This is a genomic window from Ensifer sp. NM-2, from assembly GCF_003024455.1.
GTDB lineage: Bacteria > Pseudomonadota > Alphaproteobacteria > Rhizobiales > Rhizobiaceae > Ensifer > Ensifer canadensis.
Genome location: NZ_PVZR01000030.1, coordinates 1 through 81,689, shown reverse-complemented (window position 1 = coordinate 81,689; position 81,689 = coordinate 1). Strand labels below are relative to the sequence as shown.

Annotated in this window: 73 protein-coding genes and 3 pseudogenes; 51 read left to right on the top strand and 25 right to left on the bottom strand. The window is 58.9% G+C overall.

From position 1 onward, the window contains the following. On the bottom strand, positions 1-183 hold a 183-nt coding region (locus C6558_RS34825), incomplete at its 3' end, for an aldehyde dehydrogenase family protein (protein WP_146160944.1). A 212-nt stretch (positions 184-395) separates the two neighbouring features. Here C6558_RS34825 and C6558_RS34820 point away from each other — a divergent pair. From C6558_RS34820 to C6558_RS34785, 8 genes are all read left to right on the top strand, one after another. Next, entirely contained in the window at positions 396-1,430 is a 1,035-nt protein-coding gene (locus C6558_RS34820; RefSeq protein WP_107028445.1) for an ABC transporter substrate-binding protein, read from the top strand. Between the two features lie 4 nt (positions 1,431-1,434). After that, entirely contained in the window at positions 1,435-2,247 is an 813-nt protein-coding gene (locus C6558_RS34815; protein WP_107028436.1) for an ABC transporter ATP-binding protein, read from the top strand. Positions 2,248-2,309: 62 nt separating this feature from the next. After that, positions 2,310-3,083 (top strand): ABC transporter permease, encoded by a 774-nt coding sequence (locus tag C6558_RS34810; RefSeq protein ID WP_225906586.1) that lies wholly within the window; start codon positions 2,310-2,312, stop codon positions 3,081-3,083. A 108-nt stretch (positions 3,084-3,191) separates the two neighbouring features. Further along, positions 3,192-4,547, top strand: coding sequence for an FAD-dependent oxidoreductase (locus C6558_RS34805; RefSeq protein WP_107028435.1), 1,356 nt, complete (start codon positions 3,192-3,194; stop codon positions 4,545-4,547). Continuing rightward, positions 4,544-5,701: a CaiB/BaiF CoA-transferase family protein gene (locus C6558_RS34800; RefSeq protein WP_057223488.1), complete on the top strand. Its 1,158-nt coding sequence runs from the start codon at positions 4,544-4,546 to the stop codon at positions 5,699-5,701. The genes C6558_RS34805 and C6558_RS34800 overlap by 4 nt, the downstream gene beginning before the upstream one ends. After that, entirely contained in the window at positions 5,698-6,471 is a 774-nt protein-coding gene (locus tag C6558_RS34795) for an enoyl-CoA hydratase-related protein (protein ID WP_057223486.1), read from the top strand. Before C6558_RS34800 ends, C6558_RS34795 begins: the two co-directional genes overlap by 4 nt. 44 nt (positions 6,472-6,515) lie before the next feature. Beyond that, positions 6,516-7,439: a LysR family transcriptional regulator gene (locus C6558_RS34790; RefSeq protein ID WP_057217570.1), complete on the top strand. Its 924-nt coding sequence runs from the start codon at positions 6,516-6,518 to the stop codon at positions 7,437-7,439. Positions 7,440-7,510: 71 nt separating this feature from the next. Beyond that, positions 7,511-8,833, top strand: coding sequence for an amidohydrolase family protein (locus C6558_RS34785; RefSeq protein WP_347369216.1), 1,323 nt, complete (start codon positions 7,511-7,513; stop codon positions 8,831-8,833). Here the strand turns inward: C6558_RS34785 and C6558_RS34780 are convergent. Both C6558_RS34780 and fdxA read right to left on the bottom strand, forming a co-directional pair. Next, positions 8,818-9,705 (bottom strand): dihydrodipicolinate synthase family protein, encoded by an 888-nt coding sequence (locus tag C6558_RS34780; RefSeq protein WP_057217568.1) that lies wholly within the window; start codon positions 9,703-9,705, stop codon positions 8,818-8,820. The genes C6558_RS34785 and C6558_RS34780 overlap by 16 nt on opposite strands. Before the next feature lie 26 nt (positions 9,706-9,731). Next, positions 9,732-10,070 carry a ferredoxin gene (gene fdxA / locus C6558_RS34775; protein ID WP_057217566.1) on the bottom strand — a complete coding sequence of 113 codons (339 nt, stop codon included), beginning with the start codon at positions 10,068-10,070 and terminating at the stop codon, positions 9,732-9,734. On the opposite strand from fdxA, the gene C6558_RS39800 reads away from it, so the two are divergent. Continuing rightward, positions 10,057-10,284 carry a hypothetical protein gene (locus C6558_RS39800; RefSeq protein ID WP_146160943.1) on the top strand — a complete coding sequence of 76 codons (228 nt, stop codon included), beginning with the start codon at positions 10,057-10,059 and terminating at the stop codon, positions 10,282-10,284. The genes fdxA and C6558_RS39800 overlap by 14 nt on opposite strands. 176 nt (positions 10,285-10,460) lie before the next feature. Here C6558_RS39800 and C6558_RS34770 read toward each other — a convergent pair. From C6558_RS34770 to C6558_RS34745, 5 genes and pseudogenes are all read right to left on the bottom strand, one after another. Continuing rightward, positions 10,461-10,686, bottom strand: a pseudogene (locus C6558_RS34770) (DUF3088 family protein); the annotation flags it as partial. Between the two features lie 232 nt (positions 10,687-10,918). Then, complete coding sequence (locus C6558_RS34765) at positions 10,919-13,921, bottom strand: AsmA family protein (RefSeq protein WP_371412326.1); 3,003 nt, start codon at positions 13,919-13,921, stop codon at positions 10,919-10,921. Positions 13,922-14,843: 922 nt separating this feature from the next. Further along, on the bottom strand, positions 14,844-15,797 hold the full coding sequence (locus C6558_RS34760; RefSeq protein ID WP_107028433.1) for an ornithine cyclodeaminase family protein: 954 nt from the start codon (positions 15,795-15,797) through the stop codon (positions 14,844-14,846). Between the two features lie 482 nt (positions 15,798-16,279). Next, positions 16,280-17,077, bottom strand: coding sequence for a M55 family metallopeptidase (locus tag C6558_RS34750; RefSeq protein ID WP_107028432.1), 798 nt, complete (start codon positions 17,075-17,077; stop codon positions 16,280-16,282). A gap of 174 nt (positions 17,078-17,251) precedes the next feature. Beyond that, a complete protein-coding gene (locus C6558_RS34745) occupies positions 17,252-18,193 on the bottom strand; it encodes a MurR/RpiR family transcriptional regulator (protein WP_245449278.1) in 942 nt (313 codons plus the stop codon). A gap of 148 nt (positions 18,194-18,341) precedes the next feature. On the opposite strand from C6558_RS34745, the gene C6558_RS34740 reads away from it, so the two are divergent. From C6558_RS34740 to C6558_RS34675, 14 genes are all read left to right on the top strand, one after another. Then, entirely contained in the window at positions 18,342-19,937 is a 1,596-nt protein-coding gene (locus C6558_RS34740) for a peptide ABC transporter substrate-binding protein (protein WP_245449276.1), read from the top strand. A 12-nt stretch (positions 19,938-19,949) separates the two neighbouring features. Next, positions 19,950-20,888 (top strand): ABC transporter permease, encoded by a 939-nt coding sequence (locus C6558_RS34735; RefSeq protein WP_107028431.1) that lies wholly within the window; start codon positions 19,950-19,952, stop codon positions 20,886-20,888. Beyond that, positions 20,885-21,823 (top strand): ABC transporter permease, encoded by a 939-nt coding sequence (locus tag C6558_RS34730; protein ID WP_107028430.1) that lies wholly within the window; start codon positions 20,885-20,887, stop codon positions 21,821-21,823. The genes C6558_RS34735 and C6558_RS34730 overlap by 4 nt, the downstream gene beginning before the upstream one ends. Then, the gene (locus C6558_RS34725; protein WP_245449274.1) at positions 21,820-22,857 is read left to right on the top strand and encodes an ABC transporter ATP-binding protein; all 1,038 of its coding nucleotides are present in this window, start codon (positions 21,820-21,822) and stop codon (positions 22,855-22,857) included. The genes C6558_RS34730 and C6558_RS34725 overlap by 4 nt, the downstream gene beginning before the upstream one ends. Next, positions 22,850-23,851 (top strand): ABC transporter ATP-binding protein, encoded by a 1,002-nt coding sequence (locus C6558_RS34720; RefSeq protein ID WP_245449272.1) that lies wholly within the window; start codon positions 22,850-22,852, stop codon positions 23,849-23,851. Before C6558_RS34725 ends, C6558_RS34720 begins: the two co-directional genes overlap by 8 nt. Positions 23,852-24,051: 200 nt before the next feature. Next, complete coding sequence (locus tag C6558_RS34715) at positions 24,052-24,876, top strand: creatininase family protein (RefSeq protein ID WP_107028428.1); 825 nt, start codon at positions 24,052-24,054, stop codon at positions 24,874-24,876. 273 nt (positions 24,877-25,149) lie between these two features. Further along, positions 25,150-26,736: an ABC transporter substrate-binding protein gene (locus C6558_RS34710; protein WP_107028427.1), complete on the top strand. Its 1,587-nt coding sequence runs from the start codon at positions 25,150-25,152 to the stop codon at positions 26,734-26,736. A 7-nt stretch (positions 26,737-26,743) separates the two neighbouring features. Next, a complete protein-coding gene (locus C6558_RS34705; RefSeq protein ID WP_107028426.1) occupies positions 26,744-27,670 on the top strand; it encodes an ABC transporter permease in 927 nt (308 codons plus the stop codon). Further along, positions 27,667-28,521 carry an ABC transporter permease gene (locus C6558_RS34700; protein ID WP_107028425.1) on the top strand — a complete coding sequence of 285 codons (855 nt, stop codon included), beginning with the start codon at positions 27,667-27,669 and terminating at the stop codon, positions 28,519-28,521. The genes C6558_RS34705 and C6558_RS34700 overlap by 4 nt, the downstream gene beginning before the upstream one ends. A 1-nt stretch (position 28,522) precedes the next feature. After that, positions 28,523-29,479: an ABC transporter ATP-binding protein gene (locus C6558_RS34695; RefSeq protein WP_107028424.1), complete on the top strand. Its 957-nt coding sequence runs from the start codon at positions 28,523-28,525 to the stop codon at positions 29,477-29,479. Beyond that, positions 29,472-30,446, top strand: a complete 975-nt coding sequence (locus C6558_RS34690) for an ABC transporter ATP-binding protein (protein WP_107028440.1) — start codon at positions 29,472-29,474, stop codon at positions 30,444-30,446. Before C6558_RS34695 ends, C6558_RS34690 begins: the two co-directional genes overlap by 8 nt. A 52-nt stretch (positions 30,447-30,498) precedes the next feature. After that, positions 30,499-31,980 (top strand): M81 family metallopeptidase, encoded by a 1,482-nt coding sequence (locus tag C6558_RS34685; RefSeq protein WP_107028423.1) that lies wholly within the window; start codon positions 30,499-30,501, stop codon positions 31,978-31,980. 132 nt (positions 31,981-32,112) lie between these two features. Then, the gene (locus C6558_RS34680) at positions 32,113-33,372 is read left to right on the top strand and encodes an FAD-binding oxidoreductase (protein WP_107028439.1); all 1,260 of its coding nucleotides are present in this window, start codon (positions 32,113-32,115) and stop codon (positions 33,370-33,372) included. Between the two features lie 11 nt (positions 33,373-33,383). After that, on the top strand, positions 33,384-34,838 hold the full coding sequence (locus C6558_RS34675) for a serine hydrolase domain-containing protein (protein ID WP_371412325.1): 1,455 nt from the start codon (positions 33,384-33,386) through the stop codon (positions 34,836-34,838). Positions 34,839-35,327: 489 nt separating this feature from the next. Here the strand turns inward: C6558_RS34675 and C6558_RS34670 are convergent, their stop codons facing one another. From C6558_RS34670 to C6558_RS34630, 9 genes are all read right to left on the bottom strand, one after another. Then, complete coding sequence (locus C6558_RS34670; RefSeq protein ID WP_107028421.1) at positions 35,328-36,911, bottom strand: GMC family oxidoreductase; 1,584 nt, start codon at positions 36,909-36,911, stop codon at positions 35,328-35,330. Positions 36,912-36,980: 69 nt separating this feature from the next. Continuing rightward, a complete protein-coding gene (locus C6558_RS34665; protein WP_107028420.1) occupies positions 36,981-38,411 on the bottom strand; it encodes an NAD-dependent succinate-semialdehyde dehydrogenase in 1,431 nt (476 codons plus the stop codon). Then, positions 38,401-39,393: a nitronate monooxygenase family protein gene (locus tag C6558_RS34660; RefSeq protein WP_107028419.1), complete on the bottom strand. Its 993-nt coding sequence runs from the start codon at positions 39,391-39,393 to the stop codon at positions 38,401-38,403. The genes C6558_RS34665 and C6558_RS34660 overlap by 11 nt, the downstream gene beginning before the upstream one ends. Position 39,394: 1 nt before the next feature. Beyond that, on the bottom strand, positions 39,395-41,008 hold the full coding sequence (locus C6558_RS34655; protein WP_107028418.1) for an AMP-binding protein: 1,614 nt from the start codon (positions 41,006-41,008) through the stop codon (positions 39,395-39,397). Continuing rightward, complete coding sequence (locus tag C6558_RS34650) at positions 41,005-41,772, bottom strand: enoyl-CoA hydratase/isomerase family protein (RefSeq protein WP_107028417.1); 768 nt, start codon at positions 41,770-41,772, stop codon at positions 41,005-41,007. The genes C6558_RS34655 and C6558_RS34650 overlap by 4 nt, the downstream gene beginning before the upstream one ends. Next, positions 41,769-42,959, bottom strand: a complete 1,191-nt coding sequence (locus tag C6558_RS34645; protein WP_107028416.1) for a CaiB/BaiF CoA-transferase family protein — start codon at positions 42,957-42,959, stop codon at positions 41,769-41,771. The genes C6558_RS34650 and C6558_RS34645 overlap by 4 nt, the downstream gene beginning before the upstream one ends. Further along, complete coding sequence (locus C6558_RS34640; protein ID WP_107028415.1) at positions 42,956-43,702, bottom strand: enoyl-CoA hydratase/isomerase family protein; 747 nt, start codon at positions 43,700-43,702, stop codon at positions 42,956-42,958. Before C6558_RS34640 ends, C6558_RS34645 begins: the two co-directional genes overlap by 4 nt. A 9-nt stretch (positions 43,703-43,711) precedes the next feature. Continuing rightward, complete coding sequence (locus C6558_RS34635) at positions 43,712-44,638, bottom strand: hydroxymethylglutaryl-CoA lyase (RefSeq protein WP_107028414.1); 927 nt, start codon at positions 44,636-44,638, stop codon at positions 43,712-43,714. Between the two features lie 86 nt (positions 44,639-44,724). Further along, positions 44,725-45,285 (bottom strand): MarR family winged helix-turn-helix transcriptional regulator, encoded by a 561-nt coding sequence (locus C6558_RS34630; protein WP_158268994.1) that lies wholly within the window; start codon positions 45,283-45,285, stop codon positions 44,725-44,727. Between the two features lie 219 nt (positions 45,286-45,504). On the opposite strand from C6558_RS34630, the gene C6558_RS34625 reads away from it, so the two are divergent. The 9 genes and pseudogenes from C6558_RS34625 to C6558_RS34580 form a co-directional block, all read left to right on the top strand. Next, a complete protein-coding gene (locus C6558_RS34625) occupies positions 45,505-46,551 on the top strand; it encodes an ABC transporter substrate-binding protein (protein WP_107028412.1) in 1,047 nt (348 codons plus the stop codon). 25 nt (positions 46,552-46,576) lie between these two features. Beyond that, a complete protein-coding gene (locus C6558_RS34620) occupies positions 46,577-47,641 on the top strand; it encodes an ABC transporter ATP-binding protein (protein WP_107028411.1) in 1,065 nt (354 codons plus the stop codon). 17 nt (positions 47,642-47,658) lie between these two features. Beyond that, positions 47,659-48,540 carry an ABC transporter permease gene (locus tag C6558_RS34615; RefSeq protein WP_107028410.1) on the top strand — a complete coding sequence of 294 codons (882 nt, stop codon included), beginning with the start codon at positions 47,659-47,661 and terminating at the stop codon, positions 48,538-48,540. Then, the gene (locus C6558_RS34610) at positions 48,540-49,364 is read left to right on the top strand and encodes an ABC transporter permease (RefSeq protein WP_107028409.1); all 825 of its coding nucleotides are present in this window, start codon (positions 48,540-48,542) and stop codon (positions 49,362-49,364) included. The genes C6558_RS34615 and C6558_RS34610 overlap by 1 nt, the downstream gene beginning before the upstream one ends. 53 nt (positions 49,365-49,417) lie before the next feature. Beyond that, positions 49,418-50,800 carry an aminotransferase gene (locus tag C6558_RS34605; protein ID WP_107028408.1) on the top strand — a complete coding sequence of 461 codons (1,383 nt, stop codon included), beginning with the start codon at positions 49,418-49,420 and terminating at the stop codon, positions 50,798-50,800. A gap of 29 nt (positions 50,801-50,829) precedes the next feature. After that, positions 50,830-51,852, top strand: a complete 1,023-nt coding sequence (locus C6558_RS34600) for a histone deacetylase family protein (protein WP_107028407.1) — start codon at positions 50,830-50,832, stop codon at positions 51,850-51,852. A gap of 979 nt (positions 51,853-52,831) precedes the next feature. Then, positions 52,832-53,296: a mobile mystery protein A gene (locus C6558_RS34590; protein ID WP_025429754.1), complete on the top strand. Its 465-nt coding sequence runs from the start codon at positions 52,832-52,834 to the stop codon at positions 53,294-53,296. Beyond that, positions 53,259-53,894, top strand: coding sequence for a mobile mystery protein B (locus tag C6558_RS34585; RefSeq protein ID WP_245449267.1), 636 nt, complete (start codon positions 53,259-53,261; stop codon positions 53,892-53,894). Before C6558_RS34590 ends, C6558_RS34585 begins: the two co-directional genes overlap by 38 nt. 369 nt (positions 53,895-54,263) lie before the next feature. Beyond that, positions 54,264-54,388: pseudogene (locus C6558_RS34580) on the top strand (MarR family transcriptional regulator); the annotation flags it as partial. Between the two features lie 20 nt (positions 54,389-54,408). Here the strand turns inward: C6558_RS34580 and C6558_RS34575 are convergent. Together C6558_RS34575 and C6558_RS34570 are read right to left on the bottom strand one after the other, a co-directional pair. Further along, entirely contained in the window at positions 54,409-55,188 is a 780-nt protein-coding gene (locus C6558_RS34575; RefSeq protein WP_107028405.1) for an SDR family oxidoreductase, read from the bottom strand. Then, positions 55,188-55,508 carry a nuclear transport factor 2 family protein gene (locus C6558_RS34570; RefSeq protein ID WP_057225653.1) on the bottom strand — a complete coding sequence of 107 codons (321 nt, stop codon included), beginning with the start codon at positions 55,506-55,508 and terminating at the stop codon, positions 55,188-55,190. The genes C6558_RS34575 and C6558_RS34570 overlap by 1 nt, the downstream gene beginning before the upstream one ends. Positions 55,509-55,603: 95 nt before the next feature. On the opposite strand from C6558_RS34570, the gene C6558_RS34565 reads away from it, so the two are divergent. Next, complete coding sequence (locus C6558_RS34565; protein ID WP_057225652.1) at positions 55,604-56,503, top strand: LysR family transcriptional regulator; 900 nt, start codon at positions 55,604-55,606, stop codon at positions 56,501-56,503. A gap of 215 nt (positions 56,504-56,718) precedes the next feature. Then, a pseudogene (locus tag C6558_RS34560) lies at positions 56,719-56,997 on the top strand (IS1595 family transposase); the annotation flags it as partial. A gap of 49 nt (positions 56,998-57,046) precedes the next feature. Here the strand turns inward: C6558_RS34560 and C6558_RS34555 are convergent. The 3 genes from C6558_RS34555 to C6558_RS34545 form a co-directional block, all read right to left on the bottom strand. Next, positions 57,047-57,346, bottom strand: coding sequence for a HigA family addiction module antitoxin (locus C6558_RS34555; RefSeq protein WP_057207929.1), 300 nt, complete (start codon positions 57,344-57,346; stop codon positions 57,047-57,049). Between the two features lie 29 nt (positions 57,347-57,375). Beyond that, positions 57,376-57,657: a type II toxin-antitoxin system RelE/ParE family toxin gene (locus C6558_RS34550; RefSeq protein WP_082571870.1), complete on the bottom strand. Its 282-nt coding sequence runs from the start codon at positions 57,655-57,657 to the stop codon at positions 57,376-57,378. Between the two features lie 262 nt (positions 57,658-57,919). Next, positions 57,920-59,449: a phospholipase D family protein gene (locus C6558_RS34545; RefSeq protein ID WP_107028404.1), complete on the bottom strand. Its 1,530-nt coding sequence runs from the start codon at positions 59,447-59,449 to the stop codon at positions 57,920-57,922. A 321-nt stretch (positions 59,450-59,770) separates the two neighbouring features. On the opposite strand from C6558_RS34545, the gene C6558_RS34540 reads away from it, so the two are divergent. From C6558_RS34540 to C6558_RS34530, 3 genes are all read left to right on the top strand, one after another. After that, entirely contained in the window at positions 59,771-60,289 is a 519-nt protein-coding gene (locus C6558_RS34540; protein WP_057225649.1) for a VOC family protein, read from the top strand. Between the two features lie 119 nt (positions 60,290-60,408). Next, on the top strand, positions 60,409-61,416 hold the full coding sequence (locus C6558_RS34535; protein WP_107028403.1) for a zinc-binding dehydrogenase: 1,008 nt from the start codon (positions 60,409-60,411) through the stop codon (positions 61,414-61,416). Beyond that, the gene (locus tag C6558_RS34530) at positions 61,416-61,871 is read left to right on the top strand and encodes a heme-binding protein (RefSeq protein ID WP_107028402.1); all 456 of its coding nucleotides are present in this window, start codon (positions 61,416-61,418) and stop codon (positions 61,869-61,871) included. Before C6558_RS34535 ends, C6558_RS34530 begins: the two co-directional genes overlap by 1 nt. A 5-nt stretch (positions 61,872-61,876) precedes the next feature. On the opposite strand, the gene C6558_RS34525 is transcribed toward C6558_RS34530, so the two are convergent. After that, entirely contained in the window at positions 61,877-62,530 is a 654-nt protein-coding gene (locus C6558_RS34525; RefSeq protein ID WP_057225655.1) for a TetR family transcriptional regulator, read from the bottom strand. 275 nt (positions 62,531-62,805) lie between these two features. Here C6558_RS34525 and C6558_RS34520 point away from each other — a divergent pair, with 275 nt between their 5' ends. The 7 genes from C6558_RS34520 to C6558_RS34490 all read left to right on the top strand — a co-directional run bounded on the left by C6558_RS34520 (position 62,806) and on the right by C6558_RS34490 (position 71,642). Next, positions 62,806-63,915 (top strand): sugar ABC transporter substrate-binding protein, encoded by a 1,110-nt coding sequence (locus C6558_RS34520; RefSeq protein WP_057225647.1) that lies wholly within the window; start codon positions 62,806-62,808, stop codon positions 63,913-63,915. Positions 63,916-63,991: 76 nt separating this feature from the next. Next, on the top strand, positions 63,992-64,957 hold the full coding sequence (locus tag C6558_RS34515; RefSeq protein ID WP_057225639.1) for an ABC transporter permease: 966 nt from the start codon (positions 63,992-63,994) through the stop codon (positions 64,955-64,957). A gap of 9 nt (positions 64,958-64,966) precedes the next feature. Then, positions 64,967-66,472: a sugar ABC transporter ATP-binding protein gene (locus C6558_RS34510; RefSeq protein WP_107028401.1), complete on the top strand. Its 1,506-nt coding sequence runs from the start codon at positions 64,967-64,969 to the stop codon at positions 66,470-66,472. A 7-nt stretch (positions 66,473-66,479) separates the two neighbouring features. Next, on the top strand, positions 66,480-67,421 hold the full coding sequence (locus C6558_RS34505; RefSeq protein WP_057217540.1) for an ABC transporter permease: 942 nt from the start codon (positions 66,480-66,482) through the stop codon (positions 67,419-67,421). A gap of 9 nt (positions 67,422-67,430) precedes the next feature. Continuing rightward, a complete protein-coding gene (locus tag C6558_RS34500) occupies positions 67,431-68,462 on the top strand; it encodes a zinc-binding dehydrogenase (RefSeq protein WP_199197105.1) in 1,032 nt (343 codons plus the stop codon). Positions 68,463-68,550: 88 nt separating this feature from the next. Then, a complete protein-coding gene (locus tag C6558_RS34495) occupies positions 68,551-70,047 on the top strand; it encodes an aldehyde dehydrogenase family protein (protein WP_107028400.1) in 1,497 nt (498 codons plus the stop codon). Beyond that, on the top strand, positions 70,047-71,642 hold the full coding sequence (locus C6558_RS34490; protein WP_107028437.1) for a GMC family oxidoreductase: 1,596 nt from the start codon (positions 70,047-70,049) through the stop codon (positions 71,640-71,642). The genes C6558_RS34495 and C6558_RS34490 overlap by 1 nt, the downstream gene beginning before the upstream one ends. Positions 71,643-71,690: 48 nt before the next feature. Here C6558_RS34490 and C6558_RS34485 read toward each other — a convergent pair whose 3' ends face one another. Beyond that, positions 71,691-72,509, bottom strand: coding sequence for an aldo/keto reductase (locus C6558_RS34485; protein ID WP_057225631.1), 819 nt, complete (start codon positions 72,507-72,509; stop codon positions 71,691-71,693). Between the two features lie 133 nt (positions 72,510-72,642). Here C6558_RS34485 and C6558_RS34480 point away from each other — a divergent pair, with 133 nt between their 5' ends. From C6558_RS34480 to C6558_RS34470, 3 genes are all read left to right on the top strand, one after another. Continuing rightward, entirely contained in the window at positions 72,643-74,214 is a 1,572-nt protein-coding gene (locus C6558_RS34480) for an acyl CoA:acetate/3-ketoacid CoA transferase (RefSeq protein WP_057225629.1), read from the top strand. After that, the gene (locus tag C6558_RS34475) at positions 74,211-74,996 is read left to right on the top strand and encodes an enoyl-CoA hydratase/isomerase family protein (protein WP_057225627.1); all 786 of its coding nucleotides are present in this window, start codon (positions 74,211-74,213) and stop codon (positions 74,994-74,996) included. The genes C6558_RS34480 and C6558_RS34475 overlap by 4 nt, the downstream gene beginning before the upstream one ends. 102 nt (positions 74,997-75,098) lie before the next feature. Beyond that, complete coding sequence (locus C6558_RS34470) at positions 75,099-76,358, top strand: glycerate kinase (protein ID WP_107028399.1); 1,260 nt, start codon at positions 75,099-75,101, stop codon at positions 76,356-76,358. A gap of 77 nt (positions 76,359-76,435) precedes the next feature. Here the strand turns inward: C6558_RS34470 and C6558_RS34465 are convergent, their stop codons facing one another. Continuing rightward, positions 76,436-77,458, bottom strand: a complete 1,023-nt coding sequence (locus tag C6558_RS34465; protein ID WP_057220995.1) for an aldo/keto reductase — start codon at positions 77,456-77,458, stop codon at positions 76,436-76,438. 155 nt (positions 77,459-77,613) lie between these two features. Between C6558_RS34465 and C6558_RS34460 the strand changes: the two genes are divergently transcribed. From C6558_RS34460 to C6558_RS34445, 4 genes are read left to right on the top strand one after another with little or no spacing between them, the layout of a single operon-like run. Beyond that, positions 77,614-78,756 (top strand): acyl-CoA dehydrogenase family protein, encoded by a 1,143-nt coding sequence (locus C6558_RS34460; RefSeq protein WP_107028398.1) that lies wholly within the window; start codon positions 77,614-77,616, stop codon positions 78,754-78,756. Beyond that, positions 78,753-79,532, top strand: a complete 780-nt coding sequence (locus tag C6558_RS34455; protein WP_199197104.1) for a 3-ketoacyl-ACP reductase — start codon at positions 78,753-78,755, stop codon at positions 79,530-79,532. Before C6558_RS34460 ends, C6558_RS34455 begins: the two co-directional genes overlap by 4 nt. Before the next feature lie 8 nt (positions 79,533-79,540). After that, the gene (locus tag C6558_RS34450) at positions 79,541-80,689 is read left to right on the top strand and encodes a dihydrodipicolinate synthase family protein (RefSeq protein ID WP_057217517.1); all 1,149 of its coding nucleotides are present in this window, start codon (positions 79,541-79,543) and stop codon (positions 80,687-80,689) included. Between the two features lies 1 nt (position 80,690). Next, entirely contained in the window at positions 80,691-81,548 is an 858-nt protein-coding gene (locus C6558_RS34445) for a sugar phosphate isomerase/epimerase (protein WP_057217514.1), read from the top strand. Positions 81,549-81,689: the final 141 nt, after the last annotated feature.

Sequence of the window (81,689 nt, the reverse complement as noted above, 5' to 3'; positions counted from 1 at the left end):
GAGGATGCCGAAGCGCGACCAGGCCGGAAAGGCCGCCTTGGCCGCAGCAATCGCCGCCTTCGCATCCTCGGCCGAGGCGCGGGCATATTCCCCGATCACGTCGTTGGTGTCGGACGGATTGATATTGCGGACCGCATCGCTGCCGTGGATCCATTCACCATCGATCAGGTTTCTGTATGTCATGTCTATCCTCTGATGAGCCTTGGAGATGCGTTTGCTTATCCAATGGCGGCGGGCTCCAACAAAGAGCAATCTTTCGACCCCGCCATTGCCGAAACGGCAAACCTGGGAAAAGTTGGGTGTTGCCGTATTGGCAATGCTTAGCGCTAAAAATTATGCTTTATGAGATGGCAAATTCGATCATCATCGCTCCCATAACAAGCAAGGGGAACGATATGTCTCATTTCATGATGAACCGCCGAGGGTTCCTTTCGAATGCGGCCGCTGTGGGCGCGATTGCCGCCGCGCACAGTCTGATCAATGTCTCGGCAGGCCACGCGGCAGATACTGCCACAATCCGCATGCAGCTCGGTTGGCTACCCTCCAACGGACTTCTCGGAGAGCTCGTCGCTCGCAAGAAGGGCTACTATTCCGAAAAGGGAATCGAGCTCGAAATCGTACCCGGCGGACCGAATGTCGATGGTGTCGCCGGCGTCGCCGTTGGTCAGTCGACGATCGGGCAGGTCTCCTCCAGTCCGTCGGTCATGCTGGCCCGCTCGGCTGGCGCGCCGATCAAGGCATTCGCGGCCGGCTACCAGAAGCATCCCTTCGCGTATTTCTCTCGAAAGGCAAATCCCATTGCCAAGCCCGAGGACATGATCGGCAAGACGATCGCTGCCATCCCCACGTCGGTCATCCTTCTGCGCGCGCTTCTCGCCAAGAACGGGATCTCGGAAGATCAGGTCAAGATCGTCAACATGGGGTCGGACATGAACCAGCTGGTGACCGGTCAGGCCGATGCGGTCTGCGGCTGGCTTACCAACGTCAACGCCCTGAAAGTTCTGGGGGACGACCGCGTCGACCTGACCCTCTGGGACGGCGGCATCCGGCTCTATGCCAATGTCTACTACACGACCGACGATCAGCTGGAAAATCACGCCGACCATCTTTCGGCATTCGTCGCAGGCTCGGCGCGCGGGTGGGGTTATGCGCGCGACAACAAGGAAGAGGCCGTCGATATCCTGCTCGAATCCTATCCGAACCTTGACAAGGCAAGCGAGCTTGAGACTATCGGGCCGTTGATGAAGTTCGTGTTCAACGACGCCACCGCCGCGGTGGGTTGGGGTGGCATGGACCGCACGAACTGGGAGGAGCAGATCAAGACCTATGCGGACCTCGGCCAGTTCCAAGGGGCCGTGCCGAAGGCGGAGGACGTCTACACGATGGCAATCCTCGATGCCACGGCCGACATCCGCAAGAGCGTAGGATAAGGCGATGTTGGAAACGCTCAACAGACCCAAGCAGGCACCGATCGGCAACACCGGTGCCTCGGCGGTATCGGTGAAGAACCTTCACATTCGCTTCGGTGCGGATGATTCCAGCTTCACGGCCCTGTCCGACGTTTCGGTCGAGATACCGGCCGGCTCGCTCGTGACCATGCTCGGCCCTTCGGGCTGCGGCAAGTCGACGTTGCTGCGGACGGTCGCAGACCTGGTGCACATCAGCGATGGCTCGGTGTCCGTACACGACAAGACGCCGCGCAAGGCGCGTGAGGGCCGCGATTTCGCCTTCGTCTTCCAGGAGGCGACGTTGCTGCCGTGGCGCAATGTCATCGACAACGTGCGCCTCCCGCTGCAGGTGGGAAAACGAGAGGCGGGAGTGACCTACGCCGACCCGGAGGCCTTGCTGGCTCTCGTCGGATTGAAGGGGCGCGAAAAGGCGCTGCCGCACGAATTGTCCGGTGGCCAGCGCCAACGCGTGGCAATTGCCCGCGCACTCGTCACCCGCCCGCGTATCCTGTTGATGGATGAGCCCTTCGGCGCGCTCGACGAGATCACGCGCGACAAGCTGAACGAGGAATTGCTGCGCCTCTGGCAGGAAACAGGGACCACCATTCTGTTCGTCACGCATTCGATCCCGGAGGCGGTCTTTCTCGGTCAATACGTGCTGATGCTCGCGGCCCATCCCGGCCGCGTCAAGGAGTTCATGAAGGTCGACCTGCCACATCCGCGATCCCTCGCGATGCGTGACACGGTCGAGTTCATCCAGGTTACCGCCCACCTGCGCACACTTTTGGGAGAATGTTGATGGCAAATGCCCTTCCTTCGCAAGCGGAAGGCCGCGCTTTGACGGACGGCAACAGGTTCAGGATGCTAGATGCCGCCGCCGCCGCTGCCCTGAGACACCTGCCGGCAACACTCGCGATCCTCGGCTGCATCCTCCTTTGGCAACTCGTCGTCTGGGGCTTCTCGGTGCCAACGTTCATGGCGCCCGGTCCGGTCGACGTGATCAAGGCCTTCGGCGAAAATGGCGGCATCCTGTGGACGAACTTCTGGCCGACGCTCATGGAAGCGTTTCTCGGTTTCGTGTTCGGCAACGTCATTGCCGTCCTCTTGGCGGTCTGGTTCGTCTACAGCCCGCTTGCCGAGCGGGCGTTCTATCCGATCGCCGTGATCATCAAGTCGATCCCGATCATCGCGCTTGCGCCGATCCTGGTGCTGCTCGTGGGCAACGGCATCGCGCCGAAGATCATCATCGCCGGCCTGATCTGCTTCTTCCCGACGCTCGTCAACATGGTCCAAGGACTGAAGTCGGCGAGCCCCGCAATGATCGATCTCATGCGCGTCCTGTCCGCCAGCAACTCCGAGATTTTCTGGAAGGTCCGCCTTCCCAGCTCGCTGCCTTTCCTTTTCGCCGCACTGAAGATCGCGGCAACCAGCAGCGTCATGGGCGCTATCGTCGCGGAATGGATCGGATCCAGCTACGGCCTTGGCGCCCTGATCATCGAGGCGACCTATAATTTCCGATCGCCGCTGCTCTATGCGACCGTCGTGATCGCCGCCTCGCTCGCCGTGGTTCTCTTCTTCGCCGTTTCGTTCGCGGAATCGAAGATCGTCCGCTGGAAGCCGACGACGGACCACTAACCCCAAGACACCTGCAGCCGGACCTATCCAGGTCCGGCCACCCAACGAAGTCACTGGCTGTGAACTCTTTCACATCTCGCCGGACACTTTCCCTATGGAGGAACGACAATGGAAACAATCAGGGAGCCTTTGCGTGACGCCAAGATCGTCGATCGCTCGGACGTGGTCGTCGTCGGCGGCGGCCCGGCAGGCATCTCCGCGGCCGTGTCGGCGGCGCGCACCGGAGCCAGCGTCACTCTGCTCGAGCGCTATCCCTATGTGGGCGGCCTTGCCTCGGGCGGTATGGTCTTGGTGCTCGACGACATGGTCAACAACGTCGAAATCACCGTGCGCGGCATCTGCATGGAGATGATCGAACGGATGAAGACGCTGGGCCTCTGCGTCACGCCGACGGATGGCGACCGCCAGCTCGATCTCCGCGATACGCCGGAAGCGTGGCGTCGGTGGGCGCGCTGGGGGTTGTTCGATTTCCACACGCCGTCTGCGCCGCATCCGATCTGCTACGCGGCCGCATTCGATCCGGACGCCTTCAAGCGCGTCGCCTACGACATCCTGCGCGAATCCGGCGTGAAGCTCAGGACACACAGCTGGTTTTCGTCGGCGATCGTCGAGAACAACACGATCAAGGGCGTAGTCTGCCAAACCAAGGCAGGGCGCGAGGCCATCATGGGCGATGTGGTCATCGATGCGTCGGGCGACCTCGATGTTGCCGCCGACGCCGGCGCCCAGCATACCGACGGCAACTTCATCCTGACGACGGTTTCCCGCTGGGGCGGTATCGACACCGAGGCAGCCGAGCGTTTCGAGTTCGAGGAACCGGAACGGTTCAAGCTGCTCGATCACGAAGCCAAGCGCCTGATCGGCGGTTGCTGGTCGTTCTGGTGGCTGAAGACGCCGCTGCCCGGCGTCATCTGGCTGAACTGCCCACATATGCCGAAGCTTTCCGGTCTGCGCGTCGAAGACTTGACCTATGCCGAACTTGAGGGCCGCAGCCGCATCGCCCGCCTGCTCGATTTCGCCCGGGCGAACCTGCCGGGCTTCGAAAATGCCTATGTCATCGATTTTGCGCCGCAGACGGGCGTGCGCCAGTCGCGCCTGCTTCAGGGTGAGTATGTCGTCACCAAGGACGATGTGATGACCCGCCGCCACTTCTCTGACACGGTCTGCCGCGGTCGTGACTACTACACGCCTTACCGGGCGATGCTGCCCAAGGAAGTCGACCAGCTGATCGTCGCAGGCAGGCACTATTCCGCGACGATCCAGGCGCAGAAGTCGAGCCGCGAGATCCCGCCGTGCATGGCGATGGGCGAGGCGGCAGGTGTTGCTGCAACCGTCGCTCTCAACGCGGGCGTGAAGGTGCGAGACGCCGATGTCAGGGCGATCCAGAAGCAGCTCCGAGCCCAGGGCGCCGATCCAGGCGACGTTCCATCCGAAAATGCAACCTATTTGGAGGCCGCAGAATGACATCGCTTCCCCTCGACGGTATCCGCGTCGTCGATTTCACCCAGGTCATGCTTGGTCCTTGCTGCACGCAAATGCTGGCCGACTATGGCGCAGAGGTCATCAAGGTCGAAAAGGCCAAGATCGGCGATCTCTCTCGCTGGTCGCTGGGGTCGGATCCGGACGGCCTCAACAATCCGGTCTTCTCGTCGCTCAACCGCAATAAGAAGAGCCTGGCCCTCGACCTCAAGCAGGACGAGGCGCGTGCCGCCGTGCGCGCACTGATCGAAACGGCCGACGTGGTCGTCAACAATTTTCGGCCGGATGTCATGGAACGCATGGGCTTTGGCTATGAGGAGCTCAAGAAGACCAATCCGCGGCTCATCTATGCCGTCGGCACCGGCTTCGGCCTGGAGGGACCCTATCGGCACAAGGGCGGGCAGGATATTCTCGCGCAGGCGCTTTCGGGCGTCATGCGGCGCAAGTCGGATGCGAGCCACCCGCTGTCGATCTATGCGACACCGCTTGCCGATTATTCCGCCGGCATGCACCTCGTGCAAGGCATCCTGCTGGCGCTGCTGCACCGTGACAAGACCGGTGAGGGCCAGCAGGTCTCGGTCAGCCTCTACAGCTCCATGCTCGCCATGCAGATGCAGGAAGGCACCACGCATATGATGCGGGAGAAGGACCTGAACTGGGGCGCTTTCCCGCTGACCGGCGTTTTCGAAACCACGGACGGCGCCATCGTCATGGTTGGTGCGTTCAAGCCAAATCCGTTGCGGGATATCTGCACCGCTCTGGAGATCGAGGACCTGTCCCTGCAGCCGCAATTTGCGGACTTCGATGAGCAGATGAAGCGCCGCCCGCAATTGCAGCAGGTGTTTCGCGAGACGTTTGCGAGGAACAGCAGCGCGCATTGGCTTGCCCGCCTGGAGCAGGTGGACATCCTCTGCGCGCCGGTGCGCTCGCTTCCCGAAGCCCTTAACGACGAGCAGACGACGATCAATGGCATGATCCTGGATGCCGGCGAAACCAAAGCCGGTCCGGTCCGGCTGATCGGTTCGCCGATCGACATGTCGGCGGCGACTGTGACGGTGCGCATCGCCCCGCCGAAGCTCGGTGAGCATAACGACGAGATCCTCTCGGCGATTGCTGTGCGTCAGGGAGATGCGGCATGAGCGTCGAGTTTGTCGTAGAGGGCCGCGTTGCCACCGTCACGCTCTGCCGTCCGGAGCGAATGAATGCGGTGGACGCGGCGACCGAACGCGAACTGGAGGCGATCTGGCAAGAGATCGAATCTCGCGACGACATAAGCTGTGTCGTGCTGACGGGTGCCGGCGAACGGGCATTCTGCGCCGGGGCCGACCTGAAGGGGGCCGAAACGACGGGCCTCGAATACTGGACCGAAAGCCGACCGAACGGTTTTGGAGGGCTGGCTTTTCGCCGCTCGCTGGATGTTCCCGTTATCGCCAAGGTCAACGGCTATGCGCTCGGTGGCGGGTTCGAAATGGTCCTTGGCTGCGATATCGTCGTCGCCTCGACGACCGCGGCGTTCGGTCTGCCGGAGGCCCGCGTCGGACGCCTGCCGCTCGATGGCGGCATGGTCCTGCTGCAGCGCCGGATCCCGCACAATCTCGCGATGGGTGTGCTTTTGACCGGCCGGCGGTTCTCTGCCGCCGAGATGCAAGGTTTCGGCGTCGTCAACGAGGTGGCCGAACCGCAGGAGCTCGATGCGGCTGTTGCGCGCTGGACCGATGAAATCGTCGCCTGTGCGCCGCTTTCGCTTCGGGCGATCAAACAGACCGTCAATCGGACCGGTCATCTTTCGCCGGCCGAGGCCCAGGGCTTGCGGACGCCCGCGCTCGTAAAGGCGCTCAAGAGTGAGGACGCCCTGGAAGGTGTCACTGCCTTCCAGGAGAAGCGCGCGCCCGTTTGGAGGGGACGGTGAGCGTGCTATAAGGCGGGCCCCAGGGGAGGGAAGGTTCCAATTGAATGCACGCCAGCATCCTGAAATACTTCGTCTCGGTCGCGCGGTCCGGATCCATTCGCAAGGCTTCCGAGGAGCTTCATGTGGCTTCCTCGGCGGTCAGTCGGCAAATCAAGAAGCTGGAGGACGAGCTTGGGATTGCGCTGTTCGAGCGGCTCTCGAATGGGCTGAGGCTGACTGTCGCCGGGGAGAACGTGCTGCGCCACGCCCGCGCTACGCTGGAGAATTTCGACCTTCTGCGCAGTGACCTCGGCGCCTTGCAGGGAAAAAAGACCGGCCGCGTGCAGATGTCCTGTCTCGACAGTCTGGCCATCCAGTTCCTGCCGGATATGGTCAACGCGTTCCACAGCGTTCATCCCGGGGTCAGCTTCCATATCCACACAGCCGGTCACGGCAACATCAGCAGCCTGGTCGCCGAAGGCGACGTCGACATGGGCCTGACCTTCGATCTGGCCCGGCCCGACGACACCGAGATGCTCTTTCGTGTGCCGATGCCGCTGATGGCTTTCGTCGGGCGTGGGCATCCGCTGGCCAAGCAGCGGCAGGTTTCGCTCGCCGAGTGCGCCCAGTACGACCTTCTCCTGCAACTCGACACGCAACCGATCCGTTCGCTCATCGAAATCGAGCTCTCCGTCTTTGAGCGGACCGGACGGCCCTTTGTGCTCTCGAACAGCCAGATGATGCTCAAGCCGTTCATCATCTCCGGTCAGGGCGTGGCCTTCTTCACGCCGATCGGTTTCCTGGCGGAGATCAATTCGGGCGATGTCGTCGCCATACCGCTTTCCGGCTCGCGCCTTCAGAACCTGCACGTTGGAATTCTCGTGCAGCGGCGCCGGCAGCGCACACACGCGGCCGAGGCCGTCATCGAGTTCGTCGGCGCGGAACTGTTGAGGTTCAGCGACCAGATCATGGAGGCTATCCGCACGTGAGCGCAGGACCAATCCCGGGACGACTTCTCTTGCGCCCTGGTCATGAAGTCGCACGACGCGAGCCGGACCTCCTGCGTCACTTGCCTGACGGCATTTCCCCGGCAACGATCCCGGCCAATGCTCTCCTCATGCCACCGCCCGTCAACGCGCATGACCACGGCTATGGCATTCGCACGCTCGATTTCGGCAACATCGACGATGCCCTGGAGACGTGGATCCCGGGCCTCCGGCTCAGGCCGCGGACTGACCCCTACCTGGAAGCGCTCGTAGCATTTTCTCGGCTGGCGCAAACGGGCGTCGGTGCGACGATGCATTGCCACAACTCTCTGAACATCGACCGGCTGGTGGACGAGGCTGGCGCTGTGATGCGAGCCGCGGATGAGCTAGGCATCAGGCTCGCGCTCTCCTGCCCACTGCTTGATTTCGACCCGTGGGCCTATGATGGCGGGCCGGAGCGATTGCGCCCGTTCCTCGATCCGGCAGACTGGAAGGAAATCAGCGCCTCGATCCCGAAATACGCACCGCCCATGGTCCAGATTTCGGCAGTCGACGCTGTCGCTGCCGGCAACACCAGCCCGTTGATCGATGTTCAGTACGGCCCGATCGGGCCGCAGTGGTGCTCCAATGCGCTGCTCGAAGGCATCGCCGAGGCATCTGCAGCAACGGGCCGGCGCATTCACATGCATCTCCTCGAAAGTCCGCGGCAGCGGTGCTGGCTGGACCGGCGCTTCCCTCAGGGTGTCGTGCGATATCTGGACGATATCGGTTTCCTCTCGCCGCGCCTCGCGGTTGCCCATGGCGTTCAGTTGCGCCCGGACGAACTCGAGCTGCTGGCCGCGCGTGGGGTGCAGCTCGTTTCCAACCCGTCGGCCAATTTACGCCTGCGTTCAGGCGTGGCACCCGTCGCCGCCATGCCGGCGAATGGACCCGCTTTCGCTTTCGGCCTGGATGGGACAGGGTTCGATGATGATCAGGATCTGTGGCGGGAACTGCGCCTGGCCCATCTGTTGCATGGCGGCCGCGACATGACGCGGACCTTCACGGCCGGGCGGGTCTTCGATGCAGCGATCCATGTCGGCGCCAAAGTCCTGAATGCGCCGGTGAACGAAGACCTCGTGCTCGTGGATTACGCCGCATTAATTGCCGACAGCCTGACGGGCGATCTGGATGAGGCTGAGATTCTGCTCGTCCGGATGACGGCGGCCCATGCAAAGGGCCTTTACGTCGGCGGACGGGAGATCATGCGCGATGGAAGACTGACCCGTGTCGACTACGAAGGCGTTCGGGCCGAACTCCTGAAGCAGGCGCGCGCTGATCTACCTCGGTTGGCCGGCGAGCGCGCGCGGGTGATCAAGCTCGCCGCGGCGACGCGCGCCTATTATTCCGGCTGGTAAGCACGCGCGGCGATCAGGTCAAGCGTCTCCCGATGCGCGTCGCTAAGGGTAGGCTGCGGCGGGGCGGCATTGTACCAGACTGGATTTCCTGACCTCTTGGCGACCAGGTATTTGACGGCCGGGATAAGCGGGTTGGCGGCAATCAACTGCCGTAACCGAAGCACGCGATCCTGCAAGGGGGTATCGTCCTGGCTCTTCCAGAGCTTGGCCGACAGGGCCGGGGCGATATTGATCGTCGCAGAAATCGTGCCGGCGTAGTTGTCGGCGCCCGCATCGGCGAGTGTGGCCTCATTGCTCGGGAAGACGGCGAAGTTCGGGATCCTCGACAACTGGCGCGCATAGTCGAGATCGCCCGAACTGTCCTTGGCCCCCTTGATGCGATCCGGAAATGCTTCGGCGAGCCTTGCGGCGAAGGCCGGACTGTAGGTGATGCCGGTCATCTGCGGAAAGTTGTACAGATACATCGGAATCGGGTTTTTGGCGGTGCCGCGAATGAGCCGGGCAAACCAGGCGAAGAGCCCGTCGTCGGGGGCGGGCTTGTAGTAGTAAGGCGGCAAGACCAGCACTGCCGCATAGCCGAGACGGCCGGCAAGGCTCGTCAGGGCGATCGTCGTCTCGAGATCAGGCGTTCCGGTTCCGACCATCAGCCTTTTGGTATCCAGCGCCTCGGCTACAGCGACCATGACAGCGCTGCGCTGTTCGAAAGACAGCGAATTCGCTTCGCCTGTCGTGCCGAGCACATTCAGGCCATCACAGCCATTGTTCAGGCACCAGCTGGCATGTTCGACAAAGGCTTCGGTATCGATCCGGCCTTCATCGTCGAACGGCGTCGGCACGGCGGCAACGACGCCACGGAATTCTGTCACAGACATGTCTCGTTCCTGTTGCTGAAGTGTTGTCATGGTGACGTTGCTACCCTCTCGAAGCCGGCAACGAACGGGTGGTCCAGCGCCGTCGAGCACTCCTTGCTCCACCCGCCCGGCGATCCCAATCCGGTCACGTCGGAGTCGAAGAACTCCTTGTTGACTGCGATGAAGTGGCGCTGGCTCTCCGGGATCTCGTGATCCCAGACAATGGCGTCGACAGGACAGATCGACAGACAGAGCCCACAATTTATGCATTCTTCGGGGTGAATGTAGAAGGTACGGCCACCTTCGTAGATGCAGTCCACGGGGCAGGCCGCGGTACAGTCGCCGTCCTTCACGTCGATGCAGGGCTCTGTAATGACATACGCCATCTTGCTTGCCTCTAAGGAGTTGCTTGCAACACCAATGTTTCAGAGTTTCTTCCGGCGAAGAAGCATAGATATTCGCCGTGACGGTTGCCAAAAAGGCAACATCTGGACGCTGCAAGCTTTTGGCCGCAATCAGTTCAAGATTTGGTATGGGGGTGATTTTTTGGACGCATTTGCTTGCGCCACTGTTGTGCCGCGCTGCGACGACCGACGATGATATCGCGAATGGCGCGTTAGGAGACGAGATCGTCGAAGTCCCTGGCTCCGCGCATCAGGTTGCGGAAATCGGCCGCCGGCGTTCCTGGTCCGCATCGGCCGCAAGTATCCCGATCGAGCTCGACGCGGCAGGGGAACATCGCGGTTCACCCTTGGACATCAACCCTGGAGTCCAGCTTATGGATGTGGATCTGGGAAGCCGTGCCTTTCGGACAGGGCGGCAAAGATTTTGTTTTTTTCGGAAATGAACGCTCTTCCTTGAAAAACATCAGTTTGATGCTTCGATGTTTCGCCGTCCGCCAGCACAAGCAGCGGCAGGGACTGACTCATGTCTCCTACTAGAGCAATGACGGGCGATCGCGGACGAGCACGCAATCCGTTCAACATCAATCTTTCGCGCAAGAATTGAGTGCGACCTCCGCGAAGGCATAATCCGAAGTTACGATGTTTGCAGGCACGGAAACGTCGTGCTGCACCGATCCCTATCGACATCCACAAGTCGATCACATCCCAGTGCTGACATGCGCCGAAGGGCGCTTTAAGATTACCAGGCGCACGGGAACGGCTTGACCAGGCACGGGGCTGCGGAGGATGGTTACGTCTCCACGCCCGGGAACTGCAACAATCCCCTGTCTCTATTGGAGAAGCCGGTTGAACAGATTTCCAAACGTCCCCGCGTCCTGATCGGGCTGCTCCGCTCCAGGGACCGGTTGCCTGGCCGCGGGTTCGAGAGTAGCGGGGTCTTCGTCAGCTTGGACATCCGGCGGCGCCTCGCCGCTCTGCGCCACATTGCCGTCAATGATCTCCTCGATGGAAGGTTGGTTTTGCTTGCCTTTGAGGGTCTTGTCGATGGCGCCGCCGACGATGTCGCGCAAGGATCCTCCAGTCGCTTTGTCGGAGAGCAGGTCATCGATCCGCAGCGTGTCGGTCGGCAATCCGAACTTCTTCAGTGTCGCCAAGGCAGCGGTGGGGTTCTTCAAAAGTCCCGACAGATCGGGATATATGCGAGGACGGGCAAAGGGCCCCTCGATCAGGACCGGAACTCCGATTCCGTCAGTTGAGATCTCGGCGCCCTGTCCATCCAGCGATGCGACCACCCGCGGATCGAGCCGAAACTTCATCTGTCCGTCCGCAAGATTTGCCTCCCCGGTCCCGTTCATGCGCACGAGCGGGCCGATTAGCTTGATGTCCTCGGTTCGCGCAACGCCGCTATCAACGGCAAACGAGGCACTGAGTTCAGTGAACCCTGTCGCTTGGCTTTCATTCTGCTTGAAGCCCGACGACATCAGGCCAACGAGGTTGTTATAGGCGTCGGCGATATCGATGCCGCGGATGGCGCCATCGGAAAACCGGACATCCGCGCTGCCTTGAAGCGATTGTTTGAGTGCGCCAGTCGTGCTGCCAGCTCCCGTTAAGTCGAGCTTGGCCTGCAGCGCGCCTTCAAGATGTTTGAAGCCTGCCATGTCGGTCAGAAGCGGCGCCGCCGAAGCGCCCGTGATTGAGGCGTTTAAAGCAATCGACGGTTCTGACCCGGAGCCGTCGGCCCTCAGGCTTGCGGTAATATGGCCGCCATAGAACGGGCTTTCAGGAAGGCTGAGACTTGCGACTCCATCGGCAACGGTAAGAGTGGTTGCCACCGGCCCTGCAAATACGTTGCCGTATCCAAGTTTATCGGCGTTGACATTAATGGATGCATCGATCAATCGAAGCGAGGAGAAATCCAACGGAGCATCGGGCGCAGGGTCAGCTCCCTGCGCCTTCGATTGAGGTGCACTCGAGCGCGCGCCGGCGAGACGCGCAAAATCTAGCTGTGCGAACTTGAGGGCACTGGATATCTTCAATGGTGTCGTGAATTGGACAGATCCACTCCCGGTCCCCTCGACACCATTGACCGACAAAGTGGCACTTTCGAACTGAACGCTCGCCGGGCTCGCGCTGACATCACCGTTGAACGCAAATAGGTCGATGTTGTCCGGGCCGCTCTGTCCAAGCCAGCCAAGGAACCCGCGAACGTCCGCTGTCGAAAAAATCAGCTTGCCGGCATAGCCGTTCGGAATGGCCGCTTTGCCATCAAGCGAAAGAGCCGCTCCCGGCATACGCATGTCAAGCTTCAGGGGTATACCCCCCGAGTTGAGGTCCCCGGCCAAGAGACTGCCTAACGGTAGCTGCAAGTCGACTTCGGCAGGTTTCCCGCGCCAGGCCAGGCTGCCCGACAGACGCCCCGGTTTTGCAAAGTCATCGATCCTGAGCGCCAGCTTCTTAATCTTGACTTCGCTCAACGAGGGATCGGCGACGCCCGGCGCGATGAAGGTGGCGCTGTGCAGGCCTAGGCTGCCGGTCATGTTGATTGTTTTTCTCAGGGCATCCCCCGAGAGGCCGCGAAACGCGAACCGGGTATCGATCGTGACAGACCCGGTCAAAGGAACGGATTGCCCGGTCAGATTTGCCACTTTGGCGACATCGAGCCCGCTGCTGGATATGCGGCCCTTGAAGGTCGGCTCAACCTCGCGAATATCGACAGAGATATTTGCCGCAACGCTGCCGGCATCGATGCCGAGATGTTCTATCCTTGCCGTAACCAGCCCGTCCTTAAGCGTTGCCGCCAAGGCAACGTCTGATGCCGAGATGTCACCAAGGACAAGATCCCTGATGTTCACGCCGATATCGGCATCGAACCCGGTCAGAAGCTGCAAACCCGTCGAAGCGCCCGACTTCTCCGATTTCGCGTTGGGTTGCGACGAAGCCGAGGTAGTAGCCTCAAGAAATGCGCTCAGGTCCAACCGGTCAGCGTCGATGTCAGCGAGAAACCGCGGGCGATTGCCGGGTATGAAGAGTGCGTCGAGGCCAAGAGCCTCGTCTCCAACGAGCAATTTGCCGCCGCGGATCTGGTAGCTGCCATTGGTGTTGAGGGCGACTTGTCCGGAGGCCTCGAATGCGGAGAGCCCGGGGGCGGGGGCGGGATCCGCCTCGAAGGAAAGGCTCAGGTCAGCTGGCTGTCGTTCAAGCAACGGGCGCACGGAGGAGATCGCGAGCGTCATCTGGTAGCGCCGTTCCTCGATACGGGCGCTCGCCGAAAGGGAAAGTTGATCGTCGATGTCGGGTACTGCGAGTGAAAGGTCGATATCGGTTATGACCTGCTTCGCACCGGCAGTGCTTTGCTGTCTCAAAGTGCCACTGACAACCGAGACCGAGTCGATTGCACTTCGCTCCAGGAAAGTGACAAGCGCGGCAAGCGGATCGCCTGGTTTGGCTCGGCCCAGCTTGCCGCCTTCTGTGGGCGATGCTTTGCCTGTCTTCTCGTGCAATTTGAGGATCGGCTGAACCAGCCTGATCTCCTTGATGTGCAAGCGATCCGACCAGAGGGAGGAGAGTGTCACTGAGCCCGCAACCTCTCCGATTTCGGCTGTGACGCCCGCTTCTTCGCTCGAGAGCACGACAGTTTCGGCAACCACCGCCATATGTGGGAATACGGACAGCCTGACGGGGCCGTTCAAGGCAATTGAGCTGCCTGTTGCAGTCGAGAGCTTTCGGCTGAGTTCGGCGCGCATCCATTCGCTCGAAACGAAGCTGGGCAAGACGAGGATGGAGGCGGCAATGAGCGCACCGAACGCGAGAAAGCCAAGGAAGAATCGCATTATATGTCCCCGTCGCAAATACAACTGATTCGCTATCGTTTTCCGGGGTGAAAAGATTTGCAACTGCCGGTGGACTTGTGGAGCAAGTGATCTGAGTTGTAAGCGATATGGCAGGGAAAGTGGCAGCGCGCCGCAACCGTGGGGCCATGGGTGCGTCGCAAGGGCAATCGCCTCGACCTTCAAGGGACGGGCGAGAACGACATCATCACAAATGTGGTCGAGCCAGTCGTCGATCACCATCCAGTTGCGCGTCGCCCTCGACCTCGGCATGCGAGTTCTCGTGGTAGCATTCGAAACGCACCGAGCGATTGACGATCGTTTTTCACCCGGTCCGATCTGAGCATCTTCCGCTGCTGTCCTGCACCACCAGATGACTGTAGGATTTGTGCTAGCGCCAGATCCTGGTAAAGCCGTTCATCTCTTAAAACAGCCTCGGGTACGATTTTTGAATCGATAGATTGACCCATGGTTCGTCCGGCGACGGTCTCATTGCTGACGGTCTTGACCTCCGTCAGTTTCTCGCTGTTTAAGTAGGTCCTCTCCTTTGGGAAGCAGTGCTGCAAAAAATCTTACGGCGTGTCCACTATGGGTGTGACGCACCCGTCTTTGGGCGCTGGTTTCTCTCACTCATGCATCGAACCCGGACCTTTAATTTGGAACTCGGAACAGATTGGATTTCTTGCCTTGTGATAACATTACGTGAAGGCTTCACTTAGCCTCACCTTCGGATAAAACGCGTAGCTTGGTTCCTATATGCCTTTCGACCGAGAAAGCCGGGACTGTTTTCTCCATTCAGTCCAACGCCCGCGTCCTCTTCGAGTCGACAGCTTGCCGGGTTTTAACGGATGTCCGTATGCTTGCTTGGGCATGCCCCTCCATCGGGGCAGGCCCGCGCGACTAAGTGCATGCCTTATAGCGAAGCCGCCTAGGCAAGCTGGTAAACCAGCTGGGCTGCAGCAAGATCGGCAAGCCCGGAGCCCACACTCTTGAAACAGGTGATCTGGTCCGGGTTCGTGCGTGCGAACTCGTTGTTGCGACAAAGATCTGTCAGTGTCCCCAGGATAGCGTTATGTCCAATCACGCCGGCGGCAAGGGGCTTGATAAGTTCTCCTGCTTCCTCAACCGCGACCGTGGTATCTATGTAGATAGACGAGCGACGCATCACTTCATCATCTGCCTCTCGCATATCCGGGGTAAAGGCCCCGATGAGATCGACGTGAGTGCCAGGTTTGAGCCACTCGCCTCGAATGACGGGCGCAGTTGCAAGCGTTGCGGCGCTGACGATGTCAGCGGCTTCGATTGCGGTTTTAATGTCCGCCGTCGATTCAGCGGGAAGACCACGGTCTCGCAGGGAGGAGGCGAGACGATCGGCTTGTTCGTGATGGATGTCCCAGATGACGATGCGCCGAACCGGTCGTACAGCTACATAGGCGTCCGCGATTAGGCTTCCCACGCGCCCAGCGCCTAGAATGACAAGCGATGAGGCGTCCTCTCGCGAGAGATATTTGGCCGCAAGCGCCGATGTTGCCACAGTGCGCCGGCTCGTCAGCGTGTTTCCGTCCATGAGGGCCAATTGCTCGCCTGTAACGGCGTCGTAGAGCATGTATGTCGATACGACAGCAGGCAGCCTACGCTTCATGTTACCCGGCATGATGGTCACCAGCTTCACGCCAAGAAAGTGATCTTCGTCGTCGGCGTTGGACCAGGCGGGCATCAGAAGCAAAGTGCCGTCGGGCTCGTTTTCGCTGGTTAATGTGTGATGGTGGCGCGCGGGTGTCTGGCATCCCTTCGCGAAGCCACGCTGAAGAGCGGCAACCAACTCCGGGAAGAGAAGCCTTGCAGCGGTCTGACTGGCGTCAAGTATTAGTGGTTCACCCATATTCGCCTCCTGCTCAACAGCACCATAAAGGGTTGTGATACTATGTGTTGGTCAACAGCCAGCTCGGTCTCTGACCACACCGTGATTCCTCGCACCAAGGTCGCGCTAATCCGCCGTCGCACAAACGTCGTTAGAACGAAGCAGTTGGGGCATGATGGTCGTCGGCATAGCGCCAGCCGCCCGGTGGATTAAATTGGCGCTCGACGCGCCTCATCGATATAGAGTTCGCGCAACCGGGTGGCCACCGGACCTGGCAAACCCGCCTGGGCTGGCCCCGTTGAATCAAGCAGCTTGCGGTCGACAACCGATGTTACTTCTTAGACGGCATCGGCGAAGACAAACCTGCGGCCGAAGATCGAGATTTTCGCTTCGGTCTCCCACAAAAATTGCGCGTTCAGGTATACAATTCGGCTCAACTATTCCGCCCTCGCTCGGGGGTTCGGTTATCATTCGGTCGAAAAAACATCTCAAGACGGGCACACTCAGACGACGAACCGTACCGCGCGTTGGATCTCGAAATAGTTTTGCGCCTTGAAGCGCAACGTCCGTGGCGCGATATGCTCCATCCCGGGATACCAGCTGTTCCTATAGGCGTCCGTCGGATTGGTATATTCGACAACAAGCTCGAATGGCTCGGGAAGCTTTGGCACGGCGTGCTTGAAGTTTCCCGATAGCGCCTTCTCCACACCCTCACGGATCGCGATTACAGCTGCCGCCGGGACCAACGATTTTGTCGCGGGACCAAAGCCTTCACTGGTGGCTAGTGTGGCGATACCCGGTACCTCAACTTCAGCTTCGGCACACATTCCAGCATCGCCGGAAAGAAATGCTGACGGTACACCGTAGCGCGAAGCACAAAGGGCATTGAGGGTGAACTCAGAAGCCACTTCGCCGTTAATCAGCAGCCTCGAAACCGCACCGCTCAACGTGTGAGCCAGAGGATTCGTGTCGGCGCCCGCCTTATTATGGTAGCCGATATAGAGTGCGGCCGAAAAACTCGCATCGATGCCGAACATCATCTCATCGGGATGCCCGCTCCAGCCCCTGATAACGCTCACGTACGCCGGCAGTTTTGATAGTATCAAGTTGCGCGCCGAAGAATGTGCGTCTTTCACAACGATTTCCTTTGCGCCGGCCGCTTGCGCTCCTTCGCAGGCGGCGACCAGTTCATTCGTCATGTATTCGCGAAACTCTTCGTACTCAGGCTGTCCCTTCTTGGCTTCGTCCCAAGCCGTAATTCCTGCGGTGCCTTCGATATCCGAGCTAATGAAAATCTTCATTGTGGGTTCCTTGCATACGAAAATAAGCGCGAGCAAAAGGGACGCCCGGAGTAGCTCAGGGCGGCGTTTACCTCACGTGGTGACCGATTAGTTCAGCGTTCGCTGAAGTGTTCAGGTATTAGCTGGCAGTGCCAAGTTGGAGGGCGAATGGTGCTCAAATTCCGAACCTCCCGATCATGATTTTGCATCCTGCCGGGTAGCCTCACCGACATATCCTATGAAATCGCCGTGCAGGCGGGTGACAGCGTTGAGCCGTTCCTCCACTTGTGGGCCAAGCTCCTTGAATACCGAGTTAATTAGGAGGTTGCTCAGGTTCGCCATATGAGCCGTCGAATCCCAGAACATATCGAACTCCGTTCGCACGACGAACATTTCATCGGCAAGATCATGACCCCAATCGCAATAGGCATCGGTTATCAGCATTAGCGGGATACCGCGCGACTTCGCGTTCTTGGCCAATGATTCCGATAGCCGCGAGTATCTTCGCGCCTCAAAGATCACGAGCGCAGTCGATTTTTCCCCATTTAACAATGCCTCAGAGAAGTTGCCGCCGGCGATATCTACAAGATGCACGTTAGGGCGCAGATATTGGAGCTGATGGGCAAAGTAGTGTGCAAGACCCCGCTCCGTCTGGAAGCCTGCGACAAAGACCTGTCGGTAGCGGGCAAGTTTTTTCACCGCGCGCGCCCAAGGCTCTGTTCTCGCCAGTTCATAGATCCGCACAAGGCTCGCGATTTCTAACTCCAGCCCGCGTCCTTGCTCATCTTCACCAGACTTGTTTCGATCATGAAACTCCTTCAGGCGGTCACCAAGGAGCCACGGGCCCCCTCCGATGTCGTGCTGCAGGTCTTCCTTCAGAGCTTTGAAGTTCTGAAAGCCCAAAGTACGGCAAAAGCGTCCCACCGTCGGTTCGCTCACACCTATCCGCTTCGAGATTGAGGCGGCGGTGTCAAACGGCAGTTCAGCGATGCTTGCCAGCATGAAAGTCGCTATTCGGCGTTCCGCCTTCGACCCCGTAAGAAGATACTCATTTAAGCGTTGTTCTACCGTCTTCGCGGACATTTGAAGCCTTGATAGTTCCGTAATCGTGCCGTTTTGGTGAAAGGAAACTTTCATCCGAAGGCCGTTCTTACATTTCATATGCCCCGAATTGGAAGGGTGTCAAACTGAAATTTAAATTACAAAATACATATTGACTTTATAGAACTTACAAATAGCCTATTGCGGAAAGTTCGAGTAACGGACAAAAAATTGGGGAACTAAAATGATTAAAAAGGTCTTTGTGGCCTCGATGCTTGCTGCCTTGTCGTCGGCGGCTTCGACGTATTTGACGCCGGCTTTTGCCGGCGAGGGCGAGACGTTCCGGATGATCGTCGAGGAGCCTCGTTTCATGGATCCCAATCGGGTGGATGACGGCGGGATTGCCATTCAGACCCAGCTCTTCGAGCCGCTCGCAAAGATTCAGAACGACGGCACGCTTGTTTATTTGCAAGCCAATTCGATCGAGCGATCCAGCGATGGTTTGACGTGGACCGTAAAGCTGAAACCGGAGAATAAGTGGTCGAATGGCGAGCCCGTTACCGCCAAGGATTGGGAGTACTCTCTCAAGCGCATCCTGGATCCGAGCATCGCGAGCGGAAACGCGCAATTTTTGACGGAGATCAAGGGCGCCAAAGCGTACAACGCCGGCGAGACCAAAGACGCCTCGGCGGTCCATATCAAAGCCGTGGATGATTTCACGCTGGTTATCGAAACTGAACGAGTGGCGCCCTCATTCCTGGCGAAGCTTGCGCTCCCTTACATTACTCCCGTTCCGCAGGCCGTGGTGGCTCAATGGGGCGAGCGATGGACGCTTCCCGAACATATCGTTTCCAATGGCCCATACAAACTTGTGGCCCGGGTAAACGATCAATCGATCGAAATGAACGTCAATCCATTCTATGCCGGGAAGAAGCCGACAATTGACACGATCAGAATGACGGTCGCGTCGGGCGATATCTGCGAAGCGCAACTTCGAGCCTATGAAGCTGATGAGATCGACTTCGCCACATGCATTCCGATACAGGACATTCAGCGGGTTCGGCAGGACGCCACTCTCGCAAAAGAATTGATTGCGAATCTTGATTCCGGAACCTGGTGGGTCCAGTACGACAATTCGCATGCTCCTTGGGACAACAAGGACGTGCGGCACGCGTTGAGCCTGGCCATTGATCGGAATGCGCTGTCGTCAGTCATTAGCGATGGAACCGCGGCAGTGGCAAATACGATCGTTCCGCCAGGTATTCCTGGTGCAAACGAGGATGACGCCATTAAGGGAAATGTGGAGACTGCCCGCGAGCTTCTAGCCAAGGCTGGCTACCCGAACGGCGCCGGTTTCCCTCCATTCACCCTCACAGTACGTGATAGCGCTTCGCAGCCGATCGTAGCACAACTGCTGCAGCAGATGTGGTCTGAGAATCTCGGCATCAACGCCACGATCAACGTCATGGAGCTGAAGGCTTTCGCCGCTTGGGTCAACGCCCGCAAGAATGCGCCCTACGACATCATAACTGCTCTCTGGGTATCCGACTACGTCGATCCCGAAAATTGGTATGGTGATCTGATTACCGATGACTATCGCAACAGCCATTTTAAGAACGAGGACTTCGCATCACTCATCAAACAAGCGAAGGTGGCTACGGACGAAACCCAGAGGATTGCGACCTACCGGCAAGCAAACAAAATCTTTGAAGAGCAACAACCGATGAGCGCCCTCTATCGGGAAACCTCGCTCTGGCTTGTAAAGCCCTACGTCAAGAACCTTCTGCCCGATACCACTCTTAGACTCTATCCCATCCGCGATACGGAAATTGTTCGGTAGGCTGAGGCAGACATGATCTCCTTTATATTGAGGCGAGTGCTTGCCAGTATCCCAACTCTCTTGGTTGTTTACACGGTAACATTCGCAATAGCCCATCTCACGCCTGGATCGCCATGGGACAGCGCGAGCGCGAATAGACCGATGGAGCCGGCCGCGAAGGCGGCCCTGGATGCAAAATACAATCTGGATGCGCCATTGCACGTTCAGTACGTCGGCTATCTCTGGGGGGCCGTCCAAGGCGATCTCGGTCCATCGTTTCGTGATCCCACGCAATCCGTCACCGATATCGTGAAGAAGTTTCTTCCGACATCGCTTGCTCTCGGCTCAATGGCAATCGTCCTCGCCATCGTGATGGGGCTTTTGCTTGGCGTCGTGGCGGCCCTGACACGTTCGAGAGCCCTGGAGACTGCGATATTGTTCTTCTGTACCTTCTGCGTGTCTCTACCAACCTACATCATCACTGCGGTGTTGATCGTAACATTGGGAGTAGGACTTGGACTTGTTCCAACGTTTGGCTGGAAGGGGCTCTTTTCCACCTCGGCAATCGTCCCCGTGGTCTCACTCGCACTCGCTCCAATGGCGGCGGTTGCCCGGTATTGTCGAAACTGCGTGCTGGAGGTCATGCACAAGGATTTTGTCCGGTCAGCTCGGGCCAAGGGCGTAAAACGAGGTCGCATCATCGCGGTTCATATACTGAGAAATGCCGTGGTTCCTGTTGTAACAGTTGCCGGGTCATACGCCTCCTCAGTACTCGTTGGTTCATTTTTCGTGGAATCCATCGCTGGCGTGCCCGGGTTCGGGCGGTACTTCGTGCTGGCGGTGTCGGCAAGAGACTATCCTGTGATCATTGCGACAACACTGGTGTACGCAGTGATTGTGGTTCTCTGCAATTTGCTTGTCGACATAGCTCATTTCATAATCGACCCCCGAACCCGCGAGGACGTACGATGACGATGGTCCCATCGGCCCAGCGGCGTGGTGTTTCACTGCTACCCGCATCTCTTCGCAGCAAGCCCGGTCCAGCCGTTGCCGTAGCGTTCCTTGTGCTGATCGTCGTTGTCGCGGCATCCGCTTCATTCCTGCCTTACGATGCGTATCGTCAGGATCTGCTTCACAGAAATTCACCCCCCAGTTGGAACCACTTACTTGGGACCGACGAGTTGGGCCGTGACATGCTGGCTCGTCTTGCGATCGGAGCCCGTGTCTCACTGGTAGTTGCCGTGACATCCACCGTGGCGGCGGTTCTGATCGGCATCGCTGTAGGCGCCATCGCGGGATACAGACGAGGCTGGATCGACAGTGTTTGCATGCGCTTCGTGGACAGCATGTACGCATTCCCCGATACGTTGTTTGCAATTCTAATCGCCGGAATTGTGAAGGGGCAGTTGAGCCAGTCTTCCACTGACTTCTTTTCACCGATAACGGCGCTTTATAAAATGTCGGGGGGGCTGTTCGGTGTCTTCCTCACTTTGAGTTTTACCTCTTGGCTGATTTGCGCGCGAATTGTGCGTGCAGAAGTCATCATACTTAGATCGGCTGAATATGTCGCCGCCGCTCGGCTGGCCGGCGCTTCGGACTTGTTCGTGATGCGGCGTCACATTTTGCCGAACTGTCTGCCGGTGATCATCGTCTCGGCAACGTTCGTCGTGCCAAGTGCGATACTGCTTGAAGCTGGGTTGAGTTTCCTGGGCGTTGGCGTCGATCCACCCACACCGAGCTGGGGAGCAATGATCGCGTCTGGCGTGAGATCGATGCAGTCGTATCCGCATCTGCTTGTAACCCCAGCAATAGCGGTGGGGCTGACCTTGTTGTCCATCAACGTGCTCGGGGATGCATTGCGCGAGCATTTCGATCCTTCGTTCAGACGTGGCGGAGAGACCTCATGAGTGAACTCCTGAATGATATGGGCGAGACGACAAACAACATCGGTACTCGCGTAGGTGACACGATCCTCGAAGCCCGAGACTTGCATGTCATTTTTGGCACCGGTGTGCGGGCGGTGGATGGAATCAATCTCGAGATCTATCGTGGCGAGACGCTCGGGGTCGTGGGGGAGAGCGGTTGTGGTAAATCCACCCTTGGGCGCGCACTGTGCATGCTCGAGGCTCCGAGTGGCGGAAGCGTTGCGCTTAATGGTTCGCCGATCAGCAATATGAAGGGTCGCAGCCTGCGTGAGGCCAGGAAGAGCCTTCAAATGGTGTTCCAGGACCCCTACAGCAGCCTTGACCCAAGGCAACGCGCTGGCGAAATCATTGGGGAGCCACTCCTTCTAGCCGGGGTCGATAAAAAACAACGGCAGTTGCGGGTGAATGAACTGCTTGATCTCGTTTCGATTGGAGCGTCTGGGTATTCGCGGTTTCCGCGGGAATTCAGTGGCGGGCAGCGGCAGCGAATTGGGATCGCCCGGTCACTCGCGGCAAACCCCGAATTGATAATCTGCGACGAGCCCGTCAGTGCGCTCGACGTGTCCGTTCAGGCTCAGATCGTCAATTTGCTCGTGTCGCTGCAGCGCAAGCTAAACCTGACCTATGTGTTCATATCCCACGACTTGGCGGTCGTTCGGCAGATGGCGGACCGGGTTGCGGTCATGTACCTTGGTCGAATTGTCGAGCTAGCGGATGCGGATAAGATATTTGCAGCTCCGCGTCATCCCTACACAGCAGCCTTGCTGTCAGCGGTGCCGAGAATGCCGACATCTTCAGCCAAGCGCAAACCGATCCCGCTGCCGGGCGATCCTCCTTCTCCGATGCATTTGCCACCCGGCTGTCGGTTCCAATCGCGATGCTGGCTCAGGCAAAAGCTCGGTTCACCGGACGTATGCTCAGCCGTCGACCCGATGTTGTCGGGCACAGGTGACCACCAGGCGGCCTGTCACTTTCAAGAACATGTCGACGCACAGCGCGGAGCCCAGAATGCTTAATCAGATCAGACATTCTGCCGACCATGATGCGATATTGTCAGTTGAGAATCTGTCGATAGACATTGAAAGCAAGCACGGTGTGCTTCATGTCGTGCGCGGTGTTTCCTTCCACGTCAATGCGGGTGACCGGATTGGTGTTGTAGGAGAGTCGGGATGCGGGAAGTCAACCCTGGCTCTCGCCATCATGAGACTGCTCGCTCCGGGCGCGGCTCCCGTCGGTGGTAGCATTCAGTTTCTTGGAACCGATCTGCTCGCGCTGTCGGAAATGGAGATGCGCCGACTGCGCGGCAACGAGATTGGAATGGTTTTTCAGGACCCTGCGGCGAGCCTGAACCCGATGATGACCGCAGGGCGTCAAGTCGGCGAGACAATCGAGGCTCATAAGGGCGTCTCGAGAAAGATCTCGGCCAGCGCGGCGGTCGACATGATGCGCTCCGTCAGGATTCCTGAGCCAGCCGTCCGCGCCAGCCAGTATCCGCACCAGTTTTCCGGGGGCATGCGCCAGCGCGTAGTCATCGCGATGGGAACGGCGAATACGCCCAAATTGATCATAGCCGACGAGCCGACCACGGCTCTCGATGTCACCGTTCAAGCACAGGTGATCGAGCTCCTCGAAAAGATGAACACCGATACCGGTTCGTCGATTGTCTTCATTTCTCACAATATCGCCCTGGTGTCGGAGTTTTGCTCCCGGGTGGTAGTCATGTACGCCGGGCGTATAGTCGAAGAAGGTTCAACATCGGACATCTTTTCGAGACCGTATCATCCCTACACCTCGGCGCTCATAAAATCGGTTCCTCCGCTTGATGAACGACTTGCGGACGGTTTGGTCCCGATCGAAGGGCGGCCGCCGAATTTGGCGAGCAAGCAAGTCGGCTGCGCGTTTGCGGCTCGGTGCAGCTCCAAAATCGAGAAATGCACGCAAAGCAGCCCGCCTCTTGTGGCGATGGGCCCCCGAAAGGTTGCATGCTGGGCGACTGCAGCACACTCGTAACTGACGTACACGGGGTAGAGCTGGCACTTCCCCCGACTCGCGGAGATATCCAGGGCCTCAGCCGCGGCTGCTAATAGGAATGGCGTGCAACACGCGTGCTTTCTCGCTGTATCCAGCGCATCGCTCATTCGAGCTGGCTCTGCGCCGGGTGCATCCATCGCTTGCGACATGCAAACCTGATGAATTTCGGAGGGACAGGAATGATTGAAGTCGAATGGGCGCGCATGACCGCCCCCGATGTGCGGGCGATCGCGATGCAGAAGGCCGCGCTGGCAATCCTTCCCATAGGTTCTCTTGAACAGCACGGACCGCACCTCCCGGTCGTCACTGATACGGCGAGCGCATCGGAAGCGGCCATTCGGGCCGCGCCGCTGGTGGCCGCTGAAACTCCTGTTGCGGTACTGCCGGGCCTATGGCTTGGAATGAGCGAACACCACCTACCCTTCGGCGGGACGATCTCGATCGACTATGAGACAATGAGCAAGGTCCTGCGGTGTATCGTGCGTTCGCTGAAAGCGCTGGGCTTCGCCCGCCTCATGATCGTAAATGGGCACGGAGGCAACGTCGAGCCGCTCGCTATTTCGGTGCGAGAGCTAGCTGTCGAATTCGAAATGCCAATTGTTTCTTGTCTGCCTTGGGATTTGGCGCGAGAGGAAGCAGCGAAGGTTTTTGAAGTCGATAAGCGCTCTCAGCATGCCTGCGAGGGAGAAGCATCCGTCATGTTGGCGATTACTCCTGCAACGGTCCGCTCAGATCGTTTCGAACAAGCGTTCGTGGAGCAAACCCACCCACTGAACCCATCGCTTGGCGGCACGCGGTTCTACTCCTTCGCTGAGTATGCTCCGGTCTCAGGAACATGGGGAGATCCTCGCAGCGCGACAGCGGAGAAGGGCGAGCGCTTCCTGGATCTTCAGGCATCAGAACTAGTGAAGCTCATCCAGCTTCCAACGCTGTGGACCAAACCTGATCCAGTGTGGACTCCGGGGCGCGGCTTACAAACGACGGAAGGAAGGTTTGGCAAATAGCGAAACGGGTGCACGAAGGACGGCCGGATAAATACGTCCGCCTTTGTCGCCGCGACAATCTCTGACAAACCGGCTGTGACGAAGGTCATCTCGCCGACAGCCTCTGCGCGCGTGGAACAATCTTCAGCAGCGCGTCTTTCTCATCCAGAATGATAGATTTATGTCACAGGCTCCTTGACGAAAGAAAAATATCATCTTATCGCTTGTAGAAGAACATCAGAAATAAAATCGAGTTTAGTGCATCTTTTGGTATTTAAGAGGTGAGGAGGACTTATGAACCGTCGCGAACTGTTAATATCTTCGTCAATTCTTGCGCTCACCTCAACGTGTTTGTTTGCTAATATTGCGACAGCAAATTCAACTCAGCCGGAAATCACAATCGTAATATCAAGTGACGAGAACGGCGCGCCACATCTAGATCCAATCCGAGCGACGTTGCTAAGCGTCACTGCCGGATTGATTTATGATCGGCTCATCGCGATGTCTAATGATCGTACGTTTCACCCGCATCTCGCAGAGTCTTGGGACGAAAGCGAGGACGGGTTGAACTGGACATTCGTGCTGAAGAAGAACGTTCGTTTCCACGACGGGGAGCCCTTCAATGCGTCTACTGTCGCCTGGTGGATCTCGAAATTCGAAGACAGCGTGAACCAGCATGTGAGCGGTGCGATCGATCGCGTTGTCGTGATGGACGAGCACAATGTTCGTTTCGAGATGAAACGGCCGGATCCCAATCTGCTCTATAATCTCGCTTCATACTTCATGGGGATTCCGTCACCCAAGGCGTACGAGGCTGCAGCAGGGAATTTCGGAGTAACCGAAGCCATCGGGACAGGTCCGTACAAGTTGGAAAGCTTTGCCGTCGGACAGCAGACAGTCCTTGTCGCTAACGAGGAGTATGCATGGGGCAGTGAGCTGTCCGAAAACAAGGGCGCGCCGGAGATCAAGCGGCTGGTTCTTCGTGAAATACAAGACTCGTCGGCAACCTTTTTGGAAATCGATACCGGTAGCGCAGACATATTGATGAGTGTGCCCACGGAGTTCGTCCCGCGTCTTGCGATGAACGCGGACATCGAACTCCGCAACATGCCCGCGACCGGCGTTTCCTACCTTCAATTCAACACAAGCAGCGCGCCATTCTCTGACCACCTGGTCCGGCAGGCTATTGCCCACTCCATAGACCAGGAGCCTATTCTAAAGGCCGTGTTCAACGGATCGGGCGCCACCGCCCATCAATTTCTTGTTTCATCGCTGGAAGAATCGGACGTTCAACCTGAACTTCTGATCCGCAAGGATAGCGAGAAAGCCAAGCAACTTCTCGACCAGGCCGGTTGGATACTCGGGTCTGACGGCGTTCGAACGAAAAACGGACAGCAACTGAAAGTGCGCCTGTGGTCGGCTTCCGAAACTGCCTACAAACGTATGGCGGAAATCGTTCAGGCGCAGCTAAAGCCCGTCGGGGTGATAGCCGAAGTGGCCCTTTTTGATAGCGCCAGCCTTCGGGACGCGCTGCGAAAAGGTGATCATCAACTGGTGATCAGCCACTACGATTGGGACAACGCTGATATTCTTGATTGGTGTTTCAGCGCAAAGAATATCCCGCATCCGAACAGTTCGCGTTGGAATAGTCCGGGTTCCGAAGAACTGCGCCAGGACGCCATGAGCGGCGCCCGCAATTGGCGCGAGCGGGTGGTGAAGTATAAGAAATATCATGAGTATCTTCTCGAAAATTTCGTATTCGTACCTCTGCACGAGTTTGATAAGACGGTCGCAGTCAATCACAGCAGGTTAGTCATACCGGACCAGATTCGCGAGACGACCATCGGGAGCGCTACTCTGCTCGACACAAGGTGGCGGTAAACAGGCAATGTCATCGTTTATCTTACGACGCCTTGTTGCCGTCATCCCGACCTTCTTTGTTGTTTCGCTTACGGTTTTTCTCCTGATCCACCTCGTGCCAGGAGATCCGATCGACAGTCTCATGCGTGCCGGGTCTTCGCCGGCATTGCGCGAGCAGATGGCCACGAAGTACGGGTTGGATAGAGGTGTTTTCGAGCAATATATCATCTGGATGGGTAAGGTCCTGACGCTGGATTTCGGTACATCGATCATTCAGGGGCGACCCGTCGCCGCCTTGATTACCCAGAATCTTCCCGCCAGTCTCATTCTGGGCGGTGCGGCATTCCTGTTTTCCTCTCTTGCCGGGATCGCCGCTGGAGTACTGGCGGCGAAGTACTACGGAACGCGCATTGATAGCAGTATCACGTCCGGCATTCTGCTGGGGTCGACCATACCCAGTTTCTGGCTTGCTTTGCTGCTTATCCTTGTATTCGCGGTCTGGTTGGGTTGGGTGCCCGTGTCGGGTGCGCGGGGTTGGTCTTCGCTGATACTCCCTGTCATTGCGACTGGCCTCGGGGGTGTGGCCCTTGTCGCTCGCGTCACGAAAGTCTCAATGATCGAGATCGGCCGGCAGGACTTCGTTACGCTGCTGCGCGCGAAGGGTGTTTCCGAAAGCCGCATCAGGCTGCGGCACATCCTGCGTCATGCTCTCGTCCCCGTCATTTCCATTCTCGGGTTACGCATAGGATGGATTCTGGGGGGCGCCATCACTGTCGAGGTCGTGTTTGCTCGTCCTGGCTTGGGATCATTGCTAATCCGGGCGCTGAGCCAGCGGGACTACCCTCTTGTTCAGGGATGTCTCCTGATGCTGTCGATGGCGGTTATCCTCGGAACGATAATTGGAGATATCGCGCAAGCTGCAATGGATCCGCGACAGCGTGAGGCTTCCAAATGACAGCGATTGTTTCTCGTAGCCGGCGTTTGCGGTTGCCGATCTCGGTGCCGGCAGTCGTGGCAGGACTCTTTATCGTTCTGCTGGTGGTCTCTGCGGTGTTCGCGCCGCTGATCGCGCCCTATGCCTACGACGCGCAGAATATCGAGGTCATGAATGAGGAGCCGTCGCTCGCTCATATCTTCGGCACTGACGAATTCGGCCGCGATGTTTTGTCCCGAATAATTGTCGGCGCTCAGACCTCATTGTTCGTTAGCGTAACGGCAGTCGGCTTTTCGGTCTTGGCCGGATTGGTGCTGGGGGCAGTTTGCGGATATTTTGGTGGACTTGTTGATCGCGCGTTGATGACCGTGATCGATCTGACGTGGTCCTTTCCTGAGATCCTTATCGCACTCATGCTCGTAGCCGTCGTCGGCGCTGGACTGCACGGTGTGATTATCGCGGTCGCAATCGCCTACTTGGCGCAATTCTCGCGACTGACGCGGACCCAGGTCATGCAGCTCAAGAAGGAAGCCTACATAGATGCGGCCGTGGTTCTTGGGGCAAGCAACTTCCATATTTTGTTCCGTCATCTTCTACCCAATGCTTTAGCGCCTGTTTTGGTCGCTGCGATGCTGGCAACCGGTGATGCCATCATTCTCGAAGCCACGTTGGGCTTTTTCGGTCTGGGAGCGCAGCCGCCGACACCGAGTTGGGGGGCAATGATGAGCTCGGGCACGGCACAGCTGTTTGTTGCTCCATGGGTCATCATAATACCGGGCTGTGCCGTGGCGCTGACCGTTATCGCACTTAACATTGTGGGCGATGCGTTGATCGCGTCACTGGATTTCCGCAGCAAGGCCAGGGAGGCGTAGAATGCTACTCTGCGTGGAGAAGTTGCGAATAGCATTCGGCTCCTTTGCTCCGGTACAGGACGTCACCATCAGTGTCGACCGGGGAGAGATCCTCGGCCTCGTCGGCGAGTCCGGTTCTGGGAAATCGCTTACCGCCACAGCCTTGATGGGATTGCTGGGTTACATAAATGGCCATGTCGCCGGAGGACGCATCCTGTTCGACGGTGAGGATCTTACCAACTTGCCGGAAGAAGATATGCGCCGCCTGCGTGGCAGGCGCATTGGTCTCATTACGCAAAACCCGATGACTTCATTGGACCCGATGATCCGCGTGGGCAAGCAGATCGAGCAAGCCGCAAAGATGCACATCGGAATGGACGGCAAAGCCGCGTACAGAAAAGCTATCGATCTTATGAAGGACGTACGTATCCCTGATCCGCAACGTGTTCACGCCCTGTATCCACATCAGCTGTCCGGTGGTATGAAGCAGCGGATAGTTATCGCCATGGCTCTGGCGGGTGAGCCAGATCTGTTGATCGCTGACGAACCCACAACAGCCCTTGATGCAACAGTTCAAGCCCAGATCATCCGAAACCTCGTCGAGTTGGTAAAGATTCGCGGGCTCGCGATGATCTTGATCACCCATGACATGGGCGTCGTTGCTCAAACCTGTGATCATGTTGCAGTTATGTACTGCGGGCGGATCGTTGAGCGCTCATCCGTGGGCTCGATTTTTGCGGCGCCCCAGCACCCCTACACGCAAGCCCTCATCGGCTGCATTCCGAGAAGCGGCATGCGATCGGGAACGCTGGTCGGTATTCCGGGAATGGTGCCAAGTACCGCGGCATTGCCGTCGGGATGCAGCTTTCATCCGCGCTGCAGCAAAGCGCACACGACCTGTCGCGAATGTGTACCGGAGTTTCGCCAATCCGGCCGTTATGCCGGCGTGGCTTGTCATCTGGCGGGGCGACATGAGTGAAATAATCTCCGTTAAAAATCTAAGCCGCCGCTTCGTAACCAAGCGCTTCTTTCGAAAGCAGGAAGTCTTCTCTGCCGTACGCGACGTAACTTTCAGCGTTGATCGAGGCGAGATTATCGGCGTCGTCGGCGAATCCGGCTGCGGTAAATCTACGCTGGCACGGCTAATTCTAAGGCTGTTGGAGCCAAGCGCCGGCGAGATTACTTTCGAGGGAAGGGATCTGGCCTTTTTCTCAAAGCGTGAGATGCGGCGCTTACGCCAGAAGATGCAAATGGTCTTCCAGGATCCGTATTCGTCCATCGATCCGCGTTTCACTGTTCAGAATGCTTTGCTCGAGCCATACAAGGTTCAGGGGTTGTCACCAGGTAAAGCGGACAAGCGTGTTGCGGAGCTCCTGAACATGGTCGGGTTGGACGCATCCTTGGCGCGCCGGTACCCTCACCAGCTCTCTGGTGGCCAAAAACAGCGGGTGGGAATTGCTCGGGCGCTCGCCCTTAATCCTTCGTTGATTGTGCTCGATGAGCCCACTGCCTCTCTCGATGTTTCTGTGCAGGCGCAGGTGATCAACCTGCTCGACGGGCTGCGCAACGAACTCAACCTGACCTATATTTTCATATCGCATGACCTGAATCTGGTGCGTTACTTCTGTGACCGAACAATCGTCATGTATGCCGGCCGGATCGTGGAAGTTCTGCCAAAGGACGTTCCGCCTACCCATCCGTATGCCCGCATGCTCATGAGTAGCATGTTTGAACCAGATCCAAGCAGTCGGCGTGAAATTTCAAGTTTAACCGGCGAAGCGCCGAGCGGCTACAACTTGCCCCTTGGCTGTTCTTTCGCAGCGCGTTGTACCCACGCGACGGAAATGTGCAGCCGGAACGATCCTGTATTGCAGCTATTCGATGAAGATCATCAAGTTGCTTGTCACCACGCACGCGAACCCAACAGGCAGATCATGGAAGCGTAGCGGAGCGGCATCGTAGCAACAAACACCACACCTTTCATAGGAGGAGAACACGATGAGCTATTGTGTCCTGACTGCCGAGTTCGCTCATGAAACAAACACCTTTAACGTGAGGAAGACCGATCTCGACGCATTCGTCGCCCATGGCCTTTATGAAGGTGCCGCGGCAATTGAAGCGCGTGGCGACGCGAACACCGAACTTGCCGGTTTCCTTGATCGAAGTCGCGAGTATGGTTGGGATGTCGTGCATACCATCAGCACGGATGCGGAGCCTGCGGGTCCTGTTACACGAGTTGCCTTCGATCATATCGCCGGCAAGATTATCGACAAGGCAAAAGAGCTCGGGAGTGGGCTCGATGGCATCCTGCTCGGCCTTCATGGCGCGATGGTCACCGAGTACTCGCAGGATGGCGAGGGCGAGTTGCTGGAGCGGTTGAGGCAGGTACTCCCTCGCCGAATCCCGATCTCCGTCACTCTGGATCCACATGCGAATGTGACCGCCAAGATGTGCGAACACGCCGATATCCTCTTGTCCTTCAAAACGTATCCTCACGTCGATATGCGCGAGACAGCTCGTCACGCAGCGGATCTGTTGCAGCAGGCAATGGCAGGCGTAGTCAGGCCGAAAACCCTTCTCGTGCGGTGCCCAATGCTTGAGGAAGCTAACGCGGGACGTACCGACATGGGACCAATGATCAAATGGATTGCCGAAGCAAAACAACATGAAATGACACCCGGAGCTTTGGCGGCCAGCATTAATGGCGCTTTTCCGAACGCTGATATAGCTGAAGTGGGACCTACCGTTGTGGTGACATACGAAGGCGACCCAGCGCCGCACAAAGCCTTTGCTGAGCGCATTGCCGAAGAAATATGGAATAACCGCGCAAATATCCTCAACACGTTTTATACGCCGGCGGAAGCCGCGCAACTGGCCTTGGACTATGAGGGCGACCAGCCGCTCATCATTGCTGAGTATGCCGACAACCCGGGAGCTGGCGCCTACGGTGATGCGACGGCTCTCCTGGACGCTTTGCTCCGCGCGAAGGTCTCTAATGTATGCTTCGGGCCGATGGTGGATCCTGAAGCAGTGCGGGTTCTGTCGCAGATGAACATTGGCGATAGCGCGTCAATATCGCTTGGTGGAAAATCAGATTCCCGTTTCGGCGGCGCGCCGCTTAAGGTGAATGCAAAGCTCTTGCACCTCAGCGACGGCAAACTGATAGGAACCGGTGCGCAGCTTGGCGGCCTGGAGTTAACCTTCGGACCGACCGTCGTCATCAAGATCGACGGGATCGCCGTACTCGTGGTGACTGAGCGCTCCCAGTTGCGCGATCAACAACAATTCCGAGCTTTTGGCATCGAGCCGACAGCGTATCGGGTGATCGTCGTCAAGTCCATGCAGCATTTTCGCGCCGATTTTGAGCAGATTGCAGGCCGGATTATCGTCTGCGACAGCGGGGCATTATGCACCATGGATTACTCGAAGATCCCCTACCGGAATGTACCCCGCCCAATCTACCCGCTTGATGCGTTCTGAGAACGGTCGCAGCAGTCAGGGCGCGAACTCTCCCCCATGCGGGGACGGACCATGTAGTTGGACGGGCCAGAAATACGAACTGAGCGTTCCTAGTAACGCCAGCAACCATTGTTTACTACGGAGCATGGCGTGATTGTTAAATCTGCCGCACAGCATTCAGACGTTATCGTACTCGGCGCCGGAATCGTGGGAGTCTGCATCGCGCTGCATCTTCAAAAGCGTGGCAAGTCAGTCGTCCTGGTCGACCGGAAGGAGCCGGGGGAGGAGACGAGTTATGGGAACGCGGGGTTGATCGAATGCTCGAGTGTGATGCCGTACGGGGCCCCCCGTGAGCTTGGGACTTTGCTGCGTTACGGCTTGAACCGTTCGGCAGAGGTGCGTTTCGACTGGTCATACTTTCCCCAAATTGCACCATGGCTCTGGCGTTTCTGGCGCGAGTCCGCTCCAAAACGATTGAGGAAGGCCGCGTCCGACATGTGGCCGCTGATTAGCCGTTCGGTGATGGAACATGAGGCGCTGGCATCCGAGGCGGGGGTGACTTCAGAGTTACATCGCTCAGGTTGGATTGAAACCTTCCGAAGGCCAAGCTCACTTGCAAAGGCCAAGACAGCGCTCCGAGACCTTGCCCCCTTTGGGGTCCGATATGATGTGCTCGACGCAGGTTTGCTGAACGAACGCGAGCCCCACCTTTCAAGCGAGTTCGTCGGAGGGGTCCATTGGCTCGATCCAGCGACGGTGCGTGATCCCGGGGGTCTGGTAAAAAGCTACGCGAAGACGTTCTTCCAGCGGGGCGGCAAGTTCTACAAGGCAGACGCATCGAATCTCGTGAATGACAGGATCCGATGGCGCCTGAATCTGGAGAGCCAGAGTCTGTTCGCGCAAGACGTTGTCGTTGCGCTCGGTCCCTGGTCTAACGACGTGGCGCGACGATTTGGCTATCGGCTTCCCTTTGTCGTCAAGCGAGGCTACCACGTCCATTATTCGGCAAAAAACGGGGCGATGCTTAACCACCCGGTATTCGATGCGGATGGAGGGTATGTTCTGTCTCCCATGCGCCAGGGCGTTAGGTTGGCCACCGGAATCGAGTTCGCGCCCCGAGACAGTCGCCCGAATTTTTCTCAACTGGATTTTGTCGAACCGCTCGCCAGACGAACCTTTCCGCTCGACGGCAGGATTGAATCGGAGCCATGGATGGGGTCAAGACCTTGCCTTCCCGACATGCGCCCAATCATTGGACAAGCGCCAAGACATAAGGGCCTGTGGTTTGCATTTGGCCATAACCATCACGGTCTGACATTGGGCCCGGTTACTGGACGGCTGTTGGCTGAAATGATGACCGGGCAGGTATCTTTCACTGATCCGCGTCCCTACGCGATGGACCGTTTCTCTTAGCCTTCCGGACTTTGCCTTCCAACATCGATCTCGAATTCCGAACATGTCAAAGAGGTTTAGAATTGCCCCCTTCAAATTGGACTAACGCCAGTCGTCTGGAAGCGAGCGTTTCAGACGCAATCGACACGTACGTTTTCGCCGAAATGAGGCGCCAACGGATTCCGGGAATGGCACTTGGAATCTACAAGAATGGCTCGATTGTACTGGCGAAAGGGTATGGCAAGGCCAACCTCGAACTCAATGTCCCAATGACGGCGGACAGCGTGCTGCAGTCTGGGTCGGTCGGCAAATCATTCACAGCGACCGCGCTGATGATGCTGGTTGAGCGGGGCAAGGTCAAATTGGACGACAGCATCAGAGACTATTTCCCAGAAGGACCGGATAGCTGGAAAGAAATCAGAATAGCCAATCTTCTTTCGCATACGTCGGGATTGGCCGCCTATGACGATCCACAGCTTCAACTCCCCGACGGTCCATTCGATATCAGACGCGATTATTCGGAAGACGAGTTGGTGGCAGCAATCGGAAAGCTGCCGCACGATTTTGATCCGGGCGATGACTGGGCCTATAAGAACACCAACTTCGTCTTGCTCGGCATCTTGATTCATAGAGTGACAGGCCAACCCTACGGCGAATTCCTCGCGCAGAACATATTCCGTCCGTTGGGGATGATGTCATCGAGCGTCATTTCGGATCAGGATATCGTCCCGAATAGAGTATCGGGCTACGAGATGGTCGGGGGCGTTCTCAAAAATCAACAATGGGTGTCGCCCACCTTCAACTCGACAGCTGACGGCACGCTCTATTTTACCGTTCGCGATCTCGAACAATGGGACCGGGCACTTTGTGGTGAAAACCTCTTAAAAGCGGCCTCGCTGGAAAAGATGTGGACCCCCTATCCCTATGGCGGGAAGTCCGAGAAGGAGGGCTACGGATTTGGATGGAGGATACAGTACATCAACGGACGGCGCGTGATTGGCCACAATGGCGCATGGCAGGGGTTCTCTACGTCATTCTCACGCTATTTGGATGACACGTTGACCATTGTCGCGTTGTGCAATCTCGATGCGATGCATTGCAGCCCGGTTTCAATCGTCCGAGCCGTCGCCGGTATAATATCTCCTTCTCTTGAAGTCCCTGAACGTCCGCCCATAGCCGACGATCGAGAAAAACTGACGGCATCGTCCTGGGCGCAGTTCTGTAGCCTGATGAATGGCGACATCACCGGCAAGGGGACCCAAACCGAAACATTCTCTGCGGAACAAGTTCGTGATCTGCAGTCTTCGTTGCCGGTACAATGGGGCGAGAATTTTCCAGTCCTTATTGAACGCACCGTCGAGAAGGAAGGTCTCATTTCAGTGTATAAGATCGGGAATGTAAACGACACGCGTTTGCTTAGAGTTTTGAGTTTGGAGGACGAAGGTGTTGCATCGTTCAGCATTCTCGCGGATCCGGATAACAGATAGGGGTGTTAAGAGACAGCCGATACAATCGCAGTGACTATCAGCGAGTGGGTTGAGCGGATGTGGACTTTGGCGGGCATGCGGCTAGAGCTCCTCCGGAGCCGCCGGGTTTGCAGCGTTCGACATGGTAGCGGGATTAGACATTCGTTCGATAGCAACAGAGCCGGCACGAGGATGATTTGGACAACGGGTGGCTCATTTCTGCCAGATTTCGAATGGCCTCCGCGCGCGAGCAAGGGCAGAGAGTTCTTTCAAGCCGCGCGAACTCGGGGGGATAACCGGCCGGGGTGTGGCTCATTGTGGCTCTTTGGTTGATAAAAGCCATGTATCGTCGGGAAATCGCTGGGGATGTCCGCCGCCGACCAAGCGGGCCCTGCGCGAGCGCTGTGGAGCATCTTACTGATGAGAACCGCTTAGCGCGCCGTGCGACCGAGGGAACGGAAGCTTTTTCCGCTGCGATGCGGTGGCTTATTTCGATCTGCGAGCTTCGAGCTAGGACTTTTCGAGGACAAAGTCGGCGCAGCGCTCTGCGATCATGATCGATGGCGCATTGGTATTACCACTGACTAGCGTCGGCATGATTGAGGCGTCTGCTATCCGCAGGCGCGGTACGCCGATCACCCGGAGCCGACTATCGACCACAGCCATCTCGTCCCGGCCCATCTTGGCCGTGCCCGAGGGGTGATAGACGGTCTTCGCGATGGAGCGCGCATGATGCTCGATCGCCGCATCGGTTTGCGCTGCGTCGCCGGGTGCCAACTCGCGGAAGCCGAGCGCTTTCATCGCCGGGGCGGCGAGGATCTTTCGGCCGAGCTTGATGCCGCGCACCAACGTGTCGATATCGGCTTGCGTGGTAAGGTTGTTCCCGACGAAAACAATTGGATCTTCTGCCTTTGCGCTTCTGATCGAAACCTTGCCTCGCGCTTCCGGCCGTAGAATGCATGGGTTTATGGACACGCCGTGGCCGTCCATCTGGCCGCGCGACGCATCGCCAACGAGTGCCGGTGTGACGTGAAACTGGACGTCGGGCCGGCCGCAGCCGGACGTATCGACGAAGCCACCCGTCTCAACGACGTTTGACGAGAGCAGCCCCGTGCGGTTGAACAGGTATTGCAGGCCATTGACAGCGGCGCGTAATCCCTTGTCCTGCCCTTTCAGCGAGATTGCGCGGTCGGTAATGCCGTAAACCGAGGCGGTGATGTGATCCTGAAAATTCTCCCCGACGCCAGGCAGATCGCGTAGCACCGGAATGCCATGGGCGGAAAGATGGGCGGCTGGGCCGATGCCGGAAAGCATCAGAAGCTTAGGGGTGGCGAGGGCCCCGGCGCAAAGGATGACCTCTTCCTTTGCTGTCGCCTTGTGGTCGATCCCGTCAGCTGTCCGGTAAGCAATCCCAGCGGCCGCGCCGTTCTCCATCAAAATGCTGCGAACGGCACTTTCGGTACTGAGCGTCAGCAGCGGTGATCCCCGCACAGCCTTCAGATAGGTTGCGGCCGTCGATCCGCGCCGGGCATGAAACGTAGTTGTCTGGTAGAAGCCAATACCTTCCTGGGAGGCCCCATTGAAGTCATGCGAAAAGGGCAGGCCCACTTCCTGCGCGGCGCGGACGAATGCAGAACTGATCGGGTGGCGATGGCGCGGTTCGGAGACCTTCAAGGGACCGCCCGTACCGTGATAATCGCCGGCGAGTGTCTCGTTGTCCTCGCAGCGCTTGAAGACTGGCAAAACTTCGTCGTAGCCCCAGCCCTCGCAGCCGAGATCGCGCCAGGTATCGTAGTCCTGCGCCTGGCCGCGAATATAGATCATCGCATTGACGGAGGAGCCACCGCCGAGCGTTCGGCCCTGCGGCACGACGAGAACACGGCCATTGGCGCCAGGCTCGGGTTCCGTTTCGTACATCCATGTACGCTTGGAACCGATCACCCGTACGAAGGTGGCGGGGATGTGGATGAAAGGCGTATTGTCCCGCGGACCTGCCTCCAGCAGAAGCACGCTCTTGCCGGCCATGACGAGCCGGTTCGTCACCACGCAGCCGGATGAACCACCACCTACCACAATGTAATCGAAAGTCTTCATCCGCTGTCTGATCCTCTACGAGCCCACAGATAGAGTGCGCCGAACGATGTCCGGCACACTGACGAGGCGTCAGGCGCCGATGTGGCTGACGAATTTCACGGTTTGATAGGCGTCGAGGCTTTCCGCCCCGCCCTCGCTGCCATATCCGCTATCCTTGATGCCCCCGAACGGCGTCTCCGCCGCGGCGATGCCGAAATGATTGATCGACACCATGCCGGCCGCAAGCTCGGACGCGAAGCGGTCGGCCGTCGCCAGCGAGCGGGTAAATGCGAAGGCGGCCAGGCCGAAGGGCAGGCGATTGCTTCGTTTGATCGCCTCATCAACAGAACTGACACGTACCAGCGCAGCCACCGGGCCAAACGGCTCCTCGTTCATGATGCGCGCTTCTTCCGGCACATCGGACAACACCGTCGGCTCGAAGAAGAAGCCGGCATTGCCGATGCGTCGTCCGCCGCATTCAAGCTTGGCGCCGGCCGCGACCGCATCCTCGACAAACATCTCCATCGCATCGAGGCGCCGCGGATTTGCCAGCGGACCCATCTGGGTGTCGTCTGCCGATCCGTCACCGACCTTGAGCGCCTTGGCTCCGGCGACGAAGCTCTCCTTGAAGCTGTCGTAGACGGAATCCTCGATATAAAAGCGGGTTGGTGATGCGCAGACCTGACCGGCGTTACGATACTTCAGCATGACGCCGAGCTTTGCGGCGACTGCAATATCTGCGTCAGCGGCAACGACGTAGGGGGCGTGTCCGCCAAGCTCCATCGTCGAACGCTTCATGTGCGAGGCGGCGGCTGCAGCCAGCGCCTTGCCGACCGGAACCGAGCCAGTAAAGGAGATCTTTTGAATGATCGGCGATGCGATAAGATAGTTGGAGACTTCGGACGGAATGCCGAAGACGATGTTTACGACACCTTCCGGCACGCCAGCATCCTGGAACGCCTTGGCGAGCTCGATGCAGGCGGATGGCGTTTCTTCCGGTGGCTTCGCGATCACCGAGCAACCGGCGGCCAGTGCCGCGGAAATCTTGCGAACCAGCTGATTGATCGGGAAATTCCAAGGAGAGAAGGCAGCAACGGGGCCGACCGGCTCCTTGACCACGATTTGCCTGGCGCCCGGAATGCGTGAGGGGATCACCCGTCCGTAGGAGCGGCGAGCTTCTTCTGCATGCCATTCGATATGCTCCGGCGCTGCATTGGCCTCGCCGCGCGCTTCCGCTAGCGGCTTGCCTTGTTCACGCACCATATGCTGGGCGATTGTCTCTGCGCGTTCGCGAACCAAAGAGGCTGCGCGCAGCATGACGCGGCAGCGTTCCAGAGCTGTCGTTTTTCGCCAGATTTCAAAACCCTTGGCTGCGGCGGCCAGCGCTGCATCGAGATCGGCTCGCTCGCAGACCGGCAGGAGCGCAATGACCTGTCCGGTTGCCGGGTTCTTGACCTCGGTTGTGCGACCACCAGAAGGCGCGCGCCAGGTTCCGTCGATCAGAAGCGGTTTATCCAACATTGCTTATTTCCTTCGAATTTCCGTCATAGACGGCGTTCGGCAGGCTGCTTACGACCTGCACATATTCCTTCGCGATACGGGTGACGATTTCGGCCGCCGGCAAGACTTCGGAGACAAGCCCTGTGCTCTGGCCGGCCTCCACTTTGCCGCCGCTCACGTCTCCGTCGAAGGCCGCGGCTTTCAGAGAAGTGGCGACAAAGAGCGCCTTGCGCTGATCGTCAGAAAGCCCTTCGGCTTCGGCCCTGGCCATGCCTTCGGCAAACTGATTGCGAATAACGCGGATGACGCCGAAACCGCGGCCGACGACCATCGTGTCGGCAACTCCGGCTTTCACTAGCATGTCCTGATAGGCCGGATGCAGACGCGCCTCACGCGACATCATGAAGCGCGAGCCAAATTGCGCAGCACCCGCCCCGAGCGAGAGGGCCGCAGCGAGCCCGGAGCCATCGGCAAAGCCGCCAGAAAGGATCAGGGGCATCTCGGGCACGGCCTTGGCGATCGCCCGACCGAGAACGAGCGTAGAAACCAGTTCCGGAGGCGGATGACCACCGGCCTCGCCGCCAACCGCAATCAACCCATCGACGCCTGCGTCAGCTGCCTTGCGGGCATGAACTTCGCCCGAGACAACGTGCAAGCAGATGGTCCCGGCGGCCTTGAACCGGTCGATGTACTTCTTCGGGCCGCCCTGGGACGCGATCAGTACCGGGATCCTCTTTGCCAAGAGCATATCGATGATCGCGTCGGCACCTTGGCGATAAAGAGGCAGGTTGACGGCGAAGGGGCGGTCGGTTCCCGCCTTTATCTCGTCGATCGCCTCTTCGAGATGATGCGGAAACATCGGCCCGGCTGCAAGAACGCCAAGGCCACCGGCATTCGACACTGCGAGTGGCAACGCTGAGTTGGACGACGCCCACGACATACCCGCCTGAATGATGGGCAAGTCGATGCCGAGCAGCTTGGTTACTTTGGTTTCGATGCGCATGTCAGCCCTCGATGCCTGCGAGTTTGCGCGCATGGGCGGCAAGCTGCTTCTTCTGGATTTTCGAACTGGCGGTCATGCCGATCGACTCGAAATCCTCCACGATCCAGACGTGGCGCGGCACCTTGAAGCCCGCCATTTCCCGCTTCGACCATTCGATGATCTCCGCCGGCGTGGTCGCGCAGCCGTCATTGAGAATGATGAAGGCCGCGGTGACTTCGACGAGCCGTTCGTCCGGCACGCCGACTACGGCCGCCTGGCGGATTAGCCTGTTCTGGTGCAACACGTTTTCAACATCGGCGGGCGATACGTTCTCGCCACCCACTCGAACGATATCCTTCGCCCGGCCGAGAAACCGTAGCCGCCCGGCGCTATCCAGTGCGCCAAGGTCGCCGGTCGATAACCAGCCATCGGCGGACAGCGTGGCTGCGGTTTCATCCGGCTTGTTGAAATAGCCTTTCATGACGTTCCAACCGCGCACCTGGATTTCGCCAGGTTCGTCCGGTCCAGCATCGCGCCCGCCTTCGTTGCGGATGCGGACATCGACGCCGGTCTGAACCCGCATGGCGGCGCTGACGCGAACCTCCTCTGGCTCCCACCAGCAAGATTGCGCCACATTCGGAGAAGCTTCCGACAGCCCGTAACCAACGACGCATTCGCGTGCGCCGAGCTCGTCGATGACACGGCGAACGATAGTGGGCGAGGCTGCGAGCCATGCCCCGCGCAGGTTGAGGTGGCGCGACGGAAGGTCCGGATGCGTCAGCAGCATCAGCGCCATCGTGTCGTTGCCCGAGAAATGCGTGCAACGTTCCGCTTCCATCAGGCGGAGCGCCTCCCCGGGTTCGAAACGGTCCATGCTTACCAGCGTAACCGCGTGCTGTAGACATGAGAGGATCGACAGAGTGGTGCCCGCGACATGGAAAAAGGGGCGGGCGCTGTGGAAACGGTCGCCAGACCGCAATCCCATCCGAAGGCCGGAGAAGAAGGCATTCGGCAACATGTTGCGATGCCGAAGCAGCACACCCTTTGGGAATGAGGTTGTGCCGGATGTGTATTGAATGAGGAGGATGTCGTCGGCATCGTCGTCCGGTTTCGTGCGCACAAGGGTGCTTGCACACAGTGCCCGCCAGTTTTCCGCGGCAGAAGGAACATTATCCCCAATCACTAGAATTCGCTTCAGGTCTGGCAAGGCGTCATGCGGAAGAGCGCTATCGAGGCTTGGACACACCTCGCGCAGCATGGCGATGAAGTCGATCTTGAGGAAACGATCGCAGATAACGAGCGTGGTCACGCGCGACTGCTTCAGCGCATACGCCATCTCAGCGGCAACGAAACGGGTATTGATGGGGACGGTCACGGCCCCCATTGAACCGATCGCCAGGAAGAGAACGACCCATTCGGTGGAATTGCCGAGGCACAGCCCGACATGATCCCCCTTACGCACGCCGGCCGCTGCAAGCGCATCGCGGGCGTCGGCAACCCTCGTTTCCAGTTCCTGATATGTCAGCCTTCCATCGCTTGCCACGATCGCTTCCACATCCGGCGCAAGAGTGGCCGAACGGCGCAGAGCGGCAGAGATCGTCAAGGGGCACGTGGCTTGGAGATCGAGGTCGCTCATTTGCCGCTCCCACTGCCAACGACTTCGGAGAACTTCGCGATACCGGTGCGCCAGTTACCATCGGCAAGGCAGCGTTCGATCGCTGCCATCTCGATGCGGATACCGTTGCTAAGGTTGGTTTCATGGCCGAGGTCAACGGCCTGCTTGGACAGCGCCATGGCAAGTGGTGGTGCTGCGGCAATGCTTTCGGCGATTTCCTGTCCAACCTGTTCGAGCTCATCCGCCGGCACGACCCGCGAAACGAGGCCGCGTTGATAGGCTTCCTCTACCGACATCGTTCGGCCGGTGAAGAGCAGTTCCTTGGCGTTCATGCGTCCAATCACCCTCTGCAGGCGCTGAGTGGCGCCGACAGTACCCCATTGCGGCTCCGGAAAGCGGAAGTTCGTCTTTTCCGATGCGACGACAAAGTCGCAACTCATAATAATTTCGCCGCCGGAGCCGACGACTGGACCTTGCGTCAGCGCGACAATCGGCTTGCCGCAGCGGCCGATGGCGTCATAGGCGGCGAAGGAGGCCTGCCGGCGGGCGAGCACCCAGGCTTCGTCTTTGCCGGTGCGTTCCTTCAGGTCCGCACCGGCGCAGAAGACCGGACCGTTGGCTGAAAGCAGAATGACGCGGACATCCGGGTTTGAGTCCAGGCGCTGAAATGCCTCGCGAAGCGCGATGCACATTTCAAGATTGACCGCGTTGCGGGACTGCGGGCGGTTTAGCACAACGCGCGCGATGGCCCCGTCCTGTGTTACCGATACTGCATCGAAGCTCATCCGATCGCTCCTTCCTTCCGAAGCGTCGCGATCTCGACGTCGGTCAGGTTCATCTCGTCTCTCAAAATGGTCTCTGTGTCGGCGCCAAGGAGCGGCGGACAGCCTATCTCTGGGGAATCGAAACCTTCGAAATTCACAGGCGTGCGGAGCGCCTTGAACGTGCCCTCCGCCGGGTGGTCGAACGTGCCGACTACACCGCGCGCCTGCATATGCGGATCATCAAGGATTTGCCGCGTCGTGTTGACTTCGCCGGCCGGGATGCCGACGGCGCGCAGCGCTTCGGCCAGTGGCCCGCGCTCACGCGCGGCAATCGCCGTGCGCATCTCGTCCATCACTCTCTTGCGATTGGCCACTCGCCCGCCATTCTTGGCGAGGGCGGGATCGGCGCCGAGTTCTGTCAGGCCGAGCACGTCACACAGCCGTCCCCAATGCTGATCGCTGCCGCTGATATGCAGCCAACCGCCATCGCGGCACTGGAAGGCTGCTGATGGAACGCGGCCCGGATGCTCCGTGCCTGCGCGCCCAATATCTTCGTCCAAAGCGAAAAGGCGCGCGGCGGCCAGTGCAAGCAGACTTGCCTGTACATCCATCATGGCCAGGTCGATATGGCATCCCTTACCACTGCGACCCCTGCCGACGAGACCGGTTAGAATGGCGATCGCGATCCACAGGCCGGCGGTCAGGTCGGCGATCGGCACGCCAGCCTTTGCCGGCGGCGTATCGGGATGGCCGGTCAGGTGCATGATGCCGGAAAGCGCCTGAAACACCGTGTCGTAACCGGCGCGTTCGCGATATGGTCCGGTCTGGCCGAAGCCGGTATTGGAAACATAGATCAGGCCTGGATTGAGCGCCGAGAGTTTGGTGTAGCCAAGATCGAAGCGATCCATGTCGCCGGGCAGGAAGTTTTCCAGCACCACATCGTGCTGTGCTGCAAGCCGTGCTGCGATCTCCTGCGCTTTCGAGGATTTCAGGTTCAGCGTCAAGGAACGCTTGCCGCGATTGAAGGCAAAGAAATAGGCGCTTTCGCCGCCGGGAAGACGCGGCTCGAACACGCGTGATTCATCGCCGCTGCCGGGTCGCTCCACCTTGGTGACAGTGGCGCCCAATTCGGCGAGGATCTGGGTTGCCATCGGGCCTGCCAAGACGCGCGAGAAATCGAGAATACGGATGCCTTCGAGCGGTTTCATTTGGCCTCCGTGCGGAAGCTGCGCATCTTTGCATTGAGTTCTCGGCCGGCGGCCATGGCTTGAGGGTAGGGGAGGTCGGCCACCTGATAGTAGAGCGCCTTAGCGGCCGCCATGGCGAGCGGATTGGCCACCGCCCACGCTTCCGCGATCTCCACGGCCGTTGCGACGACCTCCTCCGGAGCCACGACGCGGTTGCAGAGTCCGAGCGACATAGCTTCATCCGCACCGATCAACCGGCCGAGGCTGATCATTTCGAAAGCAGCTTTGCGACCCAGCGACCGCTGCAGGCCCGTCATGACGAGTGCTGGCACAATGGAATGCTTCAGCTCGGGATAGCCGAATTTCAGGTTCGTCGCCGCCACCATCATGTCGCAGCCGATGGCAAGCCCCGCACCGCCTCCGACAGCTGCGCCCTGTACGGCAGAAACGATAGGCTTCGACAGGCTCTGCATCATCGCCTGCGTCCGGCAGGTCAGATCAGCGCGCTTTTCGACCAGATCCTGGTTTGCCGGAGTCAGCGTCTCGAACTCTGACAGGTCGGCGCCAGCGCAAAAACCGCGACCATTCCCGGCCAACACGATCGCGTGGATCGCGGGATCGGCATCCGCCGCCAAAAGCGCGTCGTGGATCGCTTGGGTGAGTTCGGTATTCAAAGCGTTGAGCTTGTCAGGGCGGTTCATCGTAACGATGCGCACCGCGCCGCGTGTCTCGGTGAGAAGAACGGTAGAAGATGGAACGTTCATGCCCTTACCCTATGCTGCCAGATGGCCAAAGCCGCTGCGCGCGACCCGGCTCAAGAGTTCACGTTTGAGGACGGCCTCGCAGTGACGGGAGGCTTCTTGCAGTTTTCCCAAGTCGAGACCGGTATCGATACCTTCGGCTTCGAACAGGTTGACGAGGTCTTCTGTGGCGACATTGCCCGTAAAGCCCTCACCGTATTTTATCTGCGCCGGATGACCGCCGACGCCGCCGATGGCGCTGTCGAACCAGCGGCAGCCTGCCTCATAGGCGGCGTAGCAGTTGGCGAGCCCCGTTCCGCGACTGTCGTGGAAATGAGCGATCGGCGTCATATCCGGCAACTCGCCGGCAATCCGCTTGAAGAGACTTTTTATCGAGGTCGGCGTGCCATGACCTGTCGTGTCGCAGACGGAGACATGATTCACACCAAGGTTCGAAAAGCGGGTAAGATCGGCGAGCACGCTCGACGGATCTACATTGCCTTCGAAGGGGCAGCCTAGCGCCATGGAAATCACTCCGATCAGGCGGAAGCGGCCGTTCGCCAATTTAACCATTTCCGCAACATTCGCCCACTGCGCTTCTCGGTTAGTTCGAAGGTTGCGCTGGGTGTGGGCTTCGGTGGCAGAAACCAGCAGGCTGATTTCTTCGGCGCCATGTCCGGCATCGAGATCGGTAATCGCGCGCTGAACAGCTTTAATGTTGGCGCAGGTGGCCTTGTATCGTGTGCCGTGTCGTCTGGTGATGCCGGCCAGAACCTGCGACGCGTCTGCAAAGACAGGGACGTGTACCGGGCTGCTGTAGCTTGTGGCCTCAATACGGGGAAAGCCGGCATCCGAGAACGCATTGATCAAGGCGATCTTGTCAGCCGTAGACGTCAAAACAGTCTCGTGCTGCAGACCGTCTCGCGCAAAGCATTCGCAGATTGTGATTTCGCTCGCCATGCCTCACCTCCGTTCGGCTTGACGACACAAATGTATTTATTCGTTCACAATGTCAACTAGTTTATTGTCCCTGGCGGTGACATGCCTCACTCTTCCTCAAGGCTCTTGAGGTCCGACTGTGAGGCGGTGTTGCGCAATTCGTGGTAATATTTGCTGCTCGTACGGGTAACGCGGCGCAGGAGTTCGACAAGAATTTGCTGCTCGGCACGGCTCAAGGTGCCCAGCATTTCCTCGTTTCGTTCGAGGGAGTCCTCGAGGATCCTTCGCGAAAGCGCCAGGCCTTCTGGGCTTAGCGTCAACAGGATGCTGCGTCCGTCCTGCGGGTTGGCGGTCTTGGTGATGTACCCCCGTTCAATCATTGCCGAAACGGTACGGCTCATCTGGCTTTTTAGAAGGCCACTATGCTTCGCCAGTTCCTGTAGCGGCACCTCTCCAAGGTATTTCAGGACCGCAAGAACGCGCCATTCCCGTGGCGTAATGCCGTATTTGGGGCGAATGGAAAGCGCCGCAATGCGGGTCGAAAGGCCTGCCAGGCGCTGAAGCTGGAAGCTGAAGAGGTCGCGGATATCGGGTTCCTTTTCCGACTGCTCGTGGAGCCGGTCGAAGTAGTCCCCTGATTTTTCATTGAGCTGATCGCGGTTCCGCACAGTCGTTTCCTCTCCGGGTGTGAATCGGTCTCTTTTCTGATCGATTTCTTCCGGCGATGCCAGTTTCGCCAAAGTCGCGCAGAAAATTAGTTGACAACGTGAACAATGTAGTTAATTTCGTCAACTAGATTGGCATGTGGCCGACGACTTGTCGACCACGATGGTTTCGCCAGAGGAGCGGCGGGACGGTCAGATCTGTTTTTCGTGGAGGAGCAAACAATGATTTCACTGCGGCATAAATCGGCCTGCCTCATTGGTGCGGCCGTTATTGCATCTATGGCGGCCCCTGCTATCGCGGCCGACGCGACGCTGACGGTCGCCGGCTTCGGCGGCAACCTACAGACGGACCTGCGCAACACGATCTGGCAGCCGGCGGCCGATGCGGCCGGCGTCCAGCTGCGCGAGGAGACCCATGACGGTCTGGCGGCGGTGCGGGTTCAGGTACAATCCGGTTCCCCGACATGGGATGTCGTGCATCTCGGCGCCGACGAATGCGCCGTCGGCGGCAAAGAAGGCCTGTTCGAAACGCTCGACTACAAGGTCATCGACACCACTGGTTTCGATCAGCTTGGCTACGGTGACAACTGGATCGCAACGAACACTTATTCAGTGGTCCTCGCTTGGCGCACAGACGTATACAAGGATAAGAAGCCGCAAGGCTGGAAGGACCTTTGGGATGTCGAGAGCTTTCCAGGGCGTCGCGCGCTGAGCAGCTATCCGCAGGAGATGATGGAGATCGCACTTCTGGCAGATGGTGTTGAGAAGGATAAGATTTATCCGCTCGACACCAAGCGCGCGCTCGCCTCTCTGGACAAGATCAAGGCGAATGTCGCCGTCTGGTGGTCCTCCGGCGCGCAATCGGCGCAGCTGATCAAGGACAAGGAAGTCGACATGATGGCGATATGGGGCAGCCGCGTTGCCAATGTCATCAAGGACGGCGCGCCGGTCGAGTTCACCTATCAGGACGCCATCCTCGGCTACGGCTGTCTCGCAATTCTGAAGGGATCGCAGAACGTCGAAGCGGCGCAGAAGTTTATTGCTGGGGTCGTGTCTCCTGAAGTTCAGGCGCGCATTCCTGAAATGATGCCGTACTACGGTCCCACGAACAGCCGTGCTTTCGAAGTCAAAAAGTTCACGCCCGAGGTGCTGGCCAAGTCGAACATGTCACCGGAAAACGTCAAGAAGCAAACCTTCCTGAATGCCAATTGGTGGCGCGACAACAACGCCCTCGTTCGCGAGGACTACAGCCTGTTGATGTCGAACTGACGTCGATCGCATACGGAGAACGGCAATGACATCGGGTGCAGTTTCAATCCGCCAGATCTACAAGGCCTATGGAAGCTACAAGGCGCTGGACGGCATATCTCTTGATATCGCCGCCGGGGAATTCCTGACGCTTCTCGGTCCCTCGGGCTCGGGTAAGACCACGCTTCTCAATGTCATTGCCGGCTTCGAGAGACCGGACAGCGGCAGCCTGCTGGTCGACAATATCGAATTCGTCACGCGGCCGCCGCACAAGCGCGATCTCGGCATGGTGTTCCAGAGCTATGCCCTGTTTCCGCACATGGACGTCTTCGCCAATGTCGCCTATCCACTGAAGCTCAGAAAGGCGGACGCCTCGACCATCAGGTCGAAGGTGACGAAGGCGCTGGAAACCGTGCATATGGCCCATCTAGCCGGCCGTCGCATTCACGAGCTCTCAGGCGGTCAGCGTCAACGCGTCGCACTGGCACGCGCGATCGTATTCGAACCAAAACTGCTTCTAATGGATGAGCCTTTGTCGGCGCTCGACAAGAATTTGCGCGAGCATATGCAGATCGAACTGAAGCGTCTGCATCGTACGCTCGGCATGACGACCGTATATGTCACTCATGATCAGCAGGAAGCGCTGACCATGTCGGACCGTATCGCCGTTCTAGATCGCGGCCGCATCATGCAGTTGGATACGCCGAGGGCCATCTATGACGCACCGAACTGCAAGTTCGTTGCCGGTTTCATGGGCGATACCCGCTTCGTCCCGGTCGAAAGAAATGGGTCAGATTTCGCTCTTGGGAGTCAACCACTGAAAGTTCGCACCGCACCGCCGAAGGCCTCAAGCGACATCTTCCTGATGGTACGCCCGGAGCGGTTACGCTGGCAGGGCACTCCCGAGCGGGACAATCGGATCGAAGGCGATGTCATCGATGTCATCTATCTAGGTGACAGCCATATGGTGTCAATCGCGCTATCCCAGAGCACGGAAATCTCGATCCGCCATACCGGCGCGGAAGGTACCTCCTTGCCGAAACCTGGTGATCGCCTTGCCCTTTGGATGACGCCGGATTCCAGCGTCATCATCGAAGGTGCTCGCTCATGACCACGGCGGAAACTCATATGCCCTCAATTGAGCTCAATACGGATGTCCTGCAGCGGTCCCGCCGCAGGACCGGGCTTGCCTTTATCGGGCTATCTGTTCCCGCGTTCGTGTTGGTGGTCTTGGTGCTTATTATTCCGTTCGCCTGGCTGGCATGGATGTCGCTCTACGACGCATCGGGCGCCCTATCGGCAGAAAATTATGCGCGTCTACTGCGCCCCGCCTATGTCGACAGCTTTCTGACGACCTTCAAGGTCGCGGCGATCGTCACCGTCGTCTGCGTCGTACTCGGCTACCCGGTATCGTACCTTCTTTCGCAACTGCCGGAGAAGGTGGCGCAAGTTTTGATGATCTTCATCATTCTACCCTTCTGGACGTCGGTTCTGGTGCGCACCTATGCCTGGCTCGTTCTCCTGCAGCGGCAGGGGCTCATCAATACCTCGCTGACAAATCTCGGGTTGATCTCCGAGCCGCTGCCACTGGTCAACAATCTGACGGGTACCGTTATCGGCATGGTGCATATCATGCTGCCCTTCCTCATCCTGCCCCTCTATGCCTCGATGAAGACGATCGATCCCATCTTAATGCGGGCGGCGTCTAATTGTGGCGCCTCGCCGACGCAGGCCTTTCGACAGGTGTTTCTGCCTTTGTCCCTGCCGGGCGTGGCGACGGGTGTGGCGCTGATCTTCGTGCTGTGCCTCGGCTACTATCTCACGCCGGCTCTTCTTGGCGGCGGACGGGTGGCGATGTGGTCGACCCAGATCGCCGATATGATCGCCAAATTCGCCAATTGGGGGGCGGCCAGCGCTCTGAGCGTGGTGCTGCTCGTCGTCACCGCCACCATTCTGTGGATTGTCAACGCGCTGTTCAAGGCAGCCAGTGTCACCAAGGGAGGCGTCTGATGCTGAAATCTCCGGCCACCTCCACCCAGATCACGCACGGCGACCGGCTCTGGCTCTATATCTTCGTCGGGATCATTCTGGCCTTCCTGATCATCCCCTGCCTGATCGTCATTCCGATGTCCTTTTCGGATTCCCAATATCTCGAGTTTCCACCCCGGGCGCTCAGCCTACGCTGGTACGATGCGTTCTTCTCCTCGCCGGAGTGGCGGCAATCGGCGATCGTCTCCTTCAAGGTGGCTGGCGCCACTACGATCTTGGCGACGATCCTGGGAACGCTGGCAAGCTATGGCCTCTTCAAGTCGACGAATCCCTTCAATTTCATCATCCGCAGCGTACTCATTCTGCCGATGATGGTGCCGCTGATCTTCGTGGCGATCGGGGTGTTCTTCGTTTTCGCCAAGCTCGGCATGAACAATACGCTCACCGGCCTCATCCTGGCGCATACGACCCTGGCGATCCCGTTCGTCATGATCGCCGTGAGCAACGGCCTGAAGGGCTTCGATCTCAGCCAGGAGCGTGCCGCCCGCAGCCTCGGCGCCTCTCCGGCTCGCGCCTTCTTCAGCGTCACCCTGCCGCAGATCCAGATCTCGATCTTCTCCGGCATGCTGTTTGCCTTCATCACCTCGTTCGACGAGGTCATCGTGTCGTTGTTTGTGTCCAGTGGCGCGAATTCGACGCTTACCAAGCGCATGTTCGCCAATATCCGCGATCAAGTCGACCCGACCGTGGCGGCTATCTCGTCCATGCTGGTGGTCGCCTCGATCATCATCCTTATCGGTGCGCAATTCGTCAAAAGGCCGAAGGCCAGGACCACCGAGCAATAGGCTTCGCGGTCCATAATTCATCGACTGGCAGCAGTCGCCCTCAGGAGGAAACCATGCTTCAGAATTCGCTTCGCGCGCTCGACATTGCCGTGCAGATCCATCCGCAGACCAATCTCGCTCTGCACGAGAAGGTCGGCCCAACGATCATGGCGCGCGGCGAGGGCGCCTATGTCTACGACGATGACGGGAAGCAGTACATCGAAGGGATGTCGGGCCTATGGTGTGCCGCTCTCGGCATGAGCGAAAAGCGCTTGGTCGAGGCAGCGACGCGCCAGCTCAACACGCTGCCCTACTATCAGAACTTCGCGCATCGCGCGACCGAACCGGGCATCGAACTGTCCGATCGCCTTTTGCGACTGGCGCCGGTGCCGATGTCGAAGGTTCTATTCCAAAGCTCAGGTTCAGAAGCCAATGACACAGCCGTGAAACTCGTCTGGTATTATTTCCATTCGCAGGGCCGTTCGGAAAAGAAGAAAATCATCGCTCGCAAGCGAGCCTATCACGGCACCTCCATTGCGTCCGCCAGCATTACGGGCCTGCCGCATCTCCACCGCGACTGGAACTTGCCGCTTGATGGTTTCCTCCATGTGACCTGCCCGCATTTTTATCGCGACGGCCTTCCGGGCGAGACGGAGGAAGAATTCGCCACCCGACTGGCAGAAGAGCTGGACGCGCTGATCATTGCCGAGGGACCGGAAACCGTTGCTGCCTTCTTCGCGGAGCCTGCGATGGGCACCGGCGGCGTCGTGCTGCCGCCGAAGACCTATTTCGAGAAGATCCAAAGAGTGTTGATGAAGCACGACGTTCTTCTGGTTGCCGACGAGGTCATCACGGGCTTCGGGCGCACCGGTAATTGGTGGGGCACGCAAACCTATGGAATGCAGCCTGATATCATTACCTGCGCCAAAGCGCTGACCTCCGCTTACATGCCTCTATCAGCCATCCTGCTATCAGAACGGATCTACGAAGGCATGAAGGCGCAGAGCGAGAAGATCGGCGTTTTCGGCCACGGCTACACTTATGGTGCTCATCCCGTTGCCTGTGCCGTCGGCGTTGAAACCCTCCGCATCTACGAGGAAGACGGCGTCATCGACGGCGTCAACGCGCTCGGCGACCATATGGGCAAGCTCATGCATCCGCTGGTCGACCACCCCTTGGTCGGAGAGGTCCGTGGCGTCGGCCTGATGTGGGGCGTCGAACTGGTGCGCAGCAAGACGACCCGCGAGGCTTTTCCGGCCGAACTACAATTCGGGCTTGGCGTCCAAAATCACGCGTTCGAAAACGGTCTCGTTTGCCGCTCCCTCGGGTCGGCCATAGCCTTTGCGCCGCCGCTTATTGCAACCACGGAACAGATCGACCACATCGCGGATCGCTTCAAGCGCGCGCTCGATACGGCTCTTGATGACTACACCCGTTCGGGCGGGAAGCTGGACTGAGCGAGAGGTCTCACTGAGGGAAAACACGAATGCTGGCGATATGCGACGATCGGCAGGCGGCCCACCGGCCATTAACCCGGCTGGCTGGAGGTGGCCTAGCGCCGAATCCGGAACAGCCGCAACGCATCGAATTGTTAAAGCAGGGGCTGAGTGACTGCGGCATCCGACTGGTCTCCCCGACTGCGGATAGTCGAGACGCGATCGCGGCAGTCCATGACGCCGACTATCTGGATTTCCTAGAGAATGGCTTTGCAGAATGGAAGAAATCTCCGGCCAATGGGCCGGAGATGCGTGCCAGCGCCCACCCGACCATCCGCATGAATCGTAAGCCGATCGATATTCTCGGCCGGGCCGGATACTTCCAGGCTGACGCAAGCTGCGTCCTTCTAGACGGTACATGGGAAGCGGTGTGCGCGAGTGCCGACACAGCAGTCGAAGGAATGACGCGAGTCTTGAACGGCGAAAACAAGGCCTATTCGCTTTGCCGTCCACCCGGGCACCACGCCTACGCGGATAAAGCTGGCGGTTTCTGTTACCTTAATAATACGGCGATCGCTGCCGAGCTTGCCGCAAACCAGGGCTTGCGGATTGCAATCATCGATGTTGACGTTCACCACGGCAACGGAACGCAATCGATCTTCTACGATCGATCGGACGTTATGACACTGTCAGTGCACGGCGATCCGGCGCATCTCTATCCATATTATTCTGGTTATGCGGATGAGGAAGGGGAGGGAAAGGGGTTTGGGTTCAATCGCAATTTCCCGGTCCCACTACTCAGCGACAGCGAAATTTATCTTGCCGCGGTCGACCGTGCCTGCGAGACGGCCCGGAAATTCTCGCCCGATGTCCTGATCGTTGCGTTGGGGCTCGACGCCTCATCCGCTGACCCCTTCGCCTGCATGAATGTCGATGAAGATGGTTTTCGGCGCATGGGTGAGCGACTTGGCAAACTGTGTCGTAAATCGCTGGTGGTTCAGGAGGGCGGCTATCCGTCACCCTCGCTGCCGGGACTGCTGAAGAGTTTTCTGGGTGGGTTCACGGTCAGTTGAAGTGACTTTCCGCAGAAGACCGCGATCGTCGGTTCGATTCCGTTCAAGGCGAAGGATTGGCCGACTTCTTCCCGGGTGGGTCAATTTTGCCGACCTTGTGCGAGAGAGGTCCTTGCGTAATGAGAATAGTGCGCTGGGGTAATTCCATCGTAGCGAAAGGGAGTTTCTACCGGTCCCCGACGTTATCTTGGCGGGAGTGACGCGATGGTGCGAAGCTATCCCCCGCACCAGCTGGGGCAATCTATCACGAAGCAGCCGCGACCTAATGCAAATCAGAACGTTGATGAACGTCCTGAGCCACTAACGATACGAAGCCGGGTCTCACCGGCCCCGCAGGGAGCGTAGGACAATCGATTTCAGCGGTCGCAGCTTCCGGTCGGCTTTGGTTGCGCGGACCATATGGTCCGGCGGACTCTGCGGGATTGGAGCAACGTGACCTCTTGCGGAGCTTCCCGGGGGCTACGGGTGGAGCGGATGTCGTCAGCTTTAACGTATATGTGCTCTCTGACGCGCGCACCATCCTGAGGCCCTGCGAAATGTCATCGTCGAAGGTTGTCGATTTCATGCTTGGCTTTGAACGCACCTGAACCGGTGACCTGCTCATCGGCTCCGCGACCTCTCATGACCCGGATGTAGTGATTTCCGACAGGCGTGTCGTTGTAATCGCACCAGTCCTAGAATTGTACCATGCTGCCTCTCCTCAATTCGCGACGAGGTCGCGAACACGTAAAAGTGGCATGCCGGTTTCAGGGGCTCGGCGCAAGGTCTCATCGATCGCCTCTCTGGCGGCGGTGCTTCTCCAACGACAGCTTGGCCGATTGTCCATCGCTCGAAAATCGCGGCTGTCTGGACCTAGCTGCTGAGCTATTGCGCATATATTTGTGATCGCTCTAACTCAAGCTGAATACTTTTAAATGCTCAATACGGATATCCTTGCTCATTTTTATATGCTATTTTGTTCGAAAATGGACATAAATAGATGAACAAAAAACAAGCGGCCCTCGCTCGAAAACAGTTGGAACGACGTCTGGCGCCGGTGCGAGACCTAGAGCTCATTTCGCCGCCACGTGGTTGGATGAAGGCCATCCGCGAGGCCCTCGGCATGACTACGCGCCAGCTCGCCATGCGCATGGGTGCCGCTCCGTCCCGCATACCGGCGATCGAGAAGGCTGAAGTTTCGGGAGCGACAACGATCAGGACGCTACGGGAAGCGGCCGCGGCAATGAATTGCACCTTTGTCTACGCTTTCGTGCCGATCAAGCCGCTTGACGATATCCTTCGCGAGCGCGCGGCCGAAAAGGTCGGTGAGGAGATGACGCGACTCGATCATACGATGCGTCTGGAAAACCAGGCGTTGATCAAGTCGGACCTGGAGGACGAACGTCGCCGGCTTATCGACGCTTTGCTTGCAGACGCTGGGCGACGCCTGTGGGAAGAGGATTGACTCTGTGGAGGAGGACCCTCTTTTCCAGGACGACGATGAAGCAAATACGCCGCTAACCGTTGAGGAACGGGAGCAGCTCATTCCCTCCTACATCACCTTGCGGCACGAATTGAACGAGGCCGAGCAAGTTAACATCGGCGAAGGCTTGCGATGGGCGACGTCGCGAAAAAGGGACCTGCTCGACCAGGAATTCCTCAGTGAGTTGCACCGCCGCATGTTTGGGGACGTTTGGCATTGGGCTGGCCAGTACCGGACAACACCTAGAAACATCGGCGTCGATGCCTATCGCATTGCAATGGATGTCAGGCAGGTGGCTGACGACGTGCGCTATTGGGTCGAACACGAGACCTTTCCACCCGACGAGATCGCTGTCCGGTTCAGCCACAGGCTGGTGGCAATCCATCCCTTCCCAAACGGAAACGGCCGATTTTCTCGCCTGGCGGGCGATCTGCTCGGGCGCCAGCTTGGACGACCGCCATTTAGCTGGGGCCAGGCAAATCTGGTCGATGCGGGCAAGACCCGAGCCCGTTATGTTGATGCACTTCGGGCGGCCGATAACCACGATATCGGACCCTTGCTGGAGTTCGCGCGCTCATGAGTTTTTCGAAAATGGTAGGTGAGCTTCTCAAACTGGAAGCGAGAAAGGACTGACATGAAGACATTCACGTAGTCGCAGTTGCAGGCCATTGCGGATGCGGAGCGCTCCATCCGAGTGAGGGATGGCGACGAAATCATGCATATCAAAAGCGGCCCGCAGTTGGGCTGCGGACCGATCTTCGGACAAGTCCTCAGAGCACGCGAACGTTGCGCGCGCTCCATTGCAATGAGAGCCGGACAAGCCCTTGTTCAAATCGTTGGCCACGCCCCAACGATCAAGCGGAGTGACTTGCCGGGCCTAGGCTTGCAGGATCCCGGCCGTTGGCCGTCGATGCTGATCCTCCGAGACGAGGTTCTTAACCGGTCAAGCCTCAGCGACACATTGCTCGCAACCTCTACACACACGCCCCAGGAGTTGGCATCCTTGAATCGCGATGTCCGGCATCTCCGCGACGCCATTATTCACAGATCGGCGGATGGGACGCGCCCGCTTGATCCGTGAAGGCGTCTCGATCCTAAGCTGTTGGCACAGTTCCTCCATCGATGGTGTATTCGGTACCTGTGATCGATTCAGCGCGATCCGATGCCAGGAAAGCAATCAGGTTTGCCACTTCCGTCGGCTTGACAGGGCGCCCGAGAGGTATGCCGCCCAAACTATGCATGATGATCTTCTTGCCACCCTCAAGATCCGTACCCGCCTTGTCCGCCAAGCGCTGGGCCAAGTGAACGGACGCTTCCGTTTCGATCCAACCCGGAGACACTCGCACGACGCGGACGCCCTTGGGCGATACCTCCTTGGACATGGCCTTGCTATAAGTCGAGAGTGCCGCCTTGGCTGCGGCATAAGCCGTGGTCGCTTCCGGGAGAGGCAGCACTCTTTGGATGGACGTGACATGCACAACCACACCCATTCCCCGTGCGACCATGTCTGGAACCAGTTCGCGATCGAGTCGAACAGCGGGAAAAAGATTGAGAGACATTTCTTTGTGCCACTCGGCATCAGTTAGCGCCCCAAAGCCACCGCCGGCTGCTGACGAGCCACCCAGCATATGAACGATGATATCGATGTTGCCGAGACGTTGACGCGCAACGTCCGCGACGGCCGCGCAACCCACTTCAGTCGTGAGATCGCCCTCGACAAACAATTCTTCCGGCAGGTTCTCAGGACGCGCTCGCGCGGTCGTCAACACCTGCGCGCCGAGTTCCCGAAACAGGCTGACGGTCGCAGCCCCGGCGCCCTTGGTACCACCAGTAATGAGGGCTCGTTTGCCTCTCAGGTTGAGAAAGTCTGTCATCACCGGATCTCCAGCCAAGCGATGTTGCCGTCCTTGATGGTGAAGGCATATGAGAGCGTCACCGGACTGCCGGGAAACTGGCCGCTAACTTTGGCTCGGACGAGCACTTTGTTGCCGTCAACGGTGGTTTCCAAAGGTTCAGAAACGTACTGCGTCGCCTTCTTCGCAGCCACCCACCATTCACGGATTGCGACGACGCCTTGATGGCGCGATCCCTCATCTTCGACAACGGCTTCGATCGCAAACGTGTCCGACAGCGCATCCGCGTTGCTGCCGCTGTCAGCGTCAAAGTACATGTTCACGATATCGGGCATATCCATTGTGTTTCTCCTCATTGGCTCACCCGATAGTAGCGCTCGACCATTGCGTAGATAAGTGGGATAAGCCGGCATGCAGCAATGAACAGATCGGGACAATGGAACAAGCCAACCTGAAGGAACTTGAAGCGGTCATTGCTATTGCCCGGCGCGGCACATTCCGCGCAGCGGCCATCGAACTCGGCATGTCTACGACAGCGTTGAGCCATACAATAGGCAGGCTTGAGGCGGAGCTTGGGGTGCGATTGTTCAACCGCACCACACGCAGCGTGTCGCTGACGGATGCCGGCAGGCTCTTTGTGCAGCAGGTGGCGCCGTCGCTCCAGGATCTCTATGCCGCTTTGGATTCGGTGCGTGCGCAACGTGAGACACCTTCCGGAACAATACGGATCAACGCGGCGCCGTTCGCGGCGCGCGCAATCATCTCACCGCTCGTGCTTGAGTTCCTGCGCCGCTATCCCGACATGAATGTCGATATTGTAACTGAAGGAAAGATGGTCGATATCGTCAAGGACGGGTTTGATCTGGGAGTCAGGGTTGCGGGCCTCGTTCCCAGCGACATGATTGCCGTTTCGCTCGGCCGGCCGCAGCGACATGCTGTGGTTGGGTCTCCTGAATACTTCGAGAGGCATGGGAAGCCGGTGGTCCCTCCCGACCTTCTCAGCCATCGATGCATTCGCGTTCGCCTGCCCGATGGCTCCCTGTTTCGGTGGCGTTTCGAGAAGGACGGGGAGCAGGTGCAAATCGATGCACGCGGCCCGATATCGCTGGACGAGGCTAGCCTCACAAGAACCGCTGTCCTGGAAAGCGCCGGTATAGGTTACATCTTCGAGCAAGACATTTTCCCGGACATTGAGGCGGGGCGCGTCGTCCGTGTATTGGAAGACTGGACGCCACCATATCCGGGGCTTTGCCTTTACTACCCTGGGCGCCGAAATCTGTCAGCCGGGGTCAGGGCGTTCTTGGAACTTGCGCGTGAGCTCGCGACAGTGAGCTAATTGAACCGCCAGTGGAGAAGCTTGTTTGTCTCTACAACGCTCCAAGCGGACACAGATTTGCAATGCGTGAATGACCGGTGTGCGGCCAGTAGGCGACTGGTGATCTGCGATTCCGGAAGGAACGAGGGGAAAAGCAGACCGTCGGCCTCTAGGATTTCGTTTCAGCAACCTGGACAACCGACATGGGGCGCAATGCTGCCGTTTGCAGACCTAAGCGTGTCCGTCGCACAATTGCCGGCGCCTTTCATCATATCAGCTCGCAGCATGCCGACCTGTATTTCCACGAGATCGGCTTCCGCTGGTCACAGCGCATTGTTACGGGCCAGGCAGTGCGGAAAAGCCGAAATGGCAGGGAACGCATGAAAACCCTGTGGTCGCGGGTGCCGCCGGCGCTGCAATTGCTGCAAGTCTTTCGCGCCGCTACCGGCCGCCAGGTGCGCAGAAGTCCGGATGGTGGGATCATCGTCAAATCAGCAGTCGCTGTCTTTGGTTGATAAAGGCCATGTATCGACTGGAATGTGCCGTGCCAGGGGCAGGGTCCGGCTATGCTGCTCTATCGATTTCCGGGATCAACTCCAGTTCGCCGTGAAGCGCTATTTCCACCGTCTTGAGGTTGAAGCTGGTCTGCATGTTCATCCAAAATTCCGGCGTTGTGCGGAAATACTTGGCGAGGCGCAGAGCGGTATCTGTCGTTATCGGTGTTTGCTCCGCCGCTATACGCTCGATGCGAGTGCGAGGGACATTGAGCTTTTTCGCCAGTGAACCGGCGCTCATGTTCAGCGGAAGTAGGTACTCCTCGCGGAGGATTTCGCCCGGATGGACCGGAGGAAGGATATGGGTCATCTCAAGCTCCTGTGTGCCACGATTGGCCATTAATGGTAGTCAACTATTTCGACGTCTTCGATACCGGCATCTGTCCATACAAAACATATGCGCCACTGATCATTGATCCGGATCGAATGTTGGCCTTCCCTATCGCCCTTAAGGGCTTCAAGTCGATTTCCCGGAGGGGAACGCAGGTCGTCCAGAGCAGCAGCGCTGTTCAGGATCGTCAATTTACGAACGGCTGACCTCACGATGTCGGAAGGAAAGCCTTTTGGGGCTTTGCCGCGCGCAACAGTCTCGGTTTTGTCATCGTTAAATGACCTGATCACATCACGCTCTTCATGCTTGTATCATATGGTGATACTGGTGAAAGTCAATCAACATGTATCATCGTACGATACAGATTCGCAATCGCGATCCTGTTTAAGCCATCCGAAGGTGCCGATCCTCGGTTCGATTCCTCTCACGAGCAGAGACTCGATGGTCGGCGGCTCTCCAGCCAAAGCGGAATAGGAGCCCCAGATTTTCTTAGGACGGTTTTGCCACTGCCAACGCTAGGCCTAATACCGGCGCGCCCGCGTCGCGAAAACCTCAGAGCTGCGAGCCGATAGGGAGAATCGCATAAAATCCCGCCACGAATTGATCCCAGGGCGAACCCGTCGGCTCATGATAATAGATCCGCTGCGTCCCGTCCGGCTCGGTCTGCGTCCACGAGATCCGCTTGTCCTTGTTCAGCCTTACGGCAAAGGTTTCTTCTCTTAAAACGCCTCTTAGGGCATTCGAGGTCTTCCTGGTAAATTCAGGCGAGTCGATCAGAATGCCCATCTCGGTATTGATATTCACCGACCGCGGGTCCCAGTTGAACGAGCCGACGAACAGGTAACGATCGTCGATGGTAAACGCCTTGGCATGCAGACCCGATCGCGATTCACCCCAATTGACGCCGCGCCGCGCTTCTTGATCTGCGTCAGGCCGAAGTTCGTAGAGGTGGACTCCACCTTCCAGAAGAGCCCGCCGGTCCTTTGCATAATGCGCATAGACTGGTTTCACGTCGTTCGAGGCCAGCGAATTGGTAACAACCAACACCTCGACGCCCCGCGCCTCAAGTTCCCGCAACCACTCTGTGCCGCGTTTGCCTGGCACGAAATACGCAGAGATGATCTCAATCTTTGATGTCGCATCGGCGAAATACTTTGACAGTTGAGAGGCAAGAATCTCTTCTTCGTTGTCTTCAGCGGCCGCTTTTGAAGGGGGGTCCGAGTACATTTTGGCGGGAACCCACGCGAGCTTCAGCGTCGATGGCGTTAGATGCTGCTTCGCAGCCGCACGCACCACGCTGGCATATTCCGTCTCTCGAGCATCCCCGACGATCTCGTCAAGGCGATCGCGCGCTTCGTCGAGACTGAACCCCTCTGGTTCGCCAACGACGGCGCGCGCCGGCACTGCAAACTTGCTGTTCCAGTACTCATCAAAGTTTGTCGAGACTTCATCGACAACGGGTCCAGCAACCAGCACATCGAGATCCGAATAGTTCAATTCCCTCTTGGCCAGGAAATACTCATCGCCGATATTGCGGCCACCGACGATCGACATGGCATTATCGGCGGTCATCGACTTGTTGTGCATCCGGCGGTTGATCCGCTTGAAGTCGGTGAGGACGGCCGCGACAAGGCTCTGATCCCGCCAGAACGGGTTAAAGAGCCGGATTTCGATGTTTTTATGCGAGTCCAGAGCCGCAGTCACGGCGTCATAGCCCTTAGTGTCCATGTCATCGAGCAATAGCCGCACCCGCACACCCCGATCCGCGGCTTTCAGCAAGCTCCACGCAAAGATTTTTCCGGTAGGATCATTGTGCAGAAGGTAATACTGCGCATCGATCGTCTGTTCGGCGGCCGCTGCAAGCGCCAAGCGCGCCGCCAGCGCTTCTTCTCCGTTGCCGATCAGCCTAACCCCGGAGCGACCGTCCCTAGGATCACCAAGCCTTTGGACAGCTTGTGTCAGCCGCGTGCTTGTCGGCTGCGCGGGCGAATATGACGGTGTTTGCTTGAATGTTTGCACGGTGTGAGAACAGGCGGCGAGAAGGAACAAGGAAAGCCCTGCGGCCAGGATCAATGATTTCATACTACGCCCCAGCCAGAATGCTCCACGCCACCGCCCCTTCGCGGCTCGCAAAGCTAGACTTTGGCTGCGCCGCGCACTTTGTCGCTACTACAGATATGCTCTCACGTTTTGAGATTGAGCACCATTCCCGGAGTGATATCGTCCACCAAACCTCATTGTCGCTCCGGCGGTCCGGGTTCAGGTTTAGCTGTTTTCCATTTTGCGTAAAGCGCGGGTCCCGACGGGAGGGAAACTGGTTGCAATTAAATAACTAAATAGTTACATACTAATTTCGGTCGGCTTTTAGCCGGCGTGTGAATGGACCGCTCGGAGGGGGAATCGATGAAGGTTTTTGGGATGCAGCATATCGGCTTTACTGTGCCTGATCTTGAGGAGGCTGTGGGCTTTTTTGAAGCCGTATTCGGTGCCGCTAGATGCCTACAAACAGGGCCTATCGATGTGGACGACACCTTCATGCAAAGGCGCCTCGGTGTTCCGGCGGGCAGGCGGATCGAAAACATCATGGTGCTACGGGTCGGCAACGGGACCAACCTTGAACTGTTTCAGTATTCCGGAGAGGTTGACGGCGATGCCCCCCTTAAACGCAACAGTCAGCCGGGCGGTTTTCACATGGCGTTCGAGGTTGATGATTGCGAGGCTGCGGCAATGCGCTTGCGTGAGGCAGGTGTCGAGGTGCTCGAAGGGCCGACATATGTCGACAGCGGCGCCATGGAAGGGCTGACCTGGCTCTATCTGAAGGCCCCGTGGGGTCAGTTCCTCGAGGTTGTCAGCATGCCGGGTCCGCTTGGCTATGAACAGGCGAGAGGTCCGGTGCAATGGTCGCCGGTAACCGGTCACTGATGCGTAGTCCCTCCGCTCCGTTCGGTTTGGCGAGCGGATCACCTTCTAAGCACTAATTCACACAGGCAATTTTCCGTTGTCTTGGATGCGGTCATCTTCCTCGGCCGGAAAGGACCTTCATGCCCGATGAAATCGTGATTGTCGCAAAGCAGGCCTTTGAAATGGCGTCCTACGAGGACTTGCCGTTGAAGGCGGGCGAAGTTCGCGGGCGCACGCTCTACACCCTCGTCAGCCAGGGCACTGAACTGGGCTGGGCCAATGGCGATGCTTTTCCCATTCGTCCCGGTTATGCCGCAGTCTTCAGGGTTGATGAGGTCGCCGGGGATGTCGTCGGCCTTCGGCCCGGCGAACTGAGGTTTGCGATGGGTGCTCATCGCGCCACGCAAACGCATCTCGCCAGACACACCTTGCCGCTGCCGGCTGATCTAGACCCTGGAACTGCAACGCTTGCACGTCTGATGGGCGTGTCGATGACCACGTTGATGACAACCATGGCTCGCCCAGGCGACCGCGTTGTCATAACAGGAGCCGGCCCGGTCGGCTTTCTCGCCGCACACCTTTTCAATATCAGCGGCTACCGTGTGACCGTCGTCGACCCTGACGAGCGGAGGCGAGCGCAGTTGGCACGAAGCGGTCTTTCCGATTGCAGAGAGCGGATGCCTCTTGGGCAAGATGCCTTCGCCGGTCGGGTCGCGCTTGTCGTGGATTGCTCGGGGCATGAGAATGCGATCCTTGATGGATGCCGCCTTGTGCGCAGGCTTGGGGAGGTGGTCATGGTTGGCGTTCCCTGGCGCAAATGGACGGATGCATCTGCCCATGATCTCATGAACGCCGTCTTCTTCAATCTTGCCACCTTGCGCTCTGGCTGGGAGTGGGAGATCCCATTGCACGCGCAAGGATTTCAATGGGAGGAGCTTCTCGCAGGGTACAACAATGCGCCCCATTCAGTTTTCGGCGGTTTCTCGCTTGCGCTCGACTGGCTCGCTGAGGGCCGAATTCCACTCGACGGCCTGATACGGCTGGTCGTGCCAAACAATCCTTCATCGCTCTATTCGGATATCGCGGCCAAGCGCATTGAAGAGCCCTTCATCGTTCTCGATTGGACCCGTCTTGAGGGGGAAGAATAATGGAGCGCTCTCACCAGGAAAGTGGGCTGATCGTCACCGCCACGGCGCTTGCTGCAAATGCTGGGCTGCGCCTTGTCGGTCATGTGCTTGCGCATGCGTCCAGGAACGCCTGGCGGGTGGCCGTTTGCGTGGTCGATCCGCAAGGCGCGACACTTGCGGCGGCGCGAATGGATGAGGTGGCGCCGCCAATCTTAGACTTCGCGATGGACAATGCCTTCACCGCGGCGACGATGAGGCGTACGACGGAAGCGTTCTTTGAGAGAATGGACAACAGTCCTTCGCTGCGGCTGGGCCTAGCCAATCGGTCTCGGCTTTTGGTCTGGGGCGGAGGCCTGCCAATCATCCACGGCGACCGGGTTGTCGGCGGGATCGGTGTGTCCGGTGCGCGAGACGTCGAAGATATCGAATGCGCCCGCCATGCACTCGACCTCGAGGGGCTGTCTTTCGAACTCTAGCGAGATTAGGCGCAAACCAGCCGCATGATCGTCTCGATATTGAAGCGGAGGCGTTCGTCGACCGCCTCTTTCGCCATCAAGTCACGCTCGAACACGATCGAGCCGGTGAAGCGGTTGGTCAGGTAATAGTAGCCGATTGCCGCAATGGTAATGTTCAGTTGCACTGGATCGATGCCGTGGCGAAAGACACCTTCAGAGGCGCCTCGTTCCAGCAACACTTCCACCATGTTGACGAACTTGCGGCTGGCCGTCTTGATCACCACGGATTTTTTCAGGTGCTTGGCGCGATGCAGGTTCTCGCTGTTGACCAGAGTGATGAATTCGGGGTTTTTCAGATAGTATTCCCAGGTGAAACGAACGAGCTTTTCGAGAGCTGCCTTTGGCTGCAAGTCATCCAGGTTAAGCTTCTGTTCCGCCGTGCGTATGTCGATATAGGCATCTTCCAGGACAGTCTGAAACAGGCCCTCCTTGCTTTCGAAATAGTGGTAGATCATCCGCTTGTTGGCCTTGGCCTTCTCGGCGATTACATCGACTCTCGCGCCGCCTAAGCCATTCTTTGCGAATTCTTTTTTGGCGGCATCCAAAATGCGTGCCTTGGTCGCCTCCGCATCGCGGATGCGCGGTTTGCGGCCCGGCTTTTCGGTCGGTTCGTTGATCATGCTCAAGGCCATTCCTCCAGCGCGCTCGCGGCTCATGTTGGCCAGTCATACACGCCAGCGTGCGTATCCGTCAAAGCGGTCAGTCGAAAATCATCAAGGCCGCAATCGCGAAAGGCTCTTGACTCCGGCTCCATCAAAGAAGTAACTAGTTAGTGCGTTAAGTGGGCGTGGGGAGCTGAGGAGGCTCGGCCCCGAAGGTGTGGATCGCCTTTGTTGCCCTCTGAAAAACCCGCCGAATGCGGGGAACGTTCAAACGTGGATTTGGGAGGAACGCCATGTCGACCTTTATCAAGGACTTTATCGAGCGCGAGACGCTCAGCCGTCGCAACTTCATCCTGGCCGCCGCCGCCGGCGTTGGGGCCATGACGGTTCCGGCCATTCTCGGGCGCAGTGGCGCACATGCGGCGCTGGTCGATCCGGCCATCGCATGGAGCTATCGCGATCGCGCCTCCGCCTACTGGAATTCGGTGATCTCGGGCGCTGAGGCTTTTGTCGAAACGATCGGCAAGCCGAAAGGTGCGCTTGTCAGCCTGATCAATGAAGGCTCGTCGGAAAAGTCACTCGCCGACATCAAGGCCTTCCTCGCCAAGAACAACGGCAACTGCGCGATTGCCTGCGATGCCAATGACAGCCCGAATGCAAGGCCAGTGGTGGAGGCGGTGTCTGCCGCCGGAGGTTACATCTCGACAATCTGGAACAAGACAGACGATCTGCATCCCTGGGACTTCGGTGATAACTACGTCTCCCACATGACCTGGTCGGACGAGAAACCGGCGGAAGAAACCGCGCGGATCCTGTTTGAGGCCATGGGTGGCGAGGGCGGAGTTGTTCATCTCGGTGGCATTGCTGCCAACAACCCTGCGGTTGAGCGCCTCAATGGCCTCAAGAACGCACTCAAGGATTATCCGAAGATCGAACTGCTCGACGCGCAGCCGGCCGACTGGGACACGCAGAAGGGCGCGGAACTCATGGCGTCGTTCCTGACCCGTCACGGTGACAAGATCAAGGGCGTACATTGCGCCAATGACAACATCGCCTATGGAGTGATCGAGGCCCTCCGGGCCGAAGGCATCGAAGGCATGCCGATCGTCGCTTACGACGGCAATCTCGAGGCCGTGCAGATGGTGCTGGAGGGTCAACTCCTGGCGACCGTCTTTACCAATCCGCATTGGGGCGGCGGCGTCACCGCGGCGCTCGCTTATCACGCAGCAATCGGCAGCTTCAAACCGTCCGAAGAGCCGAAAGAGCATCGTGAATTCTACGGTCCGACGATCCTCGTTACCGCCAAGGATGCAGAGGAATTCAAGGCAAAGTATCTCGATTCCGTGCCGGCTTACGACTGGAAGGATTTCTGGGGCCCGTCCAACGGCCAGATCCAGTACTGAGCTATCCGTCTGATGGAGGCGTCGTCGCATTCGCCTCCATTTCATTCATTACAGTCCGGGCGAAGGGGTGCCTAACGTGACACGTCGCATATCGCGCGAAACCTTGATCAAATGGGCGCCGTTGCTGGTGCTGATCGCGCTGGTGATCTTTTTCACCGCCCTCAATCCGACCTTCTTCTCGGTCCGCAATTTTGCCCGCATCGCCATCGCGGCGGCGCCGGCGCTGATGGTCGCCGTCGGCGTGACATTCATCATCATCATGGGATCGATCGACCTTTCCATGGAAGGAGCGATCTCGCTCACGGCGGTCGTGTTCGCGTTCGCCTTTGCGAAGTTCGGCGGCACGCTGATGAGCGCCGGTTGGCTGGCCATTCCGCTTATCCTTATGGTCGGCGGGCTGATCGGGTTCGTCAACGGGCTCGTTCACGTCAAGCTGCGAATACCCTCCTTCATGGCTAGCCTTGCGATGGGTTTCGTTGGGACTGGGGCTGCAATCCTCCTGACGGGCGGCGATATCGTCAAGGTGAGCGACGCAACGTTTCGGGGACTTTTGACCGTGCGTTGGTTCGGTTTCCCGATCATGGTCTACATCGCCGGCTTCTTCCTGTTCGTTGCCTGGTTCATACAAGCCCACACCACGCTCGGTCGCAATTTTTATGCCGTCGGTGGCGGTGAGGAACTGGCGCACGCATCCGGTCTCAACGTCAACCGCGTGCGTGTCACCGGGTTCGCGCTTGCCGGTGTCTTTTACGCACTGGCAGCGATCCTCGTGGTGGCGCGCATCGGTCAGGCCGAATCCGTGACCGGCTCGAACTTCATGTTCATCTCGATCACCTCGGTCGTAGTGGGTGGCGTGGCGCTCTGGGGCGGGATCGGGGGTGTGTGGAACGCGCTCATCGGCGTGCTGATCGTCGGTGTCATCAACAATGGAATGGTCGTCGTCGGTCTGCCCGATTTTCTCCAGGACGGGGTTCTCGGATTGCTCGTCATTCTTGCTGTCGTGCTGTCGACCGACCGCAAGATGGTTTCCTTCGTGAAGTGAGGCAGGGCCATGTACGAACTGAAAGCCGTCGATAAGAAATTCCCCGGTGTTCACGCACTCAAGGCCATCGATTTTCACATCAAGCGCGGCGAGATCGTCGGGCTGGTCGGCGAGAACGGCGCGGGCAAATCCACATTGATGAAGGTGATCTACGGGGCCTACCAACCCGATGGCGGGCACATTCTGATCAATGGCCAGACCGTGCGCTTTGCCAATCCTCGCCAGGCCATGGAGAAGGGTATTGGCATGGTCTTTCAGGAGCAGTCGCTGATTGCCAACCTGACGGTGATGGAGAACATTTTCCTTGGTTACGAACAGCAGTTTGTAAGGTTCGGCGTCATCAACTGGAAGGCAATGGCAACGGCAGCCAAGGCGCAACTCGCCAAGGTCAAGCTCGATATCGATCCCGCGACCATTACCTCGAAGCTATCCTTCGCGCAGCGACAGCTTGTGGAACTTGCCAAGGTTCTCACCCTCGAAGAACGCGTTGACGGTGATCTGGTCATTCTTCTCGATGAACCGACTTCGGTTCTGTCCAAGGAAGAAGTGCAACTGCTCTTCAAGCTGGTACGCGAACTGGTCACGCGCGCGTCCTTCATATTTGTCTCCCATCGCATGGACGAGGTGATGGAGCTTTCAGACCGTATCTACGTGATGAAGGACGGTCATGTCGTCGATGTCGTGGAGCGCGGTACCGCCCAGACCGAAGCGATCCAGCACAAGATGGTCGGCCGCAACGTCGACAAGGAATACTATCGCGAACAGCTGCAGAAACCCTTCGATCGATCCAAGGTTCTGGTCGAGATGGATGGGGTCGGACTGCCCGGACGCACGAAGGACATCTCCCTAAAACTGCATGCCGGGGAAGTCTTGTGCCTGGTGGGAACGGAAGGGTCGGGGCGCGAGGCGATCTTGCGGATGATTTACGGAATGCTCACCCCAACCCAGGGAAATCTCCAGATCAAGGGCGGCAAGGTGAGGATTTTCTCGCCTCGCCACGCAGTGAACCAAGGCGTCGGCTACGTCCCTCGCGAGCGCAAGATCGAGGGCATCGTCGCCGGCATGAACGTCTACGAGAACATGACACTCTCGCAAATGAACAAGCATTCTCGCGCCGGCGTGCTGCGGATATCCGAAGAGCGCGCACTTGCGCGCGACTGGATCAAGAAGCTTTCGATCAAGGCACATTCCGAATTCACGGATTGCGGAAACCTGTCCGGCGGCAATCAGCAGAAGGTCGTTCTAGCCAAGTGGCGATCGGCGGGATCGGACATCATGTTGCTCGATCATCCGACCCGCGGCTTGGATATCGGAGCCAAGGAAGATGTCTACGACATGATCCGCGAAATGAGCGGTGCCGGTGTCGGCATCGTCCTGGTCGCCGATACCCTGGAGGAGGCCATCGGGCTGTCTCACACCATCGTCGTCGTGAAGGATGGCCGCATTCAGAAGAACTTCGATTGCGTGCCGGGGGCAAAGCCCTCGCTATACGATCTCCTGCATTACATGATCTGAGGGAAACATGGACATTCAGCGTCTCAAACCGCATCTTCCCTGGATAACGCTGCTGGTGCTCGTCGCCCTCGTCGGCGTTACCCACCCGGGCTTCCTGAAGCCAGCCAATCTCATGAGCCTGGCGGGTGATATCGTGCCGTTGTTCATCATGGCACTCGGACTGACCTTTGCCATTTATATCGGCGGGATAGATCTGTCCGCCCAGTCGATGGCGAACATGGTGACCGTCATTGCATCGGTCTACCTTGCCTCCATGGGCGCCTGGGTCGCTGTCGCCTGCGTTGCCGCCGGCTTCCTGCTGGGCACATTGTCGGGGTATGTGACGACGCGGCTCTATGTTCCGTCGTTCATCTCCACTCTTGCAGTCGGCGGCGTGGCGTTCTCGGTCGCGCAATGGCTTTCCGGGCAGCGCGCGCTCAACATGGACGCGACCCAGCGAAACGAGACCTTCGGCTGGATGATTGGTCGTACATGGGGCGTGCCGAACGAACTGTTGATCTCGGCCGTGCTGCTTTGCATCTGCCTATTTATCGAACGCCGCACGACGCTCGGCCGGGCGCTGAAAGCAGTCGGCGCCGGCGAACTGGCGGCTGCGGCCTCCGGGCTCAACGTGGCACGCTACAAGATCCTTGCCTTTGCAATATCAGGGGCGCTGGCGGCGATTGCCGGACTGCTCTTTGCCGTCAAGCTTTCAGGCGGCGCGCCGACGATTGCGAACGGGTTCCTGCTGCCGGCAATCGTTGCGGTTTTGGTCGGTGGTACGCCCCTGACCGGGGGTGTCGGAGGCGTTCTCAACACGGTCATCGGAACGCTCATTGTCGCCGTCATCCGCGCCTCCATGCTCTATTTCGAGATAGACGCAACACAGCAGCAGATGGTTTTCGGCATTGTTCTCATTGTCGCGATCGCACTCACGATCGATCGCGCCAAGTTACGCACGGTGAAATAGGAGGCGGTGATGAGCAAGATGCAAGCTGCCGTTCTGGTCGAACCGCGCCGTTTCGAGATCATGGCGGTCGATGTTCCGTCGATCGGCCCCGATGATGCCCTTATCCGTGTGACGCGGACAGGCATATGTGGGACCGACGTCCATATCTTCAACGGCCATTATGCCGCCGACCGGCTACCGATTGTTCCAGGCCACGAGTTCTGCGGCACGGTCGCCGACTTCGGCAGGAGCGTTCGCCATCTGCGGCATGACATGCGCGTGGTCGTGGACATCAATATCGGCTGCGGCACCTGTTACTGGTGCCGCCGCAACGAGGTCCTCAACTGCGCCGAGGTTGTCCAGGTCGGCATTAGCCGTGATGGCGCCTTTGCCCAGTACGTTGCCGTCCCGGCGCGTCTCGTCATCCCGGTTCCCGACACCGTGCCTGATGCCGTACTCGCCTTGACCGAGCCGGTCGCATGCGTTGTGCGTGCGGCGCGCAAGGCGAATGTGACATTTGGGCAATCGGTCGTCGTTTTCGGAGCAGGCCCGATCGGCAATCTGCACGTTCAGATGATGCGCCTGGTGGGTGCCGCTCCAATCATTGTTACAGATCTGTCGACTGACCGCTGCCGAATGGCACTGGAGGCGGGAGCGGACGCGGCCGTGTCGGACCCCACCACTCTCAAGGCGACGGTGATGGCCATGACCGACGGACGAGGCGCCGATATCGTCATTGAAAGCGTTGGCAGCAAGGCGCTCTATGGCCAGGCGTTTGATCTGTCTCGTCGTGGTGGCCATGTCGCCTTTTTCGGGATCACAGCGCCTGGCGAGACGGTGCCGGTCGATATCCTGAAGACCGTGCTTGAAGAGGGCGGTTTGAAGGGATCGGTCGCTGGCATGGGCGAGGACATGCATGACGCGTTGACGCTCCTTGCACACGGTCGGTTCGAGACGAATGACTTCACCGGCGCCGACTATCCGTTGGATCGAATCCAGGAGGCGTTCGATACGCTCGCCAATCGGTCCCATCACCTCAAGACCCAAATTGTGATGGCGTGATCGCGCAGGCGTTGCTAGATCGCGCATAACTGTTCAGTTACTAATCCATCGCCTGATGGATACGGAAATCTCAGAGTGGAGGCATCCCATGGACCAAGTCAAAAACTACCTTCTCCCGCCAAAGGCCCCTCGTGAATTTGGCTTCTTCGTGGATGGACGGTGGCATGAGAGCCGTGACCAGTTCGAGCGCCTGTCGCCTGGCCATGGCGTTCCAGTCACGCGCACCGCGAAATGCACTCCGGAAGATTTGAACGCAGCTGTTGCCTCCGCTCGCCGGGCTTTCGAGGATCGCCGTTGGTCCGGCCTTTCGGGGGCCGCCCGTGGGGCAGTCCTTTTGCGTGTTGCCGAGATCCTGCGGCAACGCCGGGATGAGATCGCCTACTTTGAAACATTGGAGAATGGCAAACCGATCGCCCAGGCGCGCGGAGAGATTGATCATTGCATCGCCTGCTTTGAAGTCGGCGCTGGTGCCGCTCGGCTGTTGCACGGCGACAGCTACAATTCGCTGGGCGACGGACTATTCGGCATGGTTCTTCGCGAACCGATCGGTGTCGTGGGTCTCATTACCCCGTGGAACTTTCCATTCCTCATTCTTTGCGAACGCGTGCCCTTCATCCTTGCCTCAGGCTGCACGATGGTGGTCAAGCCTTCGGAGGTGACGTCCGCGACCACGCTCATCCTTGCCGAGGTGCTCGCCGAGGCGGGACTGCCTGATGGCGTCTACAACGTCATCACCGGTTCGGGCCGCACCATCGGCCAGGCTCTGACGGAACACCCTGATGTGGACATGCTGTCCTTCACCGGCTCCACCGCAGTCGGGCGCTCGTGCGTTCACGCGGCCGCCGACAGCAACTTCAAGAAGCTCGGACTGGAACTGGGAGGCAAGAACCCGATCATCGTTTTTGCGGATTCGGATCTCGAAGATGCGGCGGACGGGGCGGCATTCGGCATCAGCTTCAACACTGGGCAGTGCTGCGTCTCGTCTTCGCGGCTCATCGTCGAACGCTCAGTGGCCGCGGAATTCGAAAAGCTTCTCGTCGAAAAGATGGAGCGGATACGCGTCGGCGATCCTCTTGATGAGGCTACCCAGGTCGGAGCGATTACCACCGACCAGCAGAACACGACCATCCTGGATTATATCGCCAAGGGCAAGGCGGAAGGCGCACAGCCCGTTACAGGCGGCCAGGCCATTGAATTCGGCAAGGGCCAATATATCGCACCGACGCTGTTCACCGGGGTTTCCCCTGACATGGCGATCGCCCGGGACGAGATCTTCGGGCCCGTCCTCTGCTCGATGTCGTTCGACACGATCGAACAGGCGATCGAGTTGGCCAACGACACTGTCTACGGCCTCGCTGCCAGCGTGTGGACCAAGAACATAGACAAGGCATTGACGGTCACCCGCCGCGTTCGCGCCGGTCGTTTCTGGGTCAACACGATCATGGCAGGTGGGCCGGAGATGCCGCTGGGCGGCTTCAAGCAGTCCGGATGGGGACGCGAGGCGGGCACCTATGGCGTGGAGGAGTACACCCAGGTCAAATCCGTTCACGTCGAGATCGGCAAACGCTCACACTGGATCGCATGATGGTGCAAGGATTTGACTATGTGATCGTCGGAGGCGGCTCGTCGGGCTGCGTGCTCGCAGCGCGCCTTTCGGAAAACCCAGCGACAAGGGTCTGCCTCATTGAGGCCGGTGGGCGCGACAGCCATCCGCTGATCCACATGCCGGTCGGTTTTGCAAAGATGACTGCAGGCCCGATGACCTGGGGTCTGACCACGGCGCCGCAGATACATGCTAACAACCGTGAGATCCCCTACGCCCAGGCGAAGGTACTCGGCGGCGGATCCTCCATCAACGCCGAGGTATTCACCCGCGGTCACCCGAGCGATTACGACCGCTGGGTGGAAGAGGGGGCGGAGGGCTGGGGCTTCAAGGACATCCAGAAGTATTTCCTGCGGTCCGAGGGCAACACGATCCTCTCGGGACAATGGCATGGAACCGACGGGCCGCTCGGCGTCTCGAACATAGCCAATCCGCAAGTTCTGACGCGTGCCTTCGTTCAAAGCTGCCAGGAGTTCGGAATTCCTTACAATCCGGATTTCAACGGCCCCGTTCAGGAGGGCACGGGCGTTTACCAGACTACGACCCGCAACAGTCGGCGCTGCTCGGCGGCTGTGGGATATCTGCGCCCGGCACTCAAGCGCCGGAACCTGACGCTGGTCACAGGCGCGTTGGTGCTTCGGGTGGTTTTTGAAGGGCGACGCGCCGTGGGTGTCGAATACGCGACGGGTGGCGCCTCCAGGATCGTTCGCGCCGACAGTGAGGTCATCGTGACCTCCGGCGCCATCGGCACACCCAAATTGATGATGCTTTCCGGCGTCGGCCCGGCAGCGGCCTTGCGCGGCCATGGTATCGACGTGGTCCAGGATATGCCTGGTGTCGGCGAGAACCTGCACGATCACTTTGGCGTCGATATCGTTGCCGAACTCAAGGGACATGACAGTCTGGACAAGTACAACAGGCCGCATTGGATGCTTTGGGCCGGCCTGGAATATGCATTGTTCAAGTCCGGCCCGGTTGCGTCGAATGTCGTTGAGGGCGGCGCGTTCTGGTATGCCGACAAGGCCAGTCCCTGTCCCGATCTTCAGTTCCATTTTCTGGCTGGGGCGGGGGCGGAGGCCGGCGTGCCGAGTGTTCGAAAGGGCGCCTCCGGCATCACGTTGAACTCTTACACGGTGCGTCCGAAATCGCGTGGTTCAGTCGCCTTGCGTTCGGCCGACCCGCGCTCGCTTCCGATCGTAGACCCCAATTTCCTGGGTGATGCCGATGACCTGCGGATCTCCGTCGAAGGCATCCGGATCAGTCGGGAAATCTTCGCACAGCCCTCGCTGCAGAAATATATCAGGACCGTGCGTTTTCCAGACCAGAACGTGCGCACCACCGCTGATTTCGAGGCCTATGCACGTCAGTACGGGCGCACATCCTACCATCCGACCTGTACCTGCAAGATGGGACGAGACGAGATGTCAGTGGTGGATGCCAAGCTGCGTGTTCACGGCCTCGATGGTCTGCGCATTTGCGACAGTTCGGTCATGCCGAGCTTGGTCGGTTCCAACACCAACGCGGCATCGATCATGATCGGCGAAAAGGCCTCCGACCTGATCCGTGGTAACGCTTGAGGCAACTTCATGCGAGCTGAAAGGGCGGCCTTGCGGCCGCCCTTTCCGTTAGTCCCATTCAGGAACCCAGGGCAACATGCCCGGGGTGATGATGCGATACCCGGTATGCGTCATGGAATCGATCCGATCCATATCGATCGAGGACAAGGTAAAGTCCATGATCTCGAAGTTCGCCCGGATATTCTCCGGCTTGGTGGACATCGTGTTGAGCGGTACGCCCTTCTGCAGGATCCAGCGTAGCGCGATCTGCGCGGCGGATTTTCCATAGGTCGCGCCAATCTCCCCAAAGATCGCGTGCTTGAACACCTCGCCACGGGCAACCGAAGCGTAGGACGAAAGCGGGATCCCTGTCTCGGTCGCTGCAGCCAGTAGCGCCCTCTGATCAAGCAGCGGGTGAAACTCCACCTGGTTGGTCACGAGCGGGACCTCCGAAATCGCTTTGGCTTCACGCATCATCCGGGCGGTATAGTTGGAGACGCCAATATTGCGCGCCATCCCGGCGACATGAGCCTTTTGCAGGAGGCGCAACGACGGAGCGACGTCGCCGCCGATTGGTGGCCAGTGCAAGAGGAGAACATCCAACTGGTCTATCTTGAGCGCCTTCAGGCTCGCTTCGACCGAGGGGAGGAACTGCGCCTCGGCGTAGTTGTCGGGATGGACCTTGGATGTGATGCACAGTTCGTCGCGCGCAACGCCTCCCTCGAGGAGCGCCTGCCCCGTTTCGGCCTCGTTTTCGTACATCTGGGCGGTGTCGAATGCCCTGTAGCCGACATCAAGCGCGGTCTCGATTGCGGCTTTCAATTCGCCTGCCTTCAGCGGATAGGTGCCAAAGCCCCGTTGATGGCATTTTTCGAAATAGATGTTCATTGCTCCTCCTTCGCGTTTTGCGGCTTTGTGCCGTTGTGGCCACGGCGCAAATTGCCCTTGCCTGCCCTTCATTGTCGTGTTTAATGTATAACTGGTTAGTTACTTAGTGCAACGACAAAAGGAGTGCGCAGCAATGTCGAAGGTGAAAACTGCAGCGGAAGCCGCCGGGTTGGTTAGGGACGGTGCCGTGCTTGCGGTTAACTCCTCTTCGGGGCTTTGCTGCCCCGATGCGGTCCTCAAGGCGCTGGGAGAGCGCTTTGAGCAGGAAGGCCATCCTCGCGGATTGACCTCTGTGCATCCGATCGCAGCCGGCGACTTCTTTGGCACAAAAGGTGTCGATCACATCGCAAAACCGGGCATGCTCTCCAGGATCATCGGAGGATCCTATCCGTCCGGACCGAGCAACGCCGAGCCACCCCTGATCTGGCAGATGATCCTGAAGGAGGAAGTTGCAGCCTGGAACGTGCCGTCGGGCATTGTGTTTGACATGCTGCGCGAGGGCGCTGCCAAGCGGCCGGGCGTGTTGACCAAGGTCGGAATGGATACGTTTGTCGATCCGGACCAGGAAGGCTGCGCGATGAACGCGACGGCCCGTCGCGCTCCGATGGTTAGCCGGGTGGAATTTGCTGGCGAGGACTGGCTGCATTTTCCGGCTATCCATCCCGATGTCGCCATCGTCCGCGCGACGACGGCCGATGAGAATGGAAATCTGACATTCGAGCAGGAGGGCGCGACGCTCGGTGCGATGGAGATGGCGCTGGCGGCTCGAAATTCCGGCGGACTTGTGATTGCTCAGGTCCGCAGGGTTGCCGCGACAGGGACATTGCGTCCACACGACGTTCGCGTTCCCGGCATCCTCGTCGACGTCATCGTCGAAGCGCCCGACCAATTGCAAACGACTGCGACCCCTTACGACCCGGCCATTTCAGGTGAATTGTTTCGGCCCCTGCACACATTCCGTATCCCGGCTCTGGACGTGGGCAAGGTGATCGCACGGCGCGTCGCGCAGGAACTACAAGCGGGTTGGGCCGTCAATATCGGGTTCGGTATCTCGGCCAACGTGCCGCGTGTTCTCATCGAGGAAGGACATCACGGCAAGATCACATGGGTCATCGAACAAGGCGCCGTCGGCGGCATTCCTCTGCTCGATTTCAAGTTTGGCTGTGCCGCCAATGCCGAGGCGTTCGTCGCATCACCGCATCAGTTCTGCTATTTCCAGGCCGGAGGTTTTGACTGCTCGCTGCTTTCCTTCCTCGAAATCGACGCCGAGGGTTCCGTGAATGTCAGCCGCCTGGCTGCGACACCGCACCGGACTGCCGGCGCAGGCGGCTTTGTCGACATCACGGCACGAGCGAAAAAGATCGTCTTCTCCGGCAATTTCAACGCCGGCGCCAAGATGCGGCTTGAAGACGGGCGCCTGGTCATCGACAAGGAAGGACGGGTCGCCAAGATTGTTCCCAAGGTCGATCAGGTCAGCTTTTCGGGCAGGCGTGCCCGTGCCCAGGGCCAGGACATCACTTATGTCACCGAACGCTGTGTCATGCGGCTGGAGGCGGATGGGCTGGTTATCACCGAGATCGCGCCCGGTATCGACCTGCAGCGCGATGTCCTCGCCCAGGCGACAACGCCACTGCGTGTTTCCGACACGCTGAAGATCATGGACGACGTACTGTTTCGCGCGTCAACGATGGGGATGGCGCTGTGACCGACCCGCGTCTCGACCTCGCAATTTCCGGGGATATCGCCTGGCTGACGATCCGGCGGCCTGACAAGCTGAACGCGCTCGACGCCGATATGGTCGATGCGCTGATGCCGATATGTCGCGCGATAGAGCGTTCCACCGCGCGGGTTGCGATCCTGACGGGGGAGGGATCCCGATCATTCTGCGCAGGCGGCGATATCGATGCGTGGAGCAGCGCCTCGCCGAAGGCTTTTGCCCGTCATTGGGTGCGCGACGGCCATGCTGCCTTCGACGCGCTCGCACGCCTTTCCGTGCCCTTGATCGCGGTCCTGAATGGACACACGCTGGGCGGCGGATTGGAGCTGGCGGCCTGTGCTGATCTGAGGATTGCCGAAGCCCATGTGCGCATCGGTCAACCGGAGCCGGGTCTGGGCATCATCCCGGGCTGGTCAGGCACGCAGCGTGTGGCGCGCCGCTTCGGCGCCCAAATCGTGCGACGGATGTCGCTCTTCGGCGAAGTCTATACAGCTGATCAGGCGCTTGACCTGGGCTTGGTCGATCAGGTGGTTGCGACCGGCGAGGGGCTGGCTGCGGGCGAGAAGGCCGCGGCACGGGTGATCGGTCGCTCGGGTCGGGCGGTTGAACTGACCAAGATGCTGATCAATGCCGCGGAAGGCGAGGAAAACGAACGGATCGTTGAAAGCTTCGCCGGTGAGATCGCCGCAGGCTCTGAGGAATTGCAGGAGGGCCTGGCGGCGTTTCGAGAAAAGCGTTCGGCGTCCATTGCGCAAAAGGTGCGCCCGTGACGGCAGCGCCAAAACGCTCCGACACAGTGTCGCCTTGATGCATGTCGGGGCGTTGTGTCGAAACAACGGACGTGGAAACTTAAACGAGATGGACGAGATTTTATGACGCCCGAAGACAGGATACTGCTTCGCGACCTATTCAGCGTCGCCGTTAGTGCCGCCGATCCGGAAACAGCCCTTCGCGCGCATCTTCCTTCACGACCGCGCGGACGCACGATCGTTATCGGGGCCGGCAAGGGAGTAGCTCAACTCGCCCGCGCATTCGAGCGCTTGTGGGATGCGCCCGTCGAAGGGGTGGTGGTCACGCGCTACGGCTATGGCGTGCCGTGCGAACGGATCCGCGTCGTCGAGGCTGCGCATCCGGTACCCGATCTTGCCGGGCTCGAGGCGTCGCGGCTGCTTTTTCAGGCGGTCGAGGGATTGACGCAAGACGATCTTGTCGTAGCTCTTGTGTGCGGTGGCGGGTCGGCGCTTCTTCCGTGCCCACCAGGTCGCTTGACGCTTGAGGACGAAGTGGCGCTGAACCGGGCCCTGCTTTCGAGCGGCGCACCGATTTCGGTGATGAATGCCATCCGCAAGCAGGTGTCGGGCATAAAGGGAGGCCGTCTTGCAGCCGCCTGCCATCCTGCGAAAGTCGTCAGCCTCGTGGTCTCCGACGTACCGGGGGACGATCCGGCGCAGGTTGCATCGGGGCCGACGATACCGGATGCCACCGATCGCGCCCATGCGCGGGCAATGGTGGATGCCTGGCGCATCCGCATCCCACCGAAGGTGGCTGATTGGCTCGCAGACGATCAGGGGCTCGCGCCGTTTTGGCGCGACCATGTCTTCGCAGGACATGAAGTGCATGTGATCGCCTCGGCACGGCTCTCTCTCGAAGCCGCTGCAATCCATGCGCAGGCCGAAAGCATCCCAGCAGTCATCCTGTCGGACGCGATCGAAGGTGAGGCCCGGGACGTCGCCCGGGTCCACGCGGCAATCGCGCGCGAGGTTGCCCTGCGCGACAGGCCGTTTACCCGACCGGTGCTGATCCTGTCCGGCGGCGAAACCACGGTTACCCTTCGCGGCAATGGGAAGGGCGGACGCAACACCGAGTTCCTTCTAGCCTTGGCGATCGCAGCTGACGGCGTCCCCTTCACTGCCATCGCCGGCGACACCGATGGTATTGACGGTTCCGAAGACAATGCTGGTGCATTCGCCGATGGACAGAGTGCGGCTCGGCTGCGCGCGCTCGGCCTCGATCCTGTCGCCACGCTTTCCGCCAATGACGCCTGGGCGGCATTTGACCGTCTGGGGGACCTGTTCGTACCCGGCCCGACCGGGACGAACGTCAACGATTTCCGTGCCATCCTGATCAGGTGAGCCTGGCGGCTCTACGGGGCCGACGCAAATTGCCGAAGAGGCTGGGCGGAGCCGGCCTCTTCGGCAGGCGTATCGCACTAGCCGGCTACAGGCGTCGGTGCATCCTCGCGCAAAAGCCCCTTGACCTTTAGATCGACCCAGAAGTCTGCGGGGATGGGGTGCGCAAACCAGGCCAGGTTCTGGTTCAACTGCTCAACCGTCCGCGTACCAGCCATAAACGACGGAATGGCCGGATGCGCGACCACGAACTGCAGCGCAGCTGCGGCCAGCGGTACGTTGTGGTCCCTACAGACCGCTTCGATCCTGCTGACCTTGTCGAGGATCGCTGTCGATGCGGGCGCATAGTTATACTTTGCTCCCTCTTTTGCCCCAGTCGCCAGAATGCCTGAATTGAACCCTCCGCCGACAATCACTGCGGCGCCTCGCTCCTCGCACAGGGGCAGGAAGGCATCGAGCGAATCCTGCTCGAGAAGGGTGTAGCGGCCGGCCAGAAGGAAGCAGTCGAAATCCCTCTGTTTCAAGGCTTCAAGGCAGACTTCCCATTCGTTGACGCCGACGCCGATCGCCTTGATCGTCCCCTCATCCCTCAACTTCTCGAGGGCACGCCATGCGCCGTCCATGGCTTGTTTGAAAACCTCCGGCTGATCGTTTCCTCGTGTGAAGACGTCGATGTCATGGATGAAGCAGACGTCCATCCTTTCGAGGCCCATGCGCTGGAGGCTGTCCTCGAACGCCCGCATCGTCCCGTCGTAACTGTAGTCGAAATCCATCTCAAAGGGAGCGGCGTCGACCCAGGGCGTGAAATCGATCGTCTCCCGCTTAGCTGGCTTCAGCCGGCGGCCGACCTTGGAGGAAAGGACGAAGTCGTCCCTGTTCTTCCAGCGCAAACTGTAACCCGTTCGCAGTTCGGCAAGCCCATGACCGTACATCGGCGCGGTATCGTAAAACCGGACGCCGGCGTTCCAGGCCGTGTCGAACATCGCCTCGGCGGTCGGCTCGTTGATGGGGCGAAAGATGTTGCCAAGTGGCGCCGTTCCGAAACCGAAGGTGGTCACGTTGATGTCGATCCGACCGAGTTTGCGCTTTTTTCCGGGGTGCATGCTGATCCTCCTTAAGTAACTGAATGGTGAATTGTAACCACGCCCGGAGGACCCGCGCAAGCCGGTTGAAGCAACGTCGAAAAATTTTCTGACTTGACGGAAAGGAGTTCGCGGCAGTATGTAACTAGATAGTTACTACTAGCGGGATGGAGAACATGTATCTGAGCGAAACGCAGGACCAAGTGCGCGAGATGGCCCGCGCCTTCGCCGACGAAGTGATCCGGCCGATGGCGGAGCAACTCGATCGCGAGGAGCGATTCCCGGCCGACCTCTATGGTGAAATGGGCAAGCTCGGCCTGTTCGGAATTGGTGTTCCCGAAGCGCTCGGCGGGCCGGGATTCGACACCTTGACCTATGCCGTGGTGATGGAGGAACTCAGCCGCGGCTACGCCTCGGTCGCCGATCAATGCGGCCTGATTGAGCTCATTTCCACGCTATTGGTGCGCCACGGAACAGTGACCCAGCAAAAGATGCTGCCAGCCGTTTTGAGCATGCAGACCAAGGTTGCCTACTGCATCACCGAGCCGGAGGCCGGCACTGATGTTTCGGGTATTCGCACGACGGCGACGCGCGACGGCAACGGCTGGCGTCTGAACGGCGGCAAGATCTGGATACACAATGCTCCGGTCGCAGACGTCGGCTTCGTGCTCGCGAGAACCGACAAGGAAGCGGGCAATCGCGGCATGTCGATATTTGTCGTCGATCTGCACGCCGCGGGTGTCGAGAGAGGGCCGAAGGAGCACAAGATGGGTCAGCGGGCAAGCCAGGTCGGCGCGCTGACGTTTACGGATGTGAGCCTTTCGGCGGATGCGCTTCTGGGCGAGGCAGGTCGTGGTTTCCACATGATGATGTCCGTTCTCGACAAGGGGCGCGTCGGTATCGCAGCCTTAGCCGTCGGCATTGCGCAAGCCGGCCTTGAGGCTGCCGTCGACTACGCCGGTACCCGCAAACAGTTCGGCAAATCCATCGCCGACTTCCAGGGCGTACAGTGGCTTTTGGCAGACATGGCAAAGGACATCGAGGCGGCGCGGCTCTTGGTTCATTCGGCCGCATCCAAGATTGATGCCGGCGCGGACGCGACCAAGGCTTGCTCGATTGCCAAATGCTTTGCCGGCGACATGGCCGTTCAGCGCACGGCAGACGCCGTGCAGGTCTTTGGCGGTTCGGGCTATATTCGCGGCTTCGAAGTCGAACGCCTCTATCGCGATGCGAAGATCACCCAGATCTACGAGGGTACCAATCAGATCCAGCGCATGATCATTGCGCGCGAACTTCTGAAAAAGGGAGCACGCGCATGACTGGGACTGATATGCGCCCGGTGGCGCTGGTTACCGGCTCGTCGCGCGGTATCGGTCTGGCTGCTGCGGAGGCATTGGCGAAGGAAGGTTTCGCAGTGGCGGTCAACGGTCGCGGCGATGATCGCGAACTTGCCGCGGCGGTTGCTCGCGTTGCCGCGCATGGCAATCCAGTGATGGCCACTCCCCTCGACGTCACAAACTTTGCGGCCCACGAGAATGTCCTGGCAAATATCGAGGCGCAACTCGGCCCTTTGACGACCCTCGTCAACAATGCGGGCGTCGGGGTATTGCAGCGCGGCGACCTGCTTGATGTTTCACAGGAGAGCTGGGATCGCTGCATCGACGTCAATGCCAAGGCCATGTTCTTCCTCAGTCAGGCCTTTGCTCGCCGGCTGTTGTCTCGTCAACGGTCTCGGATGTTTCATTCGATCGTCAACGTGACATCGTCGAACGCGGTCGCGGTCGCCGTTCAACGCTCGGAGTACTGCGCCTCGAAATCAGCAGCAGCGATGATCTCCAAGACGCTCGCCGTGCGGCTAGGACCCGAAAACATCGCAGTTTACGACGTGCAGCCGGGACTGATTGCCACCGACATGACGGCACCAGTCATCGATACCTATCGCGAGCGGGCCGAGCAGGGCCTGACCCTGTTTCCGCGCCTCGGTAAACCCGAAGAGATGGGGGCGATCATTGCGTCACTGGCGACCGGCAAATTTCCCTACACAACCGGACAGGTGATCTCGGCGGACGCCGGGATGCTGGTTCCCCGCTTCTGAGGTTCATCATGAAGATAGCGCTTCCCGATACGAATGGCAGGCTGACCGATTACTCGCTGACAGGTCGTCCCATCGCTCAGGCCGTGCTCGGCAATAACCCTGCCCGGGTGGTCTATTCCGCCGCCCACGTGGTCGCTGATCCCTTCACCGCCAATGACCCGTCGGGACGCGCGACGATCGATTGGGAAAAGACCATGGCGTTTCGCCGATATCTCGCCGGGCTCGGCCTTGGGATCGCCGAAGCCATGGATACCGCCCAGCGAGGGATGGGGTTGGACTGGCCCGGCGCACTGGAACTGATCCGCCGCACGAAGGTCGAAATACCGGATGCCCTGGTCGCAAACGGTTGCGGCACAGACCATCTGGATCAGGCAGCGTCCTATACGCTTGATGATGTCAGGCGGGCCTATCTCGACCAACTCGAGGCCATCCAGAAGGTCGGTGGACGCGTCATCCTGATGGCATCGAGAGCATTGGTGAAGGCGGCCAAGACGCCCGAAGACTACGTCAAAGTCTATTCCGATGTGCTAGGCGCCTGCGACCAGCCCGTCATCCTTCATTGGCTGGGCGAAATGTTCGACCCGCAGCTTGCTGGCTACTGGGGATCGAAGGATTTCGCAAAGGCCATGCCGGTTGCGCTTGCCGTCATCAACGAGAACGCCTCAAAGGTCGATGGCATAAAGATCTCGCTTCTCGACAAGCAGAAGGAGATCGACATGCGCCGGCTCCTGCCGGCCGGTGTGAAGATGTATACGGGCGATGACTTCAATTACCCCGAATTGATCGAAGGTGACGCCGAGGGCTTTTCGCATGCACTGCTGGGCATATTCGATCCGCTCGCACCCGCTGCGGCATTTGCGGTGAAGAGCCTGGGCGACGGCGACACGTCCGCGTTTCGAGCCACCCTGGATCCGACAGTGCCACTGGCGAGGCTGATCTTCCGTGCGCCGACGCAGTACTACAAGACAGGCGTCGTGTTTCTCGCTTGGCTCAACGGATTCCAGGACCACTTCGTCATGCTGAACGGTGCGCAGGCGATGCGGCCCTTGCCTTACTTTACCGAAGTTTTCCGGCTGGCAGATGCATGCGGCCTGCTGCGCGAGCCCGAAATGGCCGTCAACCGGATGAAGCGGCTGCTCGCATTTTACGGAGCCTGAGATGAGGAACTTTGCCAATGATCACAGGGCGCTGGCTCTCAACACTGCAAGCCTCGGCCACAATCTCGAAGGCTACGGCGCGGGATGGTCTGCGGAGCGGATCATTGACGCCTGCGCCGAGCGCGGTCTCGGCGCGGTCGTTTTCTGGCGCCGCGAAATAGGATCGCAAGCGTTCCAGATCGGAGAGCGGGTCCGTGCTGCCGGCATGACGGTCGCAGGTCTCTGCAGAACGCCCTTTCTCGTCGGCTCGCTGGCGAGTGATGCGCGCGCGGTCATGGATGACTTCGAGGCCTCGATTGACATGGCGGCAGCTCTGCGCGCCAAAGTCTTGACCATTGTCGTGGGCGGCGTTGAGCCAGGCACCAAGGGTGTCGAGGAAAGTCTCAAGATCGTCGCTGACCGTGTCGCGGAGGCCGCCCCCTACGCTGCAGCACACGGCATCAGGCTGGCGCTTGAGCCACTCAATCCGGTCTATGCCGGGAACCGCTCCTGCCTGACGACGCTTCGTGACGCCATCGATCTCTGCGACGCGATTGCCGCGCCGAACGTCGGCGTCGCGGTCGACGTCTATCATGTTTGGTGGGACACGGACGTTGCCGCACAATTGCAGCGGGCCGGCGCCGACCGCATCTTCGGCTTTCATCTCTGTGATTGGCTTGCCGACACCACCGACGTGCTTCTCGACCGCGGGATGATGGGCGACGGCGTCGCGGACCTCAAGGCTTTGCGCAAGGCGGTGGAAGGGGCTGGCTATTCGGGTCCTTGTGAGGTGGAGATTTTCTCGGCGAACAATTGGTGGAAGCGCGATCCCGGCGAGGTGCTCGACGTCATGGTCGAACGCTTCTGCACTGTCTGCTGATGCCTGGAGAGATTGCCATGAAAATACTTGTGACGGTTAAGCGGGTGGTTGACTACAACGTCAAGATCCGGGTGAAGGCTGACGGCTCGGGTGTCGAGCTTGCCAACGTGAAGATGTCGATGAACCCGTTCGACGAGATCT

Coding starts and splice junctions, on each gene's coding strand:
- C6558_RS34710 (WP_107028427.1), top strand. CDS start 25,150: ATGAACCGTCGCGAACTGTTAATATCTTCGTCAATTCTTGCGCTCACC.
- C6558_RS34610 (WP_107028409.1), top strand. CDS start 48,540: ATGCTGAAATCTCCGGCCACCTCCACCCAGATCACGCACGGCGACCGG.
- C6558_RS34705 (WP_107028426.1), top strand. CDS start 26,744: ATGTCATCGTTTATCTTACGACGCCTTGTTGCCGTCATCCCGACCTTC.
- C6558_RS34740 (WP_245449276.1), top strand. CDS start 18,342: ATGATTAAAAAGGTCTTTGTGGCCTCGATGCTTGCTGCCTTGTCGTCG.
- C6558_RS34650 (WP_107028417.1), bottom strand. CDS start 41,772: ATGAGCTTCGATGCAGTATCGGTAACACAGGACGGGGCCATCGCGCGC.
- C6558_RS34445 (WP_057217514.1), top strand. CDS start 80,691: ATGAGGAACTTTGCCAATGATCACAGGGCGCTGGCTCTCAACACTGCA.
- C6558_RS34555 (WP_057207929.1), bottom strand. CDS start 57,346: ATGACCCATATCCTTCCTCCGGTCCATCCGGGCGAAATCCTCCGCGAG.
- C6558_RS34815 (WP_107028436.1), top strand. CDS start 1,435: ATGTTGGAAACGCTCAACAGACCCAAGCAGGCACCGATCGGCAACACC.
- C6558_RS34640 (WP_107028415.1), bottom strand. CDS start 43,702: ATGAACGTTCCATCTTCTACCGTTCTTCTCACCGAGACACGCGGCGCG.
- C6558_RS34670 (WP_107028421.1), bottom strand. CDS start 36,911: ATGAAGACTTTCGATTACATTGTGGTAGGTGGTGGTTCATCCGGCTGC.
- C6558_RS34625 (WP_107028412.1), top strand. CDS start 45,505: ATGATTTCACTGCGGCATAAATCGGCCTGCCTCATTGGTGCGGCCGTT.
- C6558_RS34620 (WP_107028411.1), top strand. CDS start 46,577: ATGACATCGGGTGCAGTTTCAATCCGCCAGATCTACAAGGCCTATGGA.
- C6558_RS34805 (WP_107028435.1), top strand. CDS start 3,192: ATGGAAACAATCAGGGAGCCTTTGCGTGACGCCAAGATCGTCGATCGC.
- C6558_RS34605 (WP_107028408.1), top strand. CDS start 49,418: ATGCTTCAGAATTCGCTTCGCGCGCTCGACATTGCCGTGCAGATCCAT.
- C6558_RS34570 (WP_057225653.1), bottom strand. CDS start 55,508: ATGGATATGCCCGATATCGTGAACATGTACTTTGACGCTGACAGCGGC.
- C6558_RS34485 (WP_057225631.1), bottom strand. CDS start 72,509: ATGAACATCTATTTCGAAAAATGCCATCAACGGGGCTTTGGCACCTAT.
- C6558_RS34745 (WP_245449278.1), bottom strand. CDS start 18,193: ATGAAAGTTTCCTTTCACCAAAACGGCACGATTACGGAACTATCAAGG.
- C6558_RS34510 (WP_107028401.1), top strand. CDS start 64,967: ATGTACGAACTGAAAGCCGTCGATAAGAAATTCCCCGGTGTTCACGCA.
- C6558_RS34795 (WP_057223486.1), top strand. CDS start 5,698: ATGAGCGTCGAGTTTGTCGTAGAGGGCCGCGTTGCCACCGTCACGCTC.
- C6558_RS34600 (WP_107028407.1), top strand. CDS start 50,830: ATGCTGGCGATATGCGACGATCGGCAGGCGGCCCACCGGCCATTAACC.
- C6558_RS34725 (WP_245449274.1), top strand. CDS start 21,820: ATGAGTGAACTCCTGAATGATATGGGCGAGACGACAAACAACATCGGT.
- C6558_RS34665 (WP_107028420.1), bottom strand. CDS start 38,411: ATGTTGGATAAACCGCTTCTGATCGACGGAACCTGGCGCGCGCCTTCT.
- C6558_RS34790 (WP_057217570.1), top strand. CDS start 6,516: ATGCACGCCAGCATCCTGAAATACTTCGTCTCGGTCGCGCGGTCCGGA.
- C6558_RS34685 (WP_107028423.1), top strand. CDS start 30,499: ATGAGCTATTGTGTCCTGACTGCCGAGTTCGCTCATGAAACAAACACC.
- C6558_RS34530 (WP_107028402.1), top strand. CDS start 61,416: ATGGAGCGCTCTCACCAGGAAAGTGGGCTGATCGTCACCGCCACGGCG.
- C6558_RS34645 (WP_107028416.1), bottom strand. CDS start 42,959: ATGAAACCGCTCGAAGGCATCCGTATTCTCGATTTCTCGCGCGTCTTG.
- C6558_RS34490 (WP_107028437.1), top strand. CDS start 70,047: ATGGTGCAAGGATTTGACTATGTGATCGTCGGAGGCGGCTCGTCGGGC.
- C6558_RS34700 (WP_107028425.1), top strand. CDS start 27,667: ATGACAGCGATTGTTTCTCGTAGCCGGCGTTTGCGGTTGCCGATCTCG.
- C6558_RS34465 (WP_057220995.1), bottom strand. CDS start 77,458: ATGCACCCCGGAAAAAAGCGCAAACTCGGTCGGATCGACATCAACGTG.
- C6558_RS34730 (WP_107028430.1), top strand. CDS start 20,885: ATGACGATGGTCCCATCGGCCCAGCGGCGTGGTGTTTCACTGCTACCC.
- C6558_RS34520 (WP_057225647.1), top strand. CDS start 62,806: ATGTCGACCTTTATCAAGGACTTTATCGAGCGCGAGACGCTCAGCCGT.
- C6558_RS34590 (WP_025429754.1), top strand. CDS start 52,832: ATGAACAAAAAACAAGCGGCCCTCGCTCGAAAACAGTTGGAACGACGT.
- C6558_RS34505 (WP_057217540.1), top strand. CDS start 66,480: ATGGACATTCAGCGTCTCAAACCGCATCTTCCCTGGATAACGCTGCTG.
- C6558_RS34715 (WP_107028428.1), top strand. CDS start 24,052: ATGATTGAAGTCGAATGGGCGCGCATGACCGCCCCCGATGTGCGGGCG.
- C6558_RS34615 (WP_107028410.1), top strand. CDS start 47,659: ATGCCCTCAATTGAGCTCAATACGGATGTCCTGCAGCGGTCCCGCCGC.
- C6558_RS34810 (WP_225906586.1), top strand. CDS start 2,310: ATGCTAGATGCCGCCGCCGCCGCTGCCCTGAGACACCTGCCGGCAACA.
- C6558_RS34690 (WP_107028440.1), top strand. CDS start 29,472: ATGAGTGAAATAATCTCCGTTAAAAATCTAAGCCGCCGCTTCGTAACC.
- C6558_RS34455 (WP_199197104.1), top strand. CDS start 78,753: ATGACTGGGACTGATATGCGCCCGGTGGCGCTGGTTACCGGCTCGTCG.
- C6558_RS34480 (WP_057225629.1), top strand. CDS start 72,643: ATGTCGAAGGTGAAAACTGCAGCGGAAGCCGCCGGGTTGGTTAGGGAC.
- C6558_RS34720 (WP_245449272.1), top strand. CDS start 22,850: ATGCTTAATCAGATCAGACATTCTGCCGACCATGATGCGATATTGTCA.
- C6558_RS34545 (WP_107028404.1), bottom strand. CDS start 59,449: ATGAAATCATTGATCCTGGCCGCAGGGCTTTCCTTGTTCCTTCTCGCC.
- C6558_RS34470 (WP_107028399.1), top strand. CDS start 75,099: ATGACGCCCGAAGACAGGATACTGCTTCGCGACCTATTCAGCGTCGCC.
- C6558_RS34780 (WP_057217568.1), bottom strand. CDS start 9,705: ATGTCTGTGACAGAATTCCGTGGCGTCGTTGCCGCCGTGCCGACGCCG.
- C6558_RS34460 (WP_107028398.1), top strand. CDS start 77,614: ATGTATCTGAGCGAAACGCAGGACCAAGTGCGCGAGATGGCCCGCGCC.
- C6558_RS34500 (WP_199197105.1), top strand. CDS start 67,431: ATGAGCAAGATGCAAGCTGCCGTTCTGGTCGAACCGCGCCGTTTCGAG.
- C6558_RS34575 (WP_107028405.1), bottom strand. CDS start 55,188: ATGACAGACTTTCTCAACCTGAGAGGCAAACGAGCCCTCATTACTGGT.
- C6558_RS34800 (WP_057223488.1), top strand. CDS start 4,544: ATGACATCGCTTCCCCTCGACGGTATCCGCGTCGTCGATTTCACCCAG.
- C6558_RS34495 (WP_107028400.1), top strand. CDS start 68,551: ATGGACCAAGTCAAAAACTACCTTCTCCCGCCAAAGGCCCCTCGTGAA.
- C6558_RS34525 (WP_057225655.1), bottom strand. CDS start 62,530: ATGATCAACGAACCGACCGAAAAGCCGGGCCGCAAACCGCGCATCCGC.
- C6558_RS34750 (WP_107028432.1), bottom strand. CDS start 17,077: ATGAAGATTTTCATTAGCTCGGATATCGAAGGCACCGCAGGAATTACG.
- fdxA (WP_057217566.1), bottom strand. CDS start 10,070: ATGGCGTATGTCATTACAGAGCCCTGCATCGACGTGAAGGACGGCGAC.
- C6558_RS34735 (WP_107028431.1), top strand. CDS start 19,950: ATGATCTCCTTTATATTGAGGCGAGTGCTTGCCAGTATCCCAACTCTC.
- C6558_RS34635 (WP_107028414.1), bottom strand. CDS start 44,638: ATGGCGAGCGAAATCACAATCTGCGAATGCTTTGCGCGAGACGGTCTG.
- C6558_RS34660 (WP_107028419.1), bottom strand. CDS start 39,393: ATGCGCATCGAAACCAAAGTAACCAAGCTGCTCGGCATCGACTTGCCC.
- C6558_RS34535 (WP_107028403.1), top strand. CDS start 60,409: ATGCCCGATGAAATCGTGATTGTCGCAAAGCAGGCCTTTGAAATGGCG.
- C6558_RS34565 (WP_057225652.1), top strand. CDS start 55,604: ATGGAACAAGCCAACCTGAAGGAACTTGAAGCGGTCATTGCTATTGCC.
- C6558_RS34450 (WP_057217517.1), top strand. CDS start 79,541: ATGAAGATAGCGCTTCCCGATACGAATGGCAGGCTGACCGATTACTCG.
- C6558_RS34540 (WP_057225649.1), top strand. CDS start 59,771: ATGAAGGTTTTTGGGATGCAGCATATCGGCTTTACTGTGCCTGATCTT.
- C6558_RS34820 (WP_107028445.1), top strand. CDS start 396: ATGTCTCATTTCATGATGAACCGCCGAGGGTTCCTTTCGAATGCGGCC.
- C6558_RS34695 (WP_107028424.1), top strand. CDS start 28,523: ATGCTACTCTGCGTGGAGAAGTTGCGAATAGCATTCGGCTCCTTTGCT.
- C6558_RS34655 (WP_107028418.1), bottom strand. CDS start 41,008: ATGAGCGACCTCGATCTCCAAGCCACGTGCCCCTTGACGATCTCTGCC.
- C6558_RS39800 (WP_146160943.1), top strand. CDS start 10,057: ATGACATACGCCATCTTGCTTGCCTCTAAGGAGTTGCTTGCAACACCA.
- C6558_RS34760 (WP_107028433.1), bottom strand. CDS start 15,797: ATGGGTGAACCACTAATACTTGACGCCAGTCAGACCGCTGCAAGGCTT.